Below are 112257 nucleotides of genomic sequence, written 5' to 3'. Positions count from 1 at the left end.
AATCGAAAGGGCTGTTCCACACGCGGGGAACAGCCCTTCGAGATGATAGGAGGTGCACCGGTTAGGTCAGCACCAATTCAGTGATCTATACGTACCAAGGGCTGCCTCGGCCGCACTCCTTCTGAACTGTTCCGGCACTGCTCTCCATAGCTTCTCTAGACAATGGGCACCTCCTTTCTGATGTTTCGTGTAAGCCCAGCCTGCCACAGATTCGGCAGATGTCAAAACAAAATCATGTGGTCTTTGCGGAGAGCTTACGCACGATGATGCGGAAGGGCACAAGCGCGAGCAGCGCCAGCGACAGTTTCACCAGCCAGTCGGCGAAGGCCAGCGAGACCCAGTAGGGCACCACCGGCCCCTGTCCGATCAGAGGCAGCATGTCGCCCGCCCAGGATACGTCATTGGCCGGTTCGATCCAGGCGAGCGAGACGGAGAAGGCAACAGTGAAGAAGATCGCGGTGTCCACCGAGGAGCCGATCAGGGTGGAGGCCAGCGGCGCCCGCCACCATTTCCCCTCGCGCAGTGCAGAGAAGATGGCAACGTCCAGCATCTGCGCGGTCAGGAAGGCGAGGCCGGAGCCAAGCGCAATGCGCAGGGTCACCGCCGGGTAAGTGAAGCCATCGCCCTGCAGCATGATCTGCGTGCCGATCAGCGAGCAGATTACCCCGGTGATAAAGCCCGCCACCACGACCTTGCGCGCGGCGGCAGCGCCGTAGACGCGGTTCATCACATCGGTGACCAGGAAAGCCACCGGATAGGTGAAGGCGCCCCAGGTCAGCCAGTTGCCGAACAGGAATTGCACCAGGACGTTGGAGGCCACCACCACGGCGGCCATGGCAAGAATGCCGGGAATATGCGAGCGGGTCATGCGCAGGATCCGTTTGTTTCGGGGCCGCAGAGAGGGCTCCGCAGCAAAAGACCGGATCCCTTAGACTGCCTGTGCCGGTTTCGCAAGGTTTCCGCACCCGGGGGAGGCTCCCGCCCGCGCCGTGTGCCTTCTGCAAAGGCCCCCTTGCGGTTGGGCGCGGCGCGGGTGTGCTGCGTCAGCGGGGCAGGGCGTACTCCACCAGCTCGGTGCGCTGCACCGGCAGGAAGTTATCGTCGGATACCATGGTGGCGCGCATCCGGCCGCTTGCATCGGTCCAGACCGACAGGCCTTCAAGGTTGTCATGAGTACCGGGGCCGGTTTGCAGCAGCACGGTTTCATTCTCCAGACCGCTGTCGGTGATGTCCCAGCGGCGCAGCCGGGAGCGGAAGCCCAGCAGGGTCAGATCGCGCTCCAGGAGGTAGAACCGCCCGTCGGGGCCGAAATCCGCATCCACCGGCAGGAACCCGCCGCGCGGCGGCAGGCTGAAGGGCCGGCTCCAGCGCCGCCCGTTCCAGCGCCAGACCGGGATCTGTCCGTGTTTGTCATAGGCCCGTTCCGGCAGCGTGTAGAGGTGCCCGCGGGCATTGATCGCCAGGGTCTCCAGTGACTTGTTGGGCGGCAGCTTGCGGAACCCCTTGGGCCGCGGAAGCACCTTGGCGCGGCTGTCCGGGCGGCGGTATCGGGCGACCCGCGCCGCACCCTCAAAGGAGATGTAGCGGCTGCCGTCCGGCGCAATGGCCAGACCCTCGCTGTCGCCGGCAAAGCCGCGCAGTGTCTTGCCGGTGGAGGCGCGCAGCCGGTGCGCGGTTCGGGCCGTAATGCCGGAGATCCGGCCGCCCTTGCGCTGAATGTCCGTCGTGACCAGTGTCGCCCGGTCGCTCAGCACCACCATGGCGCGGCCGCCATCGGTGATCTTCAGCGCCGAGAAGCCGCCGAACCAGGGCTTTTTCAACGTCCAGGTATAGCTGCCCAGATACTGTGCGGTGCTGTCCGCCGCTAGCGGCCGGCTGGCGGCATAGCCTGCTGCCGCCAGTCCGGCGGCAGCGGCAACAGCCAGGATCAGTTTGATTGCAGAACGGCGGCGCATTGCTGGGGCAGGTCCGAAAGGGTGTAGTCCCGCCGTGGTTTAGGCTTTGGCGCGTTCGGGTCAACCGGTTTCGGCGGCGGCGGGTTCAGAATGTTGTTCACCCACTGCTGCGCATCGGCGCAGCCGTCACCCTTGGGCGGGGCCGCCTGATCGACACAGCCGCGGGCGCCCCGAGGGCAGGCCAGCCGCACATGGAAGTGGTAGTGGTGGCCCCACCAGGGCCGGATCTTGCGCAGCCAGCGGCGGTCTCCCTTCTCGTCATTGCACATCTGCACCTTGGCGCCGGGAAACACGAAAATCCGCGCCACCCGCTTGTCCTGTGCCGCCGCCTTCAAGATCTCGTGATGGGCGCGGCTCCAGCTCGCGTTCACATAGGCGCCCTTGGCGCGGCGCATGGAGATCGAAGAGATGTTCTCCCGCGCGCTGGGGCTGAGGTTCAGCCGGTCGGGCGGGCGCATCCAGATGTCGATGTCCAGCCCGATCTGATGGCTGCGGTGGCCCGACAGCATCGGCCCGCCGCGCGGCTGGCTGATGTCACCGATATATAGTCCCTTCCAGCCGCGCTGCCTGGCGGCGACGCGGCTCAGGTCTTTCACAAAATCAATAGCCGCTGGATGCCCCCAGTTGCGGTTGCGGCTGAGGCGCATCGCCTGCCAGGTGGGTCCGGTCTCGGGCAGCTGCGCGGCGCCGGCCACGCAGCCCTTGGCGTAGGAGCCGAACGGCGCCGGTTTTTGCTGTGAAGCGCTGGGCTTGGCCCCAAACAGCGCCTTGGCGGGGGTCTGCGCGCTTGCCGGAACACTCAGTCCCGCAACCGCCAGACAGATGGCAAGTAACAGTCTCAACCCTGATCTCCTTCTCCTTGAACCCAGAATAACAATACCAATCCGATCAGAAACAGGCCGATGACCGGGGTGATACCCAGCCGGGCGCTGCCGGTGACAGTTGTTGCAACGCCGATCAGCATCGGCGCCAGAAACGCGGTGGCGCGCCCTGACAGGCCATAAAGGCCAAAGCTCTCAGTCGCGTCCTTGGGGCTGGTGTGGCGCACCATCAGGCTGCGGCTGGCCGCCTGCAGGATGCCGCCGAAACCGCCGATCAGCATACCGCAGCCAAAGAATACCGTGTCCGGCAGGGTAGAACCCTCCGCCAGCGCAACGCCGAATATCTGGTGCCGGGACATGGAGACGATGATCAGGCAAACGAAAGACAGGATCAGGATCGAGGTGATGATCACCGGCTTGGGTCCGAACCGCCGGTCGGCCTTGCCGCCGAGCCAGCTGAACACCGTGGCGGCGAAGGCGGCGACAATGCCGAAGATGCCGATCTGGGTGATTTCCCAGCCCAGCACCAGCTTGGCATAGACGCCACCAAAACCGTAGAGCCCGTTCAGCGCATCCCGGTACAGCATCGAGGAGCCGAGGTAGCTTGCCAGGCTCAGCCGGCTGCGCAGGCCGGAGACCAGCTTGACCACCATCTGCCAGGCCTTGCCCAGGCTGGCCTTGCGCCCTGTCGCGCCGCGGTCCTTCACCCAAAGGAAGTAAGGGATCATGAAGACGGCAAACCAGATTGCGGTGAAGGGGCCGACGGCGCGGGTGCCTTCCTTGGCCTCCGCATTCAGGCCCAGTGCCGGGCTGAGGCCAATGAGCGTTTTGCCGGTGCCCTGTTCCACAAACAGCAAGAGCATGATGAACAGTGCGATCACCCCGCCCAGATAGCCAAAGGCAAAACCGGAGCCGGAGATGTCGCCCACGTCCTCGCGGCTTGCCAGTGTCGGCAGCTGCGCATTGACAAAGATCAGGGCAAATTCGGCGCCGATGAAACCAAAGCCGAAACTGACCAGCATCCACCACAGGTTGCTGCCGCCCGGGTCCATGTACCACAGCCCCCAGGCGCCGATCAGATACATCAGCGAAAACATCATGATCCAGGGCAACCGCCTGCCGGTGATATCCGCCAGCGCCCCCAGGAACGGCGCCCCGAAGCCGATGATCAGCCCGGTTATGGTCAGGCACATCGACCACACGGTCTGCGCCTGCGCCTTGGCGCCCTCGCTGTCCAATCCCTGGCCCATGAAATACTCGGCGGCCACGGCGGCAAAGAACGGGCTGAACACAAAGGTGACGAGCAGGGTCTGATAAGGCTGGCTGGCCCAGTCAAAGAACCACCACCCCCAGATCCGCTTGCGCGTGGACACCTGCTGCATACCCGGCCTCTTATTCTTGTTGCCTTCAGGTATGGCAGGCGGGCAGGGGCCTAGGCAAGCCCGTCCTGCATTGGCGGCCAGGGCCGGCCGCCATCCGCCGCGCACCAGTCCCTGATCCAGCCAGGCAGCTCGGGCGAGGCTTCCGTGTCCTGTCCCAGCGCCTCCAGAACCTTCCCGGGCGGCACGATACCGTGCTTGTCCGTCACCGCCGTGCGCAACATCACATGGCTGGCGCAGTCGCCGTTTTTCTTCCACATGGATTGCTCGACATAGATGAACTTTTCATCCCAGCCCGCGGTGCGGCTGCGCATCTCGAACTTCTCGAAGCCGCGGATGCGGCGGCGGTAGCGGACGGAGGACCCTGCCACTGTCAGCCCCCAGCGTTTCTGCCGGAGCGCCTTGATCAGCCCCACCCGCTGCGCCAGCATAGTGCGCCCCAGGTCATACAGCGTCATGGTGCGGCCGTTGTTCAGCTCCATCCACATGTCCAGGTCCCAAGGCCAGCAGATGTGGTGCGAGACATGCATCCCAGTGATCGGCAGCGGCTCCATCCGGCTGGCCAGAACGGTATCCTTGATCAGGCGGAATATCGGGTACATCGGCGCGCGCTCCTTGATGGCATGTGCCCGTGATGCCACCCGTTTACAGGGCGTCAACCGCAACCTCGCGGAAGCCTTGCGCATTTCGCTGCGTCTGCTTACCTGTGAGGCTGTTCGAAAGAGGGAAATACCGATGGTCTCGCTGTTCCAAATCCTGATGCTGATCCTGGACGTGGTCTGGTTCTTCATCATTGCCCATGTGATCATGAGCTGGCTGATCAACTTCCAGGTCCTGAACCTTCACCAGCAGCTGGTGGGGCAGATTTGGTACGGCCTGAACCGGATCCTGGAGCCGCTTTACGCGCCGGTGCGCCGCATCCTGCCCAACATGGGCGGCATTGATCTGGCGCCGCTGGCGGTGCTGATCGGCGTCTATGCGCTGCGCATCATCCTGGTGAACAACGTCTCGGCGTTCTACTGATCTGAAAATCTCCGGCCCGGCGTTTCCTGCCGGGCTTTTTACCTGCGGGCCTTGCCGCCTCATGCCTCCTGTGGGATTGTGCCTGCCAAAGAAGAGCAGCACTGACCACGAGGCCCTCCGCCCCCATGACGGATATGACCGCCCTCAGCGGCGCGACTCCCATTCTGCGCGAGATTTTCGGCTTTGACGCCTTCCGCCCGGGGCAGGAGGAGATCGTCGACGCCGTGACCGCCGGGGAAAACGTGCTGGCGATCATGCCCACCGGCGGCGGCAAGTCGCTGTGCTTCCAGCTGCCCGCGCTGCTGCGCGACGGAATCACCGTGGTGATTTCCCCGCTGATTGCGCTGATGCGCGACCAGGTCCGCGCGTTGCAGGAGGCCGGAGTCAACGCCGGTGCGCTTACCTCCGGCAACACCGATGAAGAGACCGAACAGGTCTGGGAGGCAATCGAGGCCGGGCGGCTCAAGCTCCTCTACATGGCCCCCGAACGCCTCGCCTCCGGTGCCGCCATGGGGATGCTGCGCCGCATCGGCGTCAGCCTGATTGCGGTGGACGAGGCCCATTGCGTCAGCCAGTGGGGCCATGACTTCCGCCCCGACTACCTGCGCATCGGCGAGCTGCGCCGCGCCCTGGACGTGCCGCTGGCCGCCTTCACTGCAACAGCAGACCAGGAAACCCAGGAAGAAATCGTCCAGAAACTCTTCGACGGCGAGGCCCCCCGCAGTTTCCTGCGCGGCTTTGACCGGCCTAACATTCACCTCGCCTTCGGGGCCAAGGACAGCCCGCGCCGCCAGATCCTGGAGTTCGCCGCCGCCCGCAAGGGCCAGTCCGGCATCGTCTACTGCGGCACCCGCGCCAAAACCGAAGCGCTGTCTGCTGCGCTGCGCGAAGCAGGCCATTCCGCCTGTTTCTACCACGGCGGCATGGAGGCTGAGGACCGCCGCATCGTCGAGACCCGCTTTGCCCGCGAGGACGGTCTGATCGTGGTCGCAACGGTTGCCTTCGGCATGGGCATCGACAAGCCCGACATTCGCTGGGTCGCCCATGCCGACTTGCCGAAATCCATAGAGGCCTACTACCAGGAAATCGGCCGCGCGGGCCGCGACGGCGCGCCGGCCGAAACCCTGACCCTGTTCGGCCCCGACGACATCCGCCTGCGCCGCGCCCAGATCGACGAGGGCCTCGCCCCGCCCGAACGCCGCGCCGCCGACCATGCGCGGCTCAATGCGCTGCTGGGGCTGGCCGAGGCGTTGCACTGCCGCCGCCAGAAACTGCTGGGCTACTTCGGCGAAGAGGCAGAGCCTTGCGGCAACTGCGACCTCTGCGACACGCCCGCTGATGTGTTCGACGGCACCACAGTGGTGCGAAAGGCGCTGTCGGCGGTGCTCAGGACAGAGGAATGGTTCGGCTCCGGCCATCTGATTGACATCCTTCTGGGTGCCGACAACGAGCGGATCCGCGCCAAGCGCCATGACGAACTGTCGGTCTACGGCTGCGGCAAGGAATTTGGCAAGCGCCAGTGGCAGGCGGTGTTCCGGCAGATGATGGGCCATGACCTGCTGCGCCCGGACCCGGAACGCCACGGCGCCCTGCGGTTCACCGAAGCGGCGCTGCCGATCCTGCGCGGTGAGCAGTCCATTGAGCTGCGCCGCGACACCATCAAATCCGCAGACCGCCGCCCGGCGGTCAAGGCGCTGGTCTCCGAGGAGGACGCCCCGCTGCTCTCGGCGCTCAAGGCCAAGCGCCGCGCGCTGGCCGAGGCGCAGAAAGTGCCGGCCTATGTGATCTTCCCCGACCGCACCCTGATCGAGATGGCCGAGCTGCGCCCGGAAACCCTCGACCAGATGGCGCGCATCAATGGCGTTGGCGCCAAGAAGCTGGAACGCTACGGCGATGATTTCCTGGGCGTGATCACCGGTGCGGTTGAGCAGCTGCATCCGGCACGGCGCAAGCTGGCGGGCCGGGACTCCGGTTCCGTTTTTGACGGGCTGCTGGAAGCGCAGGCACAGCTCACCCGCGGTGCATGCGGCACGCTGAAGCCGCTCAGCTGTTCGGCGTCGCTGCTGGCCAAGGTGGCGCAGCTGCGTGCTGGCGACGAGGCCGGCATCACAAGGCTGTTAGGAGAGCGCCGCGCCGAACGTTTCGCCTCGGCATTTCTGGACGTCCTGCGCGGCGCGGGCTAGGGTCGCGCCAAGAGCGGAAGGGGGCAGATATGCTGGTAGTAACCTCTCCGGCCAAGAAGCTGGACTGGGCGGAACGGGATCAGGAGATGACCTGGCCCGCGCTGCATGACGACGCGGTGGAATTGGCGGATGTGGCGCGCGAACAATCCGTGGCAGACCTGATGAAGCTGATGCACATCAGCGAGGATCTGGCCAAGCTGAACCATGCCCGGTTCCAGGAGTTTGCCGCCGACCCGAAAACGGATGCGACCCGCCCGGCGGCGCTGGCCTTTGCCGGCGACACCTACCAGGGGCTGGAGGCATCCTCGCTGGACACGGATGAAATGGCTTGGGCGCAGGAGCATTTCCGCATTCTGTCAGGCCTTTACGGCGTGCTGCGCCCGCTGGACGCGATGCAGCCCTACCGGCTGGAGATGGGCTCGCGGCTGAAGAACCCGCGCGGCAAGAACCTCTATGAATTCTGGGGCAGGCAAATATCCGAGGCGTTGAACGCGCAGGCAGAGGCCGTTGGCGCAGAGGTGCTGGTGAACTGCGCCAGCCAGGAATATTTCGGTGCGGTGGATCTGGCGGCGCTGAAGCTGCGGGTGGTCACCCCGGTGTTCATGGAAGACAAGAACGGCACCCCCAAGGTGGTCAGCTTCTACGCCAAGCGCGCCCGCGGAGCGATGGCGCGCTATATCATCCAGCGCCGGCTGACGGATAGCGAAAGCCTCAAGGACTTCGATGCCGGCGGCTATGCCTACCAGCCGCAGATGTCGGAGCCGGACAAGCCTGTCTTCCTGCGCAAATCCTGAGTGAGAGCGGGGAGGCTCCCGCCCGCTCTGGCACATTCAAAGAATGCACCGTTCCGGTTGGGCCCGGCAGCGCGCGGAACGCGCGCAGCCGGGCCCAAGGCCGCATAAGGGCGTCTCCGGCGCAGCCGGTGCGCCCGCGGGGGCGGGAGAACCGTCGGGTGTTCCGGCGCGTCAAGACAGGATCAGATTGTGACGGCCGCAGCCTCAGCTGCTTGTGGCGGACCCAAAGCCTTGCCCACCGGGCCTTGGGACGCGGGCAGAAAGCGGCTGGCAATAGGGCCCCGGGGCCTGCTTAGGGTGCGCCGCCCGCGGCAGCCTGGGCAGGCGGACCATCAGCCTCCACCGGTTGAACGCCTGCAGGCGCATGACTGCGGATCTGGTCGTGGATCAGCGCCTTGCGCAGCGGTTTGGTCAGGTAATGGTCCAGCCCGGCGGCCAGAATACCCTCGGAATCGCCCGCCATTGCATGTGCTGTCAGCGCCACCATCGGCACATGGGTGCCAGTCCCGGCTTCCAGCCTGCGGATTTCCATCGTGGCTTCCTTGCCGTCCATCACCGGCATCGAGATGTCCATGAAGATCAGGTCAGGGCGGAAGGTCTTGAACGCCTCCACCGCCTCCAGCCCGTTGCCGGCGAACTGCAGCTCGATGTTCAGCTCCTTCACGATCTTGCGGAACACCAGCTGGTTGGTCTTGTTGTCCTCCGCCGCCAGCACCCGCATCTTGCGCACGACAGGGGCTGCAGGCGGGGCAGCGGCAGCAGGGACAGCAGGTTGTACAGGCACCGCCGCAGCAGGTGCAGGAGGCACGGGTGAGGGAGCCGGCACCGCAGCCGGTGCCGCAGGAGCAGCAGCGGGGGCTATTGAAGCAGGCGCCGCTGGAGCAGGCGCCGCTGGAGCAGGCGCGGCGGGAACCGGGGCCGGAGCCGCGGCGTCACTGCCGATCCGGGCCAGCTGGCTGAACAGATCGCTGCGCGGTGCGGGGCTTTGCAGCACGCCGCTGACCAGCTGCCGCACATCAGGCCCGATGGCAGCATGCGGGCTGGAGTTCAGAAGCAGCACCGGCACCCGGTCCCAGCCGTAAGCCCTGAGGTCGCGGGCCAGCTGCAAGCCGTCCAAACCAGGCAGGTTATGGCCGCTCAGCACCAGGCTGATGCCGCCCTGCATCGCCGCCAGCGCCTCGGCGGCAGTGCCGGCCGTTGTCACCTGCAGCCCCAGCATCTGCAGGTGCTTCTGCAGGATCTCGCAGTTCAGCGGCACATCATCCACCAGCAGCACATGGCGCAGGCTGCCGGGCAGTTTCGGCAGCGCCTGCTCAGCCGGGCCTGTCACCGGCAGCGGCACCCGGAAGCCAAAGCAGGATCCCTTGCCCTCTTCGCTGTCGACCCAGATCTCGCCGCCCATCATCTCGATCAGGCGTTTGGAGATCGCCAGCCCCAGGCCGGTGCCCTCGAACTTGCGGTTGCGCTCGTCCTCGACCTGGTTGAATTCGCCGAACACATGCTCGATTTTGTCGGCAGGGATGCCGATGCCGGTATCCTCGATAGTGACATGCACCGCGCATTGGCCGTCTTCGGGGGAGGTGATGCCGGTCACCCGCAGAGTGACATGGCCCGTCTTGGTGAATTTCACCGCATTGCCGGCCAGGTTCGTCAGCACCTGCCGGATGCGGCCCGGGTCGCCGGTGAAGCGGGTGGGCAGGAACAGGTCGTAATCCACCAGCAGCGCCAGCCCCTTGTCGCGGGCGGTGGGCTGCAGCAGCATCACCACCTCATGCAGGCTGCGCTCCAGGTCGAACTCCTGCGGGTGCAACTCCAGCTTGTCGGCCTCGATCTTGGAGTAATCCAGAACGTCATTGATAATGACCAGCAGCGCCTCGCCCGAATTCTTGATGGTCTTGGCATAAAGCCGCTGCTCATCGTCCAGTTCGGTGTCGTTCAGAAGTTCTGCCATGCCGACCACGCCGTTCATCGGGGTGCGGATCTCGTGGCTCATATTGGCGAGGAAGGCGGATTTGGCGCGGTTTGCCGCCTCGGCCCGGGCGCGGGCATCCTGCAGTTCCTGCTCATAACGCACGGTTGAGGTGATATCGAGCGCCAGCGTCACCACATCACCGCCATGGCCGCGCTGGTCAATCAGCCGCAAGTAACGCTCATCCCAGAGCTGGACCACAACCGGTTCCGGGGAATCGGACTTCCAGCGCTCTGTCATCATCGCATGCCAGTCGCCGGCCTTCATGCTGCCGGTGCTGATCAGCCCCTCTTCGATCAGCAGCTCCAGGATCCGCGCGTAGGTGATGCCCGGCGTGACCTCTTCCAGCCCGTCAAAGATGTTGAGGTAAGCCGTGTTGGCGCCGATCAGATGGCCCGCCGCGTCAAAGAAGGCAAACCCGTCCTGAAACGCCTGGATCGAATGCCACAGCCGCCGTTCGGCGGTCTCGATCTTCTCGTTGGCGGTATGGAGGTCGGATTTCACCTTGGCGTTTTCGTCACGCACGGTGGCGACCTCGGCCTGGGTCTGGCCGATCTGCTTGGTCAGCGCCAGCGCGTGGCGGCCCAGTTTGCGGTTGGCAGCGGACAGCTCGGCTTGCTTCAGCTCAAGCAGCCGTTCGGCGGCGAGCCTTGCCCGCCGTTCCTCCGCCAGTTTGTCAGCAAGGCTCATCCCTGCAAACTCCGCAATCCATCAGCACAAAATAGCGCCCAGCAATTTCTGCGCGCAGGGCAGCGGCGCTGCTCTCCCTTTTTGTTACGCGGAGGAATCTTGCTATGACGTTAAGCCCGTGCCAGCCTGCCCCCAGTATTGGAGGGTGCCATGCCGCGTCTGTTTGCTTCTGCTTTTCTCTATTTCATTGCTTTTGTTGTGTTTCTGCCGGCTGCCCAGGCGCAGCAGGCGGTTCCCGAGTTTCGTTACCAGGCTTACGCGGATACCGATTTCTTCGGATCCGACCTGCAGCCGCTGTTTGACACCGATGCCGCGTCCTGCGCCCGGGCTTGCTCAGCGCAGGCGGACTGCGCTGGATTCGTGTTCAATCAACGGGCAAACGCCTGTTTCCCCAAATCCGCGCTGGGACAATCCAGCCCTTATGCGGGGGCCCTGTCAGCGGTGAAACAGCCCGCCGCGCCCGGGCTGGCCGCCTCCGCAGCATCGCGCGTCGCGCGGCTGGATTTCCTGTCGGATCAGGAACTGCAGCGCGCCGCCGGATTAGCCCGCACTATGGGACTGGACTACCCGCTGGAAACCAATAACGCGGATGAGGCCCGCACCGCTGCCCGCACCCTGCTTCGGGATGGCGAGTCGCTGGCTGCGCTGCGCTGGATGGCGCAGGCCGCGGTGCTGAGCGATGAGGCTGCGGATTGGACCCAATTTTCAGGATATTTGCTGCGTGCCGCCAAGGACAGCAACAGCCGCAGCCAGCAGCGCCGTTACCGTGTGCAGGCTTATTCCGCGGCGCTGAACGGCTACCTGCGGACAGAGGCACCCGAGGCGCAGGCCCAGGCGCTGCGCCAGGCAGCTGAGTCGGTGGAATCACTGGGCCGCGGGCGGGATATGCTGCCGCTCCTGCATCTGGCGGAGGAGATCATTCCTCTCAAGGCCAACGCCGAGCTGCTGAACCATGCAATCCGGAAATACGGCTTCCGAGTCACCTCCAGCACCGTCGAAAGCGACAGCGCCGCACCGCGCATCTGTGCCGAGTTTTCCGAAGATCTGGAACAGGCTGGCACCGACTACGAAAACTATGTCCGTCTACCTGAGGGCAATCTTGCCGTTACCGCTCAGGGCCGCCAGCTGTGTGTGGACGGGGTGGAGCACGGCAAGCGCTACCGCATCACCCTGCGCCGCGGCTTGCCCGCCGCCAGCGGCGAGCAGCTTCTGAAGGACGTGGAGCTGACCCACTATGTCCGCGACCGCTCCCCGCAGGTCCGCTTCCCGGGCCGCGCCTATGTGCTGCCCGCAGGCGGTCAGGCGGCGCTGCCGGTGGAAACTGTGAATGTCACGGACCTCGACCTGCGCATGCGCCGGGTCAGCAGCCGCAACGTGCTGCGCACCCTGCAGGAGGGCTATTTCGCCAAGCCGCTCTCCCAGTGGGAGGATGAGCATTTTGCCTCGGATATTGCCGAGGAAATCTGGACCGGCAGTGCCAGCGTTGACACCGCCATCAATCAGGTGATGACCAGCCGCCTGCCACTGGAAGATGCGCTGACTGGGCAGAAGAAGCCGGGGCTTTACGCGCTCACCGCCCGGGTGCCGGGCGCTGATCCTTATGACGATGCAGGCGCCACCCAGTGGTTTGTGCTGACCGGCCTCGGCCTCAGCACCATGTCCGGTAGCGACGGGCTGCATGTGCAGGTGCAGGGGCTGCGCGATGCCAAACCGCAGGCGGATGCCGAGGTCAGCCTGATCTCCGCCGCCAATGAGGTTCTGGCGACCGCCAGCAGCGACGCCAGCGGATATGTGCATTTTGCCCCAGGCCTCACCCGCGGCACCAGCGGCGCGGCACCGGCGCTGATCACCGCGCGGGCAGGGGAGGGGGATTTCACCTTCCTGCCCCTCAATGATGCCGCCTTTGACCTCTCCGACCGCGGCGTTTCGGGCCGTCCCGCCCCGGGGCCGGTGGATGTGTTCCTGGCGACCACCCGCGGCGCCTTCCGCGCCGGGGAAACCGTGCATGCGACCGCGCTGGCCCGCGACAGCAATGCGCAGGCCATCGACGGCTTGCCGCTCACCGCAATCCTTTTGCGCCCGGACGGCGTGGAATACACCCGCCAGACCTCCGCCGCAGGCCATCAGGGCGGCCATGTCTTTGCCCTTGCCACCGGCCCCGCCGCCCCGCGCGGCACCTGGCGGATCGAGATCAAGAGCGACCTCAAGGCCCCGGCGCTGGCCAGCCGCCAGATCCTGGTTGAGGATTTTCTGCCTGAGCGCATCGACTTTACCCAGAAGGTCGCCAATGCAGATGCCCTCCAGCCGGGCGGTGCAGCCCAGATTGATCTGCAAGCCGACTACCTGTTCGGCGCGCCGGGCGCGGGCCTGAAGGTGGAGGGCAGCCTCCGCCTCACCGCCGCAAACACACTGGATCAATGGCCCGGCTTCCGCTTTGGCCGCTATGATGAGGCGTCTTCTGCCCAAACCGAATATTTCGGCGGCCAGGAGACCGGAGCCGACGGCAGTGCGACTTTTCCGGCCAGCCTCCCCGCCGCGACCCCCGCAGAGGGCAAGCCTCTGCTGGCAACCCTCACCACCCGCGTTGCCGATGGTGCCGCGCGCCCCGTGGAGCGCACGCTGGAGTTGCCGGTCCGCCCCGCTGGTCCGGTCCTTGGCATCAAACCCATGTTTGACGAGGTCGCGGCAGAAGGCTCTGAGGCAGGCTTCGAACTCATCGCCCTGGCCCCGGACCTGACCCCGATGCCGATGCGCGTGAAATGGACCCTGAACCGGGTCGAAACCCGCTATCAATGGTATCAGCTCTACGGCAACTGGAACTGGGAGCCGATCACCCGCCGCACCCGTATCGCCACCGGCGAGGCGCAGCTGGGCAGCGATCCGCTTGCGCTCTCCCAGCCCGTTGACTGGGGCCGCTATGAGCTGGTGGTGGAGCGTCTTGACGGCGCCTATGCCTCCGCCGCCTATGACTTCTATGCCGGCTGGTACGCGCCCGAGGGCAGCACCGAGACCCCCGCCCGGCTGGAGCTGTCGCTGGATAGCGAAAGCTATGCCCCCGGCGACACCGCCCGCCTGCGCATCGTGCCGCAGGCCGCGGGCACGGCGCTGATTTCGGTGGTCTCCAACCACCTGGTCCACCGCATCGCGGTGGAGGTCCCGGCAGGCGAAACCATGATCCCGCTGGAGGTCACGCAGGATTGGGGCAGCGGCGCCTATGTGACCGCCACCGTGATCCAGCCCGTGGCTGGCGACCGTGGCCGCACCCCGCTGCGCGCGCTGGGCCTGGCCCATGCCAGCGTCACCCAGCCCGGCCAGCAGCTGCAGGTCGCGATTGACGTCCCCGACGTTGTCCGCCCGCGCGGCACCCAAGTGGCAAAACTCCGCGTGGACGGCGCGGCTGAGGGCGAGGAGGTCTGGCTGACGGTAGCCGCCGTCGACCTCGGCATCCTCAACCTCACCGGCTTCACCAGCCCCGATCCCAGCGCGCATTACTACGGCCAGCGCCGCCTGGGGATGGAGCTGCGCGACGTCTACGGCCGCCTCATTGACCCCGGCAACGGTGCGATGGGACGGATCCGCTCCGGCGGTGATGCGGACAGCGGCATGAAAATGCAATCGCCGCCGCCAACGCAGGACCTTGTGGCGCTGTTCTCCGGCCCGCTGAAAGTGGACGCCAATGGCGAGGCCGTATTCCCCCTGACGCTCCCCGCCTTCAACGGCACCGTGCGGCTGATGGCGGTCGCCTGGTCGGGCAAGGCTGTGGGACAGGCGGAGGCCGACATGCTGGTGCGCGACCCGGTGGTAGTCACTGCCTCGCTGCCTCGCTTCCTGGCGCCGGGCGATCAAAGCCGCGCCCGCATTGAAATCGTCCACGCAGACGGCCCCGCCGGAGACATGCAGCTGACGGCAGCCACCGCCGGCGGCCTGACGCTCGGCAGCCTGCCAACCTCCGTCACTCTGGCAGATCAGGGCAAGGCAGTGCTGGAACTCCCCGTCACCGCTGAAACCGTGGGCGACCACGCGCTGACCCTCACCCTCACCACGCCGGACGGGCAGGAGCTGCGGCAAGACCTGCGGATGCCCGTCCGTGCCAATGATCCGGTGACCTCGGAAACCCGCCGTTTCACCCTCGCAGCCGGTGACACCTTCCTGTTCAGCAAGGACGTCTTCACAGGCCTCCGCCCCGGCACCGCCCGGGCCACCATCTCCTCCGGCCCGCTCGCCAAGTTCGACGTGCCGGGCCTCTTGGCGGAGCTGGACCAGTACTCCTACGGCTGCACCGAGCAGGTCACGTCCAAGGCGCTGCCGCTCCTCTACCTCAGCTCCGTCGCGCAGGCGGCGGGACTGGGTGACGGCCCCGCGGTGGATGCCCGCATCAATGCCGCCATCCGCCAGGTGCTGACCCGCCAGGCCCCCTCCGGCGCCTTCGGCCTCTGGCGTGCGGACAGCGGCGAGTTCTGGCTGGATGCCTATGCCAGCGACTTCCTCAGCCGCGCCCGTGCGCAAGGCTATGAGGTGCCGCAACAGGCCTTTGCCCAGGCCATGGACAACCTGCGCAACCGCATCAACTATGCTGCCGATTTCGACATCGGCGGCGAGGAGATCGCCTATGCCCTCCTGGTGCTGGCGCGGGAGGGCGCGGCCCAGATGGGCGACCTGCGCTACTATGCCGATGTGAAGGGGGAGGGTTTCGCCACCCCCCTCGCCGCTGCCCAATTAGGAGCAGCCCTTGCGGCCTATGGCGACCAGCGCCGCGCTGACCGGATGTTCGCCCGCGCAGCGCAGATGATCGGTGCCGAGAGCCAGGGTGAAGCCCGCCTCTGGCGCGCCGATTTCGGCACCCGCCTGCGCGACACCGCGGGCGTTCTGGCTCTGGCGGCGGAAGCCGGATCAAAGGCCGTGGACCGCGCCGGCCTGTCCGCGCGGCTTTCAAACGCCAGCGGCTATCGCTCCACCCAAGAATCCGCGTGGACCCTGATGGCCGCCCGTGCGCTGGCGCAGAATCCCGAGGACTCAGGTCTGCTCGTGAACGGCCAGCCGGTCCAGGGCCCGTTTGTGCAGGCGGCTGACGGTCAGGACGTGCCGGAACTGGCACTGACCGCCGCCAGCGGCAAAACAGCTGAAATAACCCTCACCACCCTTGGCGTGCCAGAGGTTCCGCCGGCCGCGGGCGGCTTCGGCTACACCATCGAGCGCAGCTACTTCACGCTGGAGGGGCAGCCGTTGGAGGTGCAGTCCGTGCAAGCAGGCGCCCGCTTTGTCGCCGTCCTGCGGGTGACGCCGCATGAGAAAACCGGCGCCCGGCTGATGATCAACGACCCGCTGCCTGCGGGATTTGAGATCGACAACCCCAACCTCCTGCGCTCCGGCGATCTGCGCGATCTCGACTGGCTGAACCCGGCTGAGGCGGAACACGCCGAGTTCCGCAGCGACCGCTTCCTGGCGGCGGTGAATGTGCGCGACGCTTCGGCGGTGACGCTGGCCTATGTGGTTCGTGCAGTGACATCCGGCGTGTTCCACCATCCGGCGGCCTCGGTCGAGGACATGTACCGCCCGGCCTACCGCGCCCGTACGGCGGCAGGGCGTGTGGAAGTCAGGTGATACGTTGGCACAAAAAAACTGAGGGCATCGCCCGTCCGCGGGGGGGCGAGTATCGCCCGCCCGGGGGGGCGGACGGGCGATGCCCGACCTATCGGCCAGGCAAGTGGCAAAAATGGAGCGCCTTGGTCCTAGCAGTCCTGATTGCAGTGACGTTCGCCGCCTATCGCGCCTTCGACACTTGGATCGACCGCACAAACCTGCCGCTCACCCTCACCGAAACCTCCACCGAAGTCCGCGACCGCCAAGACAAACTCTTGCGCGCCTACCCGGTTGGCACCGGCCTCTGGCGCCTCGCTGTCCAGCCGCAGGACGTCGATCCGCGCTTTCTGGACATGCTCCTGCGCTACGAGGACAAACGCTTCCGGTCCCATGCCGGCGTTGATCCCATCGCCCTCCTGCGCGCCGCAGGCCAGGTGCTGTGGAACGGGCGCACTGTCTCCGGCGGCTCCACCCTCACCATGCAGGTCGCGCGCCTTTTGGAGGACGGGACCACCGGCCGCTGGGCTGGCAAACTGCGCCAGATGCGGGTGGCGCTGGCGCTGGAACGCCGCCTGAGCAAGGACGAAATCCTCACCCTATATCTGACCCACGCCCCCTATGGCGGCGCGGCAGAGGGCATCCGCGCGGCAACCTACAGCTGGTTCGGCAAGGAACCAAAGCGGCTGACGCCCGCCGAGGCCGCGCTGCTGGTCGCCCTGCCGCAGAGTCCCGAACGCCGCCGCCCCGACCGTTTCCCCCAGGCTGCCAGCGATGCCCGTGACCGGGTGCTGAAGCGCATGGAAGCCCAAGGCATCCTCAGTGCAGAACAGGCCGCTGCCGGCCGCCAGACCGTACTGCCTTACAAGATGGCCGCCTTCCCGCGCCTCGCGCCGCATCTGTCGGACCGGGTCGCGGCGCAGCATCCCGGCAAACGCCAGCTGCGCCTCACACTCGACGGCGCAGTGCAATCCCGGATGGAAACCCTGCTGGGTGAAGCCGTGCGCAGCTCAGACCCGCGCCTCTCCGCCGCGCTCATCGCCGCTGACCACCAGACCGGAGAAGTTTTGGCGATGGTCGGCTCACCTGGTTACTCGGATACAAGTCGGCGCGGCTTTGTCGACATGACCCAGGCGATCCGCTCTCCCGGCTCCACACTGAAACCGCTGATTTACGGCCTCGCCTTTGACCAGGGGCTGGCGCATCCGGAAACCCTGATCCATGACGGCCCGGTCAATTTCGCAGGCTACGCGCCGCAGAACTTCGACGGCGAATTCCGCGGCGACATAACCGTGCGCGAAGCGCTGCATCTGTCCCTCAACATCCCCGTGGTGAAACTGACGCAGGAACTTGGCCCGGCGCGGGTGATGGCCTCGCTGCGGGCCGTCGGTGCCAAGCCTGAGCTGCCCGGCGGCGCGCCGGGGCTGGCGCTGTCGCTTGGCGGCCTGGGTATCAGCCTGCAGGACATGGTGCAGCTTTACGCCGGGCTGGCGGCAGGCGGGCAGGGGCCGCGCCTGCGTGTGATGCAGGGCGAGGCGCCGCAGCCCGCAGGCCGCCTCGCCTCGCCCGAGGCCGCCTGGCAGGTGGCAGACATCCTGCGCGGCCTGCCGGTGCCCGCAGGCGCGCGGGCCGGCACCATCGCCTATAAAACCGGCACGTCCTACGGCCACCGCGATGCCTGGGCAATCGGCTGGGACGGGCGCCATGTGATCGGCGTCTGGATGGGCCGCGCTGATGGCACGCCGGTGCCCGGCATCTTCGGCGGTGACCTGGCCGCGCCGGTGCTGTTTGAAGCCTTCGGGCGTCTGAAACCCGCGCTGGACCCGCTGCTGCCGCCGCCTCCCGCCACGCTGATCGTCAGCTCCGCTGAATTGCCGCGGCCCTTGCAGCGCTTCCGCCCCCGCGATGCCGCCTTCTCTGAACCGGCAGACGCGCCCGAACTGATCTTCCCGCCCGAAGGCGCAAGGCTTGAGCTTGCGGGTGCTGACCTCACCCTCAAACTCCGCGGCGGCACTGCGCCCTTTCTGGTGCTGGCCAACGGTCTGCCGGTGCTCTCCGGCCAGCGCCGCCGCGAGTTCTCCCTGCCCAGCCCCGGCCCCGGCTTCTCCTCGCTGGTGATTGTCGATGGTACGGGCCGCTCCGACCGGGTTAACCTGCGGATCGATTAATCCCCTGCATTCCTGCGAGGTCCTTTGCATGCTGAAACCCCTGCTCGCCGCCTGCACCCTGGCCCTGACGGCTCCTGCGGCCATAGCCGCCTGCGCCACGGATGCAGAAATCTCTGCCTTCACAGAAAGCTACCTGGCCAAGACTCCGGCACGGGCGCTGTCCCCCGGCGGCAGCATGCAGGACGCGCTCTGCTCTCAAGCCAAATTGGCTCTAGCCATGGAACCAATTATGGGACCTGTTGTCGGCTACAAGGCAGGCCTCACCAGCAAGCCGGCGCAGGACCTCTTCGGAGCCACCGAGCCTGTGCAAGGGGTGCTTTATCAAAACATGATGCTGGAAGACGGTGCCACTCTTGACGCCCCCTGGGGTGCCATCCCGATGGTGGAGGCGGACCTCGTGCTGGTGGTTGCGGACGAAGCGATCAACGGTGCCACAACGCCTGCGGAAGCCCTCGCCCATATCTCCGCCATCCGCCCCTTTATCGAACTGCCCGACCTGACGCTTGCCAAGGACCAGCCCTTCACGGCTGAGACGATCACCGCAATGGGGGTTGGTACCCGTCTCGGCGTCCTCGGCGCGCCACTTCCGGTGGAGGACCCGGCAGCAATGGCCCGGATGCTGGAGGAGATGTCGGTCACAATGCGCGATGCGGCGGGCGGCATTCTGGTTCAGGCGCCGGGCAGGGCGGTACTGGGCAACCCGGTCAATGCCGCCCTGTGGCTGCGCTCCAAGGGGGTGGTGTTCAAATCCGGAGACTTGATTTCCGTCGGCTCCTTCGGTCCGCTGTTTCCGCCGCAAAAGACCAAGGGCGGGGTCAGCGTGACCTATCAGGGCCTGCCGGGTGACCCGGTTGTTGAGGTGTTTTTCCCGGAATAATCCGCTGCCGTTGGGATGAGGTGTTTCGCTTCGGGCTGTGCCCGAAGCGACCCGCGCCGCGCCTTTGGCGCGGCGCTTGGCCCAACGCTCGCGGGTTTTTGCCAGAAAACCTGCGAAAGGCGGGAGAGCCCTGGCTGCGGCAGCCGCCTAGCGCCGCCCCTCACGCAGCCAGCCTGCGAGGAGGAAGAAGGACGCGAGCAGCAGCGCCAGCCAGCCGGGCAGAAGCGGGCCTTGGCTGACCGAAAGCGTCTCATAAGCCTCCCGCGGGGTCAGGCCGATCCAGCCACGCCCCGATGCGGGCCGCCCGGGCCGCACATTGCGCAAGGACGGCATCCCGTCTTCCAGCCGCAGGACGCCGCCGCGCAGGGGTTCCAGCAGCGGTGCCAGCACAGACCCGGTGGCAATGGTTTCCTCAAACTCCTTGGGGGCGGCCGGCCCAAGCCCCACCACCGTGCTTTCTTCGCCTTCCTGCAGGTGGTACAGCCCCGGCTCCGGCCCCTCATAGCGGGTTTCCCATAACCCCGGCGCGCTCGGACGCAGCTCCAGCGCCACGGTGGACCCATCGGGCGCTGTCACCGTCACCTGCCCCACCCGGCCCGCCAGCGTGCGCCGCAGGATGCGCATCCGCTGGCCAGAGACTTCGGCCCACAGCGCTTCTTCCTCCAGTTCCGGCTCCTTCATCATCCAATGGGCAAGGCGGCGCAGCAGTTCCAGCTGCGGCCCGCCGCCCTCATAGCCGCGGCTCCACAGCCAGGCATGGTCCGAGGCCAGCAGGGCCACCCGGCCCTCGCCGACCCGGTTCAGCACCAAGAGGGGGCGTTCGCCGGCACCGCTCATCAGCACATGGCCCTCCGGCGTCCGCAGCTCGATCTGGCGCAGCCAACGGCCCCAGTCTGCCGCCCCCTCCAGCCCCGAGGTTACCGGATGCTGCTTGCCCAAATTGGTGATTTCCGGGCGGTAGGCTTCCTCCAGCACCCGCGCCGAAGGCTCTGCCGGCAGGATCAGCGACAGCGGCGAGCGATAGATGCTGTCGGCGCTGGCAAAATCGGGGCCCGCCGCCACCAGCACCGCACCGCCGCCCATCGCGTAATTGGCCACATTGTCCAGATAGACCGCCGGAAGGATGCCGCGCCGCTTGTAGCGGTCAAAGATGATCAGGTCGAAATCCTCGATCTTCTCCAGGAAAAGCTCGCGGGTGGGGAAGGCGATCAGCGACAGCTCCTCCACCGGCACCCCGTCCTGCTTCTCTGGCGGGCGCAGGATGGTGAAATGCACCAGATCCACAGCGCTGTCGGACTTCAGCAGGTTGCGCCAGGTGCGCCCGCCCGCGTGCGGCTCACCCGACACCAGCAAGACCCTCAGCCGGTCGCGCACCCCGTTGATCTGCACCAGCGCCTGATTGTTGCGCGCGGTCAGCTCGCCCGGCTCCTCCGGCACAGAGAACTGGATCACGTTGCGCCCGCCGTGCTGCAGCACCATCGGAAGTTCGAAATCGACGCCGACGGGCAGGGCAAACCGCTGCGGCGGCCCGCCCGCGACTGAAACCTCAAGGTCGGCAAAACCACCCTGAACCGGCACCGCACCCTGATCCTCGATCCGAAGCGTCAGCTTGACCGGCTCGCCGATGATGGCAAAGCCAGGCGCGTTCTTCACGATCAGGCGGCGGTCCCAGTCGTCTTCGCGGCCAGTCAGCAGCAGGTGCATCGGGGCGGGCAGGTTCACCGGCTGATCGGCGTCATGCGCCTGCCCGTCACTCAGGGCAATGATCCCCGCCACCCGCGCTCGCGGCTCATCCGCCAAGGCCTGCGCAACGGCTGCCATCAGCCTTGTGCCCTCGTCGCCCTCGCCATCCGGCACGGTGACCCAGCGCACATCGGTGTTGGGCCGGTCCGCCAGCGCCGCCTTCAACTGACTGCGCGCGCGCTCCGTCTGTTCCGGGCGGTCGCGCAACTGCTGGCTGGCGGTCTGGTCTTCCGTCACGATCACGATATCGCTCAGCGGCGCGCGGTCCTCGCTCTGATGCACCGGACCAGACAGGGCCGCCAGCAGCACCAGTGCGGCCAGCGCCCGCAGCGCCCAGCCGGGCAGCCCTTTCCACAGGCCCAGCAGCAAGGCGGCCAGGGTCACCGCGCCGGCAGCCCAGATCACCGGCCAGGGCACCAGCGGGTCAAACAGGATCGTCTGTGTCATCGCGCGCTCCTATTGCCCCAGCCGGTCCAACAGGGCCGGCACATGCACCTGGTCGGATTTGTAGTTGCCGGTCAGCACATGCATCACCAGGTTGACGCCGAACCGGAACGCCAGCTCCCGCTGCCGCTCCCCGGCATAGCCGCGCCCGACCGGCAGCAAGGGCCGGCCGTTCTCATCCACCGCCCAGGCCGCGGCCCAGTCGTTGCCGCCGATCACCACCGGCGTCACCCCGTCGTTGAGGTTGCGGAAGGGGATGCCTTCGGCCTGTTCCGCATCCGGCGGCGCCGCTTCGACCCAGACCGGGCCGCGCCCGTGGCGGCCGGGAAAGGCCTGCAGCAGGTAGAAGGCGCGGGTCAGCACATGATCCTCCGGCACCACCTCCAGCGGCGGAATGTCCAGCGGCAGCGCAATCTGCTGCAGCCGCCGCGCCGCCGGGCTGGTCGCGCCAGAGGCCGCCAGATCCGCATCGCGGGTGTCAAACAGGATCATCCCGCCGGACCGCAGATAGGTGTTGAGCTTCGCATAGGCCTCCGAGGAGGGCAGCGGCTGATCGCGGGTGACAGGCCAGTAGAGCAGCGGGTAAAACGCCAGCTCATCGCGCTCCAGATCAACACCCGCCGGCGCGGCTGGTTCAACCGAGGTGCGGAAGAACAGCGTGTCCGTCAGCCCGCGCAACCCCGCCGCCGCGACCCGGTCGACCTGCGCGTCGCCGGTCAGCACATGCGCCAGCACCAGTTCCGAGGCAATGGCCGCTGCCCGCAAATCCTCCTGCGTCTGTGCTTGCGAGGGTGCGGTGGCTTCCTGCGCCCGCAACTCCTGCGCAGGTACCAGCGCCGCCAGACCCAGTGCCGCCGCCAGTGCGGCGGTGCGGGCGCGGCCCAGCAGGCCGGAGACCGCCAGCGTTCCCAGCACATCCAGCGCCAATAGCCCCAGCGCCAGCGTCAGCAGCGCGCCGCCCAGCGGCAGCTCCTGCGGCGCGCCATAACCGCTGACCGCAACCGAGGCCGGCCAGCGTGCTGCCATCAGCTCATCACCCGGGCGCAGCACATTGCGCGCCAGCATCCGCCGCCCGCCGTCATAGACCCCGGGCCGCAGCTCCGGCCCCGCGGGCGCCGCCACCAGATCCGGGCCTGCCACGCCGGGCAGCGTCTCCGCCGCTTCCAGGCGGCCGAAACCGTCCAGCACCTCCACCGGCGTCCATGTGGTGCCCTCCAGATCCTCCGACTTGGGCTGCGCTGCAGAGGAGGACACCGCCAGCCGCTCCAGCATCGACACGAACAGGCCCGACAGCGGCAGGCTGCTCCACTCCGCATTGGCGGTCACGTGAAACAGCACCACCTGGCCCTGGCCCAGCGTCTTGCGCGTCACCAGCGGGGTGCCGTCGGCCAGTTCTGCAATCACCCGCTGCGCCAGCTCCGGATCCGGCTGCGCCACCACCTGCGAGCTGATCGAGACCTCCTGCGGCACCTCCAGCCCGTAGAACGGCGAGCCCTCGCCAAAGGGCGCCAGCGTCTTCGGCTCGCCCCAGCTCATGGCGCCGCCGATGCTGCGGCCGCCAATGCGCAGGCGCACCGGCATCAGCGGTTCTTCACCCGCGCGCGCGGTATCGCTCGCGGCCAGCCGCGGCCCGGCAAAGCGCAAGAGCAGGCCGCCGTTTTCCACCCATTCAATCACCGCCTCTTCCTGCGCGGGCGCCAGCCGCGCCACATCGGCCAGCACGATCACATCGGGGTTGGCAGGCAGCAGATCCCGCAGCGCGCCTTCCAGCAGCTCGGCTGAGGGCGCCAGCGCCTGGCGCAGGTAGTGCAGCGGCGACAAGAGCGCCAATCCCTCGTCGGCACTTTCAGAGGAGACCAGCGCCACCTCGCGCCGCCTTAACGAGTCATCGGTCAGCGCCACTGCACCTGCCGAGGTCACGCCGCGGACTTCAAACCGGGACAGCCGCGCGCGCAATTCGGAGGGAAGTGACAGTTCAGCCGAGGCCGTGCGGGCGCCATCCGCAAACCGCAGCGGCAGCGACGCCAGGCTGCGCTCGGTGCCGCCCGGATCCTTGCCCTGCGCCACCACGGAAATCTCCTGCGCTGGCCCGGCGCGGCTGCGCTGCACCGTCAGCTCAATTGCACTGCCTGTGTAGCTCGCGGGCAGCAGCCCCAGCACCGGCAGCGGCTGTTCATAAACCTCGATCCCGCCGCGCTGTCCCAGCGCCTCGATCAGCCCTTCGCGGCCCGGATAGTCCAGCCCGTCGCTGAACCAGACAGTGTCAAAACCGCCCTCGGCGGCGCCAATCGCCTCCAGCGCCTGCGCCAGCAGCTCCGGCCCCGGCTGCCAGGGCAGCGGCACCAGCCCGGCCAGCTGCCTCTGCCAGCCGCTGGCGGCGCGGAATTGCAGGGGTTCCGGCGCGCTCAACCGCAGCACCGCTACCGGGCGCTCCGCCCGCCCGGCCTCGTCCAGCTGCACCCCGGCCTGGGCGCTGGTCTGCTTCCAGCCCGCCGCGCCGCCCCAGCTGGCGTCCATCACAATCAGCAGCGGTCCGCTGCCGCCGGTATCTTCGGTCGCGGGGTTCAGCACCGGCCCCGCCAGGCCGATGATCGCCGCCGCCACCGCCAGAAGGCGCAGCAGCAGCAGCCACCATGGCGTGCGGTCCGACAGGCTCTCGTCATCTTTCAGCCCCAGCAGCAGCGTCACCGCCGGGAACGGCTGGCGTTTCGGCGCAGGCGGGATCGCCCGCAGCAGCAGCCACAGCACCGGCAGGGCCAGCAAGCCCAGCAAGAGCCAGGGAGCGGTAAAGCCGATGCCTGCAATCATGGTCATGGCGCGGTCCGCTCCAAAGCGTGGTAAAGCCACATCAGCGCCGCCTGCGCCGGATCGCCCGTGTGGTGCTGCCCGAACCGCCAGCCGGCCTCGCGGCAGAGGCGTTCCAGCGCGTCCCGCCGCTCTGCCAGCCGGTCCAGATAGCGCTCCTGCAGGGCAGAGGCCTTCAGTGTTTCATGTGTGACACCGCCCGCGATGCTCTGAAACAGCGTGCGGCCTGCGAATGGGAAAGCCTCCTCTGCCGGGTCCAGCACCTGCAGCAGCACGCCACACACCCCACGCGCAGCAGCCTTGGACAGCGCCTGCTCCACCGGCTCATAAGGACCCAGAAAATCCGAGATGAACAACGCCCGCGCATGCGGGATCAGCGCCCGGTGGCCGGGCGGGGCGTAATCCTCCGCATCGTCATCCGACAAAGCCTCCGCCAGACGCAGGATCTGCACATTACCGCGCCGCGGCGGCAGCGTGCCGCCGGTGAGGCCCACCCGTTCGCCGCCCTGCACCATCAGCACCGCAGCCGCCAGCCCCAGCAGTCGCGCGCGGTCCGACTTCTGCGGCAGCTTGGGCGTCGAGGCAAACCGCATCGAGGCGCCGGTATCGACCCACAGGTGCACCGTCTGGGCAATCTGCCACTCCCGCTCGCGCACGTACTGCACATCACCCATGGCAGAACGCCGGTGGTCGATCATCCGGCGGCTGTCGCCGGCCTGCGCCGGGCGGTACTGCCAGAAATCATCCCCCGTTCCAGCCCGGCGGCGGCCATGCTCGCCCATCAGGACAGAGCCTGCCAGATGCCGCGCCTGCACCAAGAGCGGCGGCAGGGCGCTGGCCTCGGCCTCCGCCCGGTGCCGCAATCCGGTTGCAGCGTCAGAGGCCGCAGGCCTTGTCACGCGGCGGCCCCGGTCCGGGCCAGTTCGCTTGCGGTTTCCTCAATCAGCGCCGCCAGGCTCTCACCCCGTGCGCGCGCGGCAAAGTTCAGCTGCATCCGGTGGCTCAGCACCGGTTTCGCCATGTCCAGCACGTCTTCTGCGTTGGGCGCCAGCCGCCCCTCCAGCAGCGCCCGTGCCCGCACCGCCAGCATCAGCGCCTGCGCCGCCCGCGGGCCCGGCCCCCAGGCCACGGTCTGCGCCACATGGTCCGACACGCCCGGCTCATCCGGGCGGAAGGCCCGCACCAGATCCAGGATCATCTCGACAACCGATTCCCCCACCGGCATCCGCCGCAGCAGGGTCTGCGCCGCGATCAGCTCTCCCGCCGTGAACACCTGATAGGCCTCGTCCTCCTCAACGCCGGTGGTCGCCAGCAGGATATCCCGCTCGGTTGCGCGGTCCGGGTAATTCACGTCGATCTGCAGCAGGAACCGGTCCAGCTGCGCCTCCGGCAGCGGATAGGTGCCCTCCTGCTCGATCGGGTTCTGGGTCGCCAGCACATGGAACGGCGCGCCCAAGGACCGGTCCTCGCCCGCCACTGTCACCACCCGCTCCTGCATCGCCTGCAACAGCGCCGATTGGGTGCGCGGGCTGGCGCGGTTGATCTCATCCGCCATCAGCAGCTGGCAGAACACCGGCCCCGGCACAAACCGGAACGACCGGTGGCCGTCCTCTGCCGTATCCAGCACTTCCGAGCCCAGAATGTCGGCGGGCATCAGATCCGGCGTGAACTGGATCCGGTTGCCATCCAGCCCCATCACCGTACTCAGGGTTTCCACCAGCCGGGTCTTGCCCAGCCCCGGCAGGCCGATCAGCAGCCCGTGGCCGCCGCACAGCAGCACCGACAGCGTGAGGTCCACCACCCGCTCCTGTCCGATAAAGCGTTTGGTGATCGATTCGCGCGCCTTCTGCAGCTTGGCTTCCAGCGCTTCGATATCCCCCAGCAGATCGTCCGTTTCAGGCATGACATTCCTCGTTTCCCGGATATATGCTGTTACTCTATCGTGCTGACAGGAAATGGCAAAAGCAATGAGCGGACAAAAACCCGTGACCCCCGATGCCGAAGGCATTGCCGCGGCGGCAAAAGCAGCCGGAAAGGGCAAGGGATTGCCGCCCGTCCACCTGTGGAACCCGCCGTTCTGTGGCGATCTGGACATCCGCATCGCACGCGACGGCGCGTGGTACTACCTCGGCACGCCCTTCACCCGGTTCGAGCTGGTCAAGCTGTTTGCCTCCATTCTCAAGCTGGAGGACGGCAAATACTACCTTGTGACCCCGGTTGAAAAGGTCGGCATCACCGTTGAGGACGCGCCCTTTGTTGCGGTGGATTTCGATGTGGCCGGGCACGGGCGCGATCAGATGATCACCTTCACCACCAACATTGGCGACAGTGCCGCAGCCGGGCCGGACCACATGATCCGGGCAGAGCGCGACCCCGAAACCGGTGAACCATCCCCCTATGTCATGATCCGCGCGGGCCTGGAGGCGCTGATTGACCGCAAGAGCTTTTACCGGCTGGCGGATCTGGGCGAACACTACGGCGACTGGTTCGGTGTCTGGTCCGGCGGCAAGTTCTTCCCGCTGATTCCGTCCGCTGAAATTGATGTGGAGTAATCTCTCAGCCATCCACAATTCCACCGCCCGGCCGAAAGGCCGGGCAGCGCCCGTCCCGCCCCCCAACAGGGCGCGCGCTTCTCGCCCTCCCCGCGCGGGACGGGCGCTGTCCTCTTCAGCAATTGGTGATCCGGTCAATCGCGTGTGACGTGCGGCAAAAACCAGCCAGCCTCTGGTTAACGAAAGTTTAATAGGAAAATTCTGCTCTTTTGACGCCTTGGCTGCCCCGCCGCGCGGCGCTAGACCTTCAGTCAACAAGGAGAATCCTATGCCCCGCTTCGCGGCCAATATCTCGCTGCTGTTTGCTGAGCTGCCCTATCTCGACCGGTTCCAGGCCGCCGCCGCGGCAGGGTTTGAGGCGGTGGAGATCCTCTACCCTTACGAACTCGCCGCCAAGGAAACCCAGCGCGCGCTGATGGCGAACGGGCTGCGGCTGCTGCTGATCAACGCGCCGCCGCCCAATTACACCGGCGGTATGCCCGGCTATGCGGCGGTGCCCGAAGGTGTCGACCGCTTCCAGCGCGACATCCGCCGGGTGCTGCGCTACGCCGAGGCGCTGAAGGCGGGCAAGATCCACGTGATGGCCGGCTACGCCAAGGGCGCGGATGCGCAGCGGACCTTCATCGAAAACCTGCAATGGGCCGCCGACCGCGCGCCGGAACAGCAGTTCACCATTGAACCGCTGAACAGCGGCGACCAGCCCGGCTATTTCCTTGACGACTACAACCTGGCAATCGACGTGCTGGAAGCGGTCGACCGCCCCAATGTCGGCCTGCAGTATGACGCCTACCACGCGCAGATGATCCACGGCGACGCGCTCAAAGTGTGGGAGACCTTCGGCCCCCGCGCCGTGCATGTGCAGATCGGCGCCGCGCCGGGACGTTGCGAGCCGGGCACCGGGCCGGTGGACTTTCAAGAGTTGTTCGAAGCCATCGACGCCAGCGGTTATGGCGGCTGGGTCAGCGCTGAATACACCCCTTCGACCCGCCGCACCGAGGACAGCCTGGGCTGGATGGGCTGACCGTCGTCCTGGTCCGCCTGCGCAGATATCTGTGCAGCGGCGCAGATTGTTCCGCAGTCAAGGCACCGCATATCTCCGGCAGAACCCCATGTCCCGCTGCCAAGGAGGCTGCCATGATCCCCGCCCGCTTTGCCCCGCTTCTGTCCGGTTTCCTGATGTCGCTGATGATGTCCTCGATCGTGTCGGGCATCTCCACCCTGCGGGTTGCCGGCACGGATGAGGGCTTTGCCGCCGCCTGGCTGACCGCCTGGGCCTACAGCTGGCCGGTGGCCTTTCCGGTTGTGCTGATGGTGGCGCCGCTGGTGCGCCAGATTGTGGCCATAGCAATCCGCCCGCCGGATGCGGCATGATGCCCGCGGCAGGCCGGAAAACACATTCGTTAATTGAAATGTGATTCCCGGCACGGCATAAGGTGCCGCAACAGGAAAAGGATCCCGCCAATGCTCCCCGCCCGTTTTGCACCCGTTCTGTTCAGCCTGATCCTGTCAGGGATGATGTCCTTCATCGTGACCGGTGTTGCCACCTGGAAAGCGCTGGGTTTCGGCGCAGGATTCGGCGGCGCCTGGATGCAGGCCTGGAGCCTGAGCTGGCCAATTGCCTTTGCCGTCGCCTTCACCGCCGCGCCCCTGGTGCGCAGGCTGGTTGCCAAGCTGGTCAAGCAGCCCGCGGGCAACTGAAACGGGGCGGTAACTGGGCAGGGGGAACTCCCGCCCGCCGCAAGCTGCATCAAAGATGCAGCAGCACCGGTTGGGCGCGGCGCCGCTGGCGCGGCGCACAGAGAGTTCGCTGAGAAGCCCCTAAGGGCAGGTCTGCCCTTGAGGGGCGCTGCCGATTGTTTTCAGGGCGGGCCGCGTCAAGGGCAAGCCGCGCTGGCCGCGCGGAGGCTGCGCCTCCCTTGACCCGGTGAGGTGAGGGTGCGGCACAATCCGCGCCGCGCCAGCGGCGCCATGCCCAAGGGGATGAGATCGTCAGATCGAAGCCGGGCGGGAGCGCCCCGCCGGCCATGGCAAACCTGCCTCAGTGCGCTTCGGCCCAGTTCGAACCGCGACCTGCGTCCACCACCAGCTTCACGTCCAGATGCACCGCCGGGTCGGCGGCGTTTTCCATCACCTGGCGCGCGGTTTCGATGGTCTCCTCCACCGCCGCCTCCGGCACTTCGAACAGCAGTTCGTCGTGCACCTGCAGCAGCATCCGCGCTGGCAGATGGGCAATCGCCTCCGGCATCCGGATCATTGCCCGGCGGATCACGTCTGCGGCGGTGCCCTGGATCGGCGCGTTGATCGCGGCGCGCTTGGCAAAGCCCGCCTTGGGCCCCTTGGCGTTGATCTCCGCGGTGTGGATCTTGCGCCCGAACAGGGTCTGGACGTAGCCATGCTCCTTGGCGAACTCGACGGTGCTGTCCATGTACTTGCGGATGCCTGGGAAGCGCTCGAAATAGCGGTCGATGAACCCCTGCGCGTCCTTGCGCGGAATGCGCAGGTTGCGCGCCAGGCCAAAGCCCGAGATGCCGTAGATCACACCAAAGTTGATCGCCTTGGCCTGGCGGCGGATCTCTGGCGTCATCTCCTCCAGCGGCACCTCGAACATCTCGGACGCGGTCATCGCGTGAATGTCGACGCCTTCGGCAAAGGCCTGCTTTAGCGCGTCGATTCCGGCCATATGCGCCAGAATGCGCAACTCGATCTGGCTGTAGTCGAGCGACAGCAGCACATTGCCTTCCTCTGCCACAAAGGCCTCGCGGATACGGCGGCCTTCCTCGGTGCGCACCGGAATGTTCTGCAGGTTCGGATCGGTGGAGGCCATGCGGCCGGTGCTCGCCCCGGTCTGGGCATAAGACGTATGCACCCGGCCGGTGTCCGGGTTGATGTGGTCCTGCAGCGCATCGGTGTAGGTCGACTTCAGCTTGGACAGCTGCCGCCAGTCCAGCACCCGCGCGGGCAGGTCGTGTTCGGTTGCCAGATCCTCCAGGATATCCGCCCCGGTGGCATAGGCGCCTGTTTTGCCCTTCTTGCCGCCTTCCAGCCCCATCTTGTCAAACAGGATCTCGCCCAGCTGTTTGGGCGAGCCGACATTGAAGGTCTCGCCCGCCAGCTCGTGGATTTCGGCTTCTAAGCCCGCCATTTTCTGGGCAAAGGCATTGGACATGCGCGAGAGCGTGTCGTGGTCCACCTTGATGCCGTTGCGCTCCATATCCGCCAGCACCGGCACCAGCGGCCGCTCCAGCGTTTCATAGACCGTCGTGACCCGTTCTTGATGCAGCTGCGGCTTGAAGACCTGCCACAGGCGCAGGGTGATGTCGGCGTCTTCCGCCGCATAAGGCACCGCGTCCTCGATCGGCACCCGGTCAAAGGTGATCGCCGATTTGCCGCTGCCCAGCAGCGGTTTGATCGGGATCGGCGTGTGATCCAGATAGCGTTCGGACAGCGCATCCATGCCATGCCCGTGCATGCCGGCATGCAGCGCATAGGACATCAGCATGGTGTCATCCACCGGCGCCACATCCACGCCGTAGCGGTGCAGGATCTTGGCGTCGTATTTCATGTTCTGGCCGATTTTCATGATCGCCGGGTCTTCCAGAACCGGTTTCAGCATGGCGACCGCTTCCTCCAGCGGCATCTGCCCCTCGGACAGCCCCTCGCCGCCGAACAGATCATCGCCCCCGGCCTTATGCGCCAGCGGGATATAGCAGGCCTCACCCGCCTCCACACACAGCGAGATGCCGACCAGATCGACGACCATTTCATCCAGGCCGGTGGTCTCGGTATCCACCGCCACCCAGCCGCGCTCGCGGATGCGGTCAACCCAGACCTGCAGCGCCGCTGCGTCGCGGACGCATTCGTATTTCTCCTTGTCGAACGGCACCGCCTCCGGCGCCGCTGCCGCACTGGCCGCCGCTGCGGCGGGGGCTTCCGGGATCGCCGGCGCCTCCATGCCCAGCTGATCGGCCATGCGCTTGGACAGTGTGCGGAACTCCATCTCAGACAGGAAGGTCAGCAGAGTCTCCGCGTCCGGCTCCTTCACTTCCAGATCGTCCAGGGTGAAGTCCAGCTCCATATTGCAGTCGAGCTGCACCAGCTTCTTCGACAGCTCGATCTGATCGCGCTTCTCGATCAGCGTCTGGCGGCGCTTGGGCTGCTTGATCTCTTCGGCGCGGTCCAGAAGCTCTTCCAAAGAGCCGAATTCGTTGATCAGCAGCGCGGCGGTCTTGATCCCGATCCCCGGCGCCCCCGGCACGTTGTCAACCGAGTCGCCAGCCAGCGCCTGCACATCCACCACCCGGTCGGGGCCGACACCGAATTTCTCCACCACGCCGTCGCTGTCGATGCGCTTGTTCTTCATCGCGTCCAGCATCTCGACGCCGCCGCCGACCAGCTGCATCAGGTCCTTGTCCGACGAAATGATCGTGACCCGCCCGCCTGCATCGCGCGCCTGATGCGCCAGGGTTGCGATGATGTCGTCGGCCTCGAAGCCTTCGATCTCCTTGCAGGCGATGTTGAAGGCGCGGGTGGCGTCGCGGGTCAGCGGGAACTGCGGCACCAGATCCTCCGGCGCCGGCGGGCGGTTGGCCTTGTACAAATCGTACATCTCGTTGCGGAAGGACTTGCCGGAATAGTCGAAAATCACCGCCACATGGGTCGGCGCATCCGGGCCCTTGTTGTCCTCCACCTGCTTGAACAGCATGTTGCAGAAGCCCGCCACGGCGCCGATCGGCAGCCCGTCGGACTTGCGCGTGAGCGGCGGCAGCGCGTGATAGGCGCGGAAGATGAAGGCCGAGCCGTCGATCAGGTGGAGGTGACAACCTTTGCCGAACTGGGTATTGCTCATGGTCATTCACTCCCGTTGATTTGGCGCCCGCATGTTTCGAAAATCCTTATCCTTCATCCCCCGCCGCACTTCAATTGCCGTTCTGTCGGCCGCGCTGGCGGTTCTTGTCTCCTGCGCCGCTCCGGTCAGCCAAGACGGCTCGATTGACGCCATTTTCCCCAAGAACTGCACGCACTCGCCGGGCGACCCCAATAACTGCACGCCGGTGGCCGCCTGCCTGGAAGGGGGCGATCTTTTCACTGGCCGCGCAATCGGTTGGCTTGACGGGACCTTCAGCGGCAGGACCGTGGCCGGGGCAGAATGCTCAGGGCAATGGAAGATACAAAGCACGGTCGGCAACTATGGGAACGCACAGATCACCTGTGATGATGGCCGTTCCGGTGCGGCAAAGTTCTCCTATGCAAACCTTGCCGCCTACACCGTCTGGGGGACGGGTGAATTGAGCGATGGCGGCGAATTCAAGGTCTGGGCAGGAAAGGGGCTGAAAGGGCTTCTGAAACGGAAATACGGGACCGCAAATGCCATCTGCGCAGAGTTCCGTGAATAACGCGGAGCATTGACTGGGTAGGATGGCTCAAAACACCCCCATCATCAGCCCCGCGCCCATCGCCAGCCCCAGCTCGCGGCAGGCCTCCAGCTGATCCTCCGGGATCACCTTCTCCGCCAGAATGGCCTCCGGCGTTTGCGCATGGGTGCAGATAATCAGCGGCTTCTGCACCTCTTTCAGACGCCAGCCGGTGGCAATCCGCGCGCATTGCCGCGCCGCGTTTTCGCCGTCGGAGCCGGCACAGACCATCTGCGCATAAGGCCGCCCCTCGATCTGCCCCAGCACCGGGTAATAGCAGCGGTCAAAGAACTCTTTCATCTGGCCGGACAGCGCCGCCAGATTCTCTGGTGCGCAGAAGATATAGCCGTCCACTGCCAGCAGATCCTCCGGCCCGGCATCTTCGGCCCGCTTCAAAACGGTCTCGACCTCACCGCGCGCGGCCTCATACGCTGCCTCCGCCATCCGGCGGCTGCCGCCAGTGCGTGAGTGGTAGACGATCAGAAGCTGTGCCATATCCGCTGCCCGCGCTTGTTTCCCGCATCGGACACTACCGGATGCAGGCAAATTTCTTCAAAGAAATTTGGCCGGAAAATTCGAATTTTCCGGCGCCCGGACACTGCCTTTGCAGCCTGCTGCGGCCCGGATCACTCCGCCGCCTTGGCCGCGTCCTCATAGATGAACTTGCAGTCGCAATAGGGGCATTCGACCCAGCCCTGCTCCTCCGGGATCTGCAGATAGACCCGCGGATGCCCCAGCGCGCCTTCGCTGCCGTCGCAGGCCACCTTGCGGCTGTTCACGATCCTGGTTTCCGGCGCTTCGGTGCTCATGGCTGGCAGTCCTTTCACTTTTCGGCTAGGCGCTTTTATGAGCCAAGGAAAAACCGGGGGCAAGTGCGGCGATGAGTGCGGACGCAATCCAGATCAAAGCTTTGCGCAAAATCTACAAGGGCCATAAGGGCCAGCCGGAGAAACACGCGCTCAAGGGCGTCGACCTGACAGTGCCGCGCGGTTCTGTCTTTGGCCTCCTGGGGCCGAACGGCGCAGGCAAATCGACGATGATCAACATCCTGGCGGGCCTGGTGCGCAAGACCTCCGGCTCGGTCTCCATCTGGGGCTTCGACCAGGACGCAAACCCGCGCCAGAGCCGCGCTGCAATCGGCGTGATGCCGCAGGAGTTGAACCTCGACCCCTTCTTCACCCCGCGCGGCGCGCTGGAGGTGCAGGCAGGGCTGTACGGCGTGCCGAAGGCCGAACGCCACAGCGACGAGATCCTGCGGATGATCGGCCTGGAAGACAAGGCAGAGGCCTATGCCCGCACCCTTTCTGGCGGCATGCGGCGGCGGCTCCTCTTGGGCAAAGCGCTGGTCCATCGTCCGAGCGTCCTGGTTCTGGACGAGCCGACAGCGGGCGTCGACATCGAGCTGCGCCAGATGCTGTGGCAGAACATCCGCAAGCTGAACGCGCAAGGCATGACCATCATCCTCACCACCCATTACCTGGAGGAGGCCGAGGAGATGTGCGACGAGATCGCCATCATCAACCAGGGCGAGGTGGTGGCGCGCGACAGCAAATCCAGCCTGCTGGGCCGGCTCGACGCCAAAACCATGGTGGTGCAGCCCGCGGTGCCGGTCACGGTGCTGCCGCAAGGAGACGGCATTGAGTCCGAGCTGCGCGAAGACGGCGCCGTCTGCTTGCGCTACCGCAGCCAGGCCACCAGCGCCGAAGACGTGCTGGCCGCGGTCCATGCGGCAGGGATTTCAATCCGCGACGTGAAGACCGAGGAAGCGGACCTGGAGGATGTCTTCCTGTCGCTGACCAAAGCAGGGTAAGGAGGCCTCAGCATGGTGACTGCCGGGCGGGACAATCCTGCCCTTCGCTGCTCATGCGCAGTTCTTTCTGCACTTGCGAGGATTTTTCCAGGCCGTGTGGGGGCCGGTCTTTCTTCGCTAACCCGAAACCTTCCCCGAGGTCCGTGAAAGCGGTCATTGACCGTCATGCTGCTTGCAGCGAACACCATCTGCACGCAGGCTTCAATTAGATGGAAGCGCGCTGTGAGGGACGCATACAGCTCAAAGAGCTGCCAATCAGAAGCACTTTCCAGATTGAAAACTACCTCCTGACGATGGCATGCGCGGTGAATTCCGCGAGTTCGCCGCGCCAGATCTGGCGGCCGAAGCAGAATGGCTTGCCGTCCTTACTGTAAATCACCTGCTCAAGCTCGATGCCGGCATTGTAGGTCGGCAAGTTTAGTAATCCCGCCTCCTGTTCATTCAATGCGCGCATCCGGATCGTGATGTCACCGGAATGTGGCGGCACGTTGTATTCCCGCTCCATCAGCACCGTGGTCGACTGCTGCAGATTGTGGTCGAACAGGCCGGGGAACAGGCTGGCAATGGCGTATTCTTCTTCGACAAAGGCGGGGTGGTCCTGAAGCAGGAACACCCGGGTGTATTTGTACAGCGACTCTCCTTCGGGCACGGCCAGCTTTGCGGACAAGACCGCATCTGCTGCGGCCATCTGTTGGGAGACCACCTTGATCGTCAGGCCGGGCCCGTCCTGGCCGAGCAGGGCCGAGAGGCTGACAGTTTGGCTGATGTCATAAGCCACCCGCTGCGGCGACACGAATCGGCCGCGGCGCCCGGAACTGTAGGCGAGGCCTTCCATTTCAACCGCAAGCAGCGCGCGGCGTGCGGTCATTCTGCTGATGCCAAACTGCTCTGCGATGGCTCTTTCCGAGGGTAGAGCCGCGTGAACGGGCAGGGCACCGCTGCGGATTTGCTCTCTCAGATGGTCAATAACCATTTGAAAAACTGGTGTTTTTTTTCTCTGTTCCAGATCGTTTTTCATCATGATGCAGCAGTTCCGCAAATTTTCTTTGGTATATACCAGATTGGTGGTATATACCAGCTCCAGGGGCTCTGTATCCTGAGTGCATGGCGTGGCCATGGTTTGCAAGGGAGGGGCTGGGGGAGCGGGGCAGAAATCCCGCGGGTTTTGGAGGCAGGCCCATGAATTTGGTGCCGGATATTCAAGCACTGCAATTCACCAGTGACGGGGGGCTGGGCAGCGTGGCCCGGATTGGCCTGATCGTTCTGCAATCGGATCAGACTCTGGAGCATGAGCTGTCGGGTGTGCTGCGGCGGCCCGGAGTGGTGCTGTATCACGCGCGGATCCCCAATGAGATGGAAGTCTCCGGCGATACGTTGCGGAAGATGGAGGCGGACCTGCCTACGGCGGCGGCGCTGCTGCCTGCTTCGTTCGAACTGGACGCCATCGGCTATTGCTGCACGTCGGGGGCAACGATGATCGGCGAGGCGCGGGTGGATGCGATCCTGCGCAGCGTTCATCCGGCGGCAAAGACCACCAATCCGCTGACCGCCTGCAAGGCGGCGCTGAGTGCGCTGAAGCTGAAGCGGATCGCGCTGATTACCCCTTATGCCGTCGAGGTGACTGAAGGCATGCGGGACAATTTGGCTGCGGCTGGGTTCCAGGTGAACGCAGTCGGCAGCTTTAACCAGAGCGACGATTTCAAAGTGGCGCGGATTTCCTCGCAGAGCATTCTGGAGGCGATCAAGGAGATCGGCCGCCGTGCGGATTGCGACGGCGTATTTGTGTCCTGCACCAGCCTGCGGGTCATGGAAATCCTGGCGGAGGCCGAGAAGGCCATTTGCAAGCCGGTCCTGTCCAGCAATCAGGTCACGGCCTGGCATCTGGCCAGGCTGGCCGGCATCGGAGACAGCATCGCCGGGGCAGGCATGCTGTTTCACACCCAAATGAAGATGGATTACTGAGATGACGGCAGAGATGCACCCCGCTGCAGAGCGCGGGTTTACCACACAGGAGTTTGAGCAGCGCACGCAAGCCGCCCAAAGGATCATGGCGGGCCTAGGGCTGGATGCGCTGCTGCTGACCACCGAACCAGAAGTGCGTTATTTCACCGGCTTTGACACCATTTTCTGGTTGAGCCCGACGCGGCCCTGGTTCGTGGTGATCCCAGCCAGCGGTGCGCCGGTGGCGGTGATCCCGGAGATCGGGGCGCCCAGCATGGCGCTGACCTGGATTTCTGATATCCGCACCTGGCTGGCGCCGCAGCCGAAGGATGATGGTATCTCGCTGCTGGCGGACACCTTGCGGGAACTGATGCCCGGTGGCGGCACCCTGGGCGTGCCGATGGGACATGAAACTCATGTGCGTATGCCGGCGGCAGATTTTCAACGGCTGCAGGAGGCCTTGGGCGGCATCTCTGTTGGCGATGGGACCGAAGTGGTGCGCCGGTTGCGGATGGTGAAATCCGAGTCGGAGATTGCCAAGATCGCGCGGATCTGCAGCATCGCGTCCTCAACATTCGAGGATCTGCCGAACCATATCCGGGCGGGCGACACCGAGCGCGAAGCCTTTGCCAAGTTCAAGATCAGCCTGCTGCAGCACGGTGCCGATGATGTGCCGTACCTGGTGGGCAGCTCCGGCCCCGGCGGGTTTGCGGATGTGATCAACCGGCCCACCGACCGGGTGATTGAAGACGGCGACATGCTGCTCTTGGACACCGGGTCGCTATGGGGCGGCTACAGCTGCGACTTCGACCGCAACTATGCCTTTGGCCGTGCCGCGGATGAAGCCAAATTCGCCTATGATCTGGCCTGGCGCGCAACCGAAGCCGGATTGCAGGCGGCGCGCCCCGGCATCACCACCACGGACCTGTGGGGGGTTATGGCCAAGGTGCTGGAGGAGGGCGGCTGCAGCGGCCATCAGATCGGGCGCATGGGCCACGGGCTGGGCATGCAGGTCACCGAATGGCCGTCTCTGATGCCGGGCGACAATACAGTGATCGAGGAAGGCATGGTGCTGACGCTTGAGCCCGGTTTCGCCTTTGGCGGCAGCAAGATGATGCTGCACGAGGAAAACATCGTCATCCGCGCGGATGGCGCCGAACTTCTGTCCCGCCGCGCACCGCGCGAGCTGCCAATCATCATCTAACACATGGGATCCGCTCACATGAAAAAAGACCTCCCGTCCCATGCCCAGGTTGTCATTATCGGCGGCGGCATTCACGGCTGTTCCGTTGCCTATCACCTGGCCAAGCAGGGGCTGTCGGATGTGGTGCTGCTGGAGCGCAAACAGCTGACCAGCGGCACCACCTGGCACGCGGCCGGGCTGGTCGGGCAGCTACAGGGCAGCCATGCCACCACTGCATTCGCCAAATACGGCATCGAGCTGCTGCAGGAGATCGAGGCGGAGACCGGCCAGAACCCGGGATACCGGCGGTCTGGGTCGATCTCCATTGCCGTCAACGATGAGCGGATGGCGGAGCTGAAGCGCAAGGCGGATTTTGCGGCGCTGTTTGGAGTCGAAGCCCAGTATCTGGAAACCGATGAAATCCGGGAGCGCTGGCCGCTGATGAACCCGGAGGGGGTTCTGGGCGGCATCTATATGCCCAGCGACGGATCGGCCAACCCGGTGGATCTGACCACGGCGCTGGCTAAGGGCGCGCGGATGCGCGGCGCGAAGATATTTGAAAACATCAAGGTCGAAGAGGTGCTGACCCGCGGCAATAAGGCTGTGGGTGTGCGCACGGACCAGGGCAGCATCAGCGCCGATTATGTGGTGAACTGCGGCGGCATGTGGGCGCGCGAGCTGGGCCGCCAGAACGGCGTCGGCGTGCCGCTGCACGCCTGCGAGCATTACTATCTGGTGACTGAGGCCATCGAAAACCTGCCCAGCGACCTGCCGGTGCTGCGGTCCTATTGCGACGGCACCTACTGGAAGGAGGATGCCGGCAAGCTGCTGTTCGGCTTTGCCCATTTCCAGGCCAAGCCTTGGGGCATGAAGGGGATCTCCGAAGATTTCGAATTCGACAGCCTGCCGTTTGTCGAAGACGACGTGATGGAGGTGCTGGAGCTGGCAATGAACCGGGTGCCGCTGCTGCAGGAAACCGGCATCCGCACCTTCTTTAACGGGCCGGAGAGCTATTCCTATGACGGACGCTTCATCCTGGGCCAGGCGCCGGATATTGCCAATTACTTTGTCCTTGGCGGGGTGAATTCCACCGGCATCCAGTCCGGCAGCGGTGCGGGGAGGGCGCTGGCGCAATGGATCATCGATGGCCATCCGCCGATTGACCTGAGCGAGATGGACCCCAAGCGCTGCGAGGAGTTCCAGGCGCGCGATGCCTATCTGCAGGCGCGCTGCCCGGAGACGCTGGTGCTGACCTATGCGATGCACTGGCCGAACCGCCAGCGCGAGACTGCCCGCAACCTGCGCCGCACTCCGTTCTATCATCCGATGAAGGCACGCGGCGCCTGTTTCACCGAGACACAGGGCTGGGAGCGCCCCGGCTGGTTTGCGCCGGAAGGGGTAGAGCCGAAGTATGAATACAGCTTTGGCCGCCAGAACTGGTTCCCCCATGTGCAGGAAGAGCAGAAGGCCGCCCGCGAAGCGGTTGCTATGATCGACTATTCCATGCTGGGTAAGCTGATGGTCGAGGGCAGGGATGCCGAAAGCTTCCTGCAACGGGCCTGCACCAACAACATGGCGATGGCCAATGGCCGGGTTGCCTATACGCTGATGCTGAACGAGCGTGGCGGTATCGAGAGCGACGTCACGGTGGCACGCCACGGGCATGAGAGCTTCATGGTGATGAGCTCAATCTCGCACACTAGGCGCGACTATCTGCATCTGCGCGATCTGATCTGCGAGGATGAGGACGTGCGGCTGCGCGATGCGACCTCCGCATATGGGGTGCTGGGCGTCATGGGGCCGCAGAGCCGGGCGCTGCTTGAGGCGGTCAGCGATGCGGATCTGTCGAACGCCGCGTTTCCGTTTAACAGCCTGCGGCATTTCCACATCGGCCACGCCCAGGTGTTTGCACAGCGGCTGTCCTACTCGGGCGAACTGGGCTGGGAGATCTTCGTCACCCCGGATTTCGCCGAGCATGTGTTCGAGGTGCTGATGCAGGCGGGCGAAGGTTTTGGCATCCGGCTGATCGGCGGCGAGGCGCTGAATGCGCTGCGGCTGGAAAAGGGGTTCCTGCACTGGGGTCACGACATGGCCTATACCGAGGCGCCGCATCAGATCGGGCTGGAGTTTGTCTGCAAGACGGAGAAGCCGGTCACCTTCATCGGGCGCGAGGCCTATCTGGCGCGCAAGGCAGAGAACAAGGGGCCGTTTTTGTGTTCCATCAAGCTGCGCGATCCCGGGCCGCTGCTGCACCACAACGAGCCAGTGCTGCGGGACGGCAAGGTGGCGGGTTATGTGACCGCCGGCGCTTGGGGGCAAACGGTCGGGGCGTCCGTGGGCCTGTGCTTTCTGACCCTGCCGGAAGGGGAAACGGACAGGGCCGCGGCGGCGGCGGGCGATTTTACGGTGCTGGTCGAAGGCAAGCGCATCGCGGCGGATGTCAGCCTGACGCCATTTTATGACCCGGACAGCAAGAGGATGCTGGCAGGGGCATAACGGGCTGCAGCGGGAGAAAAGGAGAAAGATGGACAATCATAACCATTAGTTATCACTAGGCAACAGGAATGGTCATTTTGAAATGTGTCTTTATGACCTTAGGCTGGGCTGACCTTGGGCGAAATTGTCTTGTTTCCAAGGGGGCACAGGCCTCCGGACGAGCCAGGTTCAAAGGGGCGCACCGGAACAGGCCGCGGATGACGGCAGGCGGGCAGCGCCGGAAGCATAACCTGCCGGAAGATCCCTGAAGGGGCAGCGGCATCAAAACAGCAACGGATCCATGAATAAACTGGGAGGATATCATGACTGGTAAAACACTGAAAACCATTGGCGCGGCAGCGCTGGCGGTTGTGGTCAGCGGCGTTGCGGCGCTGGCCGGCCCGATCGAGGACCGGATCGCCGCGGGCGAGCCGATCCGCATCGGCTTCTCCAACATTCCGATCTGGGGCTACCCGGATGAAAACGGCGACGCCAAGGGCTTCGTGAATGAAATCGCGCTCGGCATTCTGAAGGAAATGGGCCACGAGAACGTGGAAACCACCGTGACCGACTGGGGCGGGCTGATCCCCGGCCTGCAGGCCAACCGCTATGACATGATCACCGGCGGCCTGTATATCCTGAACAGCCGCTGCCAGAACATCGCCTTCTCCGAGCCGATCGCGCAGGCCGGCGATGCCTTTATCGTGCCGGCGGGCAACCCCAAGGGCATCCAGAACTATCAGGACATCCTGGCGGCTGAGGCGCTGCTGGTCACCGGCGCCGGCTACAACACCGTGGAGGCGGCCAAGAAGGAAGGCCTGACCGATGCGATGATCATGCAAGTGCCGGGGCCGACCGAGATGCTGGCCGCCGTGAAGGCGGGCCGGGCGGATGCCGGCGGCATGACCTATTTCGAGGCTGCGCATCTGGCGGAAAGCGACGAGGCCGTAGATGTGACCGATCCCGCTGCGCTGCCGGATTGGACGCAGAACTGGGTGGGGGTCGGCTTCCGCGAGGCGGACAGTGATTTCATGGCCAAATTCAATGCGGCGCTGGCGGAATATGTCGGAACCGACGCGATGATGCAGTCCGTTGAAGCTTACGGCTACACCGCAAGCAACCTGCCCGGCGACAAATCCGCGGAGTGGGTCTGCGCCAACCGCTGATCTGACAGTGCGGCGGAGCCCTGCGCTCCGCCGCATGTAATTCTGTTTGAAAGACGAATGACGGATGGGGCTTTACGACTTTCTGGCACAGTACTGGCCGCGGCTGTTGTCCGGCGCCGGGATAACTGTTGCTCAATTCCTGCTCGCCGCCGCCTTGGGTGTCGCCATTTCCCTTTGCATGGGGCTGATGAAGCTGTCGCAGAACGCGCTGCTGCGCGGCACCGCCGTGACCTATATCGAGATTTTCCGCGGCACTTCGCTGGTGGTGCAGCTCTACTGGATCTTCTTTGTGCTGCCGCTGTTCGGGCTGACCATCGAGAAATTCACCGCCGGCTATCTGGCGGTTGGCATGAACATCGGCGCCTACGGGGCCGAACTGGTGCGCGGCGGCATCCTGTCGGTGCCCAAGGGGCAGTGGGAGGCGGCGCTGGCCATCAATATGAGCCCGGCGCAGCGGATGCGGCGGATCATACTGCCGCAGGCGCTGGTCAACATGCTGCCGCCTTGGGGCAACCTGATGATCGAGCTGCTGAAAGGCACCGCGCTGGTGTCGCTGATCTCAGTCGCCGACCTGATGTTCGAGTCACGGCAGATCAATTCCTCCACCTTCCTGTCGGCGCAGGTCTTCGGCGCGGCGCTGGTGATCTATTATTTGCTGGCCCGCTTTCTGGTGACGCCGTTCATGCGCTGGCTGGAACGCCATATGGCGCGCAAGCTGGGGAGGGCCTGAGCCATGTTTGACTGGAAATGGGAGTTTACCTGGGAAATCCTGCCGCGGCTGGTCTACGCCACTGGCAACACACTGATTGCAGCCGGCGCAGGGTACGTCATAGCTGTGGTATTTGGGCTGATGCTGGCGCTGGCGCAGCGTACGCCGTCAAGGGCCCTGACCTTCACCGTGCGCGAATTCGTGGAGTTCATTCGCTCCACTCCGCTGATCCTGCAGATCTTCTTTGTTTTCTATGTGGGGCCGCAGTTCGGCGTCCGGCTCAGCCCCTGGATGTCCGGGATGATCGCGATCGGCCTGCACTATGCCTGCTACCTGTCAGAAGTCTACCGCGGCGGCATCGAGAGCGTGCCGAAAGGCCAGTGGGAGGCCGCTATTGCGCTCAACATGACCACCGCGCAGAAATACCGCCGGGTGATCATCCCGCAGGCGATCCCGCCGGCGCTGGCCGGCATGGGCAACTATCTGGTCGGCATCTTCAAGGATACGCCGATGCTGTCGGTGATCGGGGTGGCCGAGCTTATCCATACCGCCAATGCCATCGGGTCTGAGAACTACCGGTTCCTGGAACCCTATACGATGGTGGGCATAATCTTTCTGGCAATCTCCCTGCCGGCAGCGGGTCTGATCCGCCTGTTCGAAGGGTATGTGCGCCGCAAACTGGGACTGTAACGATGCTGGACAAGACTGGCTTTCCGCTTGAGATGACCGGTGAAGACACGCCGATGGTGAGCTTCCGCAAGGTGAACAAATCCTATGGCGCGCTGACCGTGCTGGATGATCTGGATCTGGATGTCGCCGCCGGTGAGATGGTGTCGATCATCGGCCCGTCCGGGTCGGGCAAGACCACCGTGCTGCGGATGCTGATGACGCTGGAGCGGATCAATGGCGGGGTGATCTATGTGGATGGCAAACCGCTGACCCATATGCCCAAGGGCGGCCATCTGGTGCCCGCCAACGAACGGCACCTGCGCAGCCGCCGGGCTGACATCGGCATGTGTTTCCAGCACTTCAACCTGTTCCCGCATATGACCGCGCTGGAAAACTGCATGGAGGGGCCGGTGCAGGTGCTGGGCCTGTCTAAGGCGGAGGCGCGCGACCGCTCGGAGGAGCTTTTGGAGATGGTTGGCATGATCTCCAAGAAGGACCAGCATCCGTCGCGCCTATCCGGCGGCCAGCAGCAGCGGGTGGCGATTGCCCGGGCGCTGGCGATGCGGCCCAAGGTGATGCTGTTTGACGAGGTGACATCCGCCCTGGACCCGGAGGTGATCGGTGAGGTGACCAACGTGATCCGCAAGCTGGTGTCAGAGCATAACCTGACCATGCTGATGGTGACCCATCAGATGGGCTTTGCCCGCGATATCTCGGACCGGGTGTGTTTCTTCTATGGCGGCAGGATCGAGGAGCAGGGCCCGCCGGCCGAGCTGTTCGGCAACCCGCAGCGGGAGCGGACGCAGCAGTTCCTAAGCGCGGTCCGGGAGGCGGTGTAACCGCCTCAGAGCGGGATGCCCACATCATTCAGAAGGCTGCGGGTCTGCCCGGTGAGCAGGCCCGTGCGCCAGATCACGAAGTAGCTGCGCCCGGTCAGCAGCTGGTACTTCTCCAGCGGCACCAGTCGGCCGGCGTCGATTTCGAACCGCAGCACATCGGGGCAGCCGAGCGCTACCCCGCGGCCGCGCACCGCGGTATCCAGGGTGCTGCCGTATGAGCCCAGGTTGACCTTGGTGGCCCGGGCAATGTCCGGGTTGCCGGTCAGTTCGGCGAAATCGCCCCAGTTCACCCACTTCGGTGTCAGCTTGTCAAAATCGAGCAGGGTCGCCGCGGCCAGGCCGCCTTCACGCTGCGCCTTGGCGGGGGAGGTGACCGGCATCCAGCGCTCCTCGAACAGGAGCGCGCCGTCCCAGCCGGCCGGGATGTCCTGGCCATAGTAGATCATCGCATCCGCCTCCAGCGCGAACAGGTCGGCGTCCTTGTCCGAGGCGGTGAGAGTGACCGGTGCGGCATCGCTGCTGAGCAGGTATTCATTGATCCTGGGCGTCAGCCAGTATTGCGACACGGCGACATTGGCCGCCAGCGACAGCCTTGTGCTGGCGCTAGCGCGGCGCAGCTGCTGCAGGCATGAGTGCAGGTAATCCAGCGCCTCGCCGGAATTGGCCGCCAGGATCTTGCCGTTGCGGGTCAGCGACAGGCTGCGGCCGCGGCGGTTCACCAGGGTCATGCCCAGCCAGTCCTCCAGCACTTTGATTCGCTTGCTGACAGCGGCTTGGCTGACATTCAGCTCTTCCGCGGCACGGGTGAAATTGCCGTGTCTGGCAACAGCTTCGAAGAACAGGAGATAGTCGAGGGGTGGCAGCGCGCGGCGGTAGTTTTTCATAACCACCGGTTATCACAATTCCGGACCGAATGTCACTTTGGAAAACGGGGTTTTAGCCATAGCATTTGGTTCAAGGCCCAAGGTGCGGCAGGGCTGTGCCGCCCGGCTCTCCATAACTTACAGGGAAATCCGATGTTCACCGAGCGACTGTCCCGTTTCCAGGAAAAACTTGCCGATGCCGGCATTGATGTGGCGCTGATCACCGATGACGACAACGTCTATTACCTGACCGGCTATTACGATTACCTTCATATGGAGTTTGGCCGACCGACCATTCTGGTGGTGCCCAAGGACGGCGAGACGCTGCTGATCACCCCGACCATCGACCTCAACAGCGCTGAAGCGGCCGCGCGGGTGGACCGGATCGCGGCCTGGAATGACGGCATGGGCAACGAGTGGCGCGAGGAGCTGCCTGCGGCGGTCCGCAAGGCCGGGGCGGTGGGCATCGAGCCCGGCCACATGCCGCCGCCGGTGCGCGCCTATGTGAACGATCTGGTCGCCGCAGAGAAGATCACCAGCGCAACGCCGATCCTGAACCAGATGCGGATGATCAAATCACCGCAGGAGCTGCAGCTGGCCCGCCATGCTGGCGAGGTCGCAACTGCGATGATGAATGCGGGCCGGGCCGCGATCGGAGACGGCGTGGCAGAGTTCGAGGTGGCGATTGCCACCAGCCAGGCAGGCACCCGCAAGGCGGCAGAGCTGTTGGCGGCGCACTACGACGATGGCGACATGTCGCCCAATACGCATTTTCTGCAGATCATGGCCTCGGGCAAGGATATCATTAAAACCCACCACCGGGCCTCGACCCGGATCATGCGGCGCGGCGAGCCTGTGTTCCTGTGCTTCTGCGGGATGACCAATTTTCACCGCTTCAAGCTGGGCTTTGACCGCACCTTCTGGATCGGTGAGCCAGACCCGGCGCAGGTAAAGGTCTATGAAGTTGCCGTGGCCAGCCAGAAGGCGGCGCTGGAGGCGCTGCGCCCTGGCGTCACTGCGGAAAGCGTGCATGCGGCCTATGCCGAGGTGATCCAGGGAGCGGGGTATGAATACCCCTTCCGCTGCGGCCGGGCCACCGGTTTCAGCTTCCTGGAGGCGCCGCAGCTGGTCACCGGCGACACCACCATCATCCAGCCCGGCATGGTGCTGGCGGTGGACGGGTCGGTCTCTGTCGACACCTTCCGCGCCCAGGTCGGCGACAGTTTCATCATCACCGAGGATGGCTGGGAACAGCTGACCCAGCATCCGAAATCTGTTGAGGAGGTCATCCTCTGATGTTTCAGCCAGGCCAAACCATCCAGTCCAAGCCGCGCACCCCGGAGATGGATGCCGGGCGTTTCCACCGCGCCAAGCTGGGCTTTATCCTGATGTCCACCGACCCCTCTGCCGAGGGGGATTTTTGGGACATGGCGCCAAAGGGCGTGGCGGTTTATGTCACCCGGCTGAAGACCGACGACCACACCACGACCGAAACGCTGGCCAAGCATATCGAGCACATGGCCGATGCTGCGGCGCGCATTCAGCCGGAGGCGAAGCCCGATGTGGTCAGCTACAGCTGCACGTCCGGGTCTATCGTGATCGGCGAACAGCGGGTGATGGCCGAGATTAAAAAAGGCGCACCCTGGGCGCAGCCGATGTGCCTGGTCCAGGGCGTTCTGGATGCGCTGAACGAGCTGGGTGCCAAGAAGCTGGTGGTCGGCACCCCTTATCTGGATGACATCAACACCGCCGAGGCGGAGTTCCTGGTCGAGCGCGGCTTTGACGTGCTGGACATTCAGGGGCTCAACATCGCCAGCGGCTGGGACATGGGGCTGGTGACGCCGGAGTACTGGAAGAAATTCGCGCTGGAAATCGACCGGCCCGACGCTGATGCGATCTTCCTCAGCTGCGGTGGCGTGCGTTCGCTTCCAGCGGTCGAGGAAATCGAGCAGATCACCGGCAAGCCAGTCATCACCTCGAACCAGGCGCAATTCTGGTCCTGCCTGCGCCGCGCCGGGATCATGGATGAACTGGAAGGCTTCGGCCAGATCTTCAAACACCCGGGGCGGGTGCTGAAACCCACCGTCTAAGGCCCCTGAAAGACCAAAAAAATGACCCGTTTTTCCGCATGGAATGTGCTCTGGCAGGGTATCACCGGCCAGAAGGGGTGGAGCCGTCAGTGGCGCGACCCTGAACTCAAGAGCCATTACGACGTAATCATCGTCGGCGGCGGCCTGCATGGGCTGGCCACCGCCTATTACCTGGCCAAGAACCACGGGCTGCGCAATGTTGCGGTGCTGGAGAAGGGCTGGATCGGAGGCGGCAACGCCGGGCGCAACACCACCATCGTGCGCTCCAACTATGCGCGTCCGGGAAACTGCCAGTTCTATGCGCATTCGCTGAAGCTGTGGGAGGAGCTGAGCCATGAGCTGAACTACAACGTGATGTTCAGCCAGCGCTCGCATATCGCGCTGCTGCACAGCCCCGGGGCCATCGACGCAGCGGCGCGCAACTACAACACCCTGCGCCGCACCGGCACGCCTGATGCAGAGATCTGGGGCCTGGAGCAGCTGAAGCAGGCGGTGCCGCATCTGAACTATGCCGAGGGCGCCCGCTTCCCGGTGATGGGCGCCGCGGTGCAGAAACGCGCGGGAACCGCCCGCCATGACGCGGTGGTCTGGGGCTATGCCCGGGCGGCTGACATGCTGGGGGTGGATATCATCCAGAACTGCGCGGTGACAGGCGTGGAGCGCGACGGCGCCCGGATCACCGCGCTGGAGACCACTCGGGGCCGGATCACCGCGGGCAAGGTGGGCTTTGCGGTGGCGGGCAATACGTCGCGGCTGTGGTCGATGGCGGGGCTGGGGCGGCTGCCGATTGAATCCCACAAGCTGCAGGCCTTTGTGTCGGAGCCGCTGAAGCCCCTGCTGGATCAGGTTGTGGTCTTCGGCATGGGCGGCGCGCATTTCTATATCTCGCAGTCGGACAAGGGCGGCATGGTCTTTGGCGGTGATCTGGACTGGTACAAATCCTATGCGCAGCGCGGCAACCTGCCGATTGTGCAGGACGTGGCAGAGGCGGCGATGTCGGTGATGCCCTGCCTGGGCCGGGTCAAGCTGCTGCGCCATTGGGCCGGGGTGGTCGATATGTCGATGGACGGCAGCCACTTCATTTGCCCGACGCCCTTGGACAATCTCTATCTGAACACCGGCTGGAACTACGGCGGCTTCAAGGCGACACCTGCCGCGGGCTGGTGGTTTGCCGATCTGATCGCCAATGAACGCCCCGCGCCGATGATCGCCGATTTCGACCTGAAACGCTTTGAGCGCGGGCTGCAGATCGACGAGCGCGGCGCCGGCCCCGATCCCAAGCTGCACGGATAAGGAGGTAAGCCATGATCCGGATATCCTGTCCCTTTTGCGGTCCTCGCGACCATGCCGAATTCAGCTATGGCGGTGACGGCTCTATCGAATACCCGGCGCTTGATGCGCCGGTGCAGGACTGGCACGACGCGGTTTTCCTGCGCGAAAACATCTGCGGCCTGCAGTTGGAGACCTGGCAGCATGTGCATGGCTGCCGCATGTGGATAAAGGTGGAGCGGGACACGATGACCCATGAAATCCGCAGTGTGGCGCCCGCCCATCCGGGACTGGCGGCGGCGCTGGAGAGCGGGCAATGACCGCGCGGCGGCTGGACCGCGGCGGGCGGATCGACCGGAGCAAGCCGCTGTCGTTCCATTGGGACGGCAAAGCGTTGCAGGGTTATGCGGGAGATACGTTGGCCTCGGCGCTGATGGCCAATGGTGAGCGGGTCCTGGGGCGGTCCTTCAAGTATCACCGCCCCCGCGGGATCATGTCGGCGGGGGTGGAGGAGTCCGGGGCCATCGTCACCGTTGGCAGCGGTGCGAGAGCAGAGCCGAACGTCAAGGCTACCATGCAGGAGCTGTTTCAGGGGCTGGAGGCGCAGGGCCAGAACGCCTGGCCCAATGTGCGCTTTGATGCAGGCGCGGTGAACGGGCTCTTTGGCCGGTTCTTCTCGGCCGGGTTCTATTACAAGACCTTCATGGGGCTGCCGCCGTTTGAATGGGGGCAGGGCACCGGGCTCTGGATGAAATACGAGGCGCTGATCCGCAAGGCGGCGGGCATGGGGGCTGCCTCTCGCGAGGCAGATCCGGATTGCTATGACCACGTGCATGCCTATTGCGATGTGCTGGTTGTTGGGGCGGGGCCTGCGGGCCTGCGCGCGGCGCTGACCGCGGCGGAGGTGGGCCGCGACGTGATCCTGGCGGAACAGGATTTTGAATTGGGCGGGGATCTGCTGAATGATCCCTCCGCCGAACCGGACCGTCTGGCCTTGATCGAGGCGGTTGGCCGCGCGGGTGTGCGGGTGATGCCGCGAACCACGGTTTTCGGGCTTTATGACAACGGCACTGCAGGGATGGTGGAGCGTGTCGCGGACCACCTGGCGGAGCCTGCGCCCTACCTGCCGCGGCAGCGCTTCTGGACAGTGCGGGCAGGCGCCACGGTGCTGGCAGCCGGCGCGCTGGAACGCTCTATCGCCTTTGGTGGCAATGACCGTCCGGGGGTGATGACGGCAGCAGCGGGGCGGGCTTATCTGAACCGTTTCGGCGTCCTGCCGGGGCAGCGGGTGGTGGTCGCGACCTGCAACGACAGCGCTTACCGGACCGCTGGTGAACTGGCGGCTGCCGGGGCAGAAGTGGTGCTGGCGGATGCGCGCCAGCGGACTAGCCTTGACGTCCCCTCCGGGGTCAGGCTGCGCGGCGGACTGGCGCCGCTGGAGGCAAAGGGCCGTTCAGGCGTCAAATCCGTGCAATTTGCGCGGCGCACCGAGTCCGGCTGGCAGGCGGCGGGCAGTGAGTATTGCGATCTGCTGCTGGTTTCGGGCGGCTGGTCGCCGGTGGTGAACCTGGCATCGCACCGCGGCGTCAAACCCGAATGGAATGCGGAGCTGGCCTGTTTTCTGGGCGGAGACTGCGCAGAGCCGCTGTTCATGGCAGGCGCGGCGGCCGGCATCTGGGACCGCGGGGCCTGCGAAGCCTCCGGCGAAGCGGCGGCGAAACGCGCCATGGGGATTGAGGCTGCCGGCCCTGCGCCGGGCGGCTGGGGTGCGCCCATCGCGCCGCTTTACGAAGTACGGCTGTCGGGCAGCAAACCCAAGGCATTTGTCGATCCGCAGCATGATGTCACCGGCGAAGACGTGCGGCTGGCGCATCAGGAAGGGTTTGTCTCTGTCGAGCATCTGAAACGCTACACCACGCTGGGCATGGCCACCGATCAGGGCAAGATGGGCAATGTCGTTGGCCTGGCGCTTATGGCAGAGGCTCTGGGCAAGGAGATCCCGGCGGTGGGCACCACCCGCTTCCGCCCGCCTTACACGCCGGTTGCCATCGGCGCGCTGGCGGGGCGCAACGTGCATGGCCATTTCAAAGCCCTGCGCCGCACACCGCTGCATGATTGGAACCTGCGCCACGGCGCCACCATGACCGACGCGGGCCTGTGGCACCGGCCCTGGTATTTTGCCAAAGACGGCGAAACCATTGCTGAGGCCTATGTGCGCGAGGCCGCAACGGTGCGCGAAACTCTTGGTATCTGCGACGTCAGTTCGCTGGGCAAGATCGCGGTGCAGGGGCCGGATGCGGCGGAGTTTCTGAACCGCGTCTATACCAATGGCTTTGCCAAGCTGGCGGTGGGCAAGGCGCGTTACGGTATCATGCTGCGCGACGACGGCATGGTGATGGACGACGGCACCACCTGGCGGCTGGCGGAAGATGACTTTCTGATGACCACCACCACCACCGGGGCTGGCAAGGTCATGGTCTGGCTGGAGGAGCTGCTGCAGACCCGCTGGCCGGAGCTGCGGGTGCATCTGACCTCGGTTTCCGATCAATGGGCGGGTGTTTCGATTGCCGGGCCGAAGTCGCGCAAGGCGCTGGCTGCCTGCCTGGCGGATCCGGCGGCAGTATCTGCACAGGCGCTGCCGTTCATGGGCGTTGCCCGGACGCAGCTGCAGGACGGGACTGAGGCGCTGATCGCGCGGATCAGCTTTTCGGGCGAATTGGCCTATGAGCTGTATGTTCCTGCCGGTCACGGCGAAGCGATGATGAACCAGCTGTGGGGGGAAACCTCCCGCCTGGGCGGCTGTCTGTACGGGCTGGAGGCGCTGGGGACGCTACGGATCGAGAAGGGCCATGTCACCGGCGCAGAGCTGGACGGGCGGGTCACGATCCTCGATGCCGGGCTGGGCAAGATGGCGTCTGCGAAGAAACCTTATATCGGCAAGGTGCTGCAGGACCGCCCGGAGCTGCAGCGCGCGGACCGGCCGCAGCTGGCGGGGATTTTCCCGAAGGATCGCAGCCAGACCTTCAATGGCGGGGCGCTGCTGTGCAGGCCAGATGAGGGCGAGGGGTTCGGTGAAGGCTGGGTCACTGCGGTGACGCATTCGCCGGCGCTCGGCCACTGGATCGGGCTGGGCTATGTCGCGGGCGGCCACGAGGCCTGGACCGGGCGGACGCTGATGGCCAGCGACCCGGTGCGCGGCGGCCCGGTCGAGGTCGAGGTTGTTTCCCCTCACATGTTCGATCCGGAAGGAGAACGGATGCATGGATGACCAGATAAATACACTTCAGGCGCAGCTGGCGCCGGGGCGCGGCGGCAAGCCGGGGCCTGCGGGTGTCACGCTGAGCCTGCTGACGGGCTTCAGACTGACCCAGATCGCCGCCTGGCCGGAAACGCTGGCAGAGGCCGGTGCGTTGGCTTCTGCCGCCGCAGGTTGCGGCGCAGCGCCGGGGCCGGGCCGTGTGGAGCAGGGCACGGGCGGCATGCTGTTGCGGGCCGAGCCGTTGAAATGGTGGCTGCTGCAGCGCGCGGGCCAAACACATGCACCAGTGCAAGGCAGCCGCGCCTGCGCCGTTCTGGATCTGTCCAGTGCCCGGACCCTAGTGCGGGTGTCCGGCCCGCAGGCGGGCAAGCTGCTCAACCATTTTCTGCCGCTGGATCTGCGCCCCTCTGCCTTTCCTGCTGGCTGCGCCACCTCCACCGCCTTTCACCACGTTGGCGTCACCCTGTGGCGCACCAATGCGGGCTTTACCCTGGCTCTGCCGAGCAGCTTTGCCGCCTCGCTGCGGGAGTTGCTGGAGGGCAGCGCCCTGCAATACGGGCTGAAAACTCGCGAAACCCCCTTTATTCCTGCAGAAGGAGAGCTGGAATGACCCCCCGCATGTCTGTTGATGAGCTGTTGGATGCGGTGGCGCGCAATGCCGCGCTGCCGGATGAGCTGGCCGAGGCGACGCCGCCGCAGGTCTATACCTCGCCGGAGTTCCTGGAACTGGAACTGGACGAGATCTTCAATCACGAATGGTTCTGCGTCGGCCGGGTGGACGAATACGAAAACCCCGGCGATTACCGCGCCACCACCATCGGGCGCGATCCGGTAGTGGTGCTGCGGGACCGCGACGGGGTGCTGCGAGCGATGTCCAATGTCTGCCGCCACCGGATGGCGACGCTGTTGGAGGGTGCGGGCAATATACGCGGCCGGATCAGCTGCCCTTACCACGCCTGGACCTACAACCTTGATGGCCAGTTGATCGGCGCCGCCCATATGCGCGACAATTTCAACAAGAAGGAGGTCTGCCTGCCGCAGTTCCAGGTCGAGGTCTGGCAAGGCTGGGTCTATGTCTCGCTTGATCCCGATGCCGCGCCTCTGGGGCCGCGGCTGGCTGGCCTGACCAAGCGACTGGAGAATTACCAGCTGCCGAAGTACCGCACCCTGTTCCGGGCTGAGGAGATCTGGGACACCAACTGGAAGATCCTGGTGCAGAATTTCACGGAGGGCTATCACCTGTTTGTGGCCCACGCCCAGACCATCGAACCGGCGATGCCGACCCGGCTGGCCAATGCGATGCATGGCGGCGCGGCCTACAGCCTTTATGAGCAGGGCAGGGTGCCCGGCAAATCCTATGAACGCAATTCGGATATGCAGGTGGACAATCCGCTGCTGACCGGTGAGGAGCGCGAAAAAGCGGTACTGTCGGCGATATTCCCCTGCCATGTGATGTCGGTTGTGGCTGAGCGCACCTTCTGGCTGTCGCTGCAACCCTATGGCACCGATAGGGTCAAGGTATTCTGGGGGGCAGATTACTACCCCGGCGCGGTGCCGGAAGATCCGGAGGAGCGCGCGGCCTATGCCGCAGAGCTGAAGACAGGATTCGACCGCATCAACGAAGAGGACAAGCCGATCATCGGCGGCATCGCACAGAACGCCAAGGCGCTGGCCGCGGCACCCGGGAGGCTGTCGCCGAAGGAGCGCACGGTTTGGTACTTCCAGCAATACCTTGCCGCACAACTGTGCAAGGGCAGCCTGTCAGACGCATCTCCAGAGAGGCGGCAAGACTGAACCGGCCCTTTGCAATCAGCTGCTGCAAGGAAAGCAGAGCTGCACCTGCGGTGGTCTGCGCTCTGCTACCCCCTCCTTGGCGCTGTCTCAATTTACGGAGTTGACCAATGTCTCCTTCGGCCGCGAGCTGTACAGCATCCAGTATAGATAGTACGGGCCGGTGTCAGTCAGTCTTTCGCGAGCAATCTCGCTGCAGTTGCGAAGTGCTGCAGCTGCTCGCTAGGTTAAAAATGGGCTCAGAGCCGTCGTCAACCCGACGGGGCTTTCTATCAGCCCGAAACCCTGACCTCCGCCCTCACCCCCGGTCGATCCGTGCCTGATAGCAGTTGTTGCGCGATGACCGGATGTGGATGTAGTCCACCCGCTCATCGGCAAAGATCGCCTCGGCCCGCCCCATCATCTCCGCCTGCGGGATCACGATGCCGGTGCCGTAAACGATCCGGTGATCGGCGCTGTAGCCCTTGATCAGGTAATCGGGAGAGCCTTCCAGAGCCTCCGGCACCGCCTCGCCGTCATGGCGTTCGCAATGATCCGCGCACAGGAAGATCGGCCCGGTCTCGGCATAGGGCTGTGCCTCGGGGAAGGGGCGGTGGGCGAGGATCAGCATCTCCTTGCCTTCAGAGATATATGTCAGGCAGTGGCGGCAGGGGTTGGCGCCGCCGTCGGACACCGCGCGTTCCGGCACTTGGCCGTGGGCATCGGGGCCGCCCTCTTGCAGGGCGCGGACGATGTCTGTGGGCAGGGCGGTGATCTTGGTCATGGGGTTTCTCCTTTGCTGCCAGCACCATGGCGTATCTGCCCCGCCGCAATCGACCCGGATCTTGCGCATCCCGCAGTGAGTTGGAGTAAAGCCCTCCCGCCCGCCGGGCGGGCATTGAAAATGCCCTGCGGCGGTTGGGCGTAGCGCCGCGCAGGCGCGCGGCACCGCATTCCAGCAGGACTCCACATGAGAACAAAACGGGAATATCATGCCCCCATGTTTGCCGAATTCGCCTGTCTCTCCAACTTCACCTTCCTCACTGGCGCCTCCCATCCGGAGGAGTATGCGGCGCGCGCGCTGGAACTGGGGCTTGGCGCCTTTGCCATCGCGGATGAAAACTCGGTGGCGGGCATCGTGCGCGCCCATGCGGAGTGCCGCGACATTGCCCGCCGGGTGCGGGAGCGGCAGGCCTGGGACCGCACACACACACCCATCGGCCCGCCGCGCCCCGCAGATATTGCGCAACCCGCCTCCTTCCCGGTTTATGAAACCGTGCGGCTGATCCCGGCAGCGCGGCTGATCTTCAGCGACGCGCCGGAGGTGATCGCGCTGCCAGTGACCCGCGTGGGCTGGGGCAGCCTGACCCGGCTGCTCTCAACCGGGCGGCTCAGGGCAGAGAAGGGCAGCTGCATCCTGCATCTCTCCGACCTGATGGAATTTGCGGACGGCCTCCACCTGCTGCTGCTGCCGCAGGCGGGACATGCGCCCTGCGGCGCGGGCGGATGGGGGCCGCATATGGACGCGCTGACGCGCCGCTTTGCCGGGCGGATGCACCTGTTGATGACGCCAGCCTATGACGGCGGCGACCGGGCCCGCTTTGCCGCGCTTGCAGAGCTGGCGGAACATCTCAACCTGCCCCCCTTGGCCAGCGCCGCGCCCAAAATGCACCATGGCCGCCGCCGCCGCCTGGGCGATGTGCTGAGTGCCATCCGGCTGCGCTGCAAGGTGGAGGAGCTGGGCCGCGCCGCCATGGCCAACGCGGAGCAGCGCCTGCGCTCGGAGGGGGAAATGCGCCGCCTGTTCCGCGGCTATGAGACGGCGGTGGACAACGCGGGTCATCTGGCGGAGCAGCTGACGTTCTCCTTGGATGAGCTGCGCTATGACTACCCGGACGAGGGGCGCGAGAGCGAAACCCCGCCCCAGCGGCTGCGGCGGCTGGCCGAGGAGGGCCTCAGCTGGCGCTACCCCGGCGGCGCGCCACAGCGGGTGCGCGCCCTGCTGGAGCATGAACTCGCCCTGATCGCCAAGCTGAAATACGACCCCTATTTCCTCACCGTGCGCGACATCGTCGCCTTTGCCCGCTCCCGCGGGATCCTCTGCCAGGGGCGCGGCTCGGCGGCAAACTCGGTGGTCTGCTACTGCCTGGGTGTCACCTCCGTCAGCCCGGAACTGGGCACCATGGTGTTCGAGCGCTTCGTCAGTGAAGCCCGCGACGAGCCGCCCGACATCGACGTCGATTTCGAGCACGAGCGGCGCGAGGAGGTGATCCAGTGGATCTATGAACGCTACGGCCGCCACCGCGCAGGCCTGTGTGCCACGGTGATCCACTACCGCGGCAAGCGCGCCATCCGCGAGGTGGGCCGCGCCATGGGTCTCACGGAGGACACCATCTCCGCCATGTCCTCGCAGCTCTGGGGTTTTTTCAGCGCCAAGGGGGTGGAGGCCGAGCGGATGCGCGAGATCGGCCTGGACCCGAACAGCCGCCGTCTGCAGCTGACCCTGCAGCTGGTGGAGCAGATCATCGGCTTCCCCCGCCACCTCAGCCAGCATGTGGGCGGTTTCATCATCACCCAAGGGCGGCTCGATGAACTGGTGCCCATTGAAAACGCCACCATGGAGGGGCGGACGGTCATCTGCTGGGACAAGGATGACATCGACACGCTGGGCATCCTCAAGGTCGATGTGCTGTCGCTGGGGATGCTCACCTGCATCCGCAAGGCGTTTGATCTGATGCGCCAGCACCACCAGCTGGACTACAGCCTGGCCACCCTGCCGCCGGAGGATCCGGCGGTCTACAATATGCTGTGCCGCGCCGACAGCATCGGCGTCTTTCAGGTCGAAAGCCGGGCGCAGATGAACTTCCTGCCCCGGATGCGGCCGCGCAATTTCTATGACCTGGTGATCGAGGTCGCTATCGTCCGCCCCGGCCCGATCCAGGGCGACATGGTGCACCCTTATATCCGCCGCAGGAACGGCGAGGAGCCCGTGCACTTCCCCTCGGATGCGCTGGGCGAGGTGCTGGGCAAGACCCTCGGCGTGCCGCTGTTTCAGGAGCAGGCGATGCAGATTGCTATCGTCGGCGCCGGTTTCACCCCGGAACAGGCCGACCGGCTGCGGCGTTCGCTGGCGACCTTCAAGAAGCACGGCAACGTCAGCGAATTCCGCTCTCTGTTCCTGCGCGGCATGGCCAGGAACGGCTATGATGCGGAGTTCTCCGAACGCTGCTTTTCCCAGATCGAGGGCTTCGGTTCCTACGGCTTTCCCGAAAGCCATGCAGCCAGTTTTGCCCTGCTGGTCTATGCCTCTGCCTGGATCAAATGCCACCATCCGGGGATCTTTGCCTGTGCGCTGCTGAATGCGCAGCCGATGGGCTTCTACGCCCCCGCCCAGATCGTCCGTGATGCCCGCGAACACGGGGTGGCGGTGCGCCCGGTCTGCATCAACAACTCCTACTGGGACAACGTGATGGAGCCCGACGGCCACGGCGGCCTGGCGCTGCGGCTGGGGTTCCGGCAGGTGAAGGGCCTGCGCGACGAGGACGCCGCCTGGCTGACCGCCGCCCGCGGCAACGGCTACCACGAGGTGGAGGACGTCTGGCGCAAGGCCGGCATCGCGCCGCCGGTGATCGAGCGGCTGGCCGAAGCGGATGCCTTTGCCGCTCTTGGCCTCAACCGGCGCGAGGCCTTATGGGCCGCCAAGGCGATCACCGCCCGCAAGCCCCTGCCGCTGTTTGCCCGCGAGCTGGAAGGCGAGGGGATTTATGAGCCGGAGGCGGACCTGCCGCAGATGGGCCTGGGCGAGGAAGTGGTGGAGGATTACGTCGCCATGCGGCTGAGCTTGCGGGCGCATCCGGTGGCACTGATCCGGCATCTGCTGACGCCGCAGGACACGGGCGGCGGTGCCGAAGGCGCGCCGGGGAGTTGAGTATTTGGGCAAAGAAGAAGCGCAGATTGATAGCAGGTATCTTGGTACCTTGATACCAAAGTTGAATCGTTCTATATCAGCCCTCTGAAAGGAGGGTGCGATGAAATCAGTAACCCGTGTTCAAACCGGCCTGCGCCTGGAGGCGCGGCTGCTGAAGACCATGAAGGCGCTGGCGGAATATCTGGACATTTCGGTGGCGGAACTGGTCGAGGGCATGGCGCTGCACGCCTTTGAAGGCAAGGCGCCGTTCTCGGAAGAAACCCTGAGCAAGATCGAGGCGCTGCGGGCGGTTTACGGGCTGGACCTGACCGCCGCCGACAGCCACAGCCTGACGGAGGATCCGCAATGAGCGAACGCACAGATTATGCCGTGATGGCAGCGGAGCTGGCCGCGGGCACGCTGCAGCCGCAGGGCTTCAGCCACCGGGCGCACCTGGGCGTGGCCTATGAAATCCTCTCCCGCCAAGAGGTGTTCGAGGGCATGGCCATCTATGCCCGTGGCTTGCGCCGGCTGACCGAAGCCGCCGGGGTGCCGGAGAAATTCAACGCGACAGTGACGCTGGCGTTCCTGAGCCTGACAGCGGAGCGGATGGCGGGTGGCGATTATGCGGACACGGAGGCCTTTCTGGACGGCAATGCCGACTTGCTGCAGCCCGGTGTTCTGCACCGCTACTTCCCGGCGGACACGCTGGCCAGCGATCTGGCGCGGCGGGTGCCGGTGCTGGTGCCGCAGAACGCCGGCAGCGGGGATGCCGCGCCGGCCCGGAGTTGAGTATTTCGGGAAAGATGAAGCGGCATTGCCGGGGTGCCGCGCCGTGATAACGCCAACTGTGGCAGGAAAGCCGGTTCACCCCGGCGCGGCAAGGCGTTAGAAGGCTTGCGAACATTGCCCAACCTTGCCCTGCCCCGGAGCTGATCCATGACCGCACCCAAACCCGTTGTCCTGTGCATTCTCGATGGCTGGGGCAGCGGCGAACCCGGCAAGGCAAACGCGCCTTATCTGGCGCAGACGCCAACTTTTGATGCGATCATGGCCAAGGGGCCGAGCGCCAGGCTGATCACCCATGGGCCGGATGTGGGCCTGCCGACCGGGCAGATGGGCAACTCCGAGGTGGGGCACACCAACATCGGCGCGGGCCGGGTGGTGGCGATGGACCTGGGCCAGATCGACCTGGCGATCGAGGACGGCAGCTTTTTTGAAAACGCGGCGCTGCAGGCGTTTATCGCGCAGCTGAAGGAAAGCGGCGGCGCGGCGCATCTGATGGGGCTGGTCTCCGACGGCGGTGTGCATGGGCATATCAACCACATCCTGGCGGCGGTGAAGGCGATCCATGACGCTGGAGTGCCGGTCTGGCTGCATGCGATCACCGACGGGCGGGATGTGGCGCCGAAATCGGCCTTTCGCCACTTCCGCCGGCTGGAGGAGAAACTGCCTGAAGGTGTGCGGATTGCCACAGTCACCGGGCGCTATTTCGCAATGGACCGGGACAACCGCTGGGGCCGCGTCAGCGAAGCCTATGATGCGATGATCCACGCCAAGGGCCGGCCCGGCCAGACCGCACACAGCGCGGTGGACCATGCCTATAACCAGTCGGAGACGGATGAGTTCATCGGCGCCACGGTGCTGCAGGGCTTTGACGGGGTGAAGGATGGCGACGGGCTTTTCTGCCTCAACTTCCGCGCCGACAGGGCGCGGGAAATTCTGCGCGCCATCGGTGAACCGGGGTTTGCAGAGTTCGATACCGGCCAGCGCCCGAAACTGGCGGCGCTGATGGGAATGGTGGAATACTCCGATGCCCATAATGATTACATGACCACCGCCTATCCGAAGGCGGCGATTGTCAACACGCTGGGCGCCTGGGTCGCCAAGCACGGCAAGACCCAGTTCCGTCTGGCCGAAACCGAAAAATACCCGCATGTGACTTTCTTCCTCAATGGCGGCAAAGAAGAGCCGGAAGAGGGCGAAGACCGTTTCATGCCGAAGTCTCCCAACGTGGCGACCTATGATCTGCAGCCGGAGATGTCGGCGCCGGAAGTGACGGAGAAATTCGTCGAGGCGATCGAGGCAGGATATGACCTCATCGTGACCAACTACGCCAACCCCGACATGGTCGGGCACACCGGCGATCTGAAGGCGGCGATCCGCGCCTGTGAGGCGGTGGACCAGGGGCTGGCCAAGGTGGTCGCGGCGCTGGAGAAGGCGGGTGGCGCGATGATCGTCACCGCCGACCACGGCAACTGCGAGGTGATGGTGGACCCGGAAACCGGCGGCGCCCACACTGCCCATACGCTGAACCTGGTGCCGGTGGCGCTGGTCGGCGGGCCGGAGGGCGCGGCTTTGCGCGATGGCCGCCTGGCCGATCTGGCACCGACCATTCTGGAGCTGATGGGGCTGGAGAAACCGGCTGAGATGACCGGGGAGAGCCTGCTGTCATGATCCGGCGTGCGGGCCTGATGCTGCTGGCCCTGCTGGCCGCGCCGCTGCAGGCGGCAGCGGACCCGGCGGATGCCGCGCGCGACGCGGCAGAACAGCTGGAAGCGGCCTCTGTCCAGCTGCAGGAGGCCGACAGTTCCCGCGACCGGGTGAAGGCGCTGACCTCCACCGTGCAGGCCTATGAAGCCGGCCTTGCGGCGATGCGCGACGGCCTGCGCCGGGTGGCGCGGCGTGAGGGGCAGCTGAGCGCGCAATTGGCGGCGCGGCAGGAGGAGGTCTCGGGCCTTCTGGGCATCATCCAGACCATTGAAACCTCGCCGCCGCCGGTCTTGATGGTGCATCCCTCCGGGCCTTTGGGGGCAGCGCGGTCTGCGATGATGCTGGCAGAGGTGACACCGGCGCTGCAGGCCAAGGCGCAGATGCTGAAGGCGGATCTGGATGAGGTGCAGGCGCTGCGGCTGCTGCAGCAGAACGCGGCAAAGACGCTGGAGGAGGGGCTGGCCGGCGTGCAGAGCGCCCGGGTGCAGCTGTCTACCGCGATTGCCGACCGCACCACATTGCCGAAACGCTTTACCGAGGACCCGGTGCGCACAGCGATCCTGATCTCCTCAACCGAGACGCTGTCAGGCTTTGCCGATGGTCTGGCGGAAATTGCCGGCGGTGAGATTGCTGCCAGCGAAGCCGACATCAGCGGTTTGCGCGGCACGCTGCCCCTGCCGGTTGAGGGGCTGCTGTTGCGCGGTTACGGTGAGCGCGATGCCGCGGGCATTGCCCGTCCCGGCTGGCTGATTGCCGCCCGCCCGCGGGCGCTGGTGACATCGCCTACGGCGGCCACCATCCGCTACCGCGGGCCGCTGCTGGACCTGGGCAATGTGGTGATTCTGGAGCCGCAGCCGAACACGCTGTTTGTGCTCTCGGGCCTGGCCGAGGTGTTCGGCGAGGCGGGCCAGGTGATCCCGGAGGGCACGCCGGTCGGATTGATGAGCGGAGAAAACCCGAAACCGGACGCAATTCTGTCAACAAGCGGTGAAGGGGGTGGAACTGACCGGACAGAAACGCTCTATATAGAAGTCAGAATGGACAACAGCCCGGTGGACCCCGAAACGTGGTTCCGCACTGGAAAAGGTGGATGAAGGCTTGATGAAAAAATTTGCGATGGCCGCCGTTGGCGGTACGCTGGCAGGGATCGTAGCGACAACCTATGTGGCAGGCCCCTTGCTGGCGCAGGAAGGCGCGCGCGAGGCTAACGTCTATGAGCAGCTGGACCTGTTCGGCGATATCTTTGAGCGCATCCGGGCGCAGTATGTCGAGGAAGTCGACGAGAAGGAGCTGATCGAGGCGGCGATCGGCGGCATGCTGGCGTCGCTGGATCCGCATTCCAGCTATCTGTCGCCGGATGATGCGGCCAGCATGCGGGTGCAGACCCGCGGCGAGTTCGGCGGCCTCGGGATCGAGGTCACTCAGGAGGAGGGCTTTGTCAAAGTTGTCTCCCCCATTGACGGCACCCCGGCGGATGAAGCCGGGATGGAAGCCGGCGATTTCATCACCCACGTGGACGGCGAAAGCGTTCTGGGCCTGTCGCTGGACGACGCGGTGGAGCTGATGCGCGGACCGGTTGGATCGGAGATCGTGATCACCGTTGTGCGAGAGGGCGAGGCGGAGCCGTTTGACGTGTCGATCATCCGCGACACCATCAAGCTGACTGCGGTACGCGGCCGCACCGAGGGCGACACCGTGGTGATGCGGATCACCACCTTCAACGACCAGACCACGCCGAACCTCGAGGAAAACCTGAAGAAGCAGATCGAGGAAGCCGGCGGCATGGAGAACGTCAACGGCATCGTGCTGGACCTGCGCAACAATCCGGGCGGTCTGCTGACCCAGGCGATCAAGGTGGCCGACAGCTTCCTGGAGTCGGGTGAGATCGTCTCCACCCGCGGCCGCGACCCGGAAGACGGCGAGCGCTTCAACGCCACCCCGGGCGACCTGGCAGAGGGCAAGCCGATTGTGGTGCTGATCAACGGCGGCTCGGCCTCGGCGTCAGAAATCGTTGCAGGTGCGCTGCAGGACCACCGCCGCGCTATCGTGGTGGGCACCAAGTCCTTCGGCAAGGGCTCGGTCCAGACGGTGATGCCGCTGAAGGGCGAGGGCGCGATGCGCCTGACCACCGCGCGCTATTACACGCCGTCGGGCCGGTCGATCCAGGCGCTGGGCGTGTCCCCCGACATCGTGGTGGCTCAGCCGCGCCGGGTGGCTGCGGCTGAGGAGGAGAATGACTCGCCCGCCCGCCGTTCCCGTTCGGAAGCCGACCTGCGCGGCAGCCTGAACAACGACAGCCTGTCCGAGGATGAAATCCGCCAGATCGAGGAAGAGCGCGAGAAGGCCGAGAAAGCCGCGGAACTGCGCGAGCAGGATTACCAGCTGGCCTATGCCATCGACATCCTGAAAGGGATGGTGGCGCTGGGGCCGAAGTAAGCCCGCGCAAACACGCATCAGGAAGGGGCCGTCCGGTTGGGCGGCCTTTTTCATTTTTGCTGTGCCGCCGGGTCTGGCGGGGTTTGGGTGCTGTACCGTTGTTGCGCTGTGTCCCAGTTAAGGGGGCGGCGCCGCCGGGGTGGAGGTGGACAGACCCCGCCGGGGGCCTGCTCGGACAGGATATCCTGGACGACCCCCTTTTTATCAGGGCCGGTCTCCGGGGTGTCGCGCAGGCAGCCTCACAGATGCCTGCGCCTCGTATCATGGCCCATGCGCGGAGCCATGGCGGGGGATCGCGATCTTTTGGGAGTATGGCAGAGGGGAATGAGAATTGCGTGAAGGGGGCGTACGGTGGGTACGCAACACCTTGGCGGAAGTGAGCTTTTCCGCCCGGAACAAGGCGCGCAGCGCCGCCGGGCGAGCGCCTGCCCGCCCGCACGGGCTGGCGCTTTCGAGAGGGTAATGCTCCCTTGAGAACTCGTACGGACGCGGCTGGGATAAACTGCCCCACGCAAGCGTTGCAGCGCCACCCCGCGGGCAGGCGCCCGCCCGGCTGGGTCGCAATGATTTGAAAATCAACGCCCGATATCCGGCGTACTGACGGGGCGGGCTGGTCTATGCTCCGCCCATGATGTTTGACCTGCCTGATTCCCGCACGCTTTACCAAGCGTTGCTAGACCGTGATGCCGCCTATGAAGGGCGCGCCTATGTCGGTGTGACTTCCACCGGCATCTTCTGCCGGCTGACTTGCCCGGCGCGCAAACCGAAGTATGAGAACTGCCGGTTTTTTGCCACGCCGGGCGAGTGCATCGAGGCGGGCTTTCGCGCCTGCAAGCGCTGCAAGCCCTTGGCGGCGGCGGCCGGCGATGACCCGATGGTGCAGGACCTGCTGGCGCGGCTGGAGGAACGCCCCGCCTACCGCTGGGGTGAGGGTGATCTGCTGCGGCTGGGGCTGGATGCCTCCACCGTGCGGCGCGCCTTCAAGCGGCATTTCGGCATGACCTTCCTGGAGATGGCGCGGCAGCGCCGCTTGCGTGAGGGGTTCACAGCGCTGAAAGCCGGCGAGCCGGTGATTGCGGCGCAGATTGATGCCGGTTTTGAGAGCGCCAGTGCCTTCCGCGCGGCATTCGCGAAACTGGTGGGGATTGCACCGGGGGCGTTCCGCAAGGATGCGCTGCTGCTGGCGGATTGGATCGACACGCCCTTGGGGGCGATGATTGCGATCAGCTGCGCCCATCAGCTGCACCTGCTGGAATTTGCCGACCGCAAGGCGCTGCCGCGGGAGGTGGCCAAGCTGCAAAAGGCGCAGCCCGGCGGATTGGGCTTTGGCCGTCCCGCACCGACCGCGCAGATTGCAGAGGAGCTGCGCCACTTCTTTGCCGGTGAGGGCGCGGATTTCCGGACCCCGCTGGCGCTGCACGGCACCGCGTTCGAGCGCGAGGTCTGGCGCTATCTGCTGACCATCCCGGCAGGCGAGACCCGCAGCTATTCGCAGATCGCGCGGGAGCTGGGCCGGGCCTCCGCCACCCGGGCGGTGGCGCGGGCCAACGGCTCCAACCAGCTGGCGCTGGTGGTGCCCTGCCACCGGGTGCTGTCGGCGGATGGATCGCTGACCGGCTATGGCGGCGGCTTGTGGCGTAAGCAGCGGCTTATTGAAATTGAAACAGGCTACAGACAGAGGATTTCAGCATGACATATTCCGAGCGCGCCAAGGCATTTGCGGCGCTGCACCAGCCGGGTGATCCGGTGGTGCTTTACAACATCTGGGATGCGGGCAGCGCCAAGGCGATTACCGGGGCAGGGGCCAAGGCGCTGGCGACCGGCAGCTTCCCGGTGGCGGCGGCGCAGGGGTTCCCGGATGGCGAACAGGTGCCGCTGGAGTTTGTGCTGGGCAATGCGGAGCGCATCATTGCGGCCACAGATCTGCCGGTGACGATTGACTTCGAAGGCGGATACGCGCGCGAGCCGGAACAGCTGACCGCCAATGTGAAACGGCTGGCAGAGACCGGCGCGGTGGGGCTGAACTTTGAAGATCAGGTGGTCGGTGGCGAGGGCTTTTACAGCATCGAGGAGCAGGCGCGGCGGGTGGCTGCGGTGCGGGCGGCCCATGCGGACATCTTTGTGAATGCGCGTACAGATCTGTTTCTGAAGGAAAAGGATGCCGCCAAACACGCCGTCCTGCTCGGCGAAGCGCTGGAGCGCGCGGCGGCTTATGCCGAGGCTGGCGGCAACGGGTTCTTTGTGCCGGGGCTGAGTGATCCCGATCTGATTGCGCGGGTCTGCGAGGGCTGTTCGCTGCCGGTCAACACGATGATGCGCGGCATCACGCTGGAGACCGCGCGGCAGGCCGGTGTGGCACGCTGCAGCTATGGTCCGATTCCGCACGCCAAGCTGATGCAGGTGCTGGCGGAGCATTTCCAGGCGCTGGAATAAGCCCTTAGGGCCAGGTCCTTACATCGTTTCCAGGCAGTGGCGGCGGAAGGCGCGCTTCAGCATGTCGAGCTCAGCGCGCAGCAATTCGACTTCAGCGCGCAGGTCGTCGGCCACTGCCTCCCCTGCGATCAGGGTGAAATCGCCCAGCCGGGTGCTGTCTGCGGCATCAAAGATCACAAAGGTCTGCACCCCGTCGGCCACAGCCTCTGGCGGCACCGGCACGGCCACCAGCCAGTCGCGCTCTGCCGTGCCTTCCGTCAGGATCACGTTTTCGACCGGTTGATCCTGAAACATCACGGTGATGTCCGGCTTGGCACCGCTGACCGGGGCATTGCCGATCTTGCCTTCCCAGATACCGTTGCGGAAGCGGATTTTGGTCAGTGTCAGGTCGCTCATGTCAAATCCCTCATGGGGCTGGCTCCTCAGATCGCCGCGCGGCGGTGGCGCGAGAACGTCAGGTCGCGCAGGATCACCTGGTTCAGGTCCGGCGCCTCAAAGATCAGGTCGAGCCAGATCTTCTCGATCCGCTTTTCGTTCAGCTTGGAATAGGCCAGGTCGAACTCCACCACGATGTTCTTTTCCTCCTGCGGCAGCTCGCGCACCAGCTGTTCGGTGTTGGGGCCGTGCTGGATGTTGAGCCGGGCGAAGATCTCAATCGGCTTTTCGGATTCGATGATGCTGTCGATGCGCAGAAGGTGCTGGCGGGTGATGCCCTGCACAGCCTCCGGCGGCAGGTCGATCACCAGCGACAGGAAGGAGCCGTCGAATTTGAACACATCCATGCGCAGGCCGAAGGGGGCGAGGTCTTCCTCGCGGGTATTCCGGAGCTGGCGCAGGGTCAGTTCGGAGAAGGCGCAGTCGTGAAACAGCTGCACCTCATCGCCCAGCCGGGCCTTGGGCGGCACCGAGGCGAGGCCGCGTTCCGGCAGCGGACCGCGCCACATTTCCGGGCGCCAGGACCAGTCGGTGCCATGCGGGCGCGGAAAGAAGGAGGAGCCGATCTGCGGCAGCGCCAGGCGGCCGTCGGCGGTGTGGATGAGCCGGTCCAGATGGGTGCGCAACTGGCGGGCCTGGTTGCGCTGGCGGCGCAGTTCCGACAGCGGCGCGCGCGAGGACTCCTCAGCCGCGGCGCGCCAGCGGCGCAGGCTGCGCAGGTGAAGCAACCGGTCCATGATCCTGCCCATCGTGCTCTCTCTCGCCTGTTATTGGGTCTTCTTTGCCCGTGCTGCCCCGCTGCGGGGCTGGCGGCAGTGTAACCGCGCAGGCCTATTGAAATAAACCGGCAATCCGCTGGCTGAGCCTGCGTTTTTTGCGCGGCTCCGGGATGGCTTCTGCGTTCTGCGCCAGCATCTGCACCGGGCGGGGCTGCGGGCGCAGGCCGGGTGCGGGTACTGCGGCGGCCGGGCGCGGCGTCGCCGCCGCGGTCTCCAGCGACGGCAGGGTGGAGGCCTCCAGCGTGCGGTGGGTCATTTCGTTCAAGAGCGCGGCTCCTTGGCTGCCAAGCGCCCGGCTGCCTTCAGGCGCGTAAAGCGCCAGCGCGACAAGGTGGCGGTCCAGCACGAATGCACCGCGCCAGTGCACCGGGCTGGCGCCGTCGGCGACAGCGCCGGGGAACTCCAGCTTGACCAGCGGCAAGAGCTGATCCTCGCTGGTTTCCAGAACTTTGGCGTCCGGGAACATGGCGGCGATGTCAGCCGTCTGCGGTGCGGCGGCACCAGCTTTGGCGGGGCCAACCGACGCGGTGAGCACCGCCGACTTTTTGGCGCCGAACCAGTTCTGGCGGCCCATCCGGCTGCAATGTGCGAGGAGAGCAAAACCGCCGTCCTTGTCCGGCTGGCTGCTGCGGCGGTCAAAGCAATAGGCATCGGGTGCGGCCAGCAGCACATCACCGCCGCCAAAGGACATCACCTGAACCCCGGCCTGCGGCGCCTGGCTTGCGGTGCGGGAGGCAAAGGGCATGCCTTGGGGGGACGGGCTGCATCCCGCCAGAGCGAGGGCTGCGAGCACAATCGCCGCCGCCGCGCCGCACCGCATGGGCGCCTTTCCGCCGGGCGCGGCAAAAGGCACGGATTTCCCGTTGCTTGTTCTGGTCACTGCTGGTCCTGCCGGTCTTGTTTTTTGCAGGAATCATTACGGAGCAGGGGGCGGGGCGGCAAGCCTGAACCGCCACCAGGCGTGCCTGCCTTGCCTTGGCGTTGCAGCAATGCATAACGTGGGCCGGATTGCCGCCGGCTCCTGATGCGGCGCGGAGGACCTATGCACGACTGGCACAGCTACAGAGCGCATGAGGCGATGGTGCGCTTTGCCCGGCAACAGCCGGCGCTGTGGCGCCTGATGCTGGGGCTGGTGCTGGTGGCCTCGGTCAGCTTTGCCCTGACGGCGGCGCTGCAGGTGATCCTGGCCGGGCTGTTTCCGGGCGATTGGCTGCAGGGGCTGGCGGATGGCAGCACGCCGGGCGCGATGCTGGTGCTGCTGGGCAGCTTTGCCTTTCTGTCGCTGGGCGTGGCGATGGCGGCGCGGCTGTTCCACCAGCGCGGCTTTGCCACCGTGACCGGCCATCTGCGTCCGCTGGTGCATCAGTTCGGACGGGTCAGCCTGTACCTGCTGGGCCTCAGCCTGCTGCTGATGGCCTTGCCGCCCTATGACATGGGGCCGCCGATGACCCAGAACCTGCCGTTCTGGACCTGGCTGGGCATTCTGCCGCTTTCTATCGTTGCAGTGCTGGTGCAGACCGGATCGGAGGAAATCCTGTTCCGCGGCTATATCCAGCAGGCGCTGGCAGCGCGGTTCCGTCATCCTGCGGTCTGGCTGCTGGTGCCCTCGGCGCTGTTTGCGCTGGGCCACTACCTGCCGGCAGAGGCCGGGGGCAATGCGCTGGTGATCACCGTCTGGGCCGGGCTATTTGGGGTGCTGATGGCGGACCTGACGGCACGGGCCGGCACGTTGGGACCCGCGATGGCGGTGCATTTCTTCAACAACGTCACGGCGCTGCTGCTGTTCGGCTCGCCCACCAGCCTGAACGGGCTGGCGCTCTATCTGATCCCCTTTGATCTGGCGGACGTGCAGGCGCTGCGGCCATGGATGGCGGTGGATTTCCTTCTGATGGGTGTCAGCTGGCTCTGCGCAAGGCTTGCCATACGCCGCTGATTGCAATTGCGGCAAATGCGCCTTATCTGGGGGACAAACCGCGCCCCCGGAGAGGCAAGCAATATGAACTGGATCACCAACTACGTCCGGCCCAAGATCAACTCGATCTTTTCGCGCCGCGAAGTGCCCGAGAACCTTTGGCAGAAATGCGATGAATGCGGCACCATGCTGTTTCACCGCGAGCTGAGCGACAATCAGAACGTCTGCACCAGCTGCGGCCATCACATGAACATCACCCCGCGCGACCGTTTCACCGCGCTGTTCGACGGCGGTGTGTTCACCGAGGTCGCGGTGCCGGAGCCGCTGGCCGATCCCTTGAAGTTCAAGGATCAGAAAAAATATCCCGAGCGGATCAAGGCGGCACAGAAGAAGACCGGCGAGAAAGACGCGATGCTGGTGGCCGCCGGTGAGATTGGCCGCACGCCGATCATCGCTGCCGCGCAGGACTTCTCCTATATGGGCGGCTCGATGGGCATGTATGTGGGCAACGCGATCATCGCCGCCGCTGAGGAAGCCGTGAAGCTGGGCCGCCCGCTGGTGCTGTTCTCGGCGGCTGGCGGCGCGCGGATGCAGGAAGGCATCCTGTCGCTGATGCAGATGCCGCGCACCACTGTTGCGGTGGAGATGCTGAAAGAAGCGGGGCTGCCCTATATCGTGGTGCTGACCCATCCGACCACCGGCGGCGTCACCGCGTCTTATGCGATGCTGGGCGATGTGCATATCGCCGAGCCGAACGCGCTCATCTGCTTTGCCGGCCCGCGGGTGATCGAGCAGACCATCCGCGAGAAGCTGCCGGACGGCTTCCAGCGCGCCGAGTACCTGCTGGATCACGGCATGCTGGACCGGGTGACCCCGCGCACCGAAATGCGCGAAGAGCTGATCACCATTATCCGCATGCTGATGGGCCTGCCGCCGCAGGTGGCGGGCGATCTGCCCGCGCCGGAAGCGGAAGAGGCGCCCAAGGCCGCAAACGCGCCGGCGGATGGCGCAGTCAGCGAAGAAGCTGCCGAGTAACTTCGATTAAATACCTATGCCTGGCCGAAGGCCGGGCAGCGCCCGTCCCGCCCCCCACGGGGCGGGCGCTTCGCTTCCACCCCGCCGGGACGGGCGCTGCCCTTTGCGTTTGAGGCAAGCCGGCTGAACAGGACCCAGGCTGATGACCCAGACCTCCGACGCGATCCTCGCCCGCATGATGGCGCTGCACCCCAAGATCATCGACCTGACGCTGGACCGGGTCTGGCGGCTGCTGGCCGCACTGGACAACCCGCAGGAAAACCTGCCGCCGGTGATCCACCTGGCGGGCACCAACGGCAAGGGCTCCACCCAGGCGATGATCCGGGCAGGGCTTGAGGGCATGGGCAAGAGCGTGCACGCCTATACCTCGCCGCATCTGGCGCGCTTCCATGAGCGGATCCGGCTGGCGGGCGAGCTGATCTCGGAGCAGCATCTGACCGAAGTGCTGGACGAGTGCTATGCCAGGAACGGCGGCGAGAACATCACCTATTTCGAGATCACCACGGTGGCGGGGCTCTTGGCGTTTTCGCGCACGCCTGCGGATTATACCCTGCTGGAGGTTGGCCTGGGCGGACGCCTGGACGCCACCAACGTGATCACGCCGGAGGTTTCGGTGATCACCCCGATCTCGATCGACCACGAGCAGTTTCTGGGCAACACGCTGGCCAAGATCGCAGGCGAAAAGGCGGGCATCATCAAGCGCGGCGTGCCGGTTGTGGTCGGCCCGCAGCCCGAGGAGGCGATGGAAGTGATCGAAGCCACCGCTGCCCGTCTCGGTGCGCCGCTGATCGCCTATGGCCAGCATTGGCATGTTTACGAAGAACGCGGCCGGCTGGTGTTCCAGGATGAAAACGGCCTGCTGGATCTGCCGCTGCCCGCGCTTTTGGGTGCGCATCAGATCCAGAACGCCGGTGCTGCGCTGGCGGCTCTGCGCCATCTGGGCGCGGATGAGGCCGCCTGCGAGGCGGCCATGGTGAACGCCGAATGGCCCGCCCGGATGCAGAAACTGAAAACCGGCCCGCTGATCGCGGCGGCACCGAAGGCGGAGCTGTGGCTGGACGGCGGCCACAACGCCGCGGCGGGCGTGGCGCTGGCGGATGTGCTGGCGAAACTGCCGGCGCGCCCCACGCATCTGATCTGCGGCATGCTGAACACCAAGGACGTGAGCGGCTACATGGCCCCGCTGGCGCCGCATGTGGCAAGCCTGACCGCGATTTCGATTCCCGATGAGATCAACACGCTGAGCGCCGAAGAAACCGAGGCCGCGGCTAAATCCGTGGGCATCGAGGCTGGCACGGCGGAGAGCACCCTGGCGGCGCTGCAGGCGATCACCGCCAAGGATCCGCAGGCGCGGGTGCTGATTTGCGGTTCGCTCTATCTGGCGGGCCATATCCTGCGCGAAAACGGCTGAATTACCCCGGGGCGGGGGAGCTCTCCCGCCCGGTTTCGATCTGAAGATCTCATCCCCTTGGGCACGGCGCCGCTGGCGCGGCGCGGCCTGCTGCTTCTTTCTGGTTTGAAGTACTCCGGGGGTGAGGCCAAAGGCCGAGGGGGCAGCGCCCCCTTCTTCCCTCCGCCCCCTAGTCCAGAACGTAGTCCACGGGTTCCAGCCTGGGCGGCGCCTCGCGGCCCAGAGCGTTGCAGACCGAAATTTCCATCACCCGGCACATGGCGCTGAGCGGTACTGAGTTGGCCTGCTTGCGGAACGGGTGTTCCAGCTCATGGGTGACCTCGGCCAGGCCGAAGAACACATAGGCCACAACCGCGGCGACCAGCGGCTCGAACCAGCCGGCGCTGTCCAGGAGGGCGAAGGGCAGCAGCAGGCAGTAGAGATAGGTGGTGCGCCAGACCAGCAGCGAATAGACGAAGGGCAGGGGCGTTGTCAGCAGCCGCTCGTTCCCGGCCTGGGCGGTGGGGAATGCTGCCAGGCGTTCGGCCAGGGCGCGCTGGCCGAAGCCGTCGATGCGGCCGTCCTCCGCCATCTCGCGCAGGCGGGTGGCGATGTCCCGCAAGGCCGCGTTGGGGCCGTTTGGGTCTCGCATCAGCGTCTCTGCCGCCTCCGGCCCGACCCAATGCTCCACCGTCTCCCGCACCTCATCGCCGCGCAGCTGGGCGCGGTGCAGGTGGTGAAAGGCGAGGATGCGGGTCAGGATGAAGTCCTCGTCGGGGCCTTTGCCCGCGAAGATCCGCAGCTCCTGCGCCAGGCTGCGCACGTCAGAGACCATGCGGCCCCAGATCCGCCGCGCCTCCCACCAGCGGTCATAGGCAGCGTTGTTGCGGAAGCTGAGGAACAGCGACAGCGACAGGCCAAAGACTCCCATCGCGGCGATGGAAATCTGCGGCATCGCAAGGACGTAGCGGTCCAGCACCAGCACCAAGAGCGCCCAGAGCGCAGCGCCGATGATATTGGGCAGGATGCGCGGCACCACCGATCCGTTCAGGATCAGGAAGATCTCCCGCCGCCGGGGTGTGTCGCGCACGATCATGGGGTTTCGCTGCCCCAGTCCTTGTCCTGCATCTCGCGCAGGCGGGAGGCGGTGCGTTCAAATTCAAAGGTGCCCTCGCCCTCGACATAGAGCATTTCGGGCTGTGCCGCGGCGGAGCAGATCAGCCGCACCTTGGCCTCGTACAAGGCGTCGATCAGAGTGACGAAGCGCTTGGCCTCGTTGAAGTTGTTGCGCGACAGGCGGGGAATGTCCTCCAGCAGCAGCACCTTCACCTTGTCGGCAATGACTAGATAGTCGCCCGGCCCCAGCATCTTGCCGCAGAGGTCATAAAAGCTGGCGCGCGCCACGCCGTTGCGGAAGGCGGGCAGGGTGACCTCGCGGCCGGTCACCTCCAGCGTCAGCGGCTGTGCCGCGCCGCCGCCGGTGAGATCCTGCCAGATCTCCCGCATCCGGGCGCGGGATTCGGCATTTGACGGTGTGAAATAGACCGGCGCGCCAGTCAGCCGGTGCTGGCGGTAGTCGGTCTTGCTGACCATCTCATGCACCGCCATATGCTCCTTGATCAGGTCGATGAAAGGCAGGAACAGCTGCCGGTTCAGGCCGTCCTTGTAAAGGTCATCCGGCACCCGGTTGGAGGTGGTGATCACGGTGACTCCGGCGGCAAACAGCGCCTCGAACAAGCGTCCGACGATCATTGCATCGGTAATGTCAGTGATCTGCATCTCGTCAAAGGCCAGAAGGCGCACGGACTCCGCCACCTCTGCCGCTGCCGGAGCCAGCGCGTCCTCGACACCGTCCTGGCGGGCCTGATGCATCCTGGCGTGGATTTCCTGCATGAAGGCATGGAAATGCACCCGCCGTGAGGGGATACCGCCGAGGCTGTCGACAAACAGATCCATCAGCATCGACTTGCCGCGCCCGACCCCGCCCCAGAGATAAAGCCCCTGGACCGGTTCATATTCCGCCTTGCGGAAGAAGCCGCGTTTCACCGGCGGCGCCATCAGGCCTTCGGCGATGCGGTCGAAATGAGGAAGGACGGCTTCCTGGGCCGGGTCGGGCTTCAATTCGCCCGCGTCGATTTTCTGCCGGTAAAGCGCGCTCAAATGGGTCATGGGAAAGGGATAGCGCGGGGCGCGGGGGATGGGAAGCGGGGAGCGTTGCCTTTGCAACGGGAGTGCTGGTTAATAGGTCTTGCCGAGCATTCATTGCCTGCATCACGTCTGTAGATCAAATGGCCGCTTGAGAGTGGTTTAGGGCTGGTACAAGAAAGTTATGAGAAGACAATATATTGCCCGGAAGACAGTGGCCTTGGCTGTTTTGGCGGCAGTGGCTTCGCTGCAATTGCCGCAAATAGTCATTGCTTCAGAAGGGCGGCTTTCGCGGCTAGCAGCCTCTCCCCTGTTGCAGCACATGACAGAAAGGGGGGATTGGATTGCGCGTGTTTCAACCGAAGCTATCAACTACACCTGTCTGACTTGTGAGGGCCCAGTGAAGGCGAAGTTGGAGGTTTTTGCACCCTATGGTCCTGGCTCGCATGTATCAGTTTGGCAAAGGTACCTTGCGGAGCGAAAGCAGTTCTGCGCTGATTTGGTTGCTTCACGAGAAGGACACTGCGTGTCGACTGAGCCAAAGAAATTGCGTGGCGGCGCATTGACAGGCTTCAGATCAATACATGAAACGGACGTGCTTCGTGTGATTTCAATTGGCCTGTTCTATAATGGGTATGGTTCTGGTCCCGAGCTCATCCATACAACGATCCAGATGGGCAATGGAGTAGAGCTGGAACAGGATCCTAGCTCTATGTTCTTGGAACACATGGCTTGGCCGACGGTTTGGTATTGAACGCGCAAGGGCAAGATCAGCCACTGTCACATCAAAATTTCTTAATGATGCGCTCAAAAATCCTGATTTGACCGCCTGGCAAATTTCCCTGAGAGTTTCGCAGCTTATCAGGAGAGAGCCTATGGACCGTTCCGCGCCGCTGTTTACCCCCGTTCTGATCGTCGGCTGCATCATCATCATGGTGAGCTTTGCGGTGCGCGCCTCCTTCGGCGTCTTTCAGATCCCGATTGCGGATGAATTCGGCTGGCTGCGGTCGGAATTCTCCTTGGCGATTGCCATTCAGAACCTCGCCTGGGGCATCGGGCAGCCGATTTTCGGCGCCATCGCCGAAAAGATCGGCGACCGCAAGGCGATCATCATGGGCGCCATCGTCTATGCCGCCGGTCTGGTGCTGAGCGCGGCGTCGACCACGCCGTTTGAGATGCAGGCTTATGAATGGCTGGTGGGCTTTGGCATTGCCGGCACCGGGTTCGGCGTGGTGCTGGCGGTTGTCGGGCGGGCCAGTTCCGACGAGAACCGCTCAATGTCCTTGGCGATTGTCACCGCGGCAGGCTCTGCCGGGCAGATTTTTGGCGCGCCGACGGCGGAGTGGCTGTTGGGCTTCTTGCCCTGGCAGACGATTTTCCTGCTGTTTGCGGGCGTTGTGCTGGCGCTGATTGCGCTGCTGCCGCTGATGCGGGCGCCGGAGGCCGCCAGCAAGGCGGAGCTGGAGGAGAGCATGGGCGCGATCCTGAAAAAGGCGTTCAAGGATCCCTCATACACGCTGATCTTCCTGGGCTTTTTCAGCTGCGGCTATCAGCTGGCCTTTGTCACCGCGCATTTCCCGGCCTTTGTCACCGAGATGTGCGGGCCGATCCTGCCGGGCGGGGCGCTGCATTCAATCGGCATCACCACCACCTCGGCACTGGGCGCGGCAGCGATTTCGCTCATTGGCGCGGCCAATGTGGGCGGCACGCTGCTGGCGGGTTATCTGGGCAAGCGCTATTCCAAGAAATACCTGCTGGCGGCGATTTACACCGGGCGGACGATTGCGGCGGCGGCGTTTATCATGTTCCCGATCACGCCGCTGAGCGTCATCATCTTCTCGGTCGCGATGGGGTCGCTGTGGCTGGCGACGGTGCCGCTGACCTCGGGTCTGGTCGCGCATATCTATGGTTTGCGCTACATGGGCACGCTTTACGGCATCGTGTTTTTCAGCCATCAGCTGGGCAGCTTCCTGGGCGTGTGGCTGGGCGGTCGGATGTATGACGCCTATGGCGATTACACCTTTGTCTGGTGGATTGGCGTGGCGGTCGGTGCGTTCAGCGCGATTGTGCATTTGCCGGTCAAGGAACGCCCGCTGAGTGCGGTAGTCCCCGCGGCGGCGTAACAAATGCGGCCCGCCTAAGGCGGGCCGTTGCTATGGGTATTTGTGACCAGAAAGAAGCGGGGCCGGGGATGTTTTGTCAGGCCCTGGCCTTCCACTTTTGCAGGATGTGATGGCTGGTCATCAGGTCCATATGGGCTCCGCCGCCGTTCTTGAACAGGGTGATCCGGGCGGGGTCATAGGCCGGGAACTGGCCGAGGCTGTAGTAATCCGCCAGCACATCGCTGCGCTGGATGGTGCCGGCGGCCAGCGGGATCTTGAACTCGCCGATGTGGTCCAGGGTGGTGTCAAAACTGTCGCAATAGATCTGCGCGCGCTTGAGCGCCTCGTCATCGGCCTCGCGCATGTCGGGGCGGTAGGCGCCGATCAGGTTGAGGTGCTGTCCGGGACGGAGCCAGTCGCCTTTGATCACTGGGTTTGACGACATGGTGCAGGTGATGATGATATCGGCGGCGCGCACCGCCGGTTCCAGATCGGGCGCGTGTTTGGTGCCGGGGTACTGGGCGCAGAGTTCTTCGGCCTTGGAACCGGTGCGGTTCCAGACGCGGATCTGCGCCTGCGGGAAGCCTGCGCCGAAGGCCTCGATCAAAGAGCCGCCAACTGTGCCAGCGCCGACGATCAGCACCTCCCGTGCGTCCGGGTTGGCCAGCCGCAGGGCACCCAGCAGGCTGTCGCCTGCGGTCTTCCATTTGGTGACCAAGTGGAAGTCGACAAGGGCTTCAAGGGTGCCGTCGGCATCGGAGTAGAGGCAGACAGAGCCGTTGATCATCGGTTTTCCGGCGTCGGGGTTGCGGGGGAAGATGTTGGCGGTTTTTACCGCCAGCCCCAGCCCGTCGATCCAGGCGGAGCGGCTGAGCAGCGTGTCCGGGTCGCGGTAGAGGAAAGTATCGCCGATCTCTGCCTTGGGCAAATCGTGGCTGGCGGCCAGCGCCTCGGCAAAGCTGACCCAATCGAGCAGCGCCTCGCCCTCTTCAAAGCTGATGAACGGGATGGTCATGGGCCTGTTGTCCTTTTTTTGCGGGCCTTCTCAGGCGGCGTCTTGGTCTGTCAACAACCCTGCCTGAACCAGCCGCGCTGCGAAAGGCGCGGGGGCGGTGAACAGATGGGTCTGCCAGCCGCGTGCTTTGGCGGCTTCGATGTTTTCCGGGCGGTCGTCGGTGAACAGCAGCCGGTCCGGCGCCACCCCGGTTTCGCGTTCCAGGATGGCATAGATTTCCGGTTCCGGCTTGATCGTTTCCAGATGCGCAGAGACAAATGTGCGGTCAAAGCCCTGCAGGAAGGGGTAGGCGGCGCAGGCGGTTTCGAAGGTTTCCGCGCCGAAGTTGCTGAGGGCGAAAACTGGCGTGCCCTTGGCCTGCAGCATCTGCATCAGGCGGACGGAATGGGGGATCTCTCGGGGCACCATCTGCAACCAGTAATCGTGCCACCAGCGGATTTCCTCAGACCAGTCCGGGTGCTGCTCTGCCAGCGCATAGACGCTGCCGCGGAAGGGGTGGCCGCGGTCGACGTTCAGGTTCATTTCGTGCAGCGGCACCTGATCGAACAGCTGCTGGCGGCGGGCGGCGCCGATGCGGCTGTCGTAGAAGCGTTCCGGCTCCCACTCGATCAGCACACGGCCAATGTCGAAGACGACGGCCTCAATGGGCATCGCGGTCATCCTTCTGCGCGCGGGCGGGGCCGCGGGGCGGGGCGGTTGCGGCGGGTCTCGCGCCAGACGGAGACAAGGCCGGAGGCGATGATCAGCGCGCTGCCAAGCCAGACCTGCAAGTCGGGCCATTCGTTGAAGATCAGCACGCCCCAGAGGACCGACATCGGCATGGCGATGTATTCAAATGGGGCCGCCAGCGCAGCCTCGTTCATGCGGTAGGCCTGGCTGACCAGATAGCCGCCGGCGGAACCAGCAATGCCGACACCGATCAGGTAGGGCCAGTCTTCGGGCGCGGGCCAGATCCAGGCGCGCAGGATGAAGTCGAAGGCGGGGCTGTCGCCGGTGGCAAAGCGTCCGTCGCCAAAGATAAGCCCGGCCAGGGCGCTGAGCACCAGAAAGCCCAGCATCGGGTAGAAGGCGAGCGTCGCCCCGGCCTCGGACCCGCCGGCGCGGCGGGTCAGCACGTGCAGGGTGGCATAGCCGCAGGCGCCCAGCAGCGGCAGGACGGCGGCGGGCTGGAACGTGCCGGCGCCGGGGCGCATGATGATCAGCACGCCGAGAAAACCCGCAAACACCGCGCCCCAGCGCCAGGGGCCGGGGCGTTCACCCAGAAACAGCGCCGACAGGGTGGTGACGATGAGGGGCGTGGCAAAGGCGATGGCGACGGCTTCGGCCAGCGGCATCAGGGTGAGGCCGGTGAAGAAGCAGATGTTGGCGAAGAACACCACCAGGCAGCGCAACAGGTGCAGCTTGGGCTGGTGGGTGCGCAACAGGTGGTAGCCGCCTTCCAGCGGCATGATGAGGGCGAGCATCACCGCGACCGCGATGACGGATCGGAACAGCACCATTTCATAAAGCGGGTAGTCGCCCGACAGGAACTTGAAGATCATGTCGATGACGGAAAAAGCGATGCCCGCCCCGGCCGCGGCAAACAGGCCGGGGACGCTGACCTTCATCTCTGCGCTCATGCCGTTGCTCTCCCGTCTCCTGCCCTTGATCAGTGGCGGATTTGATCTGGCCGGGCAATGGGCGGGGGCGGAAAAATGCAATTTTTCCGGGCAAAATTCCGGGGCGAAATTTTTGCGGCAGAACGCTGGGGTTTGGAGATTGGGGAGGGGGTGGATTTCTTGCTGAGAAGCGGTTCAGGGTCAGGTCTGCCCCTGAACGCGCCTGATCCAGTGTGTCGGCTTGATCCCGCGTCAAGGCCAAGCCGTGCTAAAGCACGGTTCGCTGGCGCGGAGCCTTGACCCGGGAGCTGGCCTGCGGGCGCGTGTATTTGCGTTTGCGAACAGAGGGATCACGCAATGTCATTGGGCACGGCGGGCAGCGGCGCCTAGGTTTGGCTGCAAACCAGCACATGAGGCGGCCATGATCACCTGCTACATCACTTATGAAATTCATCCCGATAGGATTGAGGCCTTTGAGGTCTACGCCAAGGCCTGGATCCCGCTGGTGGAACGCTTTGGCGGCACCCATCACGGCTATTTCCTGCCGCACGAAAGCGCCAATGATCTGGCGGTGGCGCTGTTTTCCTTCCCGTCGCTGGCGGCCTATGAGGACTATCGCGCCAGGAGCTTTGAGGATGAGGATTGCCTGGCGGCGTTCCGGTTCGCCCGGGAGAACGGCATTGTCCGGCGCTATGACCGGACCTTTCTGCGCCCTGTTCTGGAAGGGGATCTGGCGCCGCTGAAGGCCGCGATGGCTTAGCGGTCTGCTTTGGCGGCGCGCAGTTCGCGCTCCAGCGCGTCCAGGAAGCGGGAGCGGTCGGCCTTGGTGAAGCCCTTGCCGCTGCCGCCGGCGCCCAGCGGGTTGGCGGCGCGCAGGTCGGCCATCAGGTCGCGCATCGCCAGCTGTTGGCCGATGTTGGCTTCCGTGAACCGCTCTCCGTTGTGGCGCAGCACGCGGGCGCCAGCCTCGATGCATTTGGCGGCAAGGGGGATGTCACCCGTCACCACCACATCACCCGGCCCGCAGCGGTCTGCGATCCACATGTCGGCCACATCAGCGCCTTCTGCCACGATCACGGTTTCCACCAGCGGGTTCTGCGAAGGCCGCAGCCCGCCGTTGGAGACCACAAACATGCGCAACCCGTGGCGGGTGGCGACCCGCTCGGCCTCCTGCTTCACGGGGCAGGCGTCAGCGTCGATGTAAAGCGCGGTCACTCCGCGGCCTTCTTCTCGGCCGCAGGGGCTTTCTCCGCCTTGGCCTCGGGTTTGGCCTTGGCCTTGCGGGCGGGTTTCCTGACCTTGAACTCTTCCGGGATCGGCATCCGGTTGAAGGCGTCGAGACCCGCGATCTTGTAGGCCTCGGCCAGGGTCGGGTAGTTGAAGGTGTTCTGCACGAAGTAGTCCACCGTGCCCTTGAGGTTCAGCACCGCCTGGGCAATGTGGATCAGCTCGGTCGCGCCTTCGCCGACTATCTGCACGCCCAGCACCCGGCGGGTTTTCAGCGAGAACAGCATCTTGAGCATGCCGTGCTCTAGCCCCATGATGTGGCCGCGCGAGGTTTCGCGGAAGCGGGCGACGCCGACCTCGTAAGGGATGCCGCGCTCTTTCAGCTCTTCCTCGGACATGCCGCAGGTGGACATTTCCGGCACCGAGTAGATGCCATAGGGGTACCAGGGGCTTTCTGGCAGCGTCGGGGTTTCCAGCGCGTGGCAGGCGGCGACGCGGCCCTGCTGCAGCGAAGTGGAGGCGAGCGACGGGTGGCCGATCACATCGCCCGCGGCATAGATATGCGGCACCTCGGTCTGGTAGGTCTTGCGGTCCACGCTGAGGCGGCCGCGGTGGTCGGTCTTGAGGCCAACAGCCTCGAGGTTCAGGGCGGAGGTGGCGCCCATCCGTCCGGCCGCAAAGAGCAGCATTTCAGAACGCACATGGCGGCCGTTTTCGAGGATCACCTCAACATGCTCGCCACGGTCCTCGATGCTTTCGACCGCGGAGCCAAGCCGCAGGTCGACGCCGTTTTCGCGGATCTGGTGGGTGAAGTCCTGGATCAGAGTCTTGTCGATGAAGTCGAGGAAGGTCTCGCGCGGTTCAATCAGGGTGACGCGCACGTCCAGAGCCGAGAACATGGTGGCATATTCCACCCCGATCACGCCGGCGCCGATCACGGTGAGGGAGCGCGGGATCTCGGCCATCTCCAGGAATTCGTCGCCGTCGACCACGGTCTTGCCGTTGAAGGGCACATACTCCGGGCGGTAGGTCTTGGTGCCGGTGGAGATCAGGAATTTCTCTGCCGTCAGCCGGGTGGTCTCGCCCGCCTCGGTGGCGACCTCGACCTCGTTCGGGCCGATGAATTTCGCCAGTCCCAGCAGCGTGTCCACGTGGTTGCGGTTGAACTGGTGCTCCAGCACGTCGACCTCGTAATCGAGGGTCATGTGCAGGCGCGCCTTCAGGTCGTTTGCTTCGATCTGGTCCTTCACCCGGTAGGAGCGGCCGTAGAATGAGCGTTCGCGCCAGCCGGAGAGGTTCAGCACGGTTTCGCGCAGGGTCTTTGATGGGATGGTGCCGGTGTGCACCGACACGCCGCCCAGCCGGTCCTTGCGGTCGATCACCAGCACCCGGCGGTGCAGTTTGCCCGCCTGGATGGCGGCGGCGCGGCCCGAGGGGCCGGAGCCGATGATGATCAGGTCATAATCAAAGTCTTCACTCATGGCCGCGTCCTTTGTCTTTTAGTTCTGGTACAGCGCGTCGGCGTGGAAGGAGACATGCTCCTCCATGAAAGTCGACACGAAGAAATAGCTGTGGTCATAGCCCGGCTGCATCCGCAGGGTGGCCTGCTGGCGGCGTTCGGCAACGGCGTGGGCCAGCGCCTCGGGCTTCAGGAGGTCGATGAACTGGTCGGAGGTGCCGGTGTCGATCAGGACCGGGCCGTCAAAGCCCTTTTCCCGCATCAAGAGGGTGGCGTCATGCTTGGCCCAGGCGGCTTCATCGTCGCCCAGGTAGGCGCTCAGCTGCTTGCGGCCCCAGTCCGATGCGGTCGGGTTGGAAATCGGCGCAAAGGCGGAGACCGACTTGTAGCGGCCCGGCAGGTTCATCGCCAGCGTCAGCGCGCCGTGGCCGCCCATGGAGTGGCCGGTGATCGCCTGGCGGTCCAGGTCGATGGCGAATTTTTCACCCAAGAGTGCTGGCAGCTCCTCGGCCACATAGTCCCACATGCGGAAATGCGGCGCCCAGGGGTTCTGGGTGGCGTTCACATAGAAGCCCGCGCCCTGGCCCAGGTCATAGGCGTCATCATCGGCCACGCCTTCGCCGCGGGGGCTGGTGTCGGGGAAGACAATGGCGATGCCCTGCTCGGCGCACCAGGCCTGGGCGCCTGCCTTGGTCATGGCGTTTTCATGGGTGCAGGTGAGGCCCGAGAGGTACCACAGCACCGGCACCGGGCCGTCCTTGGCCTCCTCCGGCAGGAACAGGCCGAATGTCATGTCGCCGCCGGTGGCGCTGCTGGCGTGTTTGTAGACGCCCTGGGTGCCGCCAAAGGCGCGGTTCTCGGAAACGGTTTCCATGGGTGAGGCTCCTCAAAATCTGTTAGCCCTACCGCTACCTGCTGATGGCCTCAGGGTCCAGCGGATGGGCGGCAGCAATGCCGGTTTTTGCGGCACAAGGATTGCGAATTCGCAAACAATCGGGGCTTTGGCCGCCGGGAGGATGCCGCAGTTGCGCAAGGGGGTGCTGGACAGCCGGTGCGAAAACCGGGACAGTCCGCCGCCAAGGCAAGAGGGAGGCACAGGGCCATGAGCGATTTTCTGAGACTGACACCGGAGGCCGCGGAGGCGGAGGTGGAGCGTCCGGCACCGGAGAAGGTGCTGGCGGGTGATCCGGTCTTCACCACCTGGAACGCGGAGGAGCGGGACGGGCTGTACTGCGGCATCTGGCAGTCGACACCGGGCAAGTGGCGGATTTCCTATGACGAGTGGGAATACTGCCGGATCCTGGAGGGCCGGTCGGTGATCACCAGCGATGACGGCACCGCGTATCCGCTGGCGGCAGGCGACAGCTTCATCCTGCGCCCCGGTTTCAGCGGCACCTGGGAGGTGATCGAGACCACCCGCAAGGATTATGTGATCCGGCTGTAGGGGCCGCGGGTCAGGAGACCCAGGCGATCACCGCCGGCACGGTGACAATCGACACCACGGTGGAGATGAAAATGGCGGCGGAGGCCCGGTGCGGGGCCACGCCGTAATGCTGCGCCAGCATGTAGACATTGCCGGCCACCGGCAGGGAGGCGGCAGCGATGGCGACTGCGGCGGAGAACGGTGCTGCCGGGACCAGCCACAGCACGGCGATTGCGACACAGGCCGGGTGCAGCACCAGCTTGGCAAAGCTGAGCCAGCCGGAGATGTGCACTCGCTCCGCCGATTTCGAGGCCAGCGAGGCACCGATAGCAAAGAGGGCTCCGGGGGTGGCGGCGCCGCCGAGGATGGTGAGGAAATTGTTTGCGGGTTCCGGGATCGGCAGCGCCGATGCCGACCAGGCAAGGCCCGCCACGATGGACAGTATCATCGGATTTTTCAGCAGGCCCAGCCCCACCAGCCGGAGCGTGGCAAGACCAAGCCCCTGGCCGCGGCCCGCGTTGATCAGGATCACGATCAGCGAGGAGAACACCACCAGATCGACGCTGAGCACCACCATCATCGGCGCCGCCGAGGCCGGGCCGAACAGGATCGCCATCATTGGCAGGCCGAGGAAGCCTACATTGCCGATCGCCGCGCATTGCGCCTCCACCGCGGCGGTGGGCACGTCCAGGCCGCGGGCCATGGCGACAGCTGTCACCAGCAGGTAGATCGCCAGCGTGCCCGCCAAATAGCCGAGGATCAGTGTGGGATCGAAGACCTCGGCAAAGGAGAGGTTGGCGGCAAAGCCGAAGATCATCGCCGACAGCGGGAAGTAGAACACAAAGCGGGTGAGATAGGCGGTGGCTTCCTCGGTGAAAAACCGGCTGCGCCCGGCCCAGTAGCCGAGGCCGATGATTGCAAAGAAGGGCAGGGTGCGGAAGAAGATCTCGGCCATGAAGGATTGGTAACAAGACCTGACCAATTGGCAAAGTCTGTTTTTTGGGCAGGCTTGGGACGAGCAGATCTTGATAGGGCAGGGGCGTGCTCCCGCCTGTTCAGCGGCAATCTGAAGAATGCCCTTCACAGTTGAGCGTGGCCCTGTGCTGCGCTCAGGGCAGGGGTTGTGCTGAGATGCGCTCTAAGGGCAGGTGTGCCCTGAGAGCGCCTGGTCAATTGTGATATCGTCCAAGACAGCCTCAAGGGTAAACCGCGCTGGCGCGCGGCGGCTGTGCCGCCCTTGACCCTGCCTTGGCCAAGCGGAGCAGCTCGCAGCGCTTCTAACCGCTGCCGATCAGCGCGCCGGCGCCCAGCACCAGCGCACCGCCCAGCACCACCTGCATAGTGGCGCGCCAGAACGGGGTTTCCATGAACTTGTTCTGGATCCAGGCGATGGCCCAGAGCTCCACAAAGACGATCAGCAGCGCCAGGGTGGTGGCGGTCCAGAATTCCGGGATCAGATAGGGCAGGGCGTGGCCGAGGCCGCCGACGGTGGTCATGATGCCGGAGGCCAGCCCGCGTTTGACAGGGGAGCCGCGGCCAGAGAGCTCGCCGTCGTCGGAGGCCGCTTCGGTGAAGCCCATTGAGATGCCCGCCCCGACCGAGGCCGCCATGCCAACCAGGAAGGTGGTCCAGGTGTCCTGGGTGGCAAAGGCGGTGGCGAAGATCGGCGCCAGGGTGGAGACCGAGCCGTCCATCAGCCCGGCCAGTCCCGGCTGCACCCAGGTCAGCACGAACTGGCGGTGGGCGGCGCGGTCCTCGTCCGCGCGGGTGTCTTCGTCCAGATGGGCCTCCTGCAACTCGCCCGCACGGGCCTGGTGCCCTGCCTCCGCCGCGGCGAGGTCGCCCAGCAGTTTGCGTGTGGCAGCATCCTGCGTGCGGGCGGCGGCGTGGGTGTAAAACCGTTCGGCATCGCGCTCCATCGCGCGGGCCTCGTCGCGGATGCGGTCGAGGCTCAGGTTCTCCATCAGCCAGATGGGGCGGCGGGCGTAGTATCCCGCCACATGCTCGCGCCGGATCAGCGGGATTGCGGGGCCGAACCGGCTTTCGTGCAGGGCAATCAGTTGGGCGCGGTGCTCGTCTTCCTCCGCGGCCATCCCGTCAAACAGTGCCGCAGAGGCGGGATATTCGCTGCGCAGCCGCTCGGCATAGCCGCGGTAGATGCGCGCATCGTCTTCCTCGGAGGATATTGCCAGGGCCAGAACCTCTTGCCCGGTCAGGTCCGTAAACCGTTTGCGCTGGGTGAAAAAACGCATCTGCCGCCCCACAATTTAGAATAATTCTAAACATAACGGTTCCGCGAGGGAGCGCAAGATGATGCGGGTTCTGCTGTTGCAATGGGGCGGCGCAGGCTACATTAGGCCCAGACCCCTACGCAGCCATTGGAGCCCGCATGAACCAGCAAGCCAGCGTCCTGCGCACCGGCCGCAAATTCGATCAGGTCCTGGACGGCGCGCGCGAGGTGTTCCTGGCGGACGGGTTCGAAGGCGCCAGCGTCGACAAGATTGCCAAGGCGGCGGGGGTCTCCAAGGCGACGCTCTACAGCTATTTCCCTGACAAGCGGGTCTTGTTCATGGAGGTGGTGCGGTCAGCCTGCGTGCAGCAGGCGGATGCTTCGCTGGATCTGGCGCCCGGCAGCTGCGGGCCGCGGGACGTGCTGCGGGCAGCGGCGGAGCGGGTGCACGGGGTGCTGCTGGGCGGTTTCAGCCTGCAGCTGTTCCGCATCTTCGTGGCTGAGGCCGACCGGTTCCCGGAGCTGGGGCCGATGTTCTACGAAAGCGGTCCGATGGTGCTGCACGGGGAGATCCAGGCCTATATGGAGGCTGCGGCGGCGCGGGGCGAGCTAAAGATCGAAGATGCTGATCTTGCCGCGGCGCAGTTCATCGAGCTGTGCAAGGCGGATGTGTTCCTGCGGTTCCTGTTCAAGATCGACACCGAGTTCACCGAGGCTGAGCGCGAGCGGGTGATCAGCGGCGCGATCGACACCTTCATGGCGCGGTTCGGGGCCTGACTTGCCGCCCCGTGACAGGGGCTGCTGTCCTGTTAGTGTGTGGTGAAGCTGTTGGGGGTGCTGCGGTAGGTCTCGTGGCAGCTGAGACAGCTTTGCATCAGGCCGGGCAGGGTGCGGCGCAGGGCGGGCAGCGAGCGGGTGCTGAGGTTGCGGGCCGCGGCCTCTGCGGTTCCGGCGCGGGTCTTGAAATCCTTCCAGCTGTGCCAGATCAGCGGCCGCGCGTTGGAGCGCGCATCCAGCCGCGGTTTCTTGAAATGCTTGCGAATGCTGCCGGTGGATTTGATCAGCTGGCGCTGGGCGCTGCGCGCCTTGTCCCGGTCGAAGACGATGCGTCCGGCCATCATCCCGGTGAGCACATCCATCGCCGCTTTCTGCCCTGTCATCAGGGCCATCCGCCGGGTCACATGTTTGCTGAGACCGCTGTCTGCCGTGACCGGGGCGGTCACGCCTGCGGCCAGAGCGGCGAGGATCACGAGGAAGGCGAGCCCCTTGAGACGGCGCAGGGTCATTGCGCAGCGCCCCTGCGGATTGACCGAATCGCATTTTGAGAACAAAATAAGAACATCTGCCAAAAAACTCCTGTAACCTGCCGCCTGCCGGCCCTTGCTGCCCGATTTGCCCATGCCCCATCGCCGCATTCTGTCGCTGTGGTTTCCGCGCCTTGGCGCCGAACGCATTTTGCGGGCGGAGCGCGGCGGTATTGCCGGGCCGCTGGCCGTCGTTGAGGAAGTCTCCAACACTCAGGTTATTTCCGCGTTAAACCTGGCCGCCTCGGCAGAGGGGCTGCAGGCCGGCCAGCCCTTGCGCGATGCCCATGCGATGTGCGCGGGCCTGGTGGTGCGGCCGCGCAACCGGGCGGCGGAGATGGCGTTCCTGGCCGCACTCCGGCGCTGGGCGGGCAAGTTCAGCCCCTGGGTGGCGGAGGCGGGGGAGGACGGGCTTACCATCGACCTCACCGGCTGCGCGCATCTGTTCGGCAGCGAGGCGGCGCTGATGGAGACGGCGGGGCAGGATTGCGCGGAGATGGGGCTAAGCGTGCGGATGGGGCTGGCGGACACCCTGGGCGCGGCCTGGGCGCTGGCGCGCTATGCGGGGGAGGAGGCGGCGCCGGAGCGGTCGGGCGACGCCATCGACCAGGAGGCGCGGGCAACCCGTGCCCGGGCGCAGAAACGCCAGAGCGTCAAGCGCCGCCATTGGACCCGCGGCGGCGCGGCGCCGCAGCTGCAGGCCGCGGTGCCGCAGCTGGGGCGGATTGCGGAAACCGGCCAGGCCTATGGCGCGCTGGCGCCCTTGCCGGTGGCGGCGTTGCGGCTGGACAGCGCCACCGTGGCGCAGCTGAACCGGCTGGGGCTGCGGCGGATCGGCGATCTCTTGGGCCAGCCGCGGGCCAGCCTGGCGCGCCGGTTCGGCCAGGGGCTGGTGCTGCGGCTGGACCAGGCAATGGGCAGCGCGCCGGAGCCGGTCTCGCCCGCGCGCAGCCCGGACCGTTTTGCGGTGCGGCTGACCCTGCCGGAGCCGATCGGGCTGATGGAGGATCTGCTGGCAGGCATCGACCGGATGCTGCCGCGGCTGTGTGCCCGGCTGGAGGCGCGCGGCAAGGGCGCCCGCGTGCTGCGGCTGGAGGCGCACCGCTGCGATCAGGAAATGGAGGCCGTGACCCTGGGCCTGGCCCGTGCCAGCCGCCAGCCTGCCCGCATCCGGCCGCTCTTGGAGATGAAGCTGGAGCAGATCGACGCGGGTTATGGCATCGACATGCTGCGGCTGGAGGTCTTGCAGGCCGAAGCCATTCACGCCGGCACCCCGGCGGGCCATCTGCAGGCAAGTGCCGCGGCGCGGGCGCGGCAGGAGGATGGCGCCGCGCTGGAGGATCTGATCGGCCGGCTGGGCGCGCGGCTGGGGATGGAGGCAATCACCCGCTGCCATCCGGCGGAGAGCCACATTCCGGAAAAAACCTTCACCGTGCAGGCGGCGGCCTGGTCGGAGCCTGCCTCCGGCGATTGGCCCTTGCCGCCGCGCCCGCGGCCGCTGCTGTTGTGGCGGCCTGAGCTGGTCCATGCGCCGGATGTGCCGCAGGTGCCGGAGCAGTTCAGGTGGCGCGGCCGGGACTGGGCGCTGGCAGCGGCGGAAGGCCCGGAGCGGATTGCGCCCGAGTGGTGGCTGGAAGACTCCGAGTGGCGCAGTGGGGTGCGCGATTACTGGGTGGTGGCGACGGGGTGCGGGACGCGGCTGTGGCTGTTCTTTGCCCATGGCGGGGCGCTGTCGCCGGGCTGGTTCTGCCACGGGTCGTTTGCGTGACCGGGCACGCGGAAACGGAGGGATACTTCGGCGCGGGGCGAAGGGTTTTGCTTGGGTGTCCCTGCGCAAACCGCGTAGGGTAGGAGCATGATCACACCGCGTTTCGATATTCTGGGCCAGGCCATCAGCGACGCCAGCCGCACGCAAATGCTGTGCGAGCTGATGGAGGGCCGCGCCTATACCAACAAGGAGCTGGCGGCTGCTGCTGGGGTGACGCCGCAAACCGCCTCGGCGCATTTGCGGCTGCTGCAGGACGCAGGGCTGGTGGTGGCGGAAAAGCGCGGCCGCTGCGTCTATCACCGGCTGGCAGGCGCCGAGGTGGCGCACGCGCTGGAGCAGCTGGCGGCAATTGCGCCTGCCGACAGCCTGCACCGCGCCCAGCAGCGCAAGGCGGGCGGGCTGGCACAGCTGCGCAGCTGCTACGACCACCTGGCAGGCCCGCTGGCGGTGGCGATGACCCGCGCCTTTCTGGACCGCGGCATGCTGGTGGAGGGGCAAGGTGCCTTTCGCGCAGAACCCGCCGGAGAATGGCTGAAACTGGGGGTGGTTCTGCCGGAAAAGACCAGCCGCCAGCCCTTCGTTCGGCCCTGTCTGGACTGGACCGAGCGCAAGCTGCATGTGGCGGGACCAATGGGGCGGCAGATCCTGGAACATGCCTTGGACAGCGGCTGGGTCAAACGGCACCGGCACAAGCGCGGGCTGATGCTGACGGCGCCCGGACGGGTGGCGCTGGAGCAGATTCTGGGTGTGCAGTGCGGGGCACTGGCGGCGGCCTGAGAGGGTCTGAAAAAGGCTCTGATACAGCCGGAAACGCGCTACTTTCGCCTGTGCGCATCCTGCACCACACGAAAAATCGAACGTTAAAACCCTTGATTTGCCGGGGAAACGGCGCAACCTGTTATCTATGAGCTTTGATCAGGTGCAGCCTTTTCCCGGATCTCCCATACCTCAGCAAGTCGCCTTTGACCGCCGGGAACTGTCGGTCATTATGACTCTCTATGGCCGTATGGTGGCCGCCGGGGAGTGGCGCGATTACGGGATTTCTTCCTTGCGTGATCTGGCAGTTTTCTCCGTCTTCCGGCGCACGGCAGAGCATCCGCTCTACCGGATCGAAAAGCGCCCCAAGCTGCGGCTGCGGCAGGGGCAGTATTCGGTGGTCGGCATGGACGGGCATATCCTGAAGCGCGGGGCGGATCTGAAGACCGTGCTGAGGGTGCTGGAGCGCAAGCTGATCCGCTCCGTGGAGTAGCCGCAAGCTTTGCGGCAGGGCGGGGACCGGAAAATTCGAATTTTCCGGCTAAAAATCTTCGCAAGATTTTTGCCGCCGCTGGCGGGCGCAGGGGCCTACGCCAGCCGTTTATGCGAGGTAAGCGGGCCGTCGCCTTGGGCCTGGATACGCTTTATTGCAGCACCGATGGGTTCGATGGCCACCGCCATGTCATGGGCATTGGCATGGATCAGCGTCTCTGCGTCCCGCACCAGGGCGACATGACCCTTCCAGAACAGGAGATCGCCGCGGCTGTAGTCTGCGTCCGGAACGGGCTCGCCCAGTTCCTCCTCCTGCATGTCGCTGTCACCAGGGCAGGGGGTGCCGCATGCCAGCAGCGCGGCCTGCACCAGGCCGGAACAGTCGATGCCAAACCGGCTGTTGCCGCCCCAAAGGTAGGGGGTGCCGAGGAACAGCTCTGCCACCATCACCGGATCATCGGCATGGGCACCCAAGGGCGACAGGTGGCGGGCGGGGATGAAGCCAAGGCTGGTTTCCACGAACCGCCCAGTGAACTGCCCGGTGCCGCCCATCACCTCCACCCGGCTGCCGTGGCTGAGGGCGCTGGTTTCCGGCGATTTGAAATCATCCGCGGAATAGGCGTGGGTGGCCGGGGCGCTGACCCAGTGGGTGGCCTCGAACGGTGTGGTCAAGGCGGAACTGGGAACATAGCCCACGTAGGAATCCTTGGCGGCCTGCAGGAAGGCCCAGCCGCCACAGTCCTCGTAGACCGTGACCGGTTCGCCGTAGACCAGCTGGCGGTCGCGGGCGCCGTCCGGTGTGCGCAGCAGGTCTGCGACGGGCACGCCGATGCGGGCGGCAATGCCGTCAACGCGTTCCAACCCTTCGGGCGCGTGTGTCAGATGGGCGGCGGCGATGCGGTCATTCGCCGGGGTACGGCGGCGGTCAGCCATGGGATCAGAGCTCCAGCATGTCCGGCAGCGCTGTAAACAGCGCGCGGGCACCCTGCAGGGCACCGCCCCTGGGGCGGCCGGGTGCTGCGCTGGGGGTCCAGCCGTAGATGTCGAAATGCATGTAGCGGGTCTTGCCGGCGAAGCGGCGCAGGAACAGGGCGGCGGTGATCGAGCCTGCGAACCCGCCTGAGGGTGCGTTGTCGAGATCGGCAATACCGGGTTCGATCATTGGCTCATAGGGATCGTGGAAGGGCATCCGCCAGACCGGGTCGGCAGTGCGCGCCGCACTTGAGGACAGGGCGGCGGCGTCGGCCTCGTGATCGGTGTAGAAAGGCGACAGGTCCGGGCCGACCGCAACGCGGGCCGCGCCGGTGAGTGTGGCCATGGAGACCAAGAGGTCCGGCGCGCCCTCTGCCGCCAGCGCCAAGGCGTCGGCCAGAACCAAGCGGCCCTCTGCGTCGGTGTTGTTGTTCTCCACCGTCAGCCCCTTGCGCGACATCAGCACGTCGCCGGGGCGGAAGGCGGCGCCAGAGACGGCATTTTCCACCGCCGGGATCAGCACCCGCAGCTGCAGCTTCAGCCCGGCATCCATGATCATCCGGGCGAGGCCCAGCACGTTGGCCGCGCCGCCCATGTCCTTTTTCATCAGCGCCATGCTGTTGCCGGGCTTGAGGTTAAGCCCGCCGGTGTCGAAACAGACGCCCTTGCCCACCAGGGTGAGCTTGGGGCCGGAGCTGCCCCAGCGCAGGTCGATGAGCCGCGGCGCGCGGTCCGAGGCACGGCCGACGGTGTGGATCAGCGGGAAGTTCTGTTCCAGCAGATCCTCGCCCAGCGTAACGGAGATTTCGGCGCCGAACTCCTGTGCCAGCGCCGAGGCAGCAGCTTGCAGTTCTGACGGACCCATGTCGGAAGCGGGTGTGTTGATCAGGTCGCGGGTCAGGCATTCGGCGGCGGCTAGCGATTGAACGGCGGCGGCGTCCACGGCCTCGGGCGCCTGCAGGGCCGCGGTTTCGCCCTTGGCGTCCTTGTAGCGGTCGAATCGGTAGGCCGTCAGCAGCCAGCCCAGCGACTCGCTGGCAGCGGCCTCAGCGGGCAGGCCAGAGGCAATGCGGTAGGTTCCGGCAGGCAGTTTCTGCGCCGCTTCAGCCAGCACGAAACGGCGGCGCGCGCGCTGGGCGGCGCTGCCGTAGCCCGCAAGGGCCAGTTCGATCCCGCCATCGGCATCCGGCACCGTCAGCGCCTGGCCGCAGGCGGCAGTGAAGCCCTGCGCCTTGACCCAGGCCTGAACGCGCTGCGGCTGGCCTGAGAGCCAGCTGTCCAATTCATCGCTTGCAATAACATGCACAGGGCAGGCGTCAGGGCCGGGCGCGGCAAAGACTGGCGGCATCGAAAAAACTCCGGTTGCAATCACTTCTGATGCGCCAGAGTAGCCGCCGCCGCGCGGCCTGCAAGCCCTGCGGGCTGCACAATTGTCAGATCGTCATGTCCTGCTGGTCCCAGACCGCGGTCAGCGAACGTTCGCCCACCCGCATCAGCCGGAACAGGATGGCGGCGACCGCCGGCCCGTCCTCGGCATCAATCGCCTCGGTCACGTCCTTGGCAATTGTTGCCAGCGCGGTCATGCCGATCTGTTCGGCCATTGCAATCAGCGACCGGGCGCTCTTGCGCAGGTTCATCATATCGTTTTGCCGCCACAGACGCTCGCAATGCGTCAGGCGGACCGCCATTTCCTCAATCGCCCGGCACACGACGTCCTCAGCACCGGCCTCGCCGAGCTGTTCATAGAGCGCGGAAAGTTTGTCTGGATCTAATCGCACTGTCTCGGAGTGCATCACTGTCAGTATATTGGCCACCACATTCACCCAATTCTTCATGCCCCCACGGCACGCTGCCCAATGTGGAAGCCAGAAGTTTTCAAAAGGTTTCCGCGGGCGGATCAAATCCCTCGAATTTTGAGACAATGCAGGGTAATACGGCCGGCAACGTGAAATGAACCGAGGATTCGACAATGGAATTTGCCAAGCCTCTCCCGAGCTATCTGGTGACCCGTTATCACGGCTGGAAAGCCACTTCATACGAGGAAAACCAGGGCTGGTACCGCCGTCTGGCGACCGAAGGCCAGCGGCCGCGGGCGATGGTGATCTCCTGCTGCGACAGCCGGGTGCATGTGACCTCGATCTTTGGCGCTGACCAGGGAGAGTTTTTCATTCACCGCAATATCGCCAATCTGGTGCCGCCGTTTGCGCCCGATGGCGACCACCACGGCACCTCGGCGGCGGTGGAATATGCGGTCACCGCGCTGAAGGTCTCGCATCTGATCGTGCTGGGCCATTCGCAGTGCGGCGGCGTGCAGGGCTGCATCGACATGTGCAAGGGCCATGCGCCGCAGCTGGAGGAAAAGACCAGCTTTGTCGGGCGCTGGATGGACATTCTGAAGCCGAAATTCGGCGGGGTTGCGGATATTGACGACCCGGTAGAGCAGGCGCGCCAGTTCGAACGGCAGGCGGTTGTCGCCTCGCTGGAGAACCTGATGACCTTCCCGTTCATCGAATCGGCCGTGAAGGCCGGAGAGCTGAGCCTGCACGGTCTGTGGACCGACATCGGCGAGGGCGGGCTGGAATGCTATGACCCCAAGGCGGGTACCTTCGCCCCGGTCTGAGGTCAGGCCGTTTCCTTGCTGATCCCGAATGCAGCCGCCAGATTGGCGGCTGCTTGCGTATAGCCCCCTGCCGCGCCGTCGATAAAGTGGATGTGATCGTCCTCCACCGGAGAGGGCACGATGCAGGTGACCATGGCAGCGTCCTGTTCGTGCAGTCCGAACTGTACCAGACCGGCCGAGGCGGCCTGTTGCAGTTTCTGGCGAATGCGGCGGCTGATCCCGGGCGTGCAGTCCAGTGTCATCTTGAGCCCGTCGTCGAATTTGCGGAAGTCGGAATGCGCCCGCAGCATCGACAGGTAATGCAGCGTGTCAAATGCGCCCACGCGCCGTTTTCCGGTGAAAACCCAGGCGGCAAAGGCGCAATGGCCTAGCAGATAGAGCTTGCGGAGGAACAACGGAAGCCGGCCGCGGGAGGCCTTGGCCTCAAGCGTCAGACCAGCAGGCGGAAACTGCAGCCGGGGGCCTGCCTCGGGAACGGGGTGGCCGCTGTCCTCGAGCTCTGCCGCCAGATCCAGCACATCAGCGGCGAGCCGGGCAAAGTCCTGCGGGCTGGCGCCGGGGGCGGGCTGGGCCACCACAGACAGGATGATGCCGTGTCGGGCGGGGGTGTTGCTCCAGCGGCAGGAGAGGCCTGCGAGGTCGGGCGGGTCCGCCTGCGGGGCAGGGGCAACCGCAAAGGCGCCGGCCTTCATCTGCGCTTCCGCCCAGGCCAGGCCACCGCCGCTGAACATGGCGAAATCGGCGTGGTCCGACACCGCGTAGCGGGCAACCTGCACATCCAGCCCCTCGGCCCGGATCGCCGAGGCCGGCAGCACTGCGGCGCGCAGGGAGATGCCGTATTCATCTTCGGTCCAGCTGCGCAAGGATCCCAGAACGCGCTGGGCCGTGGCCTGATGGCGGGGCGGCACCGCGAAAGAAGCGCCGTCGCCACCGAAGACATAGGGAAACGCCTCGCCCTTAAGCGCGTTACGCATGGCGGCGATCACTGCGGCGCCGACCATGTTCACGGTCTTGTAGCGGCCTGCCTTCACCAGTCCGGTGGAATTCACGATATCGGTGCAGCAAAGCAGCCAATCGCCGGGCAGCGGCGCAAAGACCGATGGGTCGGAGAGATCGCTGAAATCGCGGACCTTGGGGAGGGTGGCATAGAAAGTGTCCGTCGTCATATGCGTCTTCCCTCTGTGGCACGGTCCCGCGGCCTGCCGTTTCTGTGTAAACAAATTGTGCGCCCGCGCCAAACATGCAAGCTGTACGGCAGTCACGAAAAACTGTGCAGGACTTGGGGGAGAGAAAATGCAGGCAGGATTGATCTTATTGTGCCTGGCCTATGTGCTGAGTCAGTTTTTTCGCGCCTTCCTGGCCGTTTTGTCCGGGGTGCTGGGGCTGGATATCGGTGCTGCGCCGGATGATTTGGCCTTTGCCTCCGGGCTTTGGTTTCTGTCCTTTGCGGCAATGCAGCTGCCGGTAGGCTGGGCGCTGGACCACGTTGGCCCCCGCAAAACGGCGTCGCTGCTGCTGCTGCTGGGCGGCGGCGGCGGTGCGGCGCTGTTTGCCGCTGCTACAGCCCCCTGGCATGTCGGTGCCGCCATGTTCCTGATCGGCATCGGCTGTTCGCCGGTGCTGATGGCGTCCTACTATATCTTCGCCCGCCAGTACCCGCCCGCGCGTTTCGCCACATTGGCGGCGCTGATGCTGGGGGTGGGGTCGGCCGGCAACCTGGTGGCGTCTTACCCGACTGCACTGGCGGTTGATCTGTTCGGCTGGCGCGGCACGCTGGCGGGGCTGGCGGTTGTTTCGGGTATCGTCGCGGCGGGGATTTTCATGACCGTCAGTGATCCGGACAAGCCTGAAGGGGAGCACACGGGATCGGTGCTGGACCTGCTGAAGATGCCGGCGATGTGGGCGATCTTCCCGCTGATGCTGGTGGCCTATGCGCCGTCGGGAGCGCTGCGGGGGCTTTGGATCGGGCCTTACTTAAGCGATGTCTACGGACTCAGCACCCAGGCTGTGGGGCTGGCGACGCTGGTGATGGGGGCAGCGATGATTGCCGGCACCTTTGCCTATGGGCCGCTGGACCGGGTGCTGGGCACCCGCAAGTGGCTGATCCTGGGCGGCAACCTGTTGGGCTGCGCGGCCCTGGGCGGGCTGATCCTGGCCACCGGCGCGCCGGTCTGGATGCCGGTGGTCATGATGGCGGCCGTTGGCTTCTTTGGCGCGTCCTTCCCTGTGATCATGGCGCATGGGCGGGCCTTTGTGCCGCCGCATCTGGCCGGGCGGGGAGTGACGCTGCTGAACCTGTTTGGCATCGGCGGGGTGGGAATCATGCAGTTTGCAACGGGCCGTCTCCACGCAAATCTGGCCGGAGCGGACCCATCCTTGCCCTACACGGGTATTTTCACCTTCTTTTTGGTGCTTCTGGGGCTCGGCTGCGCAATTTATCTGCTCAGCCGCGACAGCATGGACTGATCGGCCCCTTTAAACTTGTCCCCATAGGCAGTATCACTCCCGCGCCGGCCATGGGGCCGGGCAATACTGGAGAAACAGACAAATGGGTTACCGCATCGTCGTCGTTGGCGCCACTGGCAACGTGGGCCGCGAAATGCTGAACATCCTGGCCGAGCGCCAGTTTCCTGTGGATGAGATCGCTGCGCTGGCAAGCCGCAAATCTCTCGGCACTGAAGTCAGCTTTGGCGATAAGACACTCACTACCCAGGATCTGGACACCTTCGATTTCACCGGCTGGGACATGGCGCTGTTTGCCGTCGGCTCCGCCGCGACCAAGGATTACGCGCCCAAGGCCGCTGCGGCGGGCTGCACCGTGATCGACAACTCGTCGCTCTACCGTTACGACCCGGACATCCCGCTGATCGTGCCGGAGGTGAACCCGCAGGCGATCCACGGCTATGCAAAGAAGAACATCATCGCCAACCCCAACTGCTCGACCGCGCAGATGGTTGTGGCGCTGAAGCCGCTGCACGACCGCGCCAAGATCAAGCGCGTTGTGGTCTCGACCTACCAGTCGGTGTCCGGTTCCGGCAAGGACGCGATCGACGAGCTGTGGAACCAGACCAAGGGCGTTTACGTCCCTGGGCAGGAAGTGCAGCCCAAGGTCTACCCCAAGCAGATCGCCTTCAACGTCATTCCGCATATCGACGTCTTCATGGAAGACGGCTCGACCAAGGAAGAATGGAAGATGGTTGCCGAGACCAAGAAGATCGTCGATCCGTCGATCAAGGTCACCGCGACCTGCGTCCGGGTGCCGGTGTTTGTCGGCCACTCCGAATCCGTGAACATCGAGTTCGAGGACTTTCTGGACGAGGACGAGGCCCGCGACATCCTGCGCGAGGCGCCCGGCATCATGGTGATCGACAAGCGCGAGGCCGGCGGCTACGTGACCCCGGTGGAATGCGTTGGCGATTTTGCCACCTTCATCAGCCGCATCCGCCAGGATTCGACCATCGAGAACGGCCTGAACCTGTGGTGTGTCAGCGACAACTTGCGTAAGGGCGCGGCGCTGAACGCGGTGCAGATTGCCGAACTGCTGGGCCGCGAGGTCCTGAAGAAGGGCTGAGGCATATATCCTTTTGGTGAGGGGGGTGCTTCGAAAGAGGCGCCCCCTTTGCTTTTGCGCCCCTGCCGGAGGGCGGCGGCCGGGCCTAACCTGATCCTGAAATTATGAGTGAAGGAGGTGAGGCCATGCTGGCGCAAAAGGAATTTCCCGCAAATGTCATGAACCAGAACGCTGCCCCGGCGCAGACCGCCTGGGCCAGCGCACGTATCCACAAGCGGCTGGATTCGGAGATGGCGGCGCAGCTGCGGATGCTGCTGGCGGGGATCTTTCATTCCGCCCAAAGCTGGCTGGAGCTGCGCAAGGGGCTGAAGCAGCACGGGTTTTACCTGCGCCGGAAAGGGCTGCGCCTGCTGCTCTGCGATATGCACAGCCATGTGGAGATCTGCTCTTGCCGGTTTCTGGGGTTTCCTGCGGCAGTGCTGGAACAGCGTTTGGGCAGCCTTCTGCCGCGGGCCTGAGGCAGGCAACGGCCGGGCTGGCCGGACCTCCCTGACGGGGGTAGCATGGCATCAGGCGGGACCACCGCCGTGATTTTTGATTGAGAGATGCCAATGCGATTTTCTTTGATGGCTTTTGCCTTTTCTTCAATTGCCGCGGCGGCGGCTGCGGACACTATCCCCGTCAGCAGCACGGTGTCGGAGGTGACGCTGTATCCCGGGCTGGCGGAAGTCACCCGCAGCGCCGCGCTGACCCTGCCGGAGGGGCGCCACCGGCTAATCCTGCAGAACGTGCCCAGAACGGCTGCGCTGGAGACACTGCAGGTGGAGATCGCCGGCGCCCGCCGCGTCGCCACCCTGCTGCGTGAGAATTACGTGCCGCCGCGCGATGCGGATGACCCTGAGGTCGAGGCCGCCGAGGCGCGGGTGCGCGAAGTCGAGGCGCGGATTGCCGCGGTGCGGGACGAGGCAGCGCAGGCACGCGCCGGGGTGCGGGCGGCGGAGGCCTCAATCGGGTTCCTGCAGCAGCTGGGCACAAACGAAGGTTTGGCTCAGGCGGATGCGGTTGCATTGAGTGAAATTGCCCGGATGATCTCTGCGGAGGCGGCGGGCGCCAGTCAGGCAGCCGTGGCGTCAGAGGCTGAGGCGCGCCGGATCGAGCTGCAGATGCAGGACTTGGAAGAAGAGCTGGCAGAAGCGCAGGCGGCACTGGCGGCGATCACGCTCGAGGATGACGACCGTCTGTACATCGCAGTGGACATCGAGGCGGAGCAGGCGGGTGAGGGCGCCGTCAAGGTGAGCTACTATACCGCGGGCGCGGGAAATATCGGCTGGCAGCCGTCTTATGAGATGCACTTGAATACCGTGACGGAGCAGCAGGTGATCCTGAAGCGTGCGGTGATGCTGGTGCAGGATACCGGCGAGAACTGGCAGGATGTGGCGCTGACACTGTCGACAGCGGTGCCCGGTGAGCAGGGCAGCCCGTCTGCGTTGCGCCCCTGGCTGCGCCGGATTGAGGAGCCGCAGCCGCCGCGGGCGCTGAAATCCATGGGGCAGGATGTGGCGGAACTGTCCGCGCTGGCGGAGCCGGTGCTGGAGGCGCCTGCCGTCTTTGAAGAAACCCGGGGCGGCTGGGGCGCGGATCTGGGCGGTGCCGCGGCGACTTACCGGTTCGGGTTGCCGGTGTCGATTGCCTCCGGCGCCGATCTGCTGCGGTTGGAAATGGACAGCCTGACGGCGGAGGCAAAGGTGCAGGCGGTGGCAGTGCCGTCGCGGGATGAGACCGCCTATAGAGTGTCGACCTTCACCAACAGTTTCGGCGAGCAGCTGCTGGCCTCGGATGAGGTGCCGCGGTTTGTCGATGGCAAGCTGGTCACGGTGGAGGACTTCGCCGGGCTGGCGCCGGGGGCGGAGATGGACGCAGGGTTCGGCCCCATCGAAGGGCTTCAGTTGCGCCGCGACGTGCTGGGGCAGAGCGAGGGTGAGCAGGGGCTGATCTCACGCAGCAACGCGCAGGTGCAGAAGGTGGAGATCACGGTGGAGAACCTGACTGCGCAGGAGTGGGTGGTGCGGGTTCTGGACCGGGTGCCTTATTCGCAGCAGGACGATCTGGAAATTGAGTGGAGCGCCACGCCGCGGCCCACGAAGGAAAACGTCGAGAAGCAGCGCGGCATTCTGGCCTGGGATCTGGAGCTGGGTGCTGGCGAGAGTGAAACCATCCAATTGGATACCACGCTCAGCTGGCCCGAGGGCATGGTGCTGCGCTGACGCTGGTTTGGTGTCAGGCAACGGACAGGTGGCTCCCGCCCGTCGTCAGGCATTGAAAATACCTTCCTCCCGTTGGGCGTGGCACCGCGCTTGGCGCGGTGCCACGCCCAAGACAGCTGCCGCTGCGCTGGCAAAGCCGGAGCAGCGGGCAGGCGCGGGAGTGCTTCCTTTGCGATGTACGGCAGGCGGTTAGTCTGCCTTCCACTTGGCCGCTAAATCACGGGCGTTGCGGGCAAGCACCATGACGTCGATGCCGACCGCCAGGAACTGCGCGCCCATGTCCGCATAGGCCTGAGTAGCCTCATCCGTGGTGCCGAGGATGCCGGGGGCGATACCAGCCGCCTTGATGCGGGTGATGGCATCAGCAATTGCGGCGCGCACCTCCGGGTGGGCGGAGTTGCCTTGGTGGCCCATGTCGGTGGACAAATCCGCCGGGCCGATGAAGACGCCGTCGATGCCCTCGACCTGCAGAATTTCGTCCAACGCAGCCATCCCGGCGCGGTTTTCCACTTGCACCAGCAGGCAGACCTCCTGATCGGCGGTCTGGATATACTCGGAGACCGTGCCGAACATGGTGGCGCGGGCCGCCGTGGCACCGACGCCGCGCAGGCCCTTGGGCGGGTAGTGGCAGGCGCGGACCAGCTCGCGGGCCTGTTCGGCGCTTTCGACGATCGGCACCAGCACCGTCTGGGCGCCTGCATCCAGCACTTGCTTGATCATCCAAGTCTCCCCCACCGGCACCCGCACCACCGGGTGGCTGGGCGAGGCCGCCAGCGCCATCAGTTGGTCGCGGATCGAGCGGATGTCGTTGGGGGCATGCTCGCCGTCGATCACCAGCCAGTCGAAGCCGCAGGTGCCCATGATCTCGGCGAGCTGACCGTCGGCAAAGCTCATCCAGCAGCCGATCTGGCGTTTGCCCTGTGTTAGAGCCTGTTTAAAGGGGTTCTTGGGCGCGGGCATGGGGGCCTCCTGTCAGGCGAAATTGATGGATACGGAACCGAAGGGGCCGAAATCTGCGGCGGTCTCCGTGCCCGGCGGGCATTCGATGGGGCGGATGAAAGAGCCTGAGAGCACGATATCCCCGGCCTCGATCTGTTGTCCATATTCCGCCATCCGCCGCGCCAGCCACAGGACCGAAGTCACGGGATCGTTCAAAACACCCGCGCCGAGGCCGGTTTCCTCGACTGTGCCGTTGCGGGAGGCGATGGCGCCGACCCAGCGCAGGTCATGCGCGTCCACCGCGTGGCGCTCCGCCCCCAGAACCACGCCGGCATTGGCGGCGTTGTCGCTGATGGTGTCGGTGATGATGCGGGCCTGGCCGGTGGCGGGGTCGGCGCGCAGGATGCGGGTGTCGAGGATCTCCAGCGACGGGGCCACAGAACCCGTTGCGGACAGCACGTCCTCGCGGGTGCACTCGGCACCTGCGAGAGGGGATTTCATAATGAACGCAATCTCCGCCTCCACCCGCGGCTGGATGAAGCGGCCAGCAGGAACGGTGGCGCCGTTTTCAAATGCCATGTCGTCCAAGAGCACGCCGCTGTCGGGAGTGGTGATGTTCAGCGCCTGCTGCATGGCGCGGCTGGTGAGGCCGATTTTCCAGCCGATTTTCTTGGCGCCAGAAGCCAGTTTTTGCCTTATCAGAGCCTGTTGTACCGCGTAAGCATCGTCCAGCGTCATGCCGGGATAGGCCAGGGAAAGCAGGCCGCATTGCTGGCCGGTTTGCTCGGCTTTGAACAGACGGTCAGCGGCTTCCTGATGCTGTTTCGGGGTCATGCCTCTCCCCCGCTGAACTCATCTTCAACCGTGTTGCGTAAGGTTCCGATGCCTTCGACCTCAACCTCGACCACGTCAGCGGGTTTCAGGTACTTCGGCGGATCAAACCGCGCGCCTGCGCCTGTCGGGGTGCCGGTGATGATCACGTCGCCGGGCTGCAGGGTCGTGAAGGTGGAGATATAGGCGATTTCTTCGCGGATCGGGAACATCATGCGGGCCAGGTTGTCATCCTGGCGGATCTCTCCGTTCACACGGGTGACAATGCGGGCCTCATCCAGCTGCGCGGCGTCGGTGAAAGGCACAAGCCAGGGACCGATGGCGCCGGAATTGTCCCAGTTCTTGCCTTGTGTCACGTTGAATTTGGCGTGGCGCACCCAGTCTCGGATGGTGCCCTCGTTTGCCAGCGTCAGGGCCGCGATGTGACCATAGGCGTCTTCGGGCTTGATCCGGCGGCCCGGCTTGCCGATCACCACGGCGACCTCGCCCTCGTAGTCCAGGGTGTGGTTTTCCGGCGGGCGGATCAGCGGGCGCCCAGCACCGGTGAAGGAGCGCGGGAAGCGGGGAAACAGGGACATGTGCTTGGGCTGGGCTGAGCCGTCCTTGTACTCCGCATTGCGGTCCGGGAAGTTGACGCCGACGCAGAGGATCTTTTCCGGGTTGGGGATGGGGATCTCATAAGTGAAATCCGTGTGGGTCACGGGTTGGCCTTCGGCGGCCTGAGCCAGCGCGGCCAGGCCGTCCGCGGCAATCACCTCGCGCAGGGTGGGCCAGTCCGGGAACTGCGGCGACAGGGCTATCATGCCCGCATCTGTGACTGCGCCATAGAAGGATTCGCCGTCGGCGGTGTAGGTGGCAAAGCGCGTCATTACAGGTTCCTTGCGATTTCGGTGATGACGTCGAAGGCCGTCATCACGTCTGCTTCCGTGGTCTCGAATTGACCCGCCTGGAAGCGGATCACCAGCTGGCCGTCGAGGCGGGTCTGGGTCAGGTAAATGCGGCCGTCGCCGTTGATCGCATTGACCAGCCGCAGGTTCAGATCGTCGAGGTCCGCCGCGCCCTCGGGCGCATAGCGGAACGACCAGAGCGACCACATGGGCGCGGAAGTGATTTGAAAATCAGGCTCTAACTTGAGCTTTTCATGCAATTGTTTCGACCACGTGATGTGGTTGCGCAGGCGCTGGCGCAGGCCCTCCAGGCCGTAGGTGCGGATCAGGAACCAGATCTTGAGCGCGCGGAAGCGGCGGCCCAGCGGCACCGACCATTCGGAATAGTTGATGATGCCGTCATGGCCGTGGGTCTTGAGGTATTCCGGGCTGATGGCGAGGGTCTGCACCAGATCATCCGGTTTTTTCAGGAAATGGGCGGAGCAGTCGAACTGCACGCCCAACCATTTGTGCGGGTTGAAGACGATGCTGTCGGCGCGTTCGACGCCGGGCCAGTAGTGGCGGTATTCGGGGCAGATCATCGCGGAGCCGGCCCAGGCGGCGTCCACATGGGTGTAGAGGCCGTATTTTTCCGCGATGTCCAGCACCTGGTTCACCGGGTCGGTTGCGCCAACGCCGGTGCCGCCGACGCAGAGAATGACGCCCGCGGGCTGGTGGCCTGCGGCGAGGTCGGCCTGAATTGCTGCCTCCAGCGCATCGGGGTCCATGCCGCGCCAGTCGCCCTTGATGGGGATGCGGATCAGGTTCTGCTGGCCGATGCCCGCGACCCAGATGGCGCGGTCGATGGAGGTGTGGACTTCGGACGAGCAATAGATGCGCAGCGCTTTCTTGCCGAACAGCCCTTGTTGGTTGCCCTGCCAGTTCAGCGCCTTTTCCCGCATCGTCAGGACGGCTGCGAGGGTGGCGGAGGAGGCGGAGTCCTGGATGACGCCCTGGAACTGGTCCGGCAGGTCCAGCGCCTGGCGCAGCCAGTCCATCATCCGGGTTTCCATCTCGGTCGCCGCTGGAGAGGTCTGCCACAGCATGCATTGCGGCGCGATGGCGGCGGTCAGGAATTCCGCCAGCACCGAGGGCGCGGCGGCGTTGGAGGTGAAATAGGCAAAGAAGCGCGGGTGCTGCCAATGGGTGATGCCGGGCATCACGATGTCCTCGAAATCGCGGAAAATCGCCTCCATCCCCTCGCCATCCTCAGGCGGGGTTTGGGGCAGGGCGTTCAGCACTTCACCGGGCTTGGTTTTGGCGCGCACGGGGCGGTCACCAACGGTCAGGTGGTAGTCCTGGGTCCAATCCGCGACCCGGCGGCCCCATTCGGAGAAATCATCCCATTTCATTTTTCTTACCTTACTTCTACCGGGGCGCGATTGCGCACACCCTCGGGACGGTCGCGATCCTGATGTTTAGGGTGCAATAATCGGCTGCGCGTTCAAGGCGCTGGGTTTCGGAGTGGTGCCTTCAAACACCGAGCCTTCCTCAAACCAGCTGCGCGGCGCCGGGGCGCCCCAAAGGGTCTGGCGCTGCGGGTCGGTGAGCGACCATTTGATCGGCTCCAGATCCGGATCGACGGTCTGGTAGTCAGAGCAGTAGATTTCGATCCGGTGGCCGTCTGGGTCGCGCACATAGAGGAAGAAGGCGTTGGAGATGCCGTGGCGGCCGGGGCCGCGCTCGATGTTATCGACATAACCAGTGGTCGACATCAGGTCCAACAGGTCGATGATATTCAAGGGGTTCGGCACCCAGAAGGCGGTGTGGTGCAGGCGCGGGCCGAGACCATTGGTGAAGGCCACGTCATGAACGCCGCCCTTGCGGTGCATCCAGGCGGCCCAGACCTTGCCGCTCTCGTCATCTTCAGTGAACTCAGTGGTTCGGAAGCCCATCTCGTTATAGAAGGCAATCGCGCCGTCCACATCCGCGCTGAACATGTTGAAATGGTCGATGCGCAGCGGTTTTACCCCGTTATAGAGCCTGTATTTCTGATGGATCGGCTCCAGCCGGTCCATTTTAACGTAGAACTCCAGCGGGATGCCCCAGGGGTCGCGGGTGCGCAGGGTTTTGCCCATGTGCGGGCGCTCCACCCATTCGACGGGTAGGTCCTTGGAAGCGAAGAACTCCGCTGCCTTATCCAGGTCGGGCTCATCATAGAGCTTGAAGCCCAGCACCCCGACCGAGGCCGTGTCCGCCTGCACCAGCACGATGCAGTGGTGGCCGCGTTCCTCCATCGCACGCAGATAGATGCGCTCGCTGTCCTCATGCGTCACCTGCAGGCCGAGGGTATCCACATAGAAGGCGCGGGAGGCGGCGAGGTCGGTCACGGCGTATTCGACGTGGCTGAGCCGCACGATGTTGAAGGGCGGATAGAGGTTCGGGGCGGGGACAGGCATTCGGGGTCTCCTTTTACTGAACCGGGAAGATCACGTTGGTCTGGCCGGTGCCGGAACTGGGGAAATACTCGGTGATCACTTCGCAGGGGGCAGTGTAGCTGTCCCAGCCAAGCGCGCCATACAGCATGGCGGTGTCGTGCATGGAACCTTCGCCGCAGCAGAAGTCGGCGTATTCGCCCAGCATTTTGAGGAAGGTGGCGTGGTCGCCCTTCTGCCACAGCTCTAGCACCCGCAGGTCCATCTGGCGGTTGAACTCGGAACTGATGGTGAAGGTGCCATTGTTGGCGGCATAATCCTTGTTTGCCCAGATCTTGTGGCTGAGCGAGCCGGAGGCGACCAGCAGCACCTTGCTGTCCGAGGCTTCGACCGCCTCGCGGATGGCCTCGCCGATCACCCGGCTTTCGCCGTGATCGTGGACGGTGCACCAGGCGGCGACGGAGACCACCTTGAAATCGCCCTCGCGGCTCATGAAGCGCATCGGCACCAGGGTGCCGTATTCCAGTTCCAGCGAGTCGAGCTGATGCGACAAGGTATAGACGCCCTTGTCCGAGGCCGCCGCCGCGATGGCATCGCCGAGGGTCGGGTTGCCTTCGTACTCATAAGGCAGGTTCTGGATGAACTGGGGGAATTCGTTGGAGGTGAACAGCCCCTTGAACCGGCTATTGGCGTTGATGTGGAAACCTGCGTTGATCACCCAATGGGTGTCGCAGATCACGATGGTATCGGCGCCGAGCTCCTTGGCGCGACGGGCGATTTCCCGGTGGCCGTCGATGGCGGGCTTTCGGGTGCCCTCCAGCCGGCCGGGCTGTTCCGACATCAGCATGGTGGGCACGTGGGTGCATTTGGCGGCGAGAACGATTTCTCCCATGGTCTTCTCCTCAAAGACGGGTTGCGCGTTTCCTTGAGGTCAGGCGCCGAGGCGCGGGATCTTGTGGTGGCCCAGGGCAAAGCCGATGTGTTTCTGTTCCATGTAGAACTCGAAGCTCCAGTCGCCGCCATCGCGGCCGATGCCGCTGGCCTTGACCCCGCCAAAGGGGGTTGGCAGGTGGCGGACGTTTTCCGAGTTCACCCAGATCATCCCGGCCTCCAGATGGTTAGTGAAGCGCAGGGCGCGGGTGAGGTCGTTGGTCCAGACATAGCCGGTGAGGCCGTACTGCGTGTCATTGGCCAATGACAGAGCCTCATCCTCGTCCTTGAAGCGGATCGCGGTGAGGACGGGCCCAAAGATTTCCTCCTGCGCGATGGTCATATCATTGGTGGCATTTGTGAACAGGGTCGGGCGGACAAACCAGCCCTGATCACCTGCGCGGGTGCCGCCGGCGGCGATGGTGGCGCCGTCCTGTTTGGCGGTCTCGAAGTAGGAGGTGACCTTGTCGAAATGCACCTTGTGGATCAGCGGGCCGACCTCTGTGGCGGGGTCCAGCGGGTGGCCGACGCGGATGTTGTTCACGCGTTCGATCAGCTTGGCCTCGAACTCCTCCGCGATGCTCTCCTGCACCAAGAGGCGCGAGGAGGAGGTGCAGCGCTCGCCGTTCAGCGAGTAGATCATGAAGATCGCGGCATCGAGCGCGCGGTCGAGGTCAGCGTCATCGAAGACCACCACTGGGTTCTTGCCGCCGAGCTCGAAATGCACCCGTTTCAGGGTATCGGCGCCCTGTTTCATGATCATCGATCCGGTTTTGGACTCGCCGACAAAGGCAATGGCCTTGATGTCTGGATGCTCGGTGAGGGCCTTGCCGGCATCCTCGCCAAAGCCGTTCACCAGGTTCCAGACACCGGCGGGCAGACCTGCCTCGTGGGCGATTTCGGCCAGGATGCGGGCGGTGAGCGGCGAGAATTCAGCCGGTTTGTGGACCACGGTACAGCCTGCGGCCAGGGCAGGTGCGATCTTCCAGGTCGACAGCATGAAAGGCGTGTTCCACGGGGTGATGACGCCGACCGGGCCGATCGGGACCCGGGTGGTCACGTTCATCAGCGTCGGCGATTGCAGTTGCTGGCCGTCGCGGGCGGAGGTGGCCTTGTCCGCAAAGAAGCGGAAGTTCTCGGCGCCGCGCAGCGCGGCCTTGGACATGAAGCGCAGGGCCTGGCCGGTGTCCCAGCATTCGCAAAGCGCGATTTCCTCGGCGCGTTCGACGATTAGGTCGGCGATGCGGTGCAGGATTTTCTTACGCTCCAGCGCCGGCATGTCGCGCCAGGCGGGGAAGGCCGCCTTGGCGGCCGCTGCCGCGGCGTCGATGTCCTCAGCGCCGCCTTTGGCAACAGAGCAGATCACGCTTTCATCGACGGGTGACGATGTTTCGAAGGTGTTGCTGGAGGCGGCGGGGCGGCTCTCGCCGCCGATCAGGTTCAGGATGCCGGTCTCGCGGAAGCGGGCCAGGTGGCTTTTCAGCGTTTCGATGTTGGTGGTCAGATCGCTCATCACTGGTCCGCCTTTTGCATATGGTCGCGGATGGTGCCGCATTTCGGGGAAAGTTCGGGGTCGATGTTGCGCATCTCCAGCGACAGCGCGATGGAGTGCTGTTGCATGGCCGGCTCAAGGAAGGATTGCGCTGCCTCGAACACCGCCTGGGCTGCGCGTTTGCGGGTGTCCAGGTCACGGCCCGCGCGCAGCCGGATGGAGATGTCGAGATAGCCGTGCCGGTCATCGCCGTCGGCAATGGAGGTGTGATTGGCCGCAAAGGCACGCACCCGGATGCCCGCAAGGGGGAACACGCCGGTGGCTGCCGCTGCCTGCCGCAGATGGCAGCACAGGGCGGCGATGTCGGTGCGCGCCTCCATATTGGCTGAGTAGTCCAGCGTGATGTGCGGCATCTGCGTTACCTCTCCTGAATTACTTAACATGTTTAGCAATTGTGCGGCGATGAGTCAAGCGGAAGAAACCCAAGCGGCAATTGCGTTTAGCCGGAAGCGGGGCGATACTCGGGTATGACCAGGATGATGCCCTCCACCGACCGTTCGCTGCCCATAGCCCTTTTGCGGGCGCGGGAGCGTGTCATGGGGCCGATCCGTGCGCTGCTGAGCGGCGCGGGGCTTACTGAGCAGCAGTGGCGCGTTTTGCGGGTGGTGCAGGAGAGCGGACCGATTGATCCAACCCAGATCGCCGACAAGGCCTGCCTGCTGCTGCCCAGCCTGACGCGGATCCTGCAGAAGCTGGAGGAAAAGCAGCTGATCAGCCGGGAGCGCGACAAAGAAGACCGCCGCCGCCAGGTGGTGCGGATTGCGCCTGCAGGGGAGAAGATCATCACCGACAACCTGGAGGCCAGCCTGGAGCTGATGGAGCAGACCCGCCGGAAGATGGGGGTGGAGCGCTATGAGGCTCTGCTGGATCTGCTAAACGAGCTGGACCAGATCGACCTGCCGGAGTGAGTCGGATTTGCCGCATTTGGCGCGGATGCCGGGGTGCGTGACGCAAATGGACCAGATTATTCAGTTTTGTGGCGGGTCAATGATTTTCATACTATTGTCAAATAAAATCAATTGTCTAACTATGGCTTGAGACTGCATTGCTGCAACCTGTGATGCTGCATCTGCACAGGTGATTTCCCGCCTGTGACGCAAATGGCGCTGCCGATGTCCGAAATCCCTCTGTGATGTGACGCATTTCTCGCTCATTCTGCCGGGGACAGTTGATGAGGACATCATGCGGTACTCCGGCCTGAAAGTGATCAAGGAGGCCCTGACGGGCCACAAGGGATGGCGCCCGACCTGGCGTGATCCGGAACCCAAGAAAAGCTACGATGTGGTGATCATCGGCGGCGGCGGGCACGGGCTGGCGACGGCCTATTACCTGGCCAAAAACCACAACATCACCAATGTCGCGGTGATCGAGAAGGGCTGGATCGGCGGCGGCAACGTGGGCCGCAACACCACCATCATCCGCTCCAACTACCTGCTGGACGGCAACGAGCCGTTTTACGAGCTGTCGCTGAAGCTGTGGGAAGGGCTGGAGCAGGACTTCAACTATAACGCCATGGTCAGCCAGCGCGGCATTCTGAACCTGGTGCATACGGACGCGCAACGCGATGCGGCGCGGCGGCGGGGCAATGCGATGATCCTGAACGGGTCCGACGCGGAGCTGCTGGATACCGATGGCGTGCGGGCGATGTATCCGTTCCTGAACTTCAACGACGCGCGCTTCCCGATCAAGGGCGGCCTGCTGCACCGCCGCGGCGGCACAGTGCGCCATGATGCGGTGGCCTGGGGCTATGCCCGCGGGGCAGACCTGCGCGGCGTGGACATCATCCAGAACTGCGAAGTCACAGGTTTCAAGATCGAAAACGGCAAGTGTCTGGGCGTGGAGACCACCAAGGGTTTCATCGGCGCCAACAAGGTCGCGAGCTGTGTGGCTGGATCTTCCAGCCGGGTGATGGAGAAGGCGGGCATGCGCCTGCCGATCGAGAGCCACGTGCTGCAGGCGTTTGTCTCTGAGGGGCTGAAGCCGGTGCTGGACGGGGTCATCACCTTTGGCGCTGGTCACTTCTATTGCAGCCAGTCGGACAAGGGCGGCCTGGTCTTTGGCGGCGATCTGGACATGTACAACTCCTATGCGCAGCGCGGCAACCTGCCGGTGGTCGAGGACGTGATGGAAGGTGGCATGGCGCTGATCCCGGCGCTGGGCCGGGTGCGGATGCTGCGCAGCTGGGGCGGTATTATGGACATGTCGATGGACGGCTCCCCCTTCATCGACAAGACGCATATCGACGGTCTCTATTTCAACGGCGGCTGGTGCTACGGCGGATTCAAGGCAACCCCGGCCTCGGGCTGGTGCTATGCGCATCTGCTGGCGACCGATACCCCGCACAAGGTGGCAACGGCCTACCGGCTCGACCGGTTCCGCCGCGGCTGCATGATCGACGAAAAGGGCCAGGGCGCCCAGCCGAACCTGCACTGAGGAAAGGAAGACAGCGATGATTATCAACCATCCGATCCTCGGGCCGCGGGATTTCCAGGAGTTCACTTACCTGGGTGATGCGTCCCTGATCGACCGGCCGGACTGGCAGGCTGACAATGCGGCGGATCAGTTCCACGACTACCTGTATCTGCGCGACAACCCGGCGGGCGAACACCGTGAACTGTGGTTCCATGAGCAGGGCGACCGGTCCTGGCTGGTGGTGACCCGCAACACCGTGACCCACGAAATCCTGAATGTCGAACTGGCCCGTGATGTGGCCCGGGCAAGGGGGCGCAGCAAATGACTGACGCAGTGATGAATGCCGGCCGCGTGGCCTTTCAGGCCGACGGCAGCACCGGTGCCCGCAAGGGGGTGCAGGTGAACCGCTTGGACGGGGGGCTGATCAAGGGCGGCAAGCCGCTGAGCTTCACCTTCGATGGCAAGCGTTTCAAGGGATTTGAGGGCGACACATTGGCCTCGGCCCTCTTGGCGAATGGCGTGCGGCTGATGGGCCGGTCGTTCAAATACCACCGTCCGCGGGGCGTGCTGACCTCCGGCTCCGAAGAGCCGAACGCGCTTGTCGAGCTGCGCAGCGGCGGGCGGCAGGAGCCGAACACCCGCGCCACCGTGGCGGAGCTGTATGACGGGCTGGAAGCGAACTCGCAGAACCGCTGGCCGTCGCTGCAGCATGACTTCATGGCGATCAATGACCGGTTCTCGAATTTCCTGACCGCGGGTTTCTACTACAAGACGTTCATGTGGCCTGCAGCGTTCTGGGAAAAACTGTACGAGCCGATCATCCGCAAGGCGGCGGGTCTGGGCAGTATCAGCTTTGAGGCCGATCCGGATGCTTATGACAAGGGTTTCCTGCATTGCGACCTCTTGGTGATCGGGGCCGGCCCCGCCGGCCTGATGGCGGCGTTGACCGCGGGCCGGGCGGGCGCGCAGGTGATTATTGCCGACGAGGACTTTCTGCTAGGCGGGCGTCTGAATGCGGAAACCTTCGGTGTTGGCGACCTGACCGGTGCTGCCTGGGTCGAGCAGGCGCAGGCGGAGCTGGCGGCTATGCCGAACGTGCGGGTGATGCCGCGCACCACCATTATCGGCGCCTTTGATCACGGTATCTATGGCGCGGTGGAGCGGACTGCCGACCACGTGCTGGCGCCGGAGGCGGGCAAACCGCGGCAGATCCTGTGGCGGATCTACTCCAAGCGGGCGATGCTGGCGGCGGGCGCCACTGAACGCCCCATTGCGTTTGAGAACAACGACCGTCCCGGCGTGATGCTGGCCGGTGCCGTGCGCGCCTATGCCAACCGCTGGGCGGTGACGCCGGACCAAACCGTTGCGGTTTTCACCAACAACGACGACGGCCACCGCACTGCCGCCGACCTGATCGCCAAGGGCGTCAAGGTGACCGCGGTGATCGACACCCGCGCCGATGCGCCCGCGGTCGAGGGGGCTGAGCTTTTTGCCGGTGCGCAGGTGATCGACACCAAGGGCCGGCTGGGCCTGGAATCCGTCCGCCTTCGTCTGGCTAGCGGTATCACCCGCGACGTGCCTTGCGGCGCGCTGGCGGTCTCCGGCGGCTGGAACCCGAACGTGCATCTGACCTGCCACCAACGCGGCCGCCCGGCCTGGCGCGAGGATATTGCGGCCTTTGTGCCGGCAGGCGAGCTGCCGCAGAACATGGTCGTCGCCGGTGCCGCCAATGGCGATTTCTCCACCGCCGCCGCGCTGCGCGCCGGTGCCGAGGGCGCCGTGGCCGCGCTGTCGAAGCTGGGTATTGAGGCCAAAGTGGGTGAGCTGCCTGAGGCCGAGGATGCGCCTGTCAACGTGACCCCCTTCTGGTACGTGAAGGAAGGCAAGGGCCGCGCCTGGCTGGACCAGCAGAACGACGTCACTGTCAAGGACGTGAAACTGGCGCATCAGGAGAACTTCCGCTCTGTCGAGCATCTGAAGCGCTACACCACCCTTGGCATGGCGACCGATCAGGGCAAGACCTCCAACATGGGCGGCCTGGCGATCATGGCTGAGCTGGCGGGCAAGCAGATCCCCGAGGTCGGCACCACCATGTTCCGCCCGCCGTATACGCCGGTCTCCTTTGGTGTGATGGCAGGCCGGTCCGTCGGTGAGGAATTCCGCCCGACCCGCAAGACCCCCAGTCACAAATGGGCCGAGGAGCAGGGTGCGGTGTTTGTCGAGGTCGGCCAGTGGCTGCGCGCGCAGTGGTTCCCCAAGGCGGGCGAAACCCATTGGCGCCAGTCGGTGGACCGCGAGGTGCTGCAGACCCGCAATTCGGTCGGCATCTGCGACGTGACTACGCTGGGCAAGATCGATGTGCAGGGCAAGGATGCTGCCGAGTTCCTGAACAAGATGTATGCCAATGCCTTTGCCAAACTGCCGGTGGGCAAGGTCCGCTATGGGCTGATGCTGCGCGAGGACGGCATTGCCTATGACGACGGCACCGCGGCGCGGTTTGCCGAGGATCATTTCGTGGTGACCACCACCACCGCCAACGCAGTTCTGGTCTACCGCAACATGGAATTTGCGCGCCAGTGCCTGTTCCCTGACATGGATGTGCAGCTGATCTCGACAACCGAGGCCTGGGCGCAGTTCGCGGTGGCGGGTCCGAATGCCCGCAAGCTGCTGCAAAAAGTCGTGGACCCCGAGTTCGATATCTCGAACGAGGCGTTCCCCTTCATGGCCTGCGGGGAAGTGACCGTGGCGGGCGGCTGCCGGGCGCGGCTTTTCCGGATCTCCTTCTCGGGCGAGCTGGCCTATGAGATCGCGGTACCGACCCGCTATGGCGATGCGATGATCCGCAAGCTGATGGAAGCAGGCGAAGAGTTCGGCGCTGTGCCTTACGGCACCGAGGCGCTGGGCGTCATGCGGATCGAGAAGGGCCATGCCGCCGGCAATGAGCTGAACGGCACCACCTCGGCGCTGAACCTCGGCATGGGCAAGATGGTCAGCAAGAAGAAGGACTGCATCGGCAATACCCTGAGCGAACGCGAGGGGATGAACCAGGAGGATGCGCTGAAGCTGGTTGGTTTCAAGCCGGTGAATGCCGCCGATCCGGTGCAGGCCGGGGCGCATCTGATGAATGCCGATGGCGAGGTCAGCGCGGCCACCGATCAGGGCTATATCACCTCGGCGGCCTATTCGCCGGTGCTGGGCTGTTCGATCGGGATCGGTTTCCTGAAGCGCGGCGACAGCCGCAAAGGCGAGGTGATCCGAGCGGTCAACCCGCTGGAGGGCAAGGAAATCCAGGTCGAAGTTGTCAGCGCGCATTTTGTGGATCCGGAAGGGGAGCGTCTCCGTGGGTAAGTTTGATAATCATGGGCTCAAAGCCATCTCTCCGCTGGGCGGGTATGAGCCGCGGGTGGATGTCTTCACGGGTCTCCAGATCCGGGAAGTCACTGACCGGGCGCTGGCCTCCTTGGCGGCGCGTCAAGGCAGCGAAAATGCGGTGAAATCTGCGGCCGCGTCTTATCTGGGCGGTGCCCTTCCTGAACCTGCCGGCTGGGGTGAGCACGGTGTGTTTTCTGCCTGGTGGATGGGGCCGGACCTGTGGATGATCTCTGCTCCGCATGACAGCCATGAGCTGATGGCGGCGGATCTGAAGCAGGCCGTGGGAGAGGCGGGCTCTGTGGTGGAGCAAACCGACGGCTGGTGCCGCTTCGACATGGAGGGCCCGCGCTGCTTTGACGTGCTGGAACGGCTGTGCAACGCCAATGTCCGTGCGGGCAAGGCGGGCGACGCCACCCGCACCTCGATGGAGCATCTGGGTGTGTTCCTGCTGTGCCAAGCGCCGGGGCAGGTTTATTCGATCATCGGCCCGCGGTCCTCGGCAGCATCGCTGCATCATGCGCTGGTGGCGGCTGCGAAGTCTGTGATCTGAGGCGCTGCACGCAAGCGGCTTGCAAAAACGGCTCTGGGGTGCCCCCCCCCGGAGCCGGACTTGTTTGGAGCCTCACTGCATCTGTTTCAGGAAATTGGCAAAGATGATGCGGGAGCAGGTCCTGAACTCGTCCATGCAGGCATCGCTTTCGGCCTGAAAGGCGCCCAGGCCATCCGCGCCCAGAGTTTCCAACAGCGCCGCATGATAGGCGGGGATCGCGGCCCAGTTGGCAACGGTGTCTTTCTCAGCTTCAACATGGAACTGCATGGACCAGGCATTGGTACCAACGCGCATCGCCTCAATCGGGCAATTGGCTGAGCTAGCTAGAATCTCTGCCCCTTCAGGGGCTTGCGCCACCTGGACGCCGTGCCATTGCAGGACACTCATTTGCGCAGGCAGCCCTGAAAACAGGGCATCGTTTTGCGCGGCTTCCGTCAGGGATACCCGGCGGATGCCAACCTCGGCCGGGCGTTGCGGGCCGCAGGTTCCGTTCAGGGCGTCGGCCAGCAGCTGGTGGCCCAGGCACAGGCCCAGATAGGGTTTACCGATATGTTTGATCCATTGCCGGATGGCCCGCTTTTCGGCGATAAGCCAAGGGTGTTCTGCAACATCCCAGACGTCCATGGGACCGCCCATGACCCAGAGCGCATCAAAGGGCTCCATCTCCGGGATCGAATCGCCCTGATCGAGTTCGGCAACGTGCCAGTCAATGTCATGCGTGCGCATCAGTTCCCGGAAAGCGCCTGGATGTTCACAGTCCAGGTGTTGGAAAACGAGTATGCGCATGGCGTCTCCGGTCAGGCTGAGGGGATGGGCCGGTTGTCCTGGACCCTGAACAGGTTCACCTTGCGGCGTTCCTCCTGTGGGGTGACGCCGAAGCTTTCGCGGTAGTGCTGCGACAGGGTGGAGGAGGTGGCATAGCCCACCGCATTGGCGATCGAGGTGATCGAGTCGCGGGAATACATCACCAGCTGCCGTGCCGCGTTCATCCGCAGGGTGCGGTAATAGATGGCCGGGCTCTGGCCGGTGGCGGCCTTGAAGCTGCGCTCCAGCTGGCGCGGCGAAACGCCGATTTCGCTGGCGGCATCACGGATTGAGACCGGGTGCTCCAGATTGTCGGCAAACAGCTCAACCGCCTTGGCAACCGGCGGCGGCAGGCTGTCGGCGGTGCTGTCGGTCTTGAAGGCGGGGATTTTCTGACGCACGCCTTCGGCGCGGACCATCGGGTGCTGGAACCAGCAGGCGACCTCTGTCATCACGGCGTCGCCCATGGCGCGCTCGATCAGTTTCAGCGACAGGTCGAACATCGCCGCGGCGCCGCTGGCAGTGAAGCGGCGGCGGTCCAGCACGATCACGTCGTCGACGGTGGCAAGGGACGGGAACTCGGCTGTGAAGGCTGCCTTATAGCACCAGTGGACCGAGCAGCTGTGGCCGTCGAGCAGGCCGGAGCGGGCCAGCGGAAACACCCCGCCGGAGACCGCGCCCATGGTGGTGCCGTGCCGGGCCAGGTGGCGCAGCTTGCCGTTGGAGGCCTTGGGGTCCTCAAATTTGCCTTGCGGGCTGGACAAGAGGAACAGGGTGTCGACGCCGTCGGCCTCATCCAGGGCGCAGTCGGGCTGGAAGGCCACATTGGCGGAGGCGTTCACGCTGCTGCCGGTTTCGGACACCAGTTTCCATCGGAAGGTTTCAGAGCCGGCAATTTCATTTGCCGCGCGCAGGGGTTCGATGGCCGAGGTCAGGCAGGCCATTGGAAAGCCGGGAAAAATCAGAAAGCCGAGTGTCATGGTGTTATCGCGCTGCATGAGGTGAATAATAGCTTGCGAAGAGAGATTCGCACAGCGGCGAAGGGATGCCTGCGCCGTACAGGAAGGGGAAAACGGCGCAGGCGTATCTGCCGGGGACGAGTCCCTAGTTCTGCAGATATGCTTCCAGCGAGTCGTCCAGGGCGTCCTTCCACGGGGTGTGGTGCACGGGTGCCATGGTGCCGGTGATCACTGATTTGTAGGAGTTGTTGCGGAAGGCCATGATGTCCTGGGCCTTGTGGCCTTTCCACTCATAGAAGGCCTGGCAGGCGCCCGCCACGTCGAAGGTCGGGTAGTCGGTCTCCTCGATCAGTTCCAGCACGTAGTCGCCCTGGTACTTGATCGCGTATTTGACGTCGTCTGAGGCTTCCTCGCGCTCTTCGCGCTCCTTGACGTCGGCCAGAAGGGTTTCCTTGTCCGCCGGAATC

Annotated in this window: 99 protein-coding genes (1 of these 99 cut by a window edge); 54 read left to right on the top strand and 45 right to left on the bottom strand. The window is 65.0% G+C overall.

The annotated features are described in order from the left end of the window. Window positions 1-232 precede the first annotated feature (232 nt). The 5 genes from GC1_RS12545 to GC1_RS12525 form a co-directional block, all read right to left on the bottom strand. Window positions 233-868: a queuosine precursor transporter gene (locus GC1_RS12545; RefSeq protein WP_019295032.1), complete on the bottom strand. Its 636-nt coding sequence runs from the start codon at window positions 866-868 to the stop codon at window positions 233-235. Window positions 869-1043: 175 nt separating this feature from the next. Next, window positions 1044-1955 carry an esterase-like activity of phytase family protein gene (locus tag GC1_RS12540; protein ID WP_019295031.1) on the bottom strand — a complete coding sequence of 304 codons (912 nt, stop codon included), beginning with the start codon at window positions 1953-1955 and terminating at the stop codon, window positions 1044-1046. Next, window positions 1928-2797, bottom strand: a complete 870-nt coding sequence (mepA, locus tag GC1_RS12535) for a penicillin-insensitive murein endopeptidase (protein WP_019295030.1) — start codon at window positions 2795-2797, stop codon at window positions 1928-1930. The genes GC1_RS12540 and mepA overlap by 28 nt, the downstream gene beginning before the upstream one ends. Next, window positions 2794-4263 (bottom strand): MFS transporter, encoded by a 1470-nt coding sequence (locus GC1_RS12530; protein WP_337589020.1) that lies wholly within the window; start codon window positions 4261-4263, stop codon window positions 2794-2796. The genes mepA and GC1_RS12530 overlap by 4 nt, the downstream gene beginning before the upstream one ends. Beyond that, complete coding sequence (locus GC1_RS12525) at window positions 4209-4757, bottom strand: acyl-CoA thioesterase (RefSeq protein ID WP_019295028.1); 549 nt, start codon at window positions 4755-4757, stop codon at window positions 4209-4211. The genes GC1_RS12530 and GC1_RS12525 overlap by 55 nt, the downstream gene beginning before the upstream one ends. A gap of 133 nt (window positions 4758-4890) precedes the next feature. Here GC1_RS12525 and GC1_RS12520 point away from each other — a divergent pair, with 133 nt between their 5' ends. The 3 genes from GC1_RS12520 (at window position 4891) to yaaA (ending at window position 8155) form a co-directional block, all read left to right on the top strand. Continuing rightward, window positions 4891-5178 carry a YggT family protein gene (locus GC1_RS12520; RefSeq protein WP_019295027.1) on the top strand — a complete coding sequence of 96 codons (288 nt, stop codon included), beginning with the start codon at window positions 4891-4893 and terminating at the stop codon, window positions 5176-5178. A 125-nt stretch (window positions 5179-5303) separates the two neighbouring features. Beyond that, a complete protein-coding gene (gene recQ, locus GC1_RS12515) occupies window positions 5304-7361 on the top strand; it encodes a DNA helicase RecQ (RefSeq protein WP_019295026.1) in 2058 nt (685 codons plus the stop codon). 29 nt (window positions 7362-7390) lie between these two features. Then, complete coding sequence (gene yaaA, locus GC1_RS12510) at window positions 7391-8155, top strand: peroxide stress protein YaaA (RefSeq protein WP_019295025.1); 765 nt, start codon at window positions 7391-7393, stop codon at window positions 8153-8155. A 292-nt stretch (window positions 8156-8447) separates the two neighbouring features. Here the strand turns inward: yaaA and GC1_RS12505 are convergent, their stop codons facing one another. Then, window positions 8448-10814, bottom strand: a complete 2367-nt coding sequence (locus tag GC1_RS12505; RefSeq protein WP_019295024.1) for a response regulator — start codon at window positions 10812-10814, stop codon at window positions 8448-8450. A 150-nt stretch (window positions 10815-10964) separates the two neighbouring features. Between GC1_RS12505 and GC1_RS12500 the strand changes: the two genes are divergently transcribed. The 3 genes from GC1_RS12500 to GC1_RS12490 all read left to right on the top strand — a co-directional run bounded on the left by GC1_RS12500 (window position 10965) and on the right by GC1_RS12490 (window position 19436). Further along, entirely contained in the window at window positions 10965-16415 is a 5451-nt protein-coding gene (locus tag GC1_RS12500; RefSeq protein ID WP_019295023.1) for an MG2 domain-containing protein, read from the top strand. A gap of 122 nt (window positions 16416-16537) precedes the next feature. Then, window positions 16538-18559: a penicillin-binding protein 1C gene (pbpC, locus tag GC1_RS12495; protein WP_019295022.1), complete on the top strand. Its 2022-nt coding sequence runs from the start codon at window positions 16538-16540 to the stop codon at window positions 18557-18559. A gap of 28 nt (window positions 18560-18587) precedes the next feature. Beyond that, a complete protein-coding gene (locus GC1_RS12490) occupies window positions 18588-19436 on the top strand; it encodes a 2-keto-4-pentenoate hydratase (RefSeq protein WP_019295021.1) in 849 nt (282 codons plus the stop codon). A 147-nt stretch (window positions 19437-19583) separates the two neighbouring features. On the opposite strand, the gene GC1_RS12485 is transcribed toward GC1_RS12490, so the two are convergent. Genes GC1_RS12485 through GC1_RS12470 form a run of 4 tightly spaced genes read right to left on the bottom strand, consistent with a single transcriptional unit; the run spans window position 19584 to window position 26331 of the window. Further along, window positions 19584-21626 (bottom strand): membrane protein, encoded by a 2043-nt coding sequence (locus GC1_RS12485; RefSeq protein ID WP_019295020.1) that lies wholly within the window; start codon window positions 21624-21626, stop codon window positions 19584-19586. A gap of 9 nt (window positions 21627-21635) precedes the next feature. Then, window positions 21636-24437 (bottom strand): DUF4159 domain-containing protein, encoded by a 2802-nt coding sequence (locus tag GC1_RS12480; protein ID WP_019295019.1) that lies wholly within the window; start codon window positions 24435-24437, stop codon window positions 21636-21638. After that, window positions 24434-25327 carry a DUF58 domain-containing protein gene (locus GC1_RS12475; RefSeq protein ID WP_029204695.1) on the bottom strand — a complete coding sequence of 298 codons (894 nt, stop codon included), beginning with the start codon at window positions 25325-25327 and terminating at the stop codon, window positions 24434-24436. Before GC1_RS12475 ends, GC1_RS12480 begins: the two co-directional genes overlap by 4 nt. Beyond that, entirely contained in the window at window positions 25324-26331 is a 1008-nt protein-coding gene (locus tag GC1_RS12470; protein ID WP_019295017.1) for an AAA family ATPase, read from the bottom strand. Before GC1_RS12470 ends, GC1_RS12475 begins: the two co-directional genes overlap by 4 nt. A gap of 64 nt (window positions 26332-26395) precedes the next feature. Between GC1_RS12470 and GC1_RS12465 the strand changes: the two genes are divergently transcribed. From GC1_RS12465 to GC1_RS12450, 4 genes are all read left to right on the top strand, one after another. Further along, on the top strand, window positions 26396-26980 hold the full coding sequence (locus GC1_RS12465; RefSeq protein WP_019295016.1) for a DUF1285 domain-containing protein: 585 nt from the start codon (window positions 26396-26398) through the stop codon (window positions 26978-26980). Window positions 26981-27248: 268 nt separating this feature from the next. Continuing rightward, window positions 27249-28001 (top strand): hydroxypyruvate isomerase family protein, encoded by a 753-nt coding sequence (locus tag GC1_RS12460; RefSeq protein WP_019295015.1) that lies wholly within the window; start codon window positions 27249-27251, stop codon window positions 27999-28001. Between the two features lie 113 nt (window positions 28002-28114). Further along, entirely contained in the window at window positions 28115-28351 is a 237-nt protein-coding gene (locus GC1_RS12455; protein WP_019295014.1) for a DUF2798 domain-containing protein, read from the top strand. Between the two features lie 90 nt (window positions 28352-28441). Beyond that, window positions 28442-28678: a DUF2798 domain-containing protein gene (locus tag GC1_RS12450; protein ID WP_019295013.1), complete on the top strand. Its 237-nt coding sequence runs from the start codon at window positions 28442-28444 to the stop codon at window positions 28676-28678. A 340-nt stretch (window positions 28679-29018) separates the two neighbouring features. Here GC1_RS12450 and polA read toward each other — a convergent pair whose 3' ends face one another. Next, on the bottom strand, window positions 29019-31826 hold the full coding sequence (polA, locus tag GC1_RS12445; RefSeq protein WP_036761798.1) for a DNA polymerase I: 2808 nt from the start codon (window positions 31824-31826) through the stop codon (window positions 29019-29021). 31 nt (window positions 31827-31857) lie between these two features. Between polA and GC1_RS22460 the strand changes: the two genes are divergently transcribed. Then, on the top strand, window positions 31858-32373 hold the full coding sequence (locus GC1_RS22460) for a hypothetical protein (protein WP_019295011.1): 516 nt from the start codon (window positions 31858-31860) through the stop codon (window positions 32371-32373). Window positions 32374-32400: 27 nt separating this feature from the next. Here GC1_RS22460 and GC1_RS12435 read toward each other — a convergent pair whose 3' ends face one another. Together GC1_RS12435 and GC1_RS12430 are read right to left on the bottom strand one after the other, a co-directional pair. Further along, window positions 32401-32886 (bottom strand): flavodoxin family protein, encoded by a 486-nt coding sequence (locus GC1_RS12435; protein WP_019295010.1) that lies wholly within the window; start codon window positions 32884-32886, stop codon window positions 32401-32403. 131 nt (window positions 32887-33017) lie between these two features. Then, the gene (locus GC1_RS12430; protein WP_019295009.1) at window positions 33018-33200 is read right to left on the bottom strand and encodes a zinc-finger domain-containing protein; all 183 of its coding nucleotides are present in this window, start codon (window positions 33198-33200) and stop codon (window positions 33018-33020) included. Window positions 33201-33271: 71 nt separating this feature from the next. Between GC1_RS12430 and GC1_RS12425 the strand changes: the two genes are divergently transcribed. Next, window positions 33272-34201 (top strand): ABC transporter ATP-binding protein, encoded by a 930-nt coding sequence (locus tag GC1_RS12425; protein WP_019295008.1) that lies wholly within the window; start codon window positions 33272-33274, stop codon window positions 34199-34201. Window positions 34202-34481: 280 nt separating this feature from the next. On the opposite strand, the gene GC1_RS12420 is transcribed toward GC1_RS12425, so the two are convergent. Next, window positions 34482-35222, bottom strand: a complete 741-nt coding sequence (locus GC1_RS12420; protein ID WP_036761795.1) for a GntR family transcriptional regulator — start codon at window positions 35220-35222, stop codon at window positions 34482-34484. Between the two features lie 158 nt (window positions 35223-35380). Here GC1_RS12420 and GC1_RS12415 point away from each other — a divergent pair, with 158 nt between their 5' ends. The 7 genes from GC1_RS12415 (at window position 35381) to ehuA (ending at window position 43183) form a co-directional block, all read left to right on the top strand. After that, a complete protein-coding gene (locus tag GC1_RS12415) occupies window positions 35381-36163 on the top strand; it encodes a maleate cis-trans isomerase family protein (protein WP_019295006.1) in 783 nt (260 codons plus the stop codon). 1 nt (window position 36164) lies between these two features. Beyond that, complete coding sequence (locus tag GC1_RS12410; protein WP_019295005.1) at window positions 36165-37346, top strand: M24 family metallopeptidase; 1182 nt, start codon at window positions 36165-36167, stop codon at window positions 37344-37346. Window positions 37347-37364: 18 nt separating this feature from the next. Then, window positions 37365-39821 (top strand): GcvT family protein, encoded by a 2457-nt coding sequence (locus GC1_RS12405; protein WP_019295004.1) that lies wholly within the window; start codon window positions 37365-37367, stop codon window positions 39819-39821. Between the two features lie 302 nt (window positions 39822-40123). Further along, window positions 40124-40966: a transporter substrate-binding domain-containing protein gene (locus GC1_RS12400; RefSeq protein WP_019295003.1), complete on the top strand. Its 843-nt coding sequence runs from the start codon at window positions 40124-40126 to the stop codon at window positions 40964-40966. Window positions 40967-41030: 64 nt separating this feature from the next. Continuing rightward, a complete protein-coding gene (ehuC, locus tag GC1_RS12395; RefSeq protein WP_019295002.1) occupies window positions 41031-41696 on the top strand; it encodes an ectoine/hydroxyectoine ABC transporter permease subunit EhuC in 666 nt (221 codons plus the stop codon). Between the two features lie 3 nt (window positions 41697-41699). Then, window positions 41700-42365 carry an ectoine/hydroxyectoine ABC transporter permease subunit EhuD gene (gene ehuD, locus GC1_RS12390; RefSeq protein ID WP_019295001.1) on the top strand — a complete coding sequence of 222 codons (666 nt, stop codon included), beginning with the start codon at window positions 41700-41702 and terminating at the stop codon, window positions 42363-42365. A 2-nt stretch (window positions 42366-42367) separates the two neighbouring features. After that, entirely contained in the window at window positions 42368-43183 is an 816-nt protein-coding gene (gene ehuA, locus GC1_RS12385; RefSeq protein WP_019295000.1) for an ectoine/hydroxyectoine ABC transporter ATP-binding protein EhuA, read from the top strand. A 5-nt stretch (window positions 43184-43188) separates the two neighbouring features. Here ehuA and GC1_RS12380 read toward each other — a convergent pair whose 3' ends face one another. Next, entirely contained in the window at window positions 43189-44067 is an 879-nt protein-coding gene (locus tag GC1_RS12380; RefSeq protein WP_019294999.1) for a LysR family transcriptional regulator, read from the bottom strand. A 132-nt stretch (window positions 44068-44199) separates the two neighbouring features. Here GC1_RS12380 and GC1_RS12375 point away from each other — a divergent pair, with 132 nt between their 5' ends. Genes GC1_RS12375 through GC1_RS12345 form a run of 7 tightly spaced genes read left to right on the top strand, consistent with a single transcriptional unit; the run spans window position 44200 to window position 52458 of the window. Continuing rightward, the gene (locus GC1_RS12375; protein WP_019294998.1) at window positions 44200-45342 is read left to right on the top strand and encodes a M24 family metallopeptidase; all 1143 of its coding nucleotides are present in this window, start codon (window positions 44200-44202) and stop codon (window positions 45340-45342) included. Continuing rightward, window positions 45342-46136, top strand: a complete 795-nt coding sequence (locus tag GC1_RS12370; protein ID WP_019294997.1) for a maleate cis-trans isomerase family protein — start codon at window positions 45342-45344, stop codon at window positions 46134-46136. The genes GC1_RS12375 and GC1_RS12370 overlap by 1 nt, the downstream gene beginning before the upstream one ends. A 21-nt stretch (window positions 46137-46157) precedes the next feature. Continuing rightward, window positions 46158-47429 carry a sarcosine oxidase subunit beta family protein gene (locus GC1_RS12365; RefSeq protein WP_019294996.1) on the top strand — a complete coding sequence of 424 codons (1272 nt, stop codon included), beginning with the start codon at window positions 46158-46160 and terminating at the stop codon, window positions 47427-47429. Window positions 47430-47440: 11 nt separating this feature from the next. Continuing rightward, a complete protein-coding gene (locus GC1_RS12360) occupies window positions 47441-47725 on the top strand; it encodes a sarcosine oxidase subunit delta (RefSeq protein ID WP_019294995.1) in 285 nt (94 codons plus the stop codon). Further along, window positions 47722-50673: a sarcosine oxidase subunit alpha family protein gene (locus GC1_RS12355; protein WP_019294994.1), complete on the top strand. Its 2952-nt coding sequence runs from the start codon at window positions 47722-47724 to the stop codon at window positions 50671-50673. Before GC1_RS12360 ends, GC1_RS12355 begins: the two co-directional genes overlap by 4 nt. Next, the gene (locus GC1_RS12350) at window positions 50666-51274 is read left to right on the top strand and encodes a sarcosine oxidase subunit gamma (protein ID WP_019294993.1); all 609 of its coding nucleotides are present in this window, start codon (window positions 50666-50668) and stop codon (window positions 51272-51274) included. The genes GC1_RS12355 and GC1_RS12350 overlap by 8 nt, the downstream gene beginning before the upstream one ends. After that, window positions 51271-52458, top strand: a complete 1188-nt coding sequence (locus GC1_RS12345; RefSeq protein WP_019294992.1) for an aromatic ring-hydroxylating oxygenase subunit alpha — start codon at window positions 51271-51273, stop codon at window positions 52456-52458. The genes GC1_RS12350 and GC1_RS12345 overlap by 4 nt, the downstream gene beginning before the upstream one ends. 295 nt (window positions 52459-52753) lie before the next feature. Here the strand turns inward: GC1_RS12345 and GC1_RS12340 are convergent, their stop codons facing one another. Beyond that, window positions 52754-53218 carry a DUF1203 domain-containing protein gene (locus GC1_RS12340; protein WP_019294991.1) on the bottom strand — a complete coding sequence of 155 codons (465 nt, stop codon included), beginning with the start codon at window positions 53216-53218 and terminating at the stop codon, window positions 52754-52756. A gap of 216 nt (window positions 53219-53434) precedes the next feature. Between GC1_RS12340 and GC1_RS12335 the strand changes: the two genes are divergently transcribed. The 8 genes from GC1_RS12335 to GC1_RS12300 all read left to right on the top strand — a co-directional run bounded on the left by GC1_RS12335 (window position 53435) and on the right by GC1_RS12300 (window position 63703). Then, window positions 53435-56362 (top strand): error-prone DNA polymerase, encoded by a 2928-nt coding sequence (locus tag GC1_RS12335; protein WP_019294990.1) that lies wholly within the window; start codon window positions 53435-53437, stop codon window positions 56360-56362. 100 nt (window positions 56363-56462) lie between these two features. Further along, window positions 56463-56711 (top strand): hypothetical protein, encoded by a 249-nt coding sequence (locus GC1_RS12330; protein WP_019294989.1) that lies wholly within the window; start codon window positions 56463-56465, stop codon window positions 56709-56711. Then, entirely contained in the window at window positions 56708-57133 is a 426-nt protein-coding gene (locus GC1_RS12325) for a hypothetical protein (protein WP_019294988.1), read from the top strand. Before GC1_RS12330 ends, GC1_RS12325 begins: the two co-directional genes overlap by 4 nt. Before the next feature lie 147 nt (window positions 57134-57280). Next, window positions 57281-58798 (top strand): 2,3-bisphosphoglycerate-independent phosphoglycerate mutase, encoded by a 1518-nt coding sequence (gene gpmI, locus GC1_RS12320; protein ID WP_019294987.1) that lies wholly within the window; start codon window positions 57281-57283, stop codon window positions 58796-58798. Then, complete coding sequence (locus tag GC1_RS12315; RefSeq protein WP_019294986.1) at window positions 58795-59928, top strand: murein hydrolase activator EnvC family protein; 1134 nt, start codon at window positions 58795-58797, stop codon at window positions 59926-59928. Before gpmI ends, GC1_RS12315 begins: the two co-directional genes overlap by 4 nt. Before the next feature lie 7 nt (window positions 59929-59935). Then, window positions 59936-61270, top strand: coding sequence for a S41 family peptidase (locus tag GC1_RS12310; protein ID WP_029204693.1), 1335 nt, complete (start codon window positions 59936-59938; stop codon window positions 61268-61270). Between the two features lie 628 nt (window positions 61271-61898). Next, a complete protein-coding gene (locus GC1_RS12305; RefSeq protein ID WP_019294984.1) occupies window positions 61899-62963 on the top strand; it encodes a bifunctional transcriptional activator/DNA repair enzyme AdaA in 1065 nt (354 codons plus the stop codon). Further along, complete coding sequence (locus GC1_RS12300; protein ID WP_019294983.1) at window positions 62960-63703, top strand: isocitrate lyase/PEP mutase family protein; 744 nt, start codon at window positions 62960-62962, stop codon at window positions 63701-63703. Before GC1_RS12305 ends, GC1_RS12300 begins: the two co-directional genes overlap by 4 nt. Before the next feature lie 18 nt (window positions 63704-63721). Here the strand turns inward: GC1_RS12300 and GC1_RS12295 are convergent, their stop codons facing one another. The 3 genes from GC1_RS12295 to GC1_RS12285 form a co-directional block, all read right to left on the bottom strand. After that, entirely contained in the window at window positions 63722-64099 is a 378-nt protein-coding gene (locus GC1_RS12295) for a hypothetical protein (RefSeq protein ID WP_019294982.1), read from the bottom strand. A gap of 26 nt (window positions 64100-64125) precedes the next feature. After that, window positions 64126-64887 carry a DUF6478 family protein gene (locus GC1_RS12290; RefSeq protein ID WP_019294981.1) on the bottom strand — a complete coding sequence of 254 codons (762 nt, stop codon included), beginning with the start codon at window positions 64885-64887 and terminating at the stop codon, window positions 64126-64128. A gap of 82 nt (window positions 64888-64969) precedes the next feature. Beyond that, window positions 64970-65737, bottom strand: a complete 768-nt coding sequence (locus GC1_RS12285) for a hypothetical protein (RefSeq protein ID WP_019294980.1) — start codon at window positions 65735-65737, stop codon at window positions 64970-64972. Window positions 65738-65959: 222 nt separating this feature from the next. On the opposite strand from GC1_RS12285, the gene GC1_RS12280 reads away from it, so the two are divergent. From GC1_RS12280 to GC1_RS12270, 3 genes are all read left to right on the top strand, one after another. Beyond that, entirely contained in the window at window positions 65960-66850 is an 891-nt protein-coding gene (locus GC1_RS12280) for a CPBP family intramembrane glutamic endopeptidase (protein ID WP_019294979.1), read from the top strand. 63 nt (window positions 66851-66913) lie between these two features. Further along, entirely contained in the window at window positions 66914-67864 is a 951-nt protein-coding gene (gene accD, locus GC1_RS12275; RefSeq protein ID WP_019294978.1) for an acetyl-CoA carboxylase, carboxyltransferase subunit beta, read from the top strand. A gap of 142 nt (window positions 67865-68006) precedes the next feature. Beyond that, entirely contained in the window at window positions 68007-69275 is a 1269-nt protein-coding gene (locus tag GC1_RS12270) for a bifunctional folylpolyglutamate synthase/dihydrofolate synthase (protein WP_019294576.1), read from the top strand. 169 nt (window positions 69276-69444) lie between these two features. On the opposite strand, the gene GC1_RS12265 is transcribed toward GC1_RS12270, so the two are convergent. Further along, window positions 69445-70350: a bestrophin family protein gene (locus GC1_RS12265; protein WP_019294575.1), complete on the bottom strand. Its 906-nt coding sequence runs from the start codon at window positions 70348-70350 to the stop codon at window positions 69445-69447. Then, window positions 70347-71423 carry a cell division protein ZapE gene (zapE, locus tag GC1_RS12260; protein WP_029204644.1) on the bottom strand — a complete coding sequence of 359 codons (1077 nt, stop codon included), beginning with the start codon at window positions 71421-71423 and terminating at the stop codon, window positions 70347-70349. The genes GC1_RS12265 and zapE overlap by 4 nt, the downstream gene beginning before the upstream one ends. Before the next feature lie 851 nt (window positions 71424-72274). Here zapE and GC1_RS12255 point away from each other — a divergent pair. After that, entirely contained in the window at window positions 72275-73522 is a 1248-nt protein-coding gene (locus GC1_RS12255; protein WP_019294573.1) for an MFS transporter, read from the top strand. 76 nt (window positions 73523-73598) lie between these two features. On the opposite strand, the gene GC1_RS12250 is transcribed toward GC1_RS12255, so the two are convergent. From GC1_RS12250 to GC1_RS12240, 3 genes are read right to left on the bottom strand one after another with little or no spacing between them, the layout of a single operon-like run. Next, window positions 73599-74516, bottom strand: coding sequence for an ornithine cyclodeaminase family protein (locus GC1_RS12250; RefSeq protein ID WP_019294572.1), 918 nt, complete (start codon window positions 74514-74516; stop codon window positions 73599-73601). Window positions 74517-74546: 30 nt separating this feature from the next. Then, window positions 74547-75167, bottom strand: coding sequence for an HAD family hydrolase (locus tag GC1_RS12245; RefSeq protein WP_029204643.1), 621 nt, complete (start codon window positions 75165-75167; stop codon window positions 74547-74549). A gap of 5 nt (window positions 75168-75172) precedes the next feature. Then, on the bottom strand, window positions 75173-76135 hold the full coding sequence (locus GC1_RS12240; RefSeq protein ID WP_019294570.1) for a DMT family transporter: 963 nt from the start codon (window positions 76133-76135) through the stop codon (window positions 75173-75175). A gap of 400 nt (window positions 76136-76535) precedes the next feature. Here GC1_RS12240 and GC1_RS12235 point away from each other — a divergent pair, with 400 nt between their 5' ends. Then, entirely contained in the window at window positions 76536-76874 is a 339-nt protein-coding gene (locus GC1_RS12235) for an NIPSNAP family protein (RefSeq protein WP_019294569.1), read from the top strand. Here GC1_RS12235 and GC1_RS12230 read toward each other — a convergent pair. From GC1_RS12230 to fghA, 3 genes are read right to left on the bottom strand one after another with little or no spacing between them, the layout of a single operon-like run. After that, the gene (locus GC1_RS12230) at window positions 76871-77329 is read right to left on the bottom strand and encodes a YaiI/YqxD family protein (protein WP_019294568.1); all 459 of its coding nucleotides are present in this window, start codon (window positions 77327-77329) and stop codon (window positions 76871-76873) included. The two genes, GC1_RS12235 and GC1_RS12230, sit on opposite strands and share 4 nt — an antisense overlap. Continuing rightward, complete coding sequence (sthA, locus tag GC1_RS12225; RefSeq protein ID WP_019294567.1) at window positions 77326-78822, bottom strand: Si-specific NAD(P)(+) transhydrogenase; 1497 nt, start codon at window positions 78820-78822, stop codon at window positions 77326-77328. The genes GC1_RS12230 and sthA overlap by 4 nt, the downstream gene beginning before the upstream one ends. Window positions 78823-78840: 18 nt before the next feature. Continuing rightward, the gene (gene fghA, locus GC1_RS12220) at window positions 78841-79674 is read right to left on the bottom strand and encodes an S-formylglutathione hydrolase (RefSeq protein ID WP_019294566.1); all 834 of its coding nucleotides are present in this window, start codon (window positions 79672-79674) and stop codon (window positions 78841-78843) included. A gap of 228 nt (window positions 79675-79902) precedes the next feature. On the opposite strand from fghA, the gene GC1_RS12215 reads away from it, so the two are divergent. Then, window positions 79903-80244: a cupin domain-containing protein gene (locus GC1_RS12215; protein ID WP_019294565.1), complete on the top strand. Its 342-nt coding sequence runs from the start codon at window positions 79903-79905 to the stop codon at window positions 80242-80244. Window positions 80245-80254: 10 nt separating this feature from the next. On the opposite strand, the gene GC1_RS12210 is transcribed toward GC1_RS12215, so the two are convergent. Beyond that, entirely contained in the window at window positions 80255-81178 is a 924-nt protein-coding gene (locus GC1_RS12210; protein ID WP_019294564.1) for an AEC family transporter, read from the bottom strand. Window positions 81179-81500: 322 nt separating this feature from the next. Further along, a complete protein-coding gene (gene mbfA / locus GC1_RS12205) occupies window positions 81501-82475 on the bottom strand; it encodes an iron exporter MbfA (protein WP_019294563.1) in 975 nt (324 codons plus the stop codon). A gap of 137 nt (window positions 82476-82612) precedes the next feature. Here mbfA and GC1_RS12200 point away from each other — a divergent pair, with 137 nt between their 5' ends. Beyond that, entirely contained in the window at window positions 82613-83230 is a 618-nt protein-coding gene (locus GC1_RS12200) for a TetR/AcrR family transcriptional regulator (RefSeq protein WP_019294562.1), read from the top strand. Between the two features lie 32 nt (window positions 83231-83262). Here the strand turns inward: GC1_RS12200 and GC1_RS12195 are convergent, their stop codons facing one another. Further along, window positions 83263-83739 (bottom strand): c-type cytochrome, encoded by a 477-nt coding sequence (locus GC1_RS12195; RefSeq protein ID WP_029204642.1) that lies wholly within the window; start codon window positions 83737-83739, stop codon window positions 83263-83265. Between the two features lie 112 nt (window positions 83740-83851). Between GC1_RS12195 and GC1_RS12190 the strand changes: the two genes are divergently transcribed. From GC1_RS12190 to GC1_RS12180, 3 genes are all read left to right on the top strand, one after another. Further along, complete coding sequence (locus GC1_RS12190; RefSeq protein WP_019294560.1) at window positions 83852-85525, top strand: Y-family DNA polymerase; 1674 nt, start codon at window positions 83852-83854, stop codon at window positions 85523-85525. Between the two features lie 87 nt (window positions 85526-85612). Continuing rightward, window positions 85613-86302 (top strand): ArsR/SmtB family transcription factor, encoded by a 690-nt coding sequence (locus tag GC1_RS12185; protein WP_019294559.1) that lies wholly within the window; start codon window positions 85613-85615, stop codon window positions 86300-86302. Window positions 86303-86429: 127 nt separating this feature from the next. Next, window positions 86430-86774, top strand: coding sequence for a DUF2794 domain-containing protein (locus tag GC1_RS12180; RefSeq protein ID WP_029204641.1), 345 nt, complete (start codon window positions 86430-86432; stop codon window positions 86772-86774). 95 nt (window positions 86775-86869) lie between these two features. Here the strand turns inward: GC1_RS12180 and GC1_RS12175 are convergent, their stop codons facing one another. The 3 genes from GC1_RS12175 to GC1_RS12165 form a co-directional block, all read right to left on the bottom strand. Then, window positions 86870-87706 carry a C40 family peptidase gene (locus tag GC1_RS12175; protein WP_019294557.1) on the bottom strand — a complete coding sequence of 279 codons (837 nt, stop codon included), beginning with the start codon at window positions 87704-87706 and terminating at the stop codon, window positions 86870-86872. A 4-nt stretch (window positions 87707-87710) separates the two neighbouring features. Further along, window positions 87711-89093 (bottom strand): leucyl aminopeptidase family protein, encoded by a 1383-nt coding sequence (locus GC1_RS12170; RefSeq protein ID WP_019294556.1) that lies wholly within the window; start codon window positions 89091-89093, stop codon window positions 87711-87713. 85 nt (window positions 89094-89178) lie between these two features. After that, on the bottom strand, window positions 89179-89538 hold the full coding sequence (locus GC1_RS12165) for a hypothetical protein (RefSeq protein WP_052254254.1): 360 nt from the start codon (window positions 89536-89538) through the stop codon (window positions 89179-89181). A gap of 176 nt (window positions 89539-89714) precedes the next feature. On the opposite strand from GC1_RS12165, the gene GC1_RS12160 reads away from it, so the two are divergent. After that, window positions 89715-90365 (top strand): carbonic anhydrase, encoded by a 651-nt coding sequence (locus GC1_RS12160; protein WP_019294554.1) that lies wholly within the window; start codon window positions 89715-89717, stop codon window positions 90363-90365. Window positions 90366-90367: 2 nt separating this feature from the next. Here GC1_RS12160 and GC1_RS12155 read toward each other — a convergent pair whose 3' ends face one another. Further along, complete coding sequence (locus tag GC1_RS12155; RefSeq protein WP_019294553.1) at window positions 90368-91531, bottom strand: DUF3095 domain-containing protein; 1164 nt, start codon at window positions 91529-91531, stop codon at window positions 90368-90370. A gap of 127 nt (window positions 91532-91658) precedes the next feature. Between GC1_RS12155 and GC1_RS12150 the strand changes: the two genes are divergently transcribed. From GC1_RS12150 to GC1_RS12135, 4 genes are all read left to right on the top strand, one after another. Next, window positions 91659-92831, top strand: coding sequence for an MFS transporter (locus GC1_RS12150; protein ID WP_019294552.1), 1173 nt, complete (start codon window positions 91659-91661; stop codon window positions 92829-92831). Between the two features lie 82 nt (window positions 92832-92913). Then, on the top strand, window positions 92914-93936 hold the full coding sequence (locus GC1_RS12145; RefSeq protein WP_019294551.1) for an aspartate-semialdehyde dehydrogenase: 1023 nt from the start codon (window positions 92914-92916) through the stop codon (window positions 93934-93936). A gap of 125 nt (window positions 93937-94061) precedes the next feature. Then, window positions 94062-94394: a hypothetical protein gene (locus GC1_RS12140; protein ID WP_019294550.1), complete on the top strand. Its 333-nt coding sequence runs from the start codon at window positions 94062-94064 to the stop codon at window positions 94392-94394. 93 nt (window positions 94395-94487) lie between these two features. Continuing rightward, a complete protein-coding gene (locus GC1_RS12135; RefSeq protein WP_029204639.1) occupies window positions 94488-96140 on the top strand; it encodes a DUF4139 domain-containing protein in 1653 nt (550 codons plus the stop codon). A 189-nt stretch (window positions 96141-96329) separates the two neighbouring features. On the opposite strand, the gene GC1_RS12130 is transcribed toward GC1_RS12135, so the two are convergent. The 8 genes from GC1_RS12130 to GC1_RS12095 form a co-directional block, all read right to left on the bottom strand. Continuing rightward, window positions 96330-97100, bottom strand: a complete 771-nt coding sequence (locus GC1_RS12130) for an aldolase/citrate lyase family protein (protein WP_019294548.1) — start codon at window positions 97098-97100, stop codon at window positions 96330-96332. A gap of 12 nt (window positions 97101-97112) precedes the next feature. Then, window positions 97113-97913 carry a 2-oxo-hept-4-ene-1,7-dioate hydratase gene (gene hpaH, locus GC1_RS12125; RefSeq protein ID WP_019294547.1) on the bottom strand — a complete coding sequence of 267 codons (801 nt, stop codon included), beginning with the start codon at window positions 97911-97913 and terminating at the stop codon, window positions 97113-97115. Continuing rightward, a complete protein-coding gene (locus tag GC1_RS12120; protein ID WP_019294546.1) occupies window positions 97910-98779 on the bottom strand; it encodes a fumarylacetoacetate hydrolase family protein in 870 nt (289 codons plus the stop codon). Before GC1_RS12120 ends, hpaH begins: the two co-directional genes overlap by 4 nt. Beyond that, complete coding sequence (locus GC1_RS12115) at window positions 98779-100188, bottom strand: pyridoxal phosphate-dependent decarboxylase family protein (protein WP_019294545.1); 1410 nt, start codon at window positions 100186-100188, stop codon at window positions 98779-98781. The genes GC1_RS12120 and GC1_RS12115 overlap by 1 nt, the downstream gene beginning before the upstream one ends. A 66-nt stretch (window positions 100189-100254) precedes the next feature. Further along, a complete protein-coding gene (hpaD, locus tag GC1_RS12110) occupies window positions 100255-101235 on the bottom strand; it encodes a 3,4-dihydroxyphenylacetate 2,3-dioxygenase (protein ID WP_019294544.1) in 981 nt (326 codons plus the stop codon). A 13-nt stretch (window positions 101236-101248) separates the two neighbouring features. Further along, entirely contained in the window at window positions 101249-102103 is an 855-nt protein-coding gene (hpaD, locus tag GC1_RS12105) for a 3,4-dihydroxyphenylacetate 2,3-dioxygenase (RefSeq protein ID WP_019294543.1), read from the bottom strand. A gap of 39 nt (window positions 102104-102142) precedes the next feature. Then, window positions 102143-103654 (bottom strand): 5-carboxymethyl-2-hydroxymuconate semialdehyde dehydrogenase, encoded by a 1512-nt coding sequence (hpaE, locus tag GC1_RS12100; protein ID WP_019294542.1) that lies wholly within the window; start codon window positions 103652-103654, stop codon window positions 102143-102145. Then, a complete protein-coding gene (locus GC1_RS12095) occupies window positions 103654-104046 on the bottom strand; it encodes a 5-carboxymethyl-2-hydroxymuconate Delta-isomerase (protein WP_019294541.1) in 393 nt (130 codons plus the stop codon). The genes hpaE and GC1_RS12095 overlap by 1 nt, the downstream gene beginning before the upstream one ends. 114 nt (window positions 104047-104160) lie before the next feature. Here GC1_RS12095 and hpaR point away from each other — a divergent pair, with 114 nt between their 5' ends. The 5 genes from hpaR (at window position 104161) to GC1_RS12070 (ending at window position 110027) form a co-directional block, all read left to right on the top strand. Further along, a complete protein-coding gene (gene hpaR, locus GC1_RS12090) occupies window positions 104161-104601 on the top strand; it encodes a homoprotocatechuate degradation operon regulator HpaR (protein ID WP_019294540.1) in 441 nt (146 codons plus the stop codon). Window positions 104602-104875: 274 nt separating this feature from the next. Next, window positions 104876-106126, top strand: a complete 1251-nt coding sequence (locus tag GC1_RS12085) for a sarcosine oxidase subunit beta family protein (RefSeq protein WP_019294539.1) — start codon at window positions 104876-104878, stop codon at window positions 106124-106126. 16 nt (window positions 106127-106142) lie between these two features. Next, a complete protein-coding gene (locus GC1_RS12080; RefSeq protein ID WP_019294538.1) occupies window positions 106143-106430 on the top strand; it encodes a sarcosine oxidase subunit delta in 288 nt (95 codons plus the stop codon). Between the two features lie 11 nt (window positions 106431-106441). Beyond that, entirely contained in the window at window positions 106442-109453 is a 3012-nt protein-coding gene (locus GC1_RS12075) for a sarcosine oxidase subunit alpha family protein (protein ID WP_052260516.1), read from the top strand. Further along, window positions 109446-110027: a sarcosine oxidase subunit gamma gene (locus GC1_RS12070; protein WP_019294536.1), complete on the top strand. Its 582-nt coding sequence runs from the start codon at window positions 109446-109448 to the stop codon at window positions 110025-110027. Before GC1_RS12075 ends, GC1_RS12070 begins: the two co-directional genes overlap by 8 nt. Before the next feature lie 72 nt (window positions 110028-110099). Here GC1_RS12070 and GC1_RS12065 read toward each other — a convergent pair whose 3' ends face one another. The 3 genes from GC1_RS12065 to GC1_RS12055 all read right to left on the bottom strand — a co-directional run. After that, window positions 110100-110753: a type 1 glutamine amidotransferase gene (locus tag GC1_RS12065; RefSeq protein ID WP_199275851.1), complete on the bottom strand. Its 654-nt coding sequence runs from the start codon at window positions 110751-110753 to the stop codon at window positions 110100-110102. A gap of 71 nt (window positions 110754-110824) precedes the next feature. Continuing rightward, window positions 110825-111829 (bottom strand): GlxA family transcriptional regulator, encoded by a 1005-nt coding sequence (locus GC1_RS12060; protein ID WP_019294534.1) that lies wholly within the window; start codon window positions 111827-111829, stop codon window positions 110825-110827. A gap of 106 nt (window positions 111830-111935) precedes the next feature. Beyond that, window positions 111936-112257: the 3' portion of an NAD(P)-binding domain-containing protein gene (locus GC1_RS12055; RefSeq protein WP_019294533.1), read on the bottom strand. It continues 1025 nt past the right edge of the window; the window shows 322 of its 1347 coding nt (coding positions 1026-1347); its start codon lies off the right edge, out of view; its stop codon occupies window positions 111936-111938.

This window comes from Leisingera sp. ANG1 (genome assembly GCF_000203975.2).
Lineage (GTDB): Bacteria > Pseudomonadota > Alphaproteobacteria > Rhodobacterales > Rhodobacteraceae > Leisingera.
This window is presented reverse-complemented; position numbering and strand designations above follow the sequence as displayed.

Excerpts from the sequence above, each read along its gene's own strand:
- GC1_RS12545 (WP_019295032.1), bottom strand. The coding sequence starts at position 868 with ATGACCCGCTCGCATATTCCCGGCATTCTTGCCATGGCCGCCGTGGTG.
- GC1_RS12540 (WP_019295031.1), bottom strand. The coding sequence starts at position 1,955 with ATGCGCCGCCGTTCTGCAATCAAACTGATCCTGGCTGTTGCCGCTGCC.
- GC1_RS12525 (WP_019295028.1), bottom strand. The coding sequence starts at position 4,757 with ATGTACCCGATATTCCGCCTGATCAAGGATACCGTTCTGGCCAGCCGG.
- GC1_RS12520 (WP_019295027.1), top strand. The coding sequence starts at position 4,891 with ATGGTCTCGCTGTTCCAAATCCTGATGCTGATCCTGGACGTGGTCTGG.
- recQ (WP_019295026.1), top strand. The coding sequence starts at position 5,304 with ATGACGGATATGACCGCCCTCAGCGGCGCGACTCCCATTCTGCGCGAG.
- yaaA (WP_019295025.1), top strand. The coding sequence starts at position 7,391 with ATGCTGGTAGTAACCTCTCCGGCCAAGAAGCTGGACTGGGCGGAACGG.
- GC1_RS12505 (WP_019295024.1), bottom strand. The coding sequence starts at position 10,814 with ATGAGCCTTGCTGACAAACTGGCGGAGGAACGGCGGGCAAGGCTCGCC.
- GC1_RS12500 (WP_019295023.1), top strand. The coding sequence starts at position 10,965 with ATGCCGCGTCTGTTTGCTTCTGCTTTTCTCTATTTCATTGCTTTTGTT.
- GC1_RS12490 (WP_019295021.1), top strand. The coding sequence starts at position 18,588 with ATGCTGAAACCCCTGCTCGCCGCCTGCACCCTGGCCCTGACGGCTCCT.
- GC1_RS12485 (WP_019295020.1), bottom strand. The coding sequence starts at position 21,626 with ATGACACAGACGATCCTGTTTGACCCGCTGGTGCCCTGGCCGGTGATC.
- GC1_RS12480 (WP_019295019.1), bottom strand. The coding sequence starts at position 24,437 with ATGACCATGATTGCAGGCATCGGCTTTACCGCTCCCTGGCTCTTGCTG.
- GC1_RS12470 (WP_019295017.1), bottom strand. The coding sequence starts at position 26,331 with ATGCCTGAAACGGACGATCTGCTGGGGGATATCGAAGCGCTGGAAGCC.
- GC1_RS12465 (WP_019295016.1), top strand. The coding sequence starts at position 26,396 with ATGAGCGGACAAAAACCCGTGACCCCCGATGCCGAAGGCATTGCCGCG.
- GC1_RS12460 (WP_019295015.1), top strand. The coding sequence starts at position 27,249 with ATGCCCCGCTTCGCGGCCAATATCTCGCTGCTGTTTGCTGAGCTGCCC.
- GC1_RS12455 (WP_019295014.1), top strand. The coding sequence starts at position 28,115 with ATGATCCCCGCCCGCTTTGCCCCGCTTCTGTCCGGTTTCCTGATGTCG.
- GC1_RS12450 (WP_019295013.1), top strand. The coding sequence starts at position 28,442 with ATGCTCCCCGCCCGTTTTGCACCCGTTCTGTTCAGCCTGATCCTGTCA.
- polA (WP_036761798.1), bottom strand. The coding sequence starts at position 31,826 with ATGAGCAATACCCAGTTCGGCAAAGGTTGTCACCTCCACCTGATCGAC.
- GC1_RS22460 (WP_019295011.1), top strand. The coding sequence starts at position 31,858 with ATGTTTCGAAAATCCTTATCCTTCATCCCCCGCCGCACTTCAATTGCC.
- GC1_RS12435 (WP_019295010.1), bottom strand. The coding sequence starts at position 32,886 with ATGGCACAGCTTCTGATCGTCTACCACTCACGCACTGGCGGCAGCCGC.
- GC1_RS12430 (WP_019295009.1), bottom strand. The coding sequence starts at position 33,200 with ATGAGCACCGAAGCGCCGGAAACCAGGATCGTGAACAGCCGCAAGGTG.
- GC1_RS12425 (WP_019295008.1), top strand. The coding sequence starts at position 33,272 with ATGAGTGCGGACGCAATCCAGATCAAAGCTTTGCGCAAAATCTACAAG.
- GC1_RS12420 (WP_036761795.1), bottom strand. The coding sequence starts at position 35,222 with ATGATGAAAAACGATCTGGAACAGAGAAAAAAAACACCAGTTTTTCAA.
- GC1_RS12415 (WP_019295006.1), top strand. The coding sequence starts at position 35,381 with ATGAATTTGGTGCCGGATATTCAAGCACTGCAATTCACCAGTGACGGG.
- GC1_RS12410 (WP_019295005.1), top strand. The coding sequence starts at position 36,165 with ATGACGGCAGAGATGCACCCCGCTGCAGAGCGCGGGTTTACCACACAG.
- GC1_RS12405 (WP_019295004.1), top strand. The coding sequence starts at position 37,365 with ATGAAAAAAGACCTCCCGTCCCATGCCCAGGTTGTCATTATCGGCGGC.
- GC1_RS12400 (WP_019295003.1), top strand. The coding sequence starts at position 40,124 with ATGACTGGTAAAACACTGAAAACCATTGGCGCGGCAGCGCTGGCGGTT.
- ehuC (WP_019295002.1), top strand. The coding sequence starts at position 41,031 with ATGGGGCTTTACGACTTTCTGGCACAGTACTGGCCGCGGCTGTTGTCC.
- ehuD (WP_019295001.1), top strand. The coding sequence starts at position 41,700 with ATGTTTGACTGGAAATGGGAGTTTACCTGGGAAATCCTGCCGCGGCTG.
- ehuA (WP_019295000.1), top strand. The coding sequence starts at position 42,368 with ATGCTGGACAAGACTGGCTTTCCGCTTGAGATGACCGGTGAAGACACG.
- GC1_RS12380 (WP_019294999.1), bottom strand. The coding sequence starts at position 44,067 with ATGAAAAACTACCGCCGCGCGCTGCCACCCCTCGACTATCTCCTGTTC.
- GC1_RS12375 (WP_019294998.1), top strand. The coding sequence starts at position 44,200 with ATGTTCACCGAGCGACTGTCCCGTTTCCAGGAAAAACTTGCCGATGCC.
- GC1_RS12370 (WP_019294997.1), top strand. The coding sequence starts at position 45,342 with ATGTTTCAGCCAGGCCAAACCATCCAGTCCAAGCCGCGCACCCCGGAG.
- GC1_RS12365 (WP_019294996.1), top strand. The coding sequence starts at position 46,158 with ATGACCCGTTTTTCCGCATGGAATGTGCTCTGGCAGGGTATCACCGGC.
- GC1_RS12360 (WP_019294995.1), top strand. The coding sequence starts at position 47,441 with ATGATCCGGATATCCTGTCCCTTTTGCGGTCCTCGCGACCATGCCGAA.
- GC1_RS12355 (WP_019294994.1), top strand. The coding sequence starts at position 47,722 with ATGACCGCGCGGCGGCTGGACCGCGGCGGGCGGATCGACCGGAGCAAG.
- GC1_RS12350 (WP_019294993.1), top strand. The coding sequence starts at position 50,666 with ATGGATGACCAGATAAATACACTTCAGGCGCAGCTGGCGCCGGGGCGC.
- GC1_RS12345 (WP_019294992.1), top strand. The coding sequence starts at position 51,271 with ATGACCCCCCGCATGTCTGTTGATGAGCTGTTGGATGCGGTGGCGCGC.
- GC1_RS12340 (WP_019294991.1), bottom strand. The coding sequence starts at position 53,218 with ATGACCAAGATCACCGCCCTGCCCACAGACATCGTCCGCGCCCTGCAA.
- GC1_RS12335 (WP_019294990.1), top strand. The coding sequence starts at position 53,435 with ATGTTTGCCGAATTCGCCTGTCTCTCCAACTTCACCTTCCTCACTGGC.
- GC1_RS12330 (WP_019294989.1), top strand. The coding sequence starts at position 56,463 with ATGAAATCAGTAACCCGTGTTCAAACCGGCCTGCGCCTGGAGGCGCGG.
- GC1_RS12325 (WP_019294988.1), top strand. The coding sequence starts at position 56,708 with ATGAGCGAACGCACAGATTATGCCGTGATGGCAGCGGAGCTGGCCGCG.
- gpmI (WP_019294987.1), top strand. The coding sequence starts at position 57,281 with ATGACCGCACCCAAACCCGTTGTCCTGTGCATTCTCGATGGCTGGGGC.
- GC1_RS12315 (WP_019294986.1), top strand. The coding sequence starts at position 58,795 with ATGATCCGGCGTGCGGGCCTGATGCTGCTGGCCCTGCTGGCCGCGCCG.
- GC1_RS12310 (WP_029204693.1), top strand. The coding sequence starts at position 59,936 with ATGAAAAAATTTGCGATGGCCGCCGTTGGCGGTACGCTGGCAGGGATC.
- GC1_RS12305 (WP_019294984.1), top strand. The coding sequence starts at position 61,899 with ATGATGTTTGACCTGCCTGATTCCCGCACGCTTTACCAAGCGTTGCTA.
- GC1_RS12300 (WP_019294983.1), top strand. The coding sequence starts at position 62,960 with ATGACATATTCCGAGCGCGCCAAGGCATTTGCGGCGCTGCACCAGCCG.
- GC1_RS12295 (WP_019294982.1), bottom strand. The coding sequence starts at position 64,099 with ATGAGCGACCTGACACTGACCAAAATCCGCTTCCGCAACGGTATCTGG.
- GC1_RS12290 (WP_019294981.1), bottom strand. The coding sequence starts at position 64,887 with ATGGGCAGGATCATGGACCGGTTGCTTCACCTGCGCAGCCTGCGCCGC.
- GC1_RS12285 (WP_019294980.1), bottom strand. The coding sequence starts at position 65,737 with ATGCGGTGCGGCGCGGCGGCGGCGATTGTGCTCGCAGCCCTCGCTCTG.
- GC1_RS12280 (WP_019294979.1), top strand. The coding sequence starts at position 65,960 with ATGCACGACTGGCACAGCTACAGAGCGCATGAGGCGATGGTGCGCTTT.
- accD (WP_019294978.1), top strand. The coding sequence starts at position 66,914 with ATGAACTGGATCACCAACTACGTCCGGCCCAAGATCAACTCGATCTTT.
- GC1_RS12270 (WP_019294576.1), top strand. The coding sequence starts at position 68,007 with ATGACCCAGACCTCCGACGCGATCCTCGCCCGCATGATGGCGCTGCAC.
- GC1_RS12265 (WP_019294575.1), bottom strand. The coding sequence starts at position 70,350 with ATGATCGTGCGCGACACACCCCGGCGGCGGGAGATCTTCCTGATCCTG.
- zapE (WP_029204644.1), bottom strand. The coding sequence starts at position 71,423 with ATGACCCATTTGAGCGCGCTTTACCGGCAGAAAATCGACGCGGGCGAA.
- GC1_RS12255 (WP_019294573.1), top strand. The coding sequence starts at position 72,275 with ATGGACCGTTCCGCGCCGCTGTTTACCCCCGTTCTGATCGTCGGCTGC.
- GC1_RS12250 (WP_019294572.1), bottom strand. The coding sequence starts at position 74,516 with ATGACCATCCCGTTCATCAGCTTTGAAGAGGGCGAGGCGCTGCTCGAT.
- GC1_RS12245 (WP_029204643.1), bottom strand. The coding sequence starts at position 75,167 with ATGCCCATTGAGGCCGTCGTCTTCGACATTGGCCGTGTGCTGATCGAG.
- GC1_RS12240 (WP_019294570.1), bottom strand. The coding sequence starts at position 76,135 with ATGAGCGCAGAGATGAAGGTCAGCGTCCCCGGCCTGTTTGCCGCGGCC.
- GC1_RS12235 (WP_019294569.1), top strand. The coding sequence starts at position 76,536 with ATGATCACCTGCTACATCACTTATGAAATTCATCCCGATAGGATTGAG.
- sthA (WP_019294567.1), bottom strand. The coding sequence starts at position 78,822 with ATGAGTGAAGACTTTGATTATGACCTGATCATCATCGGCTCCGGCCCC.
- fghA (WP_019294566.1), bottom strand. The coding sequence starts at position 79,674 with ATGGAAACCGTTTCCGAGAACCGCGCCTTTGGCGGCACCCAGGGCGTC.
- GC1_RS12215 (WP_019294565.1), top strand. The coding sequence starts at position 79,903 with ATGAGCGATTTTCTGAGACTGACACCGGAGGCCGCGGAGGCGGAGGTG.
- GC1_RS12210 (WP_019294564.1), bottom strand. The coding sequence starts at position 81,178 with ATGGCCGAGATCTTCTTCCGCACCCTGCCCTTCTTTGCAATCATCGGC.
- mbfA (WP_019294563.1), bottom strand. The coding sequence starts at position 82,475 with ATGCGTTTTTTCACCCAGCGCAAACGGTTTACGGACCTGACCGGGCAA.
- GC1_RS12200 (WP_019294562.1), top strand. The coding sequence starts at position 82,613 with ATGAACCAGCAAGCCAGCGTCCTGCGCACCGGCCGCAAATTCGATCAG.
- GC1_RS12195 (WP_029204642.1), bottom strand. The coding sequence starts at position 83,739 with ATGACCCTGCGCCGTCTCAAGGGGCTCGCCTTCCTCGTGATCCTCGCC.
- GC1_RS12190 (WP_019294560.1), top strand. The coding sequence starts at position 83,852 with ATGCCCCATCGCCGCATTCTGTCGCTGTGGTTTCCGCGCCTTGGCGCC.
- GC1_RS12185 (WP_019294559.1), top strand. The coding sequence starts at position 85,613 with ATGATCACACCGCGTTTCGATATTCTGGGCCAGGCCATCAGCGACGCC.
- GC1_RS12180 (WP_029204641.1), top strand. The coding sequence starts at position 86,430 with ATGAGCTTTGATCAGGTGCAGCCTTTTCCCGGATCTCCCATACCTCAG.
- GC1_RS12175 (WP_019294557.1), bottom strand. The coding sequence starts at position 87,706 with ATGGCTGACCGCCGCCGTACCCCGGCGAATGACCGCATCGCCGCCGCC.
- GC1_RS12170 (WP_019294556.1), bottom strand. The coding sequence starts at position 89,093 with ATGCCGCCAGTCTTTGCCGCGCCCGGCCCTGACGCCTGCCCTGTGCAT.
- GC1_RS12165 (WP_052254254.1), bottom strand. The coding sequence starts at position 89,538 with ATGCACTCCGAGACAGTGCGATTAGATCCAGACAAACTTTCCGCGCTC.
- GC1_RS12160 (WP_019294554.1), top strand. The coding sequence starts at position 89,715 with ATGGAATTTGCCAAGCCTCTCCCGAGCTATCTGGTGACCCGTTATCAC.
- GC1_RS12155 (WP_019294553.1), bottom strand. The coding sequence starts at position 91,531 with ATGACGACGGACACTTTCTATGCCACCCTCCCCAAGGTCCGCGATTTC.
- GC1_RS12150 (WP_019294552.1), top strand. The coding sequence starts at position 91,659 with ATGCAGGCAGGATTGATCTTATTGTGCCTGGCCTATGTGCTGAGTCAG.
- GC1_RS12145 (WP_019294551.1), top strand. The coding sequence starts at position 92,914 with ATGGGTTACCGCATCGTCGTCGTTGGCGCCACTGGCAACGTGGGCCGC.
- GC1_RS12140 (WP_019294550.1), top strand. The coding sequence starts at position 94,062 with ATGCTGGCGCAAAAGGAATTTCCCGCAAATGTCATGAACCAGAACGCT.
- GC1_RS12135 (WP_029204639.1), top strand. The coding sequence starts at position 94,488 with ATGCGATTTTCTTTGATGGCTTTTGCCTTTTCTTCAATTGCCGCGGCG.
- GC1_RS12130 (WP_019294548.1), bottom strand. The coding sequence starts at position 97,100 with ATGCCCGCGCCCAAGAACCCCTTTAAACAGGCTCTAACACAGGGCAAA.
- hpaH (WP_019294547.1), bottom strand. The coding sequence starts at position 97,913 with ATGACCCCGAAACAGCATCAGGAAGCCGCTGACCGTCTGTTCAAAGCC.
- GC1_RS12120 (WP_019294546.1), bottom strand. The coding sequence starts at position 98,779 with ATGACGCGCTTTGCCACCTACACCGCCGACGGCGAATCCTTCTATGGC.
- GC1_RS12115 (WP_019294545.1), bottom strand. The coding sequence starts at position 100,188 with ATGAAATGGGATGATTTCTCCGAATGGGGCCGCCGGGTCGCGGATTGG.
- hpaD (WP_019294544.1), bottom strand. The coding sequence starts at position 101,235 with ATGCCTGTCCCCGCCCCGAACCTCTATCCGCCCTTCAACATCGTGCGG.
- hpaD (WP_019294543.1), bottom strand. The coding sequence starts at position 102,103 with ATGGGAGAAATCGTTCTCGCCGCCAAATGCACCCACGTGCCCACCATG.
- hpaE (WP_019294542.1), bottom strand. The coding sequence starts at position 103,654 with ATGAGCGATCTGACCACCAACATCGAAACGCTGAAAAGCCACCTGGCC.
- GC1_RS12095 (WP_019294541.1), bottom strand. The coding sequence starts at position 104,046 with ATGCCGCACATCACGCTGGACTACTCAGCCAATATGGAGGCGCGCACC.
- hpaR (WP_019294540.1), top strand. The coding sequence starts at position 104,161 with ATGACCAGGATGATGCCCTCCACCGACCGTTCGCTGCCCATAGCCCTT.
- GC1_RS12085 (WP_019294539.1), top strand. The coding sequence starts at position 104,876 with ATGCGGTACTCCGGCCTGAAAGTGATCAAGGAGGCCCTGACGGGCCAC.
- GC1_RS12080 (WP_019294538.1), top strand. The coding sequence starts at position 106,143 with ATGATTATCAACCATCCGATCCTCGGGCCGCGGGATTTCCAGGAGTTC.
- GC1_RS12075 (WP_052260516.1), top strand. The coding sequence starts at position 106,442 with ATGAATGCCGGCCGCGTGGCCTTTCAGGCCGACGGCAGCACCGGTGCC.
- GC1_RS12065 (WP_199275851.1), bottom strand. The coding sequence starts at position 110,753 with ATGCGCACGCATGACATTGACTGGCACGTTGCCGAACTCGATCAGGGC.
- GC1_RS12060 (WP_019294534.1), bottom strand. The coding sequence starts at position 111,829 with ATGCAGCGCGATAACACCATGACACTCGGCTTTCTGATTTTTCCCGGC.